88 protein-coding genes and 2 tRNA genes (1 of these 90 running past the window's edge) are annotated in these 115343 nt (G+C 59.5%); 52 read left to right on the forward strand and 38 right to left on the reverse strand.

Translation table 11 applies throughout. From position 1 onward, the window contains the following. Positions 1-99 precede the first annotated feature (99 nt). From BLU78_RS04510 to BLU78_RS04520, 3 genes are all read right to left on the reverse strand, one after another. Entirely contained in the window at positions 100-1302 is a 1203-nt protein-coding gene (locus BLU78_RS04510) for a site-specific integrase (protein ID WP_010261181.1), read from the reverse strand. Positions 1303-1466: 164 nt separating this feature from the next. Beyond that, a tRNA-Gly gene (locus BLU78_RS04515) sits at positions 1467-1539 on the reverse strand. Positions 1540-1716: 177 nt separating this feature from the next. After that, positions 1717-2988 (reverse strand): aminotransferase class I/II-fold pyridoxal phosphate-dependent enzyme, encoded by a 1272-nt coding sequence (locus BLU78_RS04520; protein WP_010261182.1) that lies wholly within the window; start codon positions 2986-2988, stop codon positions 1717-1719. Between the two features lie 310 nt (positions 2989-3298). On the opposite strand from BLU78_RS04520, the gene BLU78_RS04525 reads away from it, so the two are divergent. Beyond that, entirely contained in the window at positions 3299-4072 is a 774-nt protein-coding gene (locus BLU78_RS04525; RefSeq protein WP_010261185.1) for a radical SAM protein, read from the forward strand. A gap of 5 nt (positions 4073-4077) precedes the next feature. Then, the gene (locus BLU78_RS04530) at positions 4078-4842 is read left to right on the forward strand and encodes a YaaA family protein (protein WP_020692115.1); all 765 of its coding nucleotides are present in this window, start codon (positions 4078-4080) and stop codon (positions 4840-4842) included. 174 nt (positions 4843-5016) lie between these two features. Here BLU78_RS04530 and dxs read toward each other — a convergent pair whose 3' ends face one another. Then, positions 5017-6891, reverse strand: coding sequence for a 1-deoxy-D-xylulose-5-phosphate synthase (dxs, locus tag BLU78_RS04535; protein ID WP_010261188.1), 1875 nt, complete (start codon positions 6889-6891; stop codon positions 5017-5019). 263 nt (positions 6892-7154) lie between these two features. Between dxs and pyrH the strand changes: the two genes are divergently transcribed. From pyrH to frr, 3 genes are read left to right on the forward strand one after another with little or no spacing between them, the layout of a single operon-like run. Beyond that, entirely contained in the window at positions 7155-7862 is a 708-nt protein-coding gene (gene pyrH, locus BLU78_RS04540) for a UMP kinase (RefSeq protein ID WP_010261189.1), read from the forward strand. 4 nt (positions 7863-7866) lie between these two features. Next, positions 7867-8442, forward strand: coding sequence for a TlpA family protein disulfide reductase (locus tag BLU78_RS04545; RefSeq protein ID WP_010261192.1), 576 nt, complete (start codon positions 7867-7869; stop codon positions 8440-8442). Positions 8443-8454: 12 nt separating this feature from the next. Further along, positions 8455-9012 carry a ribosome recycling factor gene (gene frr, locus BLU78_RS04550; protein ID WP_010261193.1) on the forward strand — a complete coding sequence of 186 codons (558 nt, stop codon included), beginning with the start codon at positions 8455-8457 and terminating at the stop codon, positions 9010-9012. A gap of 77 nt (positions 9013-9089) precedes the next feature. Here frr and BLU78_RS04555 read toward each other — a convergent pair whose 3' ends face one another. Genes BLU78_RS04555 through BLU78_RS04605 form a run of 11 tightly spaced genes read right to left on the reverse strand, consistent with a single transcriptional unit; the run spans position 9090 to position 25004 of the window. Further along, a complete protein-coding gene (locus BLU78_RS04555; RefSeq protein ID WP_010261194.1) occupies positions 9090-9998 on the reverse strand; it encodes a hypothetical protein in 909 nt (302 codons plus the stop codon). Positions 9999-10002: 4 nt separating this feature from the next. Further along, positions 10003-11487 (reverse strand): RagB/SusD family nutrient uptake outer membrane protein, encoded by a 1485-nt coding sequence (locus tag BLU78_RS04560; RefSeq protein ID WP_010261195.1) that lies wholly within the window; start codon positions 11485-11487, stop codon positions 10003-10005. A gap of 10 nt (positions 11488-11497) precedes the next feature. Further along, the gene (locus BLU78_RS04565; RefSeq protein WP_044106336.1) at positions 11498-14569 is read right to left on the reverse strand and encodes a SusC/RagA family TonB-linked outer membrane protein; all 3072 of its coding nucleotides are present in this window, start codon (positions 14567-14569) and stop codon (positions 11498-11500) included. Positions 14570-14580: 11 nt separating this feature from the next. Next, the gene (locus tag BLU78_RS04570) at positions 14581-15921 is read right to left on the reverse strand and encodes a trehalase family glycosidase (protein ID WP_010261198.1); all 1341 of its coding nucleotides are present in this window, start codon (positions 15919-15921) and stop codon (positions 14581-14583) included. A gap of 12 nt (positions 15922-15933) precedes the next feature. Next, positions 15934-17055: a glycoside hydrolase family 26 protein gene (locus BLU78_RS04575; protein WP_010261202.1), complete on the reverse strand. Its 1122-nt coding sequence runs from the start codon at positions 17053-17055 to the stop codon at positions 15934-15936. Positions 17056-17081: 26 nt separating this feature from the next. Then, positions 17082-18188 carry a glycoside hydrolase family 26 protein gene (locus BLU78_RS04580; protein WP_231290775.1) on the reverse strand — a complete coding sequence of 369 codons (1107 nt, stop codon included), beginning with the start codon at positions 18186-18188 and terminating at the stop codon, positions 17082-17084. Between the two features lie 31 nt (positions 18189-18219). Then, positions 18220-19113, reverse strand: coding sequence for an AraC family transcriptional regulator (locus tag BLU78_RS04585; RefSeq protein WP_010261205.1), 894 nt, complete (start codon positions 19111-19113; stop codon positions 18220-18222). Positions 19114-19133: 20 nt separating this feature from the next. Beyond that, the gene (locus BLU78_RS04590; protein WP_010261207.1) at positions 19134-20339 is read right to left on the reverse strand and encodes an AGE family epimerase/isomerase; all 1206 of its coding nucleotides are present in this window, start codon (positions 20337-20339) and stop codon (positions 19134-19136) included. Further along, positions 20339-21781 (reverse strand): MFS transporter, encoded by a 1443-nt coding sequence (locus BLU78_RS04595; protein ID WP_010261210.1) that lies wholly within the window; start codon positions 21779-21781, stop codon positions 20339-20341. Before BLU78_RS04595 ends, BLU78_RS04590 begins: the two co-directional genes overlap by 1 nt. Next, positions 21781-22968: a glycoside hydrolase family 130 protein gene (locus tag BLU78_RS04600; protein WP_010261212.1), complete on the reverse strand. Its 1188-nt coding sequence runs from the start codon at positions 22966-22968 to the stop codon at positions 21781-21783. The genes BLU78_RS04595 and BLU78_RS04600 overlap by 1 nt, the downstream gene beginning before the upstream one ends. A 26-nt stretch (positions 22969-22994) precedes the next feature. Next, the gene (locus BLU78_RS04605; RefSeq protein ID WP_026020675.1) at positions 22995-25004 is read right to left on the reverse strand and encodes a glycoside hydrolase family 97 protein; all 2010 of its coding nucleotides are present in this window, start codon (positions 25002-25004) and stop codon (positions 22995-22997) included. A gap of 388 nt (positions 25005-25392) precedes the next feature. Between BLU78_RS04605 and BLU78_RS04610 the strand changes: the two genes are divergently transcribed. Next, positions 25393-27324: a SusE domain-containing protein gene (locus tag BLU78_RS04610; RefSeq protein ID WP_010261216.1), complete on the forward strand. Its 1932-nt coding sequence runs from the start codon at positions 25393-25395 to the stop codon at positions 27322-27324. Positions 27325-27543: 219 nt separating this feature from the next. Further along, positions 27544-28167, forward strand: coding sequence for a DUF3575 domain-containing protein (locus tag BLU78_RS04615; protein WP_010261218.1), 624 nt, complete (start codon positions 27544-27546; stop codon positions 28165-28167). A gap of 104 nt (positions 28168-28271) precedes the next feature. Here BLU78_RS04615 and pckA read toward each other — a convergent pair whose 3' ends face one another. Continuing rightward, on the reverse strand, positions 28272-29879 hold the full coding sequence (pckA, locus tag BLU78_RS04620; RefSeq protein ID WP_010261220.1) for a phosphoenolpyruvate carboxykinase (ATP): 1608 nt from the start codon (positions 29877-29879) through the stop codon (positions 28272-28274). Between the two features lie 420 nt (positions 29880-30299). Between pckA and hemW the strand changes: the two genes are divergently transcribed. From hemW to rimI, 7 genes are all read left to right on the forward strand, one after another. Beyond that, positions 30300-31412: a radical SAM family heme chaperone HemW gene (hemW, locus tag BLU78_RS04625; RefSeq protein WP_010261222.1), complete on the forward strand. Its 1113-nt coding sequence runs from the start codon at positions 30300-30302 to the stop codon at positions 31410-31412. 156 nt (positions 31413-31568) lie between these two features. Beyond that, a complete protein-coding gene (gene glgP, locus BLU78_RS04630; RefSeq protein WP_010261223.1) occupies positions 31569-35819 on the forward strand; it encodes an alpha-glucan family phosphorylase in 4251 nt (1416 codons plus the stop codon). A 108-nt stretch (positions 35820-35927) separates the two neighbouring features. Further along, on the forward strand, positions 35928-38027 hold the full coding sequence (locus tag BLU78_RS04635; protein WP_176791121.1) for a glycogen debranching enzyme N-terminal domain-containing protein: 2100 nt from the start codon (positions 35928-35930) through the stop codon (positions 38025-38027). A 143-nt stretch (positions 38028-38170) separates the two neighbouring features. Continuing rightward, positions 38171-39490 carry a glycosyltransferase family 4 protein gene (locus BLU78_RS04640; RefSeq protein ID WP_315969117.1) on the forward strand — a complete coding sequence of 440 codons (1320 nt, stop codon included), beginning with the start codon at positions 38171-38173 and terminating at the stop codon, positions 39488-39490. A gap of 9 nt (positions 39491-39499) precedes the next feature. Next, complete coding sequence (locus tag BLU78_RS04645; protein ID WP_010261226.1) at positions 39500-40717, forward strand: glycoside hydrolase family 57 protein; 1218 nt, start codon at positions 39500-39502, stop codon at positions 40715-40717. A 127-nt stretch (positions 40718-40844) separates the two neighbouring features. Further along, entirely contained in the window at positions 40845-42320 is a 1476-nt protein-coding gene (locus BLU78_RS04650) for a RimK family protein (RefSeq protein WP_010261227.1), read from the forward strand. Further along, complete coding sequence (gene rimI / locus BLU78_RS04655; RefSeq protein WP_010261228.1) at positions 42317-42790, forward strand: ribosomal protein S18-alanine N-acetyltransferase; 474 nt, start codon at positions 42317-42319, stop codon at positions 42788-42790. Before BLU78_RS04650 ends, rimI begins: the two co-directional genes overlap by 4 nt. Here the strand turns inward: rimI and BLU78_RS04660 are convergent. Continuing rightward, on the reverse strand, positions 42762-43109 hold the full coding sequence (locus tag BLU78_RS04660; RefSeq protein WP_010261229.1) for a winged helix-turn-helix transcriptional regulator: 348 nt from the start codon (positions 43107-43109) through the stop codon (positions 42762-42764). The two genes, rimI and BLU78_RS04660, sit on opposite strands and share 29 nt — an antisense overlap. Before the next feature lie 166 nt (positions 43110-43275). Here BLU78_RS04660 and BLU78_RS04665 point away from each other — a divergent pair, with 166 nt between their 5' ends. Then, positions 43276-43803 carry a DJ-1/PfpI family protein gene (locus BLU78_RS04665; protein ID WP_020692104.1) on the forward strand — a complete coding sequence of 176 codons (528 nt, stop codon included), beginning with the start codon at positions 43276-43278 and terminating at the stop codon, positions 43801-43803. Positions 43804-43838: 35 nt separating this feature from the next. On the opposite strand, the gene bla is transcribed toward BLU78_RS04665, so the two are convergent. The 4 genes from bla to BLU78_RS04685 form a co-directional block, all read right to left on the reverse strand. Further along, positions 43839-44720, reverse strand: a complete 882-nt coding sequence (gene bla / locus BLU78_RS04670) for a class A beta-lactamase, subclass A2 (RefSeq protein WP_010261232.1) — start codon at positions 44718-44720, stop codon at positions 43839-43841. A 6-nt stretch (positions 44721-44726) separates the two neighbouring features. After that, a complete protein-coding gene (locus BLU78_RS04675; protein WP_010261233.1) occupies positions 44727-45641 on the reverse strand; it encodes an AraC family transcriptional regulator in 915 nt (304 codons plus the stop codon). Positions 45642-45762: 121 nt separating this feature from the next. Further along, a complete protein-coding gene (locus BLU78_RS04680; RefSeq protein WP_010261235.1) occupies positions 45763-46629 on the reverse strand; it encodes a diacylglycerol/lipid kinase family protein in 867 nt (288 codons plus the stop codon). A 6-nt stretch (positions 46630-46635) separates the two neighbouring features. Continuing rightward, positions 46636-47646: an FAD:protein FMN transferase gene (locus BLU78_RS04685; protein ID WP_010261238.1), complete on the reverse strand. Its 1011-nt coding sequence runs from the start codon at positions 47644-47646 to the stop codon at positions 46636-46638. 190 nt (positions 47647-47836) lie between these two features. On the opposite strand from BLU78_RS04685, the gene rpsO reads away from it, so the two are divergent. The 6 genes from rpsO to BLU78_RS04720 all read left to right on the forward strand — a co-directional run bounded on the left by rpsO (position 47837) and on the right by BLU78_RS04720 (position 54674). Beyond that, entirely contained in the window at positions 47837-48109 is a 273-nt protein-coding gene (rpsO, locus tag BLU78_RS04690) for a 30S ribosomal protein S15 (RefSeq protein ID WP_010261242.1), read from the forward strand. A 92-nt stretch (positions 48110-48201) separates the two neighbouring features. Further along, entirely contained in the window at positions 48202-50445 is a 2244-nt protein-coding gene (pnp, locus tag BLU78_RS04695; RefSeq protein ID WP_010261245.1) for a polyribonucleotide nucleotidyltransferase, read from the forward strand. 208 nt (positions 50446-50653) lie between these two features. Then, positions 50654-52375, forward strand: coding sequence for a hypothetical protein (locus tag BLU78_RS04700; RefSeq protein ID WP_010261248.1), 1722 nt, complete (start codon positions 50654-50656; stop codon positions 52373-52375). Between the two features lie 173 nt (positions 52376-52548). Beyond that, positions 52549-53430: a deoxyribose-phosphate aldolase gene (gene deoC / locus BLU78_RS04705; RefSeq protein ID WP_010261251.1), complete on the forward strand. Its 882-nt coding sequence runs from the start codon at positions 52549-52551 to the stop codon at positions 53428-53430. 145 nt (positions 53431-53575) lie between these two features. Then, complete coding sequence (locus BLU78_RS14155) at positions 53576-54139, forward strand: DUF362 domain-containing protein (protein ID WP_081504091.1); 564 nt, start codon at positions 53576-53578, stop codon at positions 54137-54139. Beyond that, positions 54120-54674: an RNA polymerase sigma factor gene (locus BLU78_RS04720; protein ID WP_010261257.1), complete on the forward strand. Its 555-nt coding sequence runs from the start codon at positions 54120-54122 to the stop codon at positions 54672-54674. Before BLU78_RS14155 ends, BLU78_RS04720 begins: the two co-directional genes overlap by 20 nt. Positions 54675-54737: 63 nt before the next feature. On the opposite strand, the gene BLU78_RS04725 is transcribed toward BLU78_RS04720, so the two are convergent. Genes BLU78_RS04725 through BLU78_RS04735 form a run of 3 tightly spaced genes read right to left on the reverse strand, consistent with a single transcriptional unit; the run spans position 54738 to position 57797 of the window. Next, positions 54738-54941 carry a hypothetical protein gene (locus BLU78_RS04725; protein WP_010261259.1) on the reverse strand — a complete coding sequence of 68 codons (204 nt, stop codon included), beginning with the start codon at positions 54939-54941 and terminating at the stop codon, positions 54738-54740. Then, positions 54934-56568: a S41 family peptidase gene (locus BLU78_RS04730; RefSeq protein ID WP_010261261.1), complete on the reverse strand. Its 1635-nt coding sequence runs from the start codon at positions 56566-56568 to the stop codon at positions 54934-54936. The genes BLU78_RS04725 and BLU78_RS04730 overlap by 8 nt, the downstream gene beginning before the upstream one ends. Continuing rightward, positions 56568-57797 (reverse strand): DUF3078 domain-containing protein, encoded by a 1230-nt coding sequence (locus BLU78_RS04735; RefSeq protein WP_010261263.1) that lies wholly within the window; start codon positions 57795-57797, stop codon positions 56568-56570. Before BLU78_RS04735 ends, BLU78_RS04730 begins: the two co-directional genes overlap by 1 nt. A gap of 95 nt (positions 57798-57892) precedes the next feature. Here BLU78_RS04735 and nfo point away from each other — a divergent pair, with 95 nt between their 5' ends. Then, a complete protein-coding gene (gene nfo / locus BLU78_RS04740; RefSeq protein ID WP_010261264.1) occupies positions 57893-58741 on the forward strand; it encodes a deoxyribonuclease IV in 849 nt (282 codons plus the stop codon). Positions 58742-58771: 30 nt separating this feature from the next. Here nfo and BLU78_RS04745 read toward each other — a convergent pair whose 3' ends face one another. From BLU78_RS04745 to BLU78_RS04765, 5 genes are all read right to left on the reverse strand, one after another. After that, on the reverse strand, positions 58772-59971 hold the full coding sequence (locus tag BLU78_RS04745; protein ID WP_010261266.1) for an aspartate aminotransferase family protein: 1200 nt from the start codon (positions 59969-59971) through the stop codon (positions 58772-58774). Further along, positions 59964-60674 (reverse strand): TrmH family RNA methyltransferase, encoded by a 711-nt coding sequence (locus BLU78_RS04750; protein WP_026020676.1) that lies wholly within the window; start codon positions 60672-60674, stop codon positions 59964-59966. The genes BLU78_RS04745 and BLU78_RS04750 overlap by 8 nt, the downstream gene beginning before the upstream one ends. Next, positions 60655-61572 (reverse strand): ribosome small subunit-dependent GTPase A, encoded by a 918-nt coding sequence (gene rsgA / locus BLU78_RS04755; protein ID WP_010261269.1) that lies wholly within the window; start codon positions 61570-61572, stop codon positions 60655-60657. Before rsgA ends, BLU78_RS04750 begins: the two co-directional genes overlap by 20 nt. Then, positions 61562-62080: a CvpA family protein gene (locus BLU78_RS04760; protein ID WP_010261271.1), complete on the reverse strand. Its 519-nt coding sequence runs from the start codon at positions 62078-62080 to the stop codon at positions 61562-61564. The genes rsgA and BLU78_RS04760 overlap by 11 nt, the downstream gene beginning before the upstream one ends. A gap of 119 nt (positions 62081-62199) precedes the next feature. Beyond that, positions 62200-62418 carry a helix-turn-helix domain-containing protein gene (locus BLU78_RS04765; RefSeq protein WP_052306687.1) on the reverse strand — a complete coding sequence of 73 codons (219 nt, stop codon included), beginning with the start codon at positions 62416-62418 and terminating at the stop codon, positions 62200-62202. 152 nt (positions 62419-62570) lie between these two features. On the opposite strand from BLU78_RS04765, the gene BLU78_RS04770 reads away from it, so the two are divergent. Both BLU78_RS04770 and BLU78_RS04775 read left to right on the forward strand, forming a co-directional pair. After that, positions 62571-65810, forward strand: a complete 3240-nt coding sequence (locus BLU78_RS04770; protein WP_026020677.1) for a hypothetical protein — start codon at positions 62571-62573, stop codon at positions 65808-65810. 264 nt (positions 65811-66074) lie between these two features. Beyond that, on the forward strand, positions 66075-68108 hold the full coding sequence (locus BLU78_RS04775) for a glycoside hydrolase family 2 protein (protein ID WP_010261279.1): 2034 nt from the start codon (positions 66075-66077) through the stop codon (positions 68106-68108). Here the strand turns inward: BLU78_RS04775 and BLU78_RS04780 are convergent. Further along, on the reverse strand, positions 68029-68634 hold the full coding sequence (locus BLU78_RS04780) for a WbqC family protein (RefSeq protein ID WP_231290777.1): 606 nt from the start codon (positions 68632-68634) through the stop codon (positions 68029-68031). The genes BLU78_RS04775 and BLU78_RS04780 overlap by 80 nt on opposite strands. A gap of 175 nt (positions 68635-68809) precedes the next feature. Continuing rightward, positions 68810-70291 carry a (E)-4-hydroxy-3-methylbut-2-enyl-diphosphate synthase gene (gene ispG / locus BLU78_RS04785; RefSeq protein WP_020692095.1) on the reverse strand — a complete coding sequence of 494 codons (1482 nt, stop codon included), beginning with the start codon at positions 70289-70291 and terminating at the stop codon, positions 68810-68812. 88 nt (positions 70292-70379) lie between these two features. On the opposite strand from ispG, the gene BLU78_RS04790 reads away from it, so the two are divergent. The 4 genes from BLU78_RS04790 (at position 70380) to BLU78_RS04805 (ending at position 74990) form a co-directional block, all read left to right on the forward strand. Continuing rightward, positions 70380-70793: a radical SAM-associated putative lipoprotein gene (locus BLU78_RS04790; RefSeq protein ID WP_010261288.1), complete on the forward strand. Its 414-nt coding sequence runs from the start codon at positions 70380-70382 to the stop codon at positions 70791-70793. 159 nt (positions 70794-70952) lie between these two features. After that, positions 70953-73064: an ATP-dependent DNA helicase RecG gene (gene recG, locus BLU78_RS04795; protein WP_010261289.1), complete on the forward strand. Its 2112-nt coding sequence runs from the start codon at positions 70953-70955 to the stop codon at positions 73062-73064. Between the two features lie 77 nt (positions 73065-73141). Beyond that, positions 73142-73939: a DUF3108 domain-containing protein gene (locus tag BLU78_RS04800; protein WP_010261292.1), complete on the forward strand. Its 798-nt coding sequence runs from the start codon at positions 73142-73144 to the stop codon at positions 73937-73939. 115 nt (positions 73940-74054) lie between these two features. Continuing rightward, a complete protein-coding gene (locus BLU78_RS04805) occupies positions 74055-74990 on the forward strand; it encodes a hypothetical protein (RefSeq protein WP_010261294.1) in 936 nt (311 codons plus the stop codon). Between the two features lie 69 nt (positions 74991-75059). Here the strand turns inward: BLU78_RS04805 and BLU78_RS04810 are convergent, their stop codons facing one another. Next, on the reverse strand, positions 75060-76133 hold the full coding sequence (locus BLU78_RS04810) for an SGNH/GDSL hydrolase family protein (protein ID WP_074712017.1): 1074 nt from the start codon (positions 76131-76133) through the stop codon (positions 75060-75062). Between the two features lie 85 nt (positions 76134-76218). Further along, entirely contained in the window at positions 76219-77223 is a 1005-nt protein-coding gene (locus tag BLU78_RS04815) for an ROK family protein (RefSeq protein WP_010261297.1), read from the reverse strand. Between the two features lie 117 nt (positions 77224-77340). Between BLU78_RS04815 and BLU78_RS04820 the strand changes: the two genes are divergently transcribed. From BLU78_RS04820 to BLU78_RS04870, 11 genes are all read left to right on the forward strand, one after another. Then, complete coding sequence (locus BLU78_RS04820) at positions 77341-78312, forward strand: polyprenyl synthetase family protein (protein WP_010261300.1); 972 nt, start codon at positions 77341-77343, stop codon at positions 78310-78312. 3 nt (positions 78313-78315) lie between these two features. Beyond that, on the forward strand, positions 78316-79575 hold the full coding sequence (locus BLU78_RS04825; protein WP_010261303.1) for a peptidase U32 family protein: 1260 nt from the start codon (positions 78316-78318) through the stop codon (positions 79573-79575). A gap of 2 nt (positions 79576-79577) precedes the next feature. Continuing rightward, complete coding sequence (locus tag BLU78_RS04830; protein ID WP_010261306.1) at positions 79578-80708, forward strand: acyltransferase family protein; 1131 nt, start codon at positions 79578-79580, stop codon at positions 80706-80708. Between the two features lie 59 nt (positions 80709-80767). After that, positions 80768-82138, forward strand: a complete 1371-nt coding sequence (locus tag BLU78_RS04835) for an MFS transporter (protein ID WP_010261309.1) — start codon at positions 80768-80770, stop codon at positions 82136-82138. Continuing rightward, positions 82135-83130, forward strand: a complete 996-nt coding sequence (locus BLU78_RS04840) for a S66 peptidase family protein (RefSeq protein ID WP_010261310.1) — start codon at positions 82135-82137, stop codon at positions 83128-83130. The genes BLU78_RS04835 and BLU78_RS04840 overlap by 4 nt, the downstream gene beginning before the upstream one ends. Positions 83131-83188: 58 nt before the next feature. After that, positions 83189-84580, forward strand: coding sequence for an aminopeptidase P family protein (locus tag BLU78_RS04845; protein ID WP_010261312.1), 1392 nt, complete (start codon positions 83189-83191; stop codon positions 84578-84580). A 24-nt stretch (positions 84581-84604) separates the two neighbouring features. Beyond that, positions 84605-84835 carry a hypothetical protein gene (locus BLU78_RS04850; RefSeq protein WP_010261314.1) on the forward strand — a complete coding sequence of 77 codons (231 nt, stop codon included), beginning with the start codon at positions 84605-84607 and terminating at the stop codon, positions 84833-84835. 7 nt (positions 84836-84842) lie between these two features. After that, positions 84843-85511 carry an SGNH/GDSL hydrolase family protein gene (locus BLU78_RS04855; RefSeq protein ID WP_010261315.1) on the forward strand — a complete coding sequence of 223 codons (669 nt, stop codon included), beginning with the start codon at positions 84843-84845 and terminating at the stop codon, positions 85509-85511. A gap of 171 nt (positions 85512-85682) precedes the next feature. After that, a complete protein-coding gene (locus tag BLU78_RS04860; RefSeq protein ID WP_010261317.1) occupies positions 85683-87845 on the forward strand; it encodes an elongation factor G in 2163 nt (720 codons plus the stop codon). Positions 87846-88150: 305 nt separating this feature from the next. After that, positions 88151-90376, forward strand: a complete 2226-nt coding sequence (locus BLU78_RS04865) for an inorganic phosphate transporter (RefSeq protein ID WP_010261319.1) — start codon at positions 88151-88153, stop codon at positions 90374-90376. After that, complete coding sequence (locus tag BLU78_RS04870) at positions 90376-90939, forward strand: DUF4924 family protein (RefSeq protein WP_010261323.1); 564 nt, start codon at positions 90376-90378, stop codon at positions 90937-90939. The genes BLU78_RS04865 and BLU78_RS04870 overlap by 1 nt, the downstream gene beginning before the upstream one ends. A 24-nt stretch (positions 90940-90963) precedes the next feature. Here BLU78_RS04870 and BLU78_RS04875 read toward each other — a convergent pair whose 3' ends face one another. Further along, positions 90964-91461 (reverse strand): GNAT family N-acetyltransferase, encoded by a 498-nt coding sequence (locus BLU78_RS04875; protein WP_010261327.1) that lies wholly within the window; start codon positions 91459-91461, stop codon positions 90964-90966. 143 nt (positions 91462-91604) lie between these two features. Then, complete coding sequence (rpmH, locus tag BLU78_RS04880; protein ID WP_010261331.1) at positions 91605-91766, reverse strand: 50S ribosomal protein L34; 162 nt, start codon at positions 91764-91766, stop codon at positions 91605-91607. 246 nt (positions 91767-92012) lie between these two features. On the opposite strand from rpmH, the gene murA reads away from it, so the two are divergent. The 12 genes from murA (at position 92013) to BLU78_RS04940 (ending at position 111318) form a co-directional block, all read left to right on the forward strand. Further along, on the forward strand, positions 92013-93338 hold the full coding sequence (murA, locus tag BLU78_RS04885; RefSeq protein ID WP_010261335.1) for a UDP-N-acetylglucosamine 1-carboxyvinyltransferase: 1326 nt from the start codon (positions 92013-92015) through the stop codon (positions 93336-93338). A gap of 88 nt (positions 93339-93426) precedes the next feature. Next, complete coding sequence (locus tag BLU78_RS04890) at positions 93427-93996, forward strand: thymidine kinase (RefSeq protein ID WP_010261337.1); 570 nt, start codon at positions 93427-93429, stop codon at positions 93994-93996. A 151-nt stretch (positions 93997-94147) separates the two neighbouring features. Beyond that, entirely contained in the window at positions 94148-95062 is a 915-nt protein-coding gene (locus BLU78_RS04895; protein WP_010261340.1) for a dihydrodipicolinate synthase family protein, read from the forward strand. A 26-nt stretch (positions 95063-95088) separates the two neighbouring features. Next, positions 95089-97644, forward strand: a complete 2556-nt coding sequence (locus tag BLU78_RS04900) for a sodium:solute symporter family protein (RefSeq protein WP_074712019.1) — start codon at positions 95089-95091, stop codon at positions 97642-97644. A gap of 95 nt (positions 97645-97739) precedes the next feature. After that, a complete protein-coding gene (locus BLU78_RS04905) occupies positions 97740-100958 on the forward strand; it encodes a SusC/RagA family TonB-linked outer membrane protein (RefSeq protein ID WP_010261349.1) in 3219 nt (1072 codons plus the stop codon). 22 nt (positions 100959-100980) lie between these two features. Next, entirely contained in the window at positions 100981-102450 is a 1470-nt protein-coding gene (locus tag BLU78_RS04910) for a RagB/SusD family nutrient uptake outer membrane protein (RefSeq protein ID WP_010261355.1), read from the forward strand. A gap of 13 nt (positions 102451-102463) precedes the next feature. Further along, a complete protein-coding gene (locus BLU78_RS04915; protein ID WP_010261358.1) occupies positions 102464-103747 on the forward strand; it encodes a sialidase family protein in 1284 nt (427 codons plus the stop codon). Between the two features lie 12 nt (positions 103748-103759). Further along, a complete protein-coding gene (locus BLU78_RS04920; protein WP_010261360.1) occupies positions 103760-106000 on the forward strand; it encodes a fimbrial protein in 2241 nt (746 codons plus the stop codon). Positions 106001-106071: 71 nt separating this feature from the next. Continuing rightward, positions 106072-107628 (forward strand): calcineurin-like phosphoesterase C-terminal domain-containing protein, encoded by a 1557-nt coding sequence (locus BLU78_RS04925; RefSeq protein WP_010261364.1) that lies wholly within the window; start codon positions 106072-106074, stop codon positions 107626-107628. A gap of 87 nt (positions 107629-107715) precedes the next feature. Beyond that, the gene (locus BLU78_RS04930; RefSeq protein ID WP_020692080.1) at positions 107716-108432 is read left to right on the forward strand and encodes a FadR/GntR family transcriptional regulator; all 717 of its coding nucleotides are present in this window, start codon (positions 107716-107718) and stop codon (positions 108430-108432) included. Between the two features lie 25 nt (positions 108433-108457). Then, the gene (locus BLU78_RS04935) at positions 108458-109651 is read left to right on the forward strand and encodes a sialidase family protein (protein ID WP_231290778.1); all 1194 of its coding nucleotides are present in this window, start codon (positions 108458-108460) and stop codon (positions 109649-109651) included. Further along, positions 109648-111318, forward strand: coding sequence for an arylsulfatase (locus BLU78_RS04940; RefSeq protein ID WP_010261377.1), 1671 nt, complete (start codon positions 109648-109650; stop codon positions 111316-111318). The genes BLU78_RS04935 and BLU78_RS04940 overlap by 4 nt, the downstream gene beginning before the upstream one ends. A gap of 5 nt (positions 111319-111323) precedes the next feature. Here the strand turns inward: BLU78_RS04940 and BLU78_RS04945 are convergent, their stop codons facing one another. Together BLU78_RS04945 and BLU78_RS04950 are read right to left on the reverse strand one after the other, a co-directional pair. Continuing rightward, entirely contained in the window at positions 111324-112016 is a 693-nt protein-coding gene (locus BLU78_RS04945) for a hypothetical protein (RefSeq protein ID WP_010261380.1), read from the reverse strand. Further along, complete coding sequence (locus tag BLU78_RS04950; RefSeq protein ID WP_074712021.1) at positions 111997-113469, reverse strand: carbon starvation CstA family protein; 1473 nt, start codon at positions 113467-113469, stop codon at positions 111997-111999. Before BLU78_RS04950 ends, BLU78_RS04945 begins: the two co-directional genes overlap by 20 nt. Positions 113470-113597: 128 nt before the next feature. Between BLU78_RS04950 and BLU78_RS04955 the strand changes: the two genes are divergently transcribed. Beyond that, positions 113598-113669, forward strand: a tRNA-Thr gene (locus BLU78_RS04955). An 89-nt stretch (positions 113670-113758) separates the two neighbouring features. Here the strand turns inward: BLU78_RS04955 and BLU78_RS04960 are convergent. Next, positions 113759-115343: the 3' portion of a fimbrillin family protein gene (locus tag BLU78_RS04960; protein ID WP_010261386.1), read on the reverse strand. The gene runs 476 nt beyond the window's last position; 1585 of the gene's 2061 nt are visible here — the last part of the coding sequence; the start codon falls outside the window, past its right edge; its stop codon occupies positions 113759-113761.

The following is a 115343-nucleotide window of genomic DNA, read 5'->3' on the forward strand; positions in this document are numbered from 1 at the left end:
ATTATGGATATGCTGACACAGTATCTCGGTTAAGAATTACTTTGCACTTATAAGGTTTGTAGAGGTCAGGAGTCAATAGGCTCCCGACCTCTTTTTGCCTTACAAGAGATGTTGCATAGCTGCGTCGATTTGGCTGTTCTCAAACGAATCAAGGTAGATTTGTGTGGTCGATAAATCAGAGTGCCCCAGCGATTCGGAAATCAAGGCTACGCTTACGCCTGACCGCTTTAAGACGGTTGCGTAAGTATGGCGGGCTACATAGGTCGTTAATGGTGTATGCAGTCCTATTTCCTCACTCAATTCGTGCAGGCGTTTATTGACGTGTTTCAACGTTTTCTTAACGCGTTCCAATATCTGCTTCTCGGTCGTGTGAATTTGGCGGTCAAGGATTGGAAACAGATAATCTTCCTCCACTTGGTCGGTGTGGTACTTGTCGATGATTTCCTGTGCCTGTTCCGTAAGACAGCAGTTCATCATCTTACCTGTCTTGCGTCTTGCATAGTAGATTCTGCCGTTCTCAATGTCACCGTATGTCAGCAGGGCAATGTCTTTGAAATTGATGCCTGCCATGAAATACAAGAACAGAAAGATGTCTTTGGCAAGTTGGGTGTAAAAGTCCCTGTCCGATAAATCCAACTCAATCAGTTTGTGGATGTCCTCTTTCGTGATGGCCCGCTTGCGGGTATTCGTCCATAAGCTACCCACTTTGAATTGCTGAAAGGGATTCGATTTTGGGACAAATACACCCTCTGAAACTGCCTTATTATAGACGGCTTTCAACACGCTGAACTTGGTGGCAAGGCTGTTGTTTACATTACCCCTTTGACGTAGGAATATTTCAAACTCACGCAGATAAGTTAAATCCAATTCATCAAAGCGCATGTTCGTACTTTTGAAATGTTGCATCAAAGCAAGCGTTACCTTGTGTTTGCTGGCGGAACCGTACTTTTCGACCTTTTCCAATCTGTCGATTATCTGTCTGAAATAATCGCCTACCGTACAATCCATACGCTTACCAATGGTCTCAAACAGCGTTTCAAAGGTTACAGGGATTTCAAGGGCTTCCAGTTTCTTAATCTTCTTCTCGTACTCTTTGATTTTGGCTGTTATCTGAAACTGAATATCGTCCCTGTCAGGGCAGTCATCCGTTATCTTTTGTGCTTCTGCATCCCAGTATTCACGGGATACTGACACACCCAAACCGACCGATTTCTTGCGGTTATCATGGAAGAAAAGCAGGCATAAAGGGCTGGTGTTGTTCTTGTAGATTACGTCCTTGCGGAGTATTACTCTGAAAATCATTGTTTTGCATCGTTAGATGCAGGAGGGAAAACACATTTTCAATGGAGAGTTTAATGGAGAGGCAATGGGGAGGCAGAGCCGTAGAAAGGCTGTTTCAGCCCTCTTTTTACCATGTGCAAACAAAAAAATCAGCAACCCCATTTCTGTAAGTTACTGATTTTCAGAGCGGAAAACGGGACTCGGACCCGCGACCTCAACCTTGGCAAGGTTGCGCTCTACCAACTGAGCTATTTCCGCAATCTATTCCCTCAATTCGAAAACCGTCGTTCCCTGCGTTTCGGGACTGCAAATATAAAATGAAAAAAATTATTCTGCAAAATTTTCCGACAAATTTTGTCACTAAAAAACATCCCCGGCTTACGAACCGGGGATGCTCCATATTACAGCAGGCAGGAACGAAGCTCCTGCCCGGAATCAACGTACCTTAAAACCCTCATCGGCGCGGACCGGAATGGGCAGCGAAGCATAATAACCGCTTTCGAGCTTCTCACGAACGGCCTTGAACGCCTCGATCGTAACTTTCACGTCCTCCAGCGTATGCACCGCCGTCGGGATGATGCGCAGGATGATCTCGCCCTTCGGAATCACGGGGTAAACCACCATCGAGCAGAAAATGCCGTGGTTCTCACGCAGGTCTACCACCAAATTCGTGGCCTCGGGGATGCCGCCTTTCAGGAAGACGGGGGTCACCGGCGAATTGGTCACGCCGATCTCGAAACCGTTCTCTTTCAGGCTGCTCTGGAGCGCGCGGACGTTCTCCCAGAGTTTCTGCTGGAATTCGGGGTGGTTGCGGATCAGCTCCAGACGCTTCAGCGCACCGATCACCATCGGCATCGGAAGTGACTTGGCGTAGAGCTGCGAACGCATGTTATAACGCAGCAGGTTGATCAGCCAGCGGGGACCGCTCACAAAGGCACCGATACCGGCCATCGACTTGGCGAACGTATTGAAGAGCACGTCCACACCGTCGGCAACACCGAAATGCGCCGCCGTACCGCGTCCCCCCGGACCCATCGTACCGAAACCGTGGGCGTCGTCCACCAGCAGGCGGAACTGGAAATCCTTCTTCAACGCGACGATCTCGTCCAGCTTGCCCAAATCGCCCTTCATGCCGAATACGCCCTCGGTGATCACCAGCACACCGCCGTTCTGCTCCTCAGCGAGGTCCGTGGCATGCTGCAGCTGCAGACGCAGCGAATCCATGTCGTTGTGACCGAACACGAAGCGCTTGCCCTTGTGCAGACGCAGGCCGTCGATGATGCAGGCGTGTGCCTCGGCATCGTAGACGACCACGTCGCGCGGGGTCAGCAGGCAGTCGATGATCGAGATCATGCCCTGGTAACCGAAGTTGAGCAGGAAAGCATCCTCCTTGCCGACGAACTCGGCGAGCTCACGCTCCAGCCGCTCGTGGTAAACGGTCTGTCCGCTCATCATGCGGGCGCCCATCGGGGCGGCCATGCCGAACTGGGCAGCGCCCTCGGCATCCGCCTTGCGCACCTCAGGATGGTTTGCCAGTCCGAGGTAGTTGTTCAGGCTCCAGTTGAGCATCTTCTTGCCCCGGAAAACCATGTGGGGACCGATGTCGCCTTCGAGTTTGGGAAAGGCGTAATAACCATGGGCGTACTCCATGTACTGACCGATCGGTCCGCCCGCATTCTTCTCGAGGCGTGAAAAAATATCAACCATTTTATCTTGTAATTATTAAGTTTATGTACGATTTTTCCGTTTCGGACGCACAAAAGTATAAATAAAACAGAATTAGCAGTCAAAAATAGCCGTTTTTTATTCCGTACGGATACGCATTTATACCTATTTTAAGATTTTAAACGCCGGTCGACGGCATTCACGCCCGATGGCAGGGGTGTGATTGCCCGGCAATTCCGCCGTCCGGCCAAAAAAATTTCGGTTCGGCACTCGCCTTGCACGATCTCTGGCTGCGCCTCGGCAAAATGCAAGTAAACTTGCTTTTGCGCTCGGCTTGCGCTATCTTTGCCCCATGACATCGCTATTCCATGACATCATCTTCGGTCCGGTGCACTCGCGGCGGCTGGGCCTTTCGCTGGGGGTCAACCTGCTGCCCACGGCATCGAAACTCTGCTCGTTCGACTGCATCTACTGCGAGTGCGGCTGGAACGCCGAGCACCCCGGAGCGCGCCGTTTCAACGCCCGCGAGGAGGTCCGCACCCAGCTCGAAGCCACCCTGCGGCAGATGGTGGCCGACGGCACTCCGCCCGACGTCATCACCTTCGCCGGCAACGGCGAACCGACCATGCACCCCGAATTCGAGGCCGTCATCGGCGACACGCTGGCCCTGCGCGACGCGCTGTGCCCCGCAGCCAAGGTCTCGGTGCTCTCCAACGCCACGCAAATCCACCGCGACAGCGTCCGCCGGGCCCTGCTGCGCGTGGACAACAACATTCTCAAACTCGACTCGGCGTTCGACGAAACGGTGCGGCGGATGAACAACCCGCAAAACCCGGCCTACACCGTCCGGGGTATCGTCGAGGAGATGAAACGTTTCGAGGGAAAGATGATCCTGCAGACGATGTTCCTGCGGGGGATGTGCGACGGAAAACCCATCGACAACACCACCGAAGAGGAGGTTGCGGCGTGGCTGAAGCTGGTCGGTGAAATCCGCCCCCGGCAGGTGATGGTCTACTCGCTCGACCGCGACACTCCCTGCCAAACGCTCGAAAAAGTCTCCAAAGAGGATTTGCAGGCCATCGCCGCACGCGTCGATGCCCTCGGCATTCCCTGCACCGCAGCCTGACCGCCATGCAGATACTCCTCTCCTGCGCCAAGACGATGGCGGAGCGGAGCTCCGTCCCGACGCCCCGCACCACGGTTCCGGCCCATCTTGCCGAGGCACGGCAGTTGGCCGCCGAACTGGCCACGCTCCCGACCGACGAGCTGGCCCGGCTCCTGCGCGTCAACCGCCGCATCGCCGCCGAGAACCACCTGCGTTACCGCCGCTTCCACGACAGCGACACCCCGGCGCTCCCGGCCCTCGCGGCCTACACGGGCATCGTCTTCAAACGCATCGCCCCGGCGAGCTTCTCCGCCGCCGATTTCGAATACGCCCAGCAACACCTCAACATCACTTCGTTCCTCTACGGGCTGCTTCGTCCGCTGGACGCCATCCGCCCCTACCGGCTCGAAGGCGACGCCCTACTGCCGGGCCACGACGAGCAAACGGTCTTCGCCTATTGGCACGAACGGCTGACCGACGCCCTGCTGGACAAAATCCGGCACGACGACGGCATTCTGCTCAACCTGGCCAGCGGGGAGATGAAACGGCTGTTCGACTGGAAACGCGTGTGCCGCGAGGCGCGGGTCATCACCCCGGAATTCCGCATCCGCGAGGGCGACCGGCTGAAAACCATCGTCATCTACACGAAAATGTGCCGCGGCGAGATGACGCGGCATATCCTGAAAAACCGGATCACCGATCCTGCGGCACTTCAAACTTTCGAATGGGAAGGCTTCCGGTTCGATTCCTCTCTCAGCCGCGGCGACGACTGGACGTTTACCTTGCAATGAATCACCCCTGGGAGCGCAGAACTGAATGGAGAGCGGGACGACGCGCTATCGCCATTAAAACAGGCGTTACGCCTGCGCCATTAAAACCGGTTTTTCAACCGGCGGGAGCGCGTAACTGAATGGAAAGCGAAACGCCCCTCCATAGCCCCTAAAACCCGCTTCTTAAGCGGGGTCTTACGCCTGCGTGAGGGCGCGGAAAATCGCCTCCTCGTCATAACCGCAGAGGGTGTAGAGCTGTGCGGGAGTGCCGTGCTCGACCCAGGCATCGCCGATGCCCAGGCTCGTGACGTGCGCCCCGTAACCGCGGGCGTTGAAATAGGCCGCGACGGCTTCGCCGACACCTCCGCGCAGACAGCCGTCCTCGACGGTAATGACACGACGGAACTTGCGCCCCACTTCGTCCAGTAACGCCTCGTCGAGCGGCTTCACCCAGCGCAGGTCATAATGGGCGGCCCCGATCCCCTGCACCGCAGCGCGTTCCGCGGCCCGGGCGGCCGCATTGCCGACGGTCCCGACGGTCACCAGCGCCACGTCGCGGCCGTCGCGCAGCCGGCGTCCCCGGCCCACGGGCAGCGCCTCGAACGGCACGCCCCGCCACGGCAGCCCCTCGCCGCAGCCGCGGGGATAGCGGATCATAAAGGGAGCACCCGCCTGCAAGGCGGTGTACATCATGTTGCGAAGTTCGGGCTCATTCATCGGTGCACCGACGGTCAGCCCCGGCACGGCGCCGAAAGCGGCCATGTCGAAGACCCCGTGGTGCGTCACGCCGTCCTCGCCCACCAATCCGCCGCGGTCGAGACACATCACCACCGGAAGTCCCTGTATCGCAACGTCGTGAATCACATTGTCGTAAGCCCGCTGCATAAACGTCGAATAGATGTTGCAGAAAGGCACCATCCCCGCCGCGGCGAGTCCCGCCGAGAAGGTCACGGCATGCCCTTCGGCAATACCGACGTCGAAACAGCGTTCCGGCATCTCGCGCAGCAGTATATTCATCGAACAGCCCGTAGGCATGGCGGGCGTTACGCCCACGACACGGGCGTCCCTGCGGGCCAGCTCCAACAGCGTTTCACCGAAAACATCCTGATAACGCGCCGCATCGGCCGGAGCGGAAATCCGCTCGCCGGTATCGGGATTGAAGCACCCCGGAGCATGCCAGACCGACTGGTTGTGCTCGGCCGGAAGATATCCTTTGCCCTTTACGGTCATAACGTGCAGCAGCTTGGGTCCTTCGATGTCGCGCAGCGCCCGGAGCGTCCGCACCAATTCTTTAAGGTTGTGGCCGTCCACGGGTCCGAAGTAGCGGAAATTGAGGCTTTCGAAGAGGTTGCTCTTGTTCAGCAAGCCCTGTTTCACGGCGTTGCCCGCCTTCTGGCAGAGCCTCAGCAACCACGGCGTATGCGACAGAACGCCCCACAGCCGTTGTTTGAAGCGGTTGTAATGGACCGAAGTGGAGATTTTCAACAGGTAGTTTTTCAACGCCCCGGTGGCCTGGTCGATGGCCATGTTGTTGTCGTTGAGAATCACCAGCAGGTTCGTGCGCTTCGATGCCCCGGCATTGTTGAGCCCCTCGAAAGCCAGTCCGCCGGTCATCGACCCGTCGCCGATGACGGCCACCACCTGCCGCTTTTCGCTCCGCAGTTCAGCCGCCTTGGCCATGCCGAAAGCCGCGGAGATCGACACCGAGGCGTGACCTCCCCCGAAAGCGTCGTATTCGCTCTCGGACATGCGCGGAAAACCGCTGATGCCGTCCAGCCGCCGCTTGGTCCGGAACGCCTCGCGGCGCCCGGTGATGATCTTGTGGGCATAGGTCTGGTGGCCGACATCCCAGACGATTTTGTCCTCCGGGGTCTCGAAAACGTAATGCAGTGCCGCGGCCAGCTCCACAGCCCCGAGACTCGAAGCCAGGTGACCCGGGTTGACCGAACATTCGTCGATGATGTAGCGTCGCAGTTCGTCGCAGTAGAGACGCAACTCCTCCGCCGAGAGTTTTTTCAACTCCCGCGGCGACGCGATCGTATCGAGCAATTTATATTCTTCCGACGACATAAGGATTGCAAAGATAGAAAAAAGAACGGACGGCTCCAAAACCGGATTATGTTCGGTCCCCGGCTAACCGACCGACTCCTAAAAGGGGCGTTACGCCCCCAAAGATAGAAAAAAGAACGGAGGGCGCCAAAACCGGATTACGTTCGGTCCGGCAAAACGCCCCGACCGACAAAAGTGTCGTAACGACACCAAAGATAGTCAATAATATGTGAATTTTTCGAAAAAATCCCTATCTTCGCGTTACGAATAAAAAGCAACAAACCATGAAATACAAGCGGATACTCCTGAAATTGAGCGGCGAGTCGCTTCAGGGAACGCAAAAATACGGGCTCTCCCCCGAGGTGCTGCAATCCTATGCCGGGCAGATCAAAGCAGCGGCAGCGACGGGTGTCCAGATCGGTATCGTCATCGGCGGAGGCAACATTTTCCGCGGCCTCACGGGCGCCAAAAAAGGCTTCGACCGCGTGAAGGGCGACCAGATGGGCATGCTCGCCACGATCATCAATTCGCTGGCGCTTCAGTCGGCGCTCGAGGACAACGGGGTCAAATGCAAGGTACTCACTTCGATCCGCATGGAGCCGATCGGCGAATACTTCTCCAAAGCCCGTGCCATCGAGTACCTCGAGGCGGGTTATGTGGTGATCGTCGGAGGCGGCACCTCGAATCCCTATTTCACGACCGACTCGGCGTCGGCGCTGCGCGGCATCGAGATCGAGGCCGACGTACTGCTGAAAGGCACCCGCGTGGACGGCGTCTACACGGCCGATCCGGAGAAGGACCCCGCAGCCGTGAAATTCAACGAAATCTCGTTCGAAGAGGTGCTCGACCGCCGGCTGAAGGTCATGGACCTCACGGCTTTCACGCTCTGCCGGGAGAACGGATTGCAGATCATCGTCTTCGACATGGACACCGAAGGCAATTTGGGCAAGGTACTTGCCGGAGAGCAGATCGGAACGCTCGTAAAACCGTAAGATTATGGCCAAAAAGAAAAGCAATAAATCGCTGTGGCTGATGCTGGCGCTGATCGTCGTCATCATTGCCGTCATCCTGCTGCTCCCCTCGTGCGGCAACCGCAACGCCAAGAAGGGCGCCGAAGCGGAGACCGAATCGACCACGCTCGTCAGGGCCGGGGAGACGGCCCCCGATTTCACGGTCGAACTGACCGACGGCAGCCAGCTGTCGCTTAACGAGCTGCGCGGAAAGGTCGTGCTGCTCAACTTCTGGGCCACGTGGTGCCCGCCCTGCCGCCAGGAGTTGACCCGCGTGCAGAAAGAGATCATCGACCGCTTCGCCGGCAAAGAGTTCGTCTTCCTGCCCGTCTCGCGCGGCGAGAAGCGCGAAACGGTGGAGGCCTTCCGCGAGAAGACCGGCTACACCTTCCCGATGGGCCTCGACTCGGCACGGACCGTCTACGACCGCTACGCCTCGAACTACATCCCGCGCAACTTCCTCATCGACAAAACGGGCAAAGTGATCCTCGCCACGGTAGGTTACGACGAAGAGGAGTTCGACGCCCTGATCCGCACCATTGAAAAGACACTCGAAAATTAAACCCCAAACGCCATGGATACACAAACGATTCTCAACGATGCCACGGGCCGCATGCAAAAGGCCATCGACCACCTCGAAGAGGAGTTGCTGAACGTACGCGCCGGCAAGGCGTCGCCCAACGCCCTGAACGGCGTGATGGTCGACTATTTCGGCTCGCAGGTTCCCGTCTCGGGCACCGCCAGCGTCACCGTACCCGACGCCAAAACCATCCTGATCCAGCCGTGGGACAAGAACATGCTGCGCCCGATCGAGAAAGCGATCATCGACTCGAACATCGGCCTGACGCCCTCAAACAACGGCGAGCAGATCCGCCTGACGATCCCGCCCCTCACCGAGGAGCGCCGCAAGGAGTTGGTGAAGCAGGTGCGTTCGGATGCCGAAACGGCCCGCATCAGCCTGCGCAACGCCCGCCGCGACGCCGTCGAAGCATTCAAAAAAGCCCAGAAGGAGGGCATGCCCGAGGACGAGTCGAAAGACGGCGAGACGCAGATACAGAAACTCCTCGAGAAATTCACCAAATCCCTCGAAGAGGTTCTCTCCAAAAAGGAGAAAGAGATCATGACGGTCTGACCGTTCGCTCCGACAACTGAAAAACCGGACCTGCCGTAGGGCGGGTCCGGTTTTTCGTTAAGGTTAACATGTCCGGTCTATTCGGCAGCCCGTACGATGTACGAGAACTTGTACGAACTGCGCCAGAAATTATTGTAGAAATTGCTGCCCGGCGTGTCGCCCGACGCATTGGGCAGGGCGAAATCGAAAAACAGATTGCCCGAGGCATCCCGGCTGAAAGTCATCGTCGACGTGATGTTGTTCTTCGAGATCTTCATCTCGTCGGTCGAGAGGTCCAACACCCAGTCGGATTCGCCGGCAGGAATCAAATGCCGCAGACGCGGGTCCATATCCAGCGGAGCATCCTCGGTGTACTCGCCCGGATAAACGCCCTTGAACGACCCGTACAGCCCGTCGGCCCCAGCGGCATTGACGATCTTGCCCGTGAACTTTCCGTCAACCATCTCCTCGTTCATCGTAATAGTGATAACGTTGTCCAGCTCCGGCGAGGCAAATGTCCCGAACTCGGAACCGCCCATCGAAGTGTCCCACTTCCCGGTACCGTTACCGCTGATATTCTGATCCACGTAGATCTTGATGTCGCTGACAGCCCACGTACCGACATAGAACGGATCGTAGGGTTTGAGATAAACCGTCCACAATACCTGCTTCCCGGTCTGGGAACGCACGATGATACGCGCCTTACGGTCGGGATTCCGGAAATCAAGCGTACCGCCGTCGGCGACATCCGCCGTGGCATAGGCCGAAAGGGCCAGCGCCTCGACACCGACCGCTTCCCACGGATAATCGGCCTGCTCGAAAATATAGAGAGTCACGGTTCCCTGATTGTCGTCCACCCGTTCGATGGCGGCTTTGCCCAGTTGTCCCGTCAATTTGATGTCGAGAATCGAGCACTCGTTGCTCGGCTCCTTCTCGTCGATATCCTTCGTGCAGGAAACAACAGCCAGGCACGAAAGCAACAAAACGATATATTTCAGATTTTTCATAACGCTACAAATTGGGATTCAGATCTATTTCACGCTGCGGAATCGGATAGTAAGCGGCTTCGGCCTCGCTCAGTCCGGCAGCCTTGATGTCGGTGGTCGTAACCGAGGCCGTGCGACGGAGATCGTAGAGCCGGTTGCCCTCGAATGCCAGTTCAAGCGCCCGTTCCTTGATTACCGCTTCACGGAATTTATCCACCGTCATTCCGGACGGAAGCGGCGTCACACCGGCTCTTTCGCGAATGCGGTTCACATAAGCCAGCCCCTCTTCGGGTCCCGCTGCCTCGGCATACACCAGCGCAATGTCCGAGAAACGGATCAGGTAAGGACGGGCGCTGGTACGCTCGCCGATAAAATCGGGGTCGACATACTTGCTCGAAAAGTAACCCTTGACCTGGTTAGGCACGATCGGATTGCCCGAAACGTCGTAGATATCACGGTGAATCAACTCGGTGCGGCGCTTGTCCGTAGTGCTGAACTGCGTCTCGACAAATTCGTCGTTGCAGAGGAAAACGCCCCAGCCGTTGCCGTTGGCCCGCTGCAGGTCCCCGTTGCCGTAACGGATGTAGAAAGGCACGGAGTTGTTCGACGGCAGGAAAAGCAGGGGCAGTTTGGAGTAGTTGCCCTCCTGCGTACCGCTGCGGTCGATCGGCATAATGAAGATATGCTCAGGGCCCGTAGGTTTGTTCACGTCGTAGATGTCGCGCAGGTTATCGTCGAAATCATAGGAATTTTTATAATCACGAACGACCTTCCCGGCCCAATAGGCAGCACTGTCGTACATGATCTGCGGCTCGCGGCGCATCTCCGTATAGCGGTAGACGTTATGTTCCTTCGAAGAGGCAACAGTCAGGTAGGCCTTGGCCATTAGCGCCTGCGCAGCTACCTTGTCCGCCCGTCCGAAGACCTTGTTAACCTCGAGCAGTTCGTCCGCCCGGGCCAGGTCGCCGAAGATCAGGTCGTAAAGCTGGTCGAGGCCCGTTGCCATCGGAGGCGTCGTCTGCGACAGTTCCGCCACCATCTGCGTTTGCACGGGGACGACACCGAACGTGCGCACCAGGTTGAAATAGTTCCATGCACGCAGGAAATAAGCTTCACCGAGGATGCGGCGGCGCGCCGTTTCACTCAGCGCCGAACTGTTGTAGATATGGTCGATCACCGTATTGGCGCGGTTGATAGCGATGTAGCAGTATTTAAAATAATATTTCAACTGCTCGGTCTCCCGGCCTGCGATCCAGTTCTCGAGTTGGTAGACATCCCCGGCCTCATCGCTTTTGGGCGACATGGTTTCGGTCGGAATGTCGCCGATGTAGAAGATGCCGCGTGAATATTCGAGAAACGTCAGGGCATTGTAGGCATAGAGCAGCCCCGATTCAGCATCGGTCTCGTTCTTGTAAAAATTATCGTCGGAATAAAATCCGTACGGCTCCTCTTGCAGGTCGCACGCCGTGAGCAGCCCGCAAAGCGAAATGATATAAAGCAAGTTTTTCATAGTCGTCAGCTTAGAATTTCAGGTCCAGACCGATGGTATATTTCCGCAGGCGGGGATAACCGCCCCAGTAGATGCCGTCGACACCCACCTCGGGATCATAACCGTCGAATTCAGTGAAGGTATAGGCATTCTCGATGTTGGCGAACACACGCACGCTGCGAATAAAGGCCTTGCGCACAGGAATCGTATAGCCGATATTGATGTTCTGCATGCGGACGAACGAGCCGTCATGGACGAAATAGTCCGAGAACAGGTAGCTTCGCGTCGAATTCAGGCGCGGGTATTTGTTCGTCGGGTTGTCGGGAGTCCAGCGCTTGATCTTCACGCGCGGGTCGTAGGTATAGCCGTTATAGATGACGTCGTTGCCGAATACACCGTTGAGAAATACCGATACGTCGAGATTCTTGTAACGGAACGCCAGGTTGAGACTGGCCGTAAAGTCCGGATTCGGATCGCCGATGATGCAGCGGTCTCTATCGTCGATGGCATAGTCACCGTTCAGGTCCACGTATTTGAGCTCACCGGGAAGGTCTTTACCGTCGGAACTCATGAAGCCGGGGTCCTCGCCCTGCTGAATAATACCGTCCACCCGGTAGCCATAGAAAACGTACATCGGATAGCCGATGGCATAAACGCTCGGATTACCGTTGAACATCGACAGCGATTGGCCGCAGACCTCGTACTGCATCCCCGTAAGGTAATCGGTGCTCAGACCGCTCGAAACAGCGTTGCCCAAATCGGTCACCTTGTTACGGTTGCGCGAGAAGATGAACGTCGCGGAGAGAGAGGTGTTCTTCCGACTGACGATGTCGCCGTCGAGCGTGAGTTCGAAACCGCGGTTGCGGATGTTGCCGTCGTTGACCCACATCTTGTCGTAACCGCTCGACAGCGGCAGGTATTTCTCACGCAGCAGGTCGGTGGTATATTTGTCGTAATAATCCATCGTCACGCGCAGACGGCGTCTGAAAAAGGCCAGATCGACACCCAGATTCCACTGACGGGTCGATTCCCACCTCAGATCGGGATTGGAAATACCTCCCCAAAGGATATAGCGGTCGTTAGCTCCCTCACGGCCGGCCTCATAACCCGGACCGATAGCCGTCTGCCATTTGTCAGCGAACCAGTATTTCTCGGTGCCGTAACGGTTGAGCGTCTGGTAGGGCGAGATCCCCTGATTACCCGAAAGTCCCCAGCTCGCGCGGATCTTGAACTCGTCGAAAACATTGAGTTTCTGCATCCACGGCTCGTTGTGAAGTTTCCAGCTCACGGCTCCCGAAGGGAAATAACCCCACTTGCTGTTCTTGCCGAATTTCGACGACCCGTCGGCACGCATGGTGAACGTAAAGAGGTATTTGTCATCAAGCACGTAGTTCAGACGGCCATAGAACGAGAGCAACTTGCTGTTCTGATAGGTATTGTTAATCACGTTCTTCTGAGGATTGCCCGCGCCCATGTTCTCGTTGCCGAGGGCGTCGTTCACGAAATCGTAGGCTGTGGTGCCGAGCGTGCGGCCCATGTTGTAGTCGAACGAATGTCCCGCCATGACCGACAGGTTGTGCCGGTCGGCAAAGGTCCGCTGGAAGGTGATATAGGTCTCGCTCAGCACGTCCTGCGACAGGGAGTTGTTCATTTGAGCGATGCCGTTCATGTCGTGCGCCTCCTGCGAGGTGTTCGAAGCGTTGTAGACATCCTGTACGGTAGTCGAATAGTTGTAGTTGAGCTGCGTGCGGATTTTCAGCCCCTCGACGATCTCCCACTCGGCGGCCAGCGACGAAATGAGATCACGGCCCTGCGTCTCGTTCTTAACGTTGTCGGAGATAATGAGCGGATGGCCGAAGTCGGTTTCCGAAGCAACGAAATAGTTGCCGTCCTCATCGTAAACGGGCCACAGCGGGTTGCGACCGTATTCGAGCGTGTTGTTCACGTGGCGCTTATGAATCGAAAAAATGTTCGAAGTTTGGAGCGTGAAGTTCTTGGCCAGCTTGTAGGAACCGTTCAGCGTGACATTGCCCTTGCGGAAATTATCCTTCTTATAGACGCCCTCGTCGTCGAAATAATTAAGACTCAAATTGATCGCCGCCTTATCGGTGGAGTGGGACAGCGTGGCCGTCGTATTATTGACCACGGCCGTGCGCATACAGAGGTCGGCCCAGTCGGTGTTCGACCACTTGCCCTGCTGTATCTCGATGAGCGACGGATAGTAGGTGCCGTTATTGTACTGGCCCGTATAGAGGGCCGGCAGTCCGGCGTTGGTCAATTCTTCGTTGGCAATCTGCGCCATTTGCAACGGATTGCGCCAAACATTGAGTTCGTCGGTGAACTGGCCGATGGTGGTCCGGTGGTTCACCGAAACCTGTGTCGATCCGCCTTTGGCGGTGCGGGTCTGGATCAGAATCACGCCGTTGGCGCCGCGGGAACCGTAAATGGCCGAGGAGGACGCGTCTTTCAGAATCTCTATCGACTCGATATCCGAGGGATTGATCTGCGACAGGTTGCCGGCATCGCCGATGGGAAATCCGTCGACCACGATCAGCGGGGTGTTCGAACCGTTGAGCGAACTGTTGCCGCGGATACGCACCACAGCCCCCGCTCCGGGGTCCTGCGAGGTATTCATGATTTGCAATCCCGCAGCACGCCCCTGCAACAATCCCTCGACTGACGGAGCCGAAATATCCTTGATGGCGTCCATCTTCACGGAGACGACCGATCCGGTCAGATCGCTTTTCTTCATTGAGCCGTAACCGATGACGACCACATCGTCGATCAGGGCCTCTTCGGCTTCAAGCACGATGTCGAGGAAGGTCGCCCCGGCCGTAACGGCGACCTCACGGGTCTTGTAGCCGACGAATCCGACGGAGAGCACGGCCCCGCTTTTGGCCCGGATCGTAAAATCACCCGAGGTATCCGTACTGGTTCCAGTCGTCGTTCCCTTGATAATGACGCTGGCCCCGACTAACGGCTGTCCGTCGGCCGTCACGCGGCCCCGAACCTCATTCTGGGCGGATGCGCCGACAGCGAGGAACAGGGAGGCGAAAAGCGCCAAAAGCCACCTGCTCCGCAGGCATCGATTTATTGTTTTCATGGTATCTGATTTTAGTGTTTCGATTGATTGTCAATTTTACCGTCGAGATAGTCACTGGCATAGATGAACGTCCCGGCGCTCCATCCCAGCATAGTGGGCATGTCGTACTCGTTGCTGACATTGATATTCCCTTCCCGGACATTGTACTTTTCCCACAGGTTACGGGTTTCGCCGAAGGTCTTCACGACCATCGCGACGTACTTCTCCGCAATGCGCCGTGCATCTTCCCCGTAACCATAGGTATCGAGTCCCCGGATGGCCAGGTAGACTACCGGGGGCCAGGTATTGGGATAAGACCACTGGTAATCGTATTCATAGGGCTTGTCCTCGCAGACGGCGATCCCGTATTCGAACTCCAACCGTCCGAGCGCCTTTTCCACGAGGGTCCGGGCCTGCTCCGCATCCGGAATACCGGCATAGAGCAGACTGAACACCGCGCCCGAAACCACCGTCGAACGACGGTCGTTGACGAAATCGTAGTCGTAATAAACGCCATCTTCCCCGAGACAGTAGCGGTTTATCAGCCCGCGCCGCTTTTCAGCCCGTTTTTTCCAAGTCTCCGCAGCCACAGTATCGCCCGTCAGAAGAGCGTAACGGGCAAAAAGCGTCTCGTAGAAATAGAGATTGGCATTGAGGTCCACGGGGCAAAAATCCTCGCAACGACGCTCGAAACGGGGATTGAAATCCCAGCCCGACTCGGCCTCGGCGGCAAAATGCGCCCCCAGCCGCAGAATTTCCGCGTCGGAAAGCCCCCGGTTGCGGAAGTCAGTCCCGAGCCGCTGGCCCCCGGTAGTCACGAATTCCTGTTTGAGTTCGTCGTCCGCAGATGAAGAGTAACAATTCAGTCCGACAGGCGTAATACGCTGTGTCATCCAGAAATCATACTCCTTCTGCAAAGTCGCAAAAGCCCCGGCCAGCCACTTCCTGTCCCCGGTCTCTTCGAACACCCGGTCGACCATCATGCACAGGAAAGGAGGCTGCGAGCGGTTGAGATACCAGGTCCGGCTGCCGTTGGGCATATAGCCGTACCGGTCGACCAGATAAAGCATGTTCTCGGTGTTGTTTTTCGCCAGGTCGAGACATCCATCACGCACGAGCCCCTCGTTGGTGAAATAGGTATCCCAATAATAGAGTTCCTGAAAGGTCTGGCTGACGCTGGGAACCGTATAGGGACGGGGCAATCCGATCAGGGATTGCGAGTCGACCGGATTATACTGTACCGACGTATCCCACGACGTGCGGATGAAATCGCGCACCCGGGCGATCTCCCCGTGCGGAACCGAAGGACGGTTCCCGCAGGAAACGAAGGTCAGTGCCAGCGTGCACCCCCGAATAATTCTTATCACGTTCATCTCGGGCTGGGATTATTCGTAAATACCGGCTATGTCCTTCTCCATAAGGATCTGTTCCCCGGCGACGAAGGTCTTGAAGTCCTCCTCCGAAACGCAGCCCGGATAAGGGCCGAAGAAATGATTCGTATCCTTGTTCCGCCAAACCAGCACATAGGCTACCGGAACGCCCGTAATGGCTTTCGAAAGCTTTTCGGTCCACCATTTCGGTTGGGACGTGTTGTTTTCAAGCCCGGTCTCCGTGAAAGCGAACGGTTTGTTTTTCAGATAGGCGATATGTTTGAGCAGGCGCATCAGCCGCAGACCGTTGGTGTCGATCGCCCAAGAACTGCGGTCGTAGGCGTCCAGACCGAGCACATCGACATAGGCGTCGCCCGGCCAGAATTCGAGGTAGTTGTCCTGCGAACTGACAATATCGGGCGAATAGACGTACAGCAGGTTATGCACGCCCTTCGTATCGCGCAGGTATTCGAGCGTAAAACGCCACAAGGCGATGTACTCCTCAGCAGTACAGTTGCCCTTTCCCCACCAGAATCCATTGCCGGTGTGTTCGTGGAACGGACGGAACAGCACCGGGACATACTCCCCGTCAACAGTCTTGAGCGAGAGCATGAAATCGGCAACCTTGTCCAGCCAACCGCAGTATTTTTCGTGAAGATCGCCGCCGGGAATGATCCGGCCCACGGCCGCGGTCACGTCCCAGGCCGTGCCCCCGGTAACGGGATTGGTCGTATGCCAACCGACGGTAGTCACACCGCCGCGGGCATAGGCTTCGAGAATACGGCCGCGTATGTCATCAAACTTGTCGCCGTCGATATTGGCCTCCTGCCCAAGCTCGATCTGGGCCAGGTCCCAGCCCATTATCGCGGGATAGTCGCCGCAGATGCTCTTCACATCCGAACGGTCGGCATCGCCCGACCAACCGATGCCGTAGAGCGACGAGCACTGATGGCCGAAAAGCGTACCGCCGTTCTCGGCAATGCTGCGCAGGTTTGCGAGCAGGTTACGGGTCTGCACCGTAGCCTGCGAGTCGGTCGCCGCAGCAGGGGCGGGCTGAGGTTCCGGATATTCGCGGTCGGCAATATCACTGCATCCTGCCACGACCAGACACGACAGATAAAGAATTTGTTTCCACATAATTATCAGCTATTTTAGGTTAATTATCAGTGATACATGTCAGGCAACCGGCTCTCGAACAGCACGGGCTGCTCCCGGTTGACGGCAAATTTTCTGAAATCGGGTTCCGAAACATGTCCGTGCCAGGGACCGAAAAAGTGCGTCGGACGGTCGTGGGCGTTACGCCACACCAAGACATAGCTCAGCCCCTTGCCGCGGATGACCGGCAACAGCCATCGGGTCCACCACTCCGCATCGGGGATACCCTCGAGTCCGGTTTCGGTGAAAGCCGTCGGCTTGCCGTGTTCGCGGCCCAATTGCTGCAAGGTCGAAAGCATTCGTTCACCGCCCGATAGGAAATCCCAATCCTGCTGACGGTGGTAGGCGTCGAGCCCGAGTACATCGACCCACTCGTCGCCCGGATAGCGTTCCATATAGTGCTCCGCATCGCGGTACAGATCCGGTGAATAGACGTAGAGGAGATTATGCACCCCCTTCACATCACGCAGATATTCCACCGTGAAGCGCCATAAAGCCCGGTACTCGTCGGGGGTACACTGTGCTTCGCCCCACCAGAATCCGCTGCCGGTGTGCTCGTGGAACGGACGGAACAGTACCGGCGCCAGGGTCCCGTCGGCGGCTTTCAGACCGGCGAAGAATCCAGCCAGACGGTCGAGCCACAACCGGAATTCGGCATGGTTGGCGCCGCCGGGGAGAATGGATTTCACGGCCGTGGAGGTTTTACAGTCCCAAGCGTTGGCCCCCGACTCAGGATTCTGCGGATGCCAACTGACCGTGTTCACGGCTCCGCGCCCATAGGCGGCACACAGCAGGCGTGTGATTTCAGCGAACGGAACGTCGTCGATACTCCGATCGGCCCCGGCTTCGAGTCCCCCGAGTTCCCACCCGAAGACAGCGGGGTAATCGCCGCAGCACTCTTTGACGTCGGAGCGTCCCTCCTCATACTTCCAGCCGTGCCCGTAAAGAGCGTCGTCCTGGTGCCCGAACATCACCCCATCATCCACTACCCGGAACAAGTTGCGGTATAGGGCGCAAGTTTCAGGCGTGGCCCGCGAATCGACCGGGAAGGGTGAAGATTCCGAACAGGCGGCCGATAATACGGCCATACATGCTATGCAAAACAGTTTGTTCATTGTTTGTAACAGGTTAGAGCGGTTTGGTTTGTCAGATGATGATCTTCTTCTTGTCGTAGTATTCCCGAAAATCGTGAGGCGTATAGCCTTTGTATTTCTTGAAAATTCGGTTAAAATTCGAGAGGTTGTTGAACCCGCATTTGAAAGCAATCTCGGCAATCGTGTTCGCCGGTTCGTCGATCAGACGCCGGGACGCCGCACTGATGCGGATATTGTTCAGGCAGTCGATAAAATTATATCCCGTCCGCCGCTTGATGAAACGGCTGAACGAAGGCTCGCTCATATTGACCAGCGCCGCCATCTCCGAGAGCCGCACGGGACGGTGGTAGTTGCTGTTGAGATAATCCATAATGGTCCGCACGCGCCGACTGTCGTAGGTATCCTCCAACTTGCTGAAATGCGAATGCGACAACACGGTATAGGCCGGGTCGTGGGCCAGCAGGTTGAGCAGCGAAAGGAAAATCAGAATCGAGTTGAAATTGTCCGTACTGTTAATCAGCTGGTGAATCCCCGACTCGCTCTGCAAAATCGTCTTTTCGGAGAACGCGATCCCGTGCTGGGCATCCTGCAACATCTTCTTGATCGGCGCGAACTGTTTCCGGTCAATCAGTCCGCCGCCCTGAAACAGTTCGGGCGAAAACTGAATCGTTACCTCATAGATTTCCGCTCCCAGGTTCAAATTGCCGTCCATCCACGCATGCTCCAGATTGCTTCCCGTGATGAGCACCATCTCCCTGTCGCCAATATCGGCCACATGGTCGCCGACGATACGCCGCGCACCGCGTGCCCCGATGATATAGTTGAGCTCGTATTCGCCGTGAATGTGAATCGGAAAATTGAAGTTGCTTTTCCGGCGCTCGAACACGACGAAGCTGTCCTGCTTCGAAATGGGAGGTACCTCCGTAAGGATATTGTAATTTGCCATAGCCGCCAGTTTTTCGGTTTTCAATTCTCTGCAAGCAGCCGTTCGATGCGCCGCATCAGTTCCAGGCACATCCGGCCATTATGATAGGGACATTTCCAGAACCCGGCCTTGTCGTCTTCGCGGTTGACCGAGCCGTCGGCACGGACGCTCCAAAACCATTCGCCGTTCGCACTATCGAGCAGGTGCGTCCGGATATACCGCCACACGTCGCGGCTGCGCCGCAGAAACATCGCGTCCCCGGTTTGCTCGTACATGTTGAAAAACCCGACAACCGCTTCGGCTTGTACCCACCAGTGACGGTCGGCATCCGTATGTCCAGTCAACGGATCGTATTCGTAAATCAGGCTTCCGTCGGGCTGCACGCCTTCGGCGGCAGCCCTCGCCAATGCCTCCGAAACAGATCCGACGCCAGCCCTGACCTGCGGATCGCCGAGCAGGTCGGCGGCTTCGACAATAAGCCACGACGCCTCGATGTCATGTCCATAGGAGACCGTCCGCCCCTGCGGCTGCCATTCCGCATCGAAAAAGAGGTTCAAGTGCCCCGCCTGCGGATCGAAGATCCGGTCGGTATGAATGCGAAGCAACCGCCGGACCGCTTCAGCAACCCGATCTTCCGGCCAAACCCGCAGCAGGTTCGCACAAGGTTCGAGCAGATGCAGGTGCGTGTTCATGCTGAAATAGGTATTGGCATCCTTCTCGCTTAGGCGCATGTCCTCCAATGGTCGCCAATCCCGGGTCAGGGCTTCGGCATATCCGCCCCGCGCCGCATCCCAGACATGTTCTTCAAGCGCCCCGAACAACGCAACCGCCTCATCCAAAGCCGCCGGATCACCCGTCGCCCGGACATATTCACTCAGTCCGTAAATCGCGAAACCCACGGCATAACTCTGCTTCTTGCAGCAGAGCGGATCTCCGTCGGGAGCAATCTCCCAATAGACGCCTCCGTACACCGGGTCGATCAGCCGTAAGGCCAGCAATTCACGAACCTTGCGGGCCGCATCCAGGCATTCGGGCCTCCCGGTCATGCGGTAAGCGGCCGAAAAGGTCCACAACATCCGCGCGATCAGGACGGCGCCTTTTCCGGCTTCGGGATGTGCTTTCCCGCGGCCGTCGATACGCCCCGCAAAGTGCACACCGTCACCCAAAAATGCCGTCCAGAAAGGCAGGATATCGCAGATCAGCTCCTCTGACAGCTCGTTACGCCATTGTACAAGCATCTTTTCCATCATTCGTTCGTTTTCCGACGAAGCGCGAGCTCCGCCGTGATTCGCTCCATACGTTTTTCGCCGAGCGGATAGAAAAGGACCGCCGCGGCAGCCAACAAGCAGCCGGAAGCCGGAAGCCAACTCATCATCATCCGCACGCCTGCTATCGCCTCACCGCTCTGCACCGCAGCCGACTGATCATAACCGAACGCTGTAAGCAGCCAGCCCGTCACAGCACCTCCCAGCGCCCAGCCGAGTTTCTGGGACATAGACGAAGAGGAGAGGATCAGCCCCGTAGGCCGCCGGCCGCTGCGGTATTCCTCGTAATCGACGATATCGGCATACATGCTCCACAACAAAGGCAGCACGACGCCCGCCGCAACGCTGACAAGTGCTTGCAGGGTGAAGAGCCATCCCAGTTCGGAAGGCTCCAGCCGGAAGAAGAAGAGGCTCAGCACCGCCGCCGCACCCATCGCTGCGGCAAAAGCCCCTTTTTTGCCGATGCGCGCCGCCAGCGGTACGGCCAAAGCCACCCCGGCCATATTCCCCAACTGGCCCAACAGCAGGTAAAGCGTTCCCAGCGTCCAGCCCAGATGAGGCAGTTTGTAAGCGCTCCGGACATAGTCCGTGAAATAGAAGATCGCCACCCCGTCGCGGATCGAGTTGAACAACAGCACCGCCACTCCCGCGACGAGTAGAATCCACCAGGGAGCATTGCGGGCCAGGCTTTTCAGGTCACGTCCGACCGATCCCTTCGCGTGCTGCGAATCGTCGACCCGAATCCGCTCGCGCGTCCAGCGGAAACAGAGCCAGAAGAGCAGCGCACAAAGTCCCCCGATGACGGTCACGGCGCAGGTCCACGCCTCCGGCATGCCCGATATGGCTACGTCGCTCCCGGCGACGCTTTCATTCAGGACATCGGCCTCCCCGCCGCCGAGCCATCCGGCAAAGAAATCCACCATCGGCTGCAACAGCATGAAGGTCACCAGACTGCCGACATAGGCGAAGAACATCCGGTAGGAGGAGAACGTATTGCGCAGTTTCGTATCGGGCGTCATCACCCCGAGCAGCGAAGCATAGGGGACGTTGACCAGCGTATAGACCATCATCATGGCCGTATAGGTAACGTAGGCCCACACCAGTTTTCCGGTCATCCCGAAATCGGGAGTCCAGAACGTCAGCACTCCGATCGCGGCGAACGGCAGGGCGCCCCAAAGCAGATAAGGACGGTAACGCCCCCACCGGCTGCGGGTACGATCCGCCAACAGCCCCATGATGGGATCGTTAAGCGAATCCCAGATGCGGGTCACCAGGAACATAGTCCCGGCAGCGGCCGGCGTAATGCCGAACACCTTGGTATAGAAAAAGAGCAGATACATACCGAATATCTTCCAGAACATGCTCGAAGCCATGTCCCCGAAGCCGTATCCGATCTTCTCCCGGAATGTGACGCTGTCTTTCATCAATCGTTCTTTCGGTAATAGTTCAAATTTCTATCAATCAGCTCATTCAGCCGCTCGACGGAAGTCGCCGTCGTAAGACCGTCGGACGGCGTATGCAGGCAATAGTCCACAAGCCTCTCAATAGTCGATGTCGCCACGTGCATACGGGTATCGCTCGATGCATAGTAGAGAAATACCCGGCCGTCGTCATCGGCGATCCAGCCGTTCGAGAAAAGCACGTTCGAAACGTCGCCGACACGTTCTTCATTCTCCGGCGCCAGCGTATATCCGGCCGGCACGGCGATCAGCTGCGAAGGATCGTCCAAGGCCGTCATATACATATAAAGTACATAACGGAGTCCCGCCGCGCAGGCGCGCACCCCGTGAGCCAGATGCAGCCACCCCTGCGGGGTGCGGATCGGATGGGGCCCCTCGCCGTTCTTCACCTCCTTGATCGTGTGGTAGAAACGTACGTCGATAATCTTTTCATCGCGGATTTCCGCACAGGCCATATCGTCTACCAAAGCCCAGCCGATCCCACCGCCAAGGGCCCCGGCAGCGATGAACCCCTCCTGCGGACGGGTGTAAAGGGCATATTTTCCGTCCACGAATTCGGGGTGGAGCACCACGTTTCGCTGTTGTGTGGGCGACTTGATATCGGGAAGACGCTCCCAATGCACAAGGTCCTTCGTCCGGGCCACGCCGGCCGTGGCGACGGCCGACGACAGATCGCCCGGGGCTGCCGACGGATCGTGGCGTTCGACACAGAAGATGCCGTAAATCCAGCCGTCCTCATGAGCCGTAAGTCGCATGTCATACAAGTTCGTTTCGGTCCCGTTTACCGGGGGAATCGTCAGCGGATGATCGCGGAACCGGAATTCGTCGATCCCATTATCGCTTTCAGCCAGAGCGAAAAAGGATTTGCGGTCGTTCCCTTCGACCCGGACCACCAGCACGTATTTGCCGCCGAACTTGATAGCACCGGCATTGAACGTTCCGTTGATCCCGAACCGCTCAAGCAAAAAGGGGTTAGTAGCAGGATTCAGGTCGTAGCGCCAGAAGAGCGGCGTATGCGCAGCCGTGAGGATCGGATAGGTATAACGAGTCCATACACCGTTCGAATCCGCGGCCGGATTCTTCCTGCCGATCAACTCTTCATGAGCTGAACGCAGGTCTGAAATACGCTTCTCGAAATCTAAATTTGTCATAAAACGAATAGAATAGAGTATTTATTTTATTCCCGGGTGATTCGCAGGGCGAATCCGCCGGCGGGAGCCATCGTTATTTCCAGTGTGCGCTCCGACCCCAGCGCACGGATTACCCGCTGGTAATCATGTCCGTACTTAGCGGCATTGACACCGTCGCAGAAGATTTCGGCCGTAAAATCTCCATCCCCCAAAAATCCGAGGTCGAGCGTCACCGTACGACCTTCGTGTCCCGTAAGGCCGCCGACGTACCAGACATCCCCTTTGCAGCGGGCGACGGCCGCATACTCCCCGAGCCGGCCGTCGAGCGCCACGGTCCGGTCCCACACCGTGGGAACGCCGCAGATGAAGGCCGTGCATTCGGGTTCCCGATCGTAGTTGGAGGGCGAGTCGCAAAGCATCGACAGCGGAGCATGGAAAACGATGTATTCAGCCAGCTGGCGGCAGCGCGTGCCCTGACTCATCGGTTCGCTGCGACGCGGAAAGAAATGTCCCTTCGCAGCATTGAGCATGGCTCCCTGGGTGTAGTCCACGGGACCAGCCGTCATCCGGATAAACGGCATCGTCACATCGTAGGTCACCTGATCGACCGACTCTTCCGACCATTTCATCTGTTCCAATCCGTGCACGCCTTCGAAATTGACGACATTGGGATAGGTGCGCTGCAAACCGGCGGGCTTATAAATGCCGTGGTAGTCGAGCAGCAATCCGTATTTAGCTGCGGTGGCCGCCCCGCGGTAGAGGAATTCGGCGATCTGCTGGTCGTCCCGGTCCATGAAGTCGACCTTGAAACCTTTGACACCCAATGCCGAATAATGGCGGCAAACCTCCTCCATATCCCGGTCGAAAGCACGGAAACCCGCCCACAGGATGATGCCGACGTTCTTTTCTTTCGCATAACGCAGCACCTCATCCAGATCGAGGCGGTCGCTGCCGCCCGACATCAGGTCGGTCTTGTCTTTGGACCATCCGTCGTCCATCACCAGGTATTCGATCCCGTTGCGGGCCGCGAAGTCGATATAGTGCTTATAGGTCGGCGTATTGACCCCGGCCTCGAAATCGACGCCGTGAAGTCCCCAGTCGTTCCACCACTCCCAGGCCGCCAGCCCCGGGCGAATCCACGAAACATCCTCGAGGCGCGAGGGCTCGGCCAGACGCATGACCATATCGTTATCGAGCAGTTGTCTGTCCTCGCGGGCAATGAGGACCGTTCGCCACGGGAACGTAGCCCGCGGTGCGGCTTTGGCGATGAAATCGTCGTACTCGTCCACGACATTTTGAAGATTGTCATGTCCCCCGTCGTGCGTACGCTTCGGATAGGGTGCGAAAATACCGCGCAGGGAGGTACCCTGACTCGGATAATTGAAATACATACCCGGATAGGCCTGGAGATCGGCCTCGGTAAAGCAGAGTTTCACCCCGTGATCGTCGGCCACGACCATCGGCAGGAAAGCCAGGCGAGCTGGATCGAGCTCCGAGAGCCGGGCTACGGTATAAAGATTCTCGAACGAGGTCTTGAACTGGCTCCCAAAGGGTACGATCTCAGTTCCGTCACAATCCCGCACATAGGGGACCCAGCATTTCCAGTCTCCCGGAAAACGGGCGCCAGCCTCTTCGGAAGCAACAGTCAGCGGTTTATCCGTCGTCGAAACGAAACGATAGGCGACTCCGTCATCGTATGCCCGGAACTCAACGGCGAAACCCTGCCGGAAATCGGCCCGCAGCCAGTTGTAACGGTCCGCAACCCGCTCTTTAATATAAAAGGGCGTCGCGAAGGAGGAATCGACCGTCCCCTTGCGGATGCGGGAAGGCTGCACCGAACCACCCCACACGGTTCCGTCGCTCAGCGTCATCGACACCGGAGTGGGCGCCACTACCGTCCGGCCGTCCACACGGACTTCATAGGCAAGTCGCTCGCCGGCCGTCAGTATGATCCCGATTTTCCCGTCGGGAGAAGGAATCTTGAAACTTTTTTCTCCGGCCGCAAATGCGAGCCCGCAAAGCATTGTAAATAATACAACTACAACTATTCTTCTCATAGGTTACAGTAAATAAGCAGGTTTACGTCACACAATAAAACAGGCTGCATTTCCCGTTTGTGCTGCGTAAAAATAGAGGTTTCGAAAGGGTTCTGCAACGGATGCAGTTCAGATGGATTGAATAGTATCATAATCAGACAAGATAATACCATTTTAACACGCAAAAACATTCCCGTTCTCGCCAAAACACCTCTCCAAAGCACGCTACACCCCCAAACACCCCGGCCCGGCCCGCTGCTATCCCCAGGCTCCCGGTACAGCGAACGGCCAGAATGATACTTTTTAATCAAATGCTTGTACCATGCGGCGCTTTTCATGGTTATCCGGTTTTTGTCCTCTATTTTTACGTTCGAAAACAAATTACGTTAACGAACCTAAACCAACCAGTATGAAACATCTTTGGAAATACATCGCAGGCGTGTTGGCTTTTGCGCTCCCCATCGCCTCGTGCAGCGACGACAACACGTCTGACTTTCCTGATAAGGAGTGGAGCGAACTGACAGCCCCCGTGCTTACGGTATCGGAAGAGGAGGTAATGCTCGACGCCGACAAAGCCGATCAGGAGGCCCTGAAATTCTCGTGGACGGCCGCCTCGGTCGTAACCCGCAGTTCTTCGGTCAAGTATGATCTATACCTGAACGTAGAAGGCGAAGACCTGTTCAAAGGGATTAAACGAGAGTGGGGGGGGGAAGCCGATTTGGCGATCTCTTTCACGCACAAGGAGCTCAATGACCTCATCATAACGACGTTCGGCGGCAAAAGCGGCGAACGCTTCGCCTTCCGGGCATGCGTCCATGCACATACCGACAACTACCTTATCGAGGACAAAACCTCGGAAGAGGTAGCTTTTGCCGCTACGGCCTACGCTGCCGAAGTGGTAAAACCCGCATCGCTCTGGATGAAGGGAGGCGCCTGCGAATACGGGTGGGACAAGGCCATCGAACTGCCGCAGGGCGACGAAGGCACCTACACGGCAGAGAACGTCGTGCTGAAATTCGGCAAACCCGCCGATAACAAAGGCTTCAAATTCTATATCGAGGAGAACGGCAGCTATCCATTCTACGGGCAGAAGATCGACGGTGAATTCGGCCAAATCCAGACCTTCGCCATTGCCAATGACGGAGATTCGCAGTTCTATCCTTTGCAGTACGACTATACGAGCGGCATCTACACCGTATACGTCGACCTCAACAAGATGACGCTCACACTGACCCGGACGGGCGACGTCGCGGAGTTCGACCCCGAAACGGCTCTCTACATTCTGGGAGACGATATGGAAAACGGATGGAACATGGTCGAGGCAAACGCCCTGCTGCCCGTCGGGGAGAACATCTATGAAAACACCAATATTTATCTCAAACCGGAGAGCAGATTCAAATTCGACTTCCACGACTGGACGGAGTACATCCGCGACGAGGCGGCCGGCGAGTACTGGACCCTCAAGAAAAAAGGCGACGGCGACGGCGACATCCGCTTCATCCCGGGCGACCAGGGTTTCAGCGAAGGCTACTACACCGTACGAGTCGACCTTAACACCTTGAAAGTCACCCTCACGGGCGGCACGGCACCCTCCTATCCCGAAACGCTGTTCCTCTTCGGGCCGGCCACGGAGGCCGGGTGGAATCTCGGCAGCTTCATTCCGCTGACCAAGATCGGAAACGGCGTTTTCCAGGTCAAGGGCGTGAACATCGACGTCGGCACGGCCAATCCGGACGACAACAAGGGCAACGGATTCAAATTCGGCATCTCAAACAGCGATTGGAGCACCGAATACGGAGCCAAAGAGGCTTTCGACGACCACGACGGACAGCAGGGCTACCGCGGTTGGGAGCTCGCACAAAACAGCAACCAGTTCTACCCCCTGCTGATGGGACACACTACCGGAGTATACGACATCACTGTCGACTTCACGACGATGGCGGTACGCTTCGAACCGGCACAAGGTTCGGATTATCCGACAGCGCTCTACATACTCGGAGACGCAATGCCCCACGGTTGGGATTTAGGTCAAGCCGTAGCAATGACCCAAACCGCTCCCGGAATCTTCACGGCAGAGAACGTACCCGTGAAGGTCGGCACGGCCAATCCGGACGATAACAAAGGTAAGGGATTCAAATTCATCATCTCGAACACCGATTGGCTGACGGAATACGGGGCCAAAGAGGCTTTCGACGATCACGACGGACAACAAGGCTACCGCGGATGGGAACTTGCACAGAACGGCAACCAGTTCTACCCCCTGCTGATGGGATTCGAGGACGGAAACTATCGGATTACGGCGGACTTCACAACCATGACAGTCCGGTTCGAACCGATGTAACGAGGTTTCCCGGCATCCGAAGTCCAAACAGAAAGTGAAAATCCGGCCGATCAAACACATCGGCCGGATTTTGTCATACCTTGGGCACCACAGTTGGACTGAGCCGACTTTTTCGGACCTTTGACTGCAACTTAGCTACTCCCACCCATCAAATTGCAAGTAAACTTGCTTTTACCCGCGCTTATCCGTATCTTTGTATCCGGTAGAAATCCGCAATCCATGACACAAACCCTCCGCAGAACCGGGGCCTGCGCGCTCCTGCTCACACTCTTCGGCATACAGAACGCCTTCCCGCAGGGATACGTCAAACTCAACGGGCTCTACGCATTGGCAGGGATCGTCAACCCGGCCGTCGAATTCGCCGTCACGCCCAAGTCGACCCTCCAGAGCGAGATCGTCATCTCCCCGTGGAAATCCATCGACGGCAAGCACATGACCTTCGCTATTTTCATGGGCGAATACCGCCGCTTCTTCAAAGAGCACAACCGCGGGTGGTATCTCGGAGCCAATATCGGCATGATGGCCTTCGACATGTCGAAACCCTACATCGAGAACTGGCGGCTCAAATTCGAGGACCGCTACTGCAAAGGCTACGGCATGATGATCGGGCTGTGTGTGGGGTACGAATACCAGTTCGGCGAACGGTGGCTGCTCGACGCCTATTTCGGCTGGGCCTGGATGGACAGCCACTACAACGGTTACAGTTTCGACGGCGAGATCGACATGCATCCCCACCGCCCCGTGCAGCCGAAGCACCCCGATCCGTTCAACGGCTCCTCGGAGTGGTATCCCAACAAGATAGGCCTCTCGATCGGCTACCGGATTTTCCAGCCCCGGAAATAGGCCGCAACCCGCAGGGCCTCTTCCACACAAAAACCCCGGTCTCCATCTCGGAAACCGGGGTTTTCTCTATCATGCAGCGGCCGGAGCCGCAATCCTTTTCGGAACTATTTTACCTTCGGACCGGCAGCCACGAGCTTCTTGCCAGCCTCGTTGCCCGTGAACTTCGCAAAGTTCTTCACGAAACGGTTGGCGAGGTCCTCGGCCTTCACGTCCCAATCCTTGGCGTTCTTGTAGGTGTCGCGCGGATCGAGGATCTTGGGATCTACGCCCGGCAGAGCGGTCGGAATCACGAAGTCGAAGATAGGCATGGTCTTGGTCGGAGCCTTGTCGATCGAACCGTCGAGGATCGCATCGATGATACCGCGCGTATCTTTGATCGAAATACGCTTGCCGGTTCCGTTCCAGCCCGTATTCACGAGATATGCCTTGGCACCTGCCTTCTTCATCTTTTTGACGAGCTCCTCGCCGTACTTGGTGGGGTGCAGCGACAGGAAAGCAGCGCCGAAGCAAGCCGAGAAAGTCGGCGTAGGCTCGGTGATGCCGCGCTCGGTGCCGGCCAGCTTGGCGGTGAAGCCCGACAGGAAGTAGTACTGCGTCTGCTCGGGAGTCAGGATCGAAACCGGAGGCAGCACGCCGAATGCGTCGGCCGAGAGGAAGATCACCTTCTTGGCAGCCGGAGCCTTCGATACGGGTTTCACGATATTCTCGATGTGGAAGATCGGGTACGATACGCGGGTGTTCTCCGTCACCGACTTGTCGGCGTAGTCGATCTTGCCCTTCTTGTCTACCGTCACGTTCTCCAGCAGCGCGTTGCGGCGGATGGCGTTCCAGATGTCGGGCTCGTTCTCCTGCGAGAGGTTGATAACCTTGGCATAGCAGCCGCCCTCGAAGTTGAATACGCCGTCGTCGTCCCAGCCGTGCTCGTCGTCGCCGATGAGCTGACGCTTCGGATCGGTCGAAAGCGTGGTCTTGCCGGTACCCGACAGACCGAAGAAGATAGCGGTCTCACCCTTCTCGTTGGTGTTGGCCGAGCAGTGCATCGAAGCCATGCCCTTCAGCGGCAGCAGGTAGTTCATGTAGGAGAACATACCCTTTTTCATCTCACCGCCGTACCAGGTGTTGATAATCACCTGCATCTTCTCGGTGAGGTTGAAAACGACGGCCGTCTCCGAGTTCAGGCCCAGTTTCTTGTAGTTCTTAACCTTGGCTTTCGACGCATTCAGCACCACGAAATCGGGCTCGCCGTATTTCTCCAGCTCCTCGTCGGTCGGCCGGATGAACATGTTCTTCACGAAGTGAGCCTGCCAGGCCACCTCCATGATGAAACGGATCTTCAGGCGCGAGTTCTCGTTGGCGCCGCAGAACGTGTCAACGACATAGAGTTTCTTGCCCGAAAGCTCCTGCGAAGCGATCTTCTTCAGCTCCTTCCAGGCAGCCTTCGTAACGGGCTTGTTGTCGTTCTTATACTCGTCGGAAGTCCACCAGATCGTATCCTTGGTGGTCTCGTCCATGACGAAGAACTTGTCCTTGGGCGAACGGCCGGTGTAGACGCCGGTCATCACGTTCACGGCACCGGTCTCGGTCAGCTGACCCTTCTCATAGCCGCGCAGGCCTTTCTTGGTCTCCTCACGGAACAACTCGTCGTAGGAGGGATTGTACACGATCTCGGTCACGCCGGTGATCCCGTACTTTTTCAAATCCATTTTGTCCATAGTTGTAATTATTTTGATTAAAATCCTCTTCTTAACCTATGTTTTCGTCCGGACCGTCCGGACTCCAACGGCACAAAGGTAGAAAAACTTTCAGAATTGTGAAAAAATTAACAGCCGAAATTACAAAAAAATTTTATTATTTTTTCCGATCCCGCTATACGCTTCATTTATAACAGTGTATCCCGGTTTGCAGAAACCCTCCGAAAGCGGCTTCCGCACCGCAAACCCACCCCTGCAAACAGGCTGCCGAAATTCGCCGGACGGAGCGGCGGAACAAATTCCCGGACGGGCCCGGACGACATCCCGATTTTTTTCTTATCTTTGGGGAGGTAACGCCCCTTTTAGGAGTCGGTCGGTTATCCGGGGACCGAACGTAATCCGATTTTGGATTCGTTCGTTTTTTTCGTATCTTTGGTTACTATGGCGGGACTCTATTTCCACATACCCTTTTGCAGGCGCATCTGCGCCTACTGCGATTTCTACAAAAGCGTCGGGCTGGGACGCATGGAGGAGCTCGTGGCCGCCATGCACCGCGAGCTGGAGGCCCGGCGGGAATACCTCGGCGGCGAAGCCGTCCGCACCCGCTATTTCGGGGGCGGAACCCCGTCGCTCTGCTCACCCGAGGCCATTGCCGGGCTGCTGGAACATGCGGGAAAGCTGTTCGATTGTTCCGCAGCGGAGGAGACCACCCTGGAAGCCAACCCCGACGACCTGACGCCCCGCTACCTCGCGGCGCTGCGCCGGGCGGGCGTCGACCGCCTCTCGATCGGCATCCAGTCGTTCGACGATGCGTGCCTGAAGCTGATGAACCGCCGCCACAATGCCGCACAGGCGGTTCAGGCCGTGCGGGATGCACAAGGCGAAGGGTTCGAAAACATCACCATAGACCTGATTTTCGGGGTGCCGGGATTCGGCGGCGACTCGCTGCGCCGCACGCTCGACACGGCAATCGGGTTGGACGTGCAGCACATTTCGGCATACCATTTGACCATAGAACCCGGTACGGCCTTCGGGCGGCGCGCGGCCCGCGGGGAGTTCGCCCCGGTGGACGAGTCGGTCAGCGAAGCGGAATACGCCCTTGTGCACGGGACGCTGACCGGAGCCGGGTTCGACCATTACGAAGTCTCGAACTACGCCCTGCCGGGGTTCCGGGCCCGCCACAACGCCGCCTACTGGCACGGCGTGAAGTACCTCGGCATCGGCCCTGCAGCCCACTCGTTCGACGGACGGGAACGCCGCTGGAACGTCGATTCCGTGGAGGATTACCTTGCGGGAGCCCCCGCAGAGGCCGAAATGCTGACCGACCGCGACCGCTTCAACGAGTATGTGATGACGCGGCTGCGCACGGCCGAAGGCATCGACCTCGCGGAAGCGAAGGCCCTTTTCGGAACGGAACGGGCGGCGCGGATGCAGCGCGATGCAGAGCCCTGGATACGGTCCGGAGCGCTCAGGACCGAAGGCGGCAAAATGGCCGTCCCGGCAGCGCGAATGCTGGTTTCCGACGCAGTGATCGAGACGTTCTTCGAAACGTAACAAACCCGCAACCAAATGAAACTGAAATGTTAAGTTATTCTTAAATTTTTTTAGTAAATATGACTTCGGATTGTTTTACAAAAATATAAGCATTACCTTTGCAACCGGATTTCGAATCCGACTTCGTCTCTGAAAAATTACAAACAAGCATAATATATGAGCAATGCAAAACACTCTCCCGACTTCCTGTTCGAGGTTAGTTGGGAGGTATGCAACAAGGTCGGCGGCATTCACACCGTCATCTCCACCAAGGCACAGACCGTAATCCGCAAATTCGCAGACCGCTATCTCCTGATCGGTCCCGACCTCTCGCACGAGGGCGTGAACCCCGAGTTCGAGGAGGACCCCGCGCTGTTGAAGGCGTGGCGCCAGAAACTCTACAACGAGGGCATCCGCGTGCGCGTCGGCCGCTGGAAGATCAAAGGCGAACCGACAGCGGTGCTGGTCGACTTCTCGTCGCTGATCCCCCGCAAGGACGAAATTCTCAAAAACCTCTGGGAGTCGTACCACGTGGACTCGATTTCGGGCCAGTGGGACTACATCGAACCGGTGCTCTTCGGCTGGGCCGCAGGCGTGGTGATCGCCTCCTACGTCGAGACCTTCTGCGCCCCGACCGACAAGGCCGCAGCGCATTTCCACGAATGGATGACCGCTGCCGGCGGCCTCTACCTGCGCAAACACGCCCCCTATGTGGCCACGGTGTTCACCACCCACGCCACGGTCATGGGCCGCTGCATCGCCGGCAACCGCCTGCCGCTTTATAACGACCTCACGAAATTCAACGCCGACGAACTGGCCCGCCAGTTCAACGTCACGGCCAAACATTCGATCGAGAAGATGGGCGCCACGTATCACGACGCCTTCCTCACGGTGAGCGACATCACGGCCAACGAGTGCAAGTACCTGCTGGGCCGCGAACCGGACGGCGTGACGCCCAACGGCTTCGAAAACGACTTCGTGTGGACCGGCGAGGAGTATTACGCCAAGCGCGACGAGGCCCGCAAGGCGATGATTACGGTGGCCGAGGCCTGTCTGGGCGAGAAGTTCTCGGGCGATCCGCTGATCGTCGGCACCAGCGGCCGCTACGAATTCCGCAACAAAGGCATCGACGTCTTCATCGAGTCGCTCAAACAGCTCGCGGCCTCGGACAAGCTCCGGCGCGAGGTGCTGGCCTACATCACCGTACCCGCCGGCAACCGCGGCCCGCGCGTCGATCTGCAGGCCCATCTGGCCGATGCGTCGAACCCCATCGACGGGAGCCAGTACAAATACACGACCCACTACCTCGAAAATCCGGCCTGGGACCCGGTCGTCAACGCCCTCAAAGACTCGATCCTGACCCGGCCCGAATCGAAGGTGAAGGTGATCTTCGTGCCGACGTACCTCAACAAGGCCGACGGTATCTTCAACAAGGATTATTACGAACTGCTGGTAGGCATGGACCTCACGGTCTTCCCCTCCTACTACGAGCCGTGGGGCTACACCCCGCTGGAATCGGTGGCTTTCTCGGTGCCGACCGTCACCACGACGCTGGCCGGATTCGGCCTCTGGGTGGACAAGCACCGCGAACACGCCGGCGTGGAGGTCGTCCGCCGCGACGACTACAACGACCGGGAGGTCGAACAGAAAGTCGCCGAGACGCTGCTGCGCTTCAGCCTGCTGGATGAGAAGCACGTGAACGAAATGCGCACCTCGGCTTACGAAATCTCGACGACAGCGCTCTGGGAGCACCTCTTCGCCGCCTACGAGCAGGCCTATTCCGAAGCGGTCGAGAGTTCGGTCGTGCGCACCAACCGCGCCGTGCTGGACGACGGCGGCGCCAAGACCGAACAGATCAACTTCGTGCGTCAGCAGCTCTTCGTCGAAAAGCCCGTCTGGAACCGCATGATGGTCGACAAGACGCTGCCCCGGCGGCTGCACGCCCTCGAGGAGCTTTCGCGCAACCTCTGGTGGTGCTGGAACCCCGGCGCCCGCGACCTGTTCGAAGGGATCGACCCTGTGCTGTGGGCCGAATGCGACCGCAACCCGATCGCCTTCCTCGACGCGCTGAGCGTCGAGCGTCTGAAAGAGCTCGAGAAAGATACGAATTTCCTCGCCATGCTCGATGCCGTGCATACGCAGTTCCGCGACTACATGAACGAGAAGCCCGACCCGAAGACCACGACGATCTCCTATTTCTCGATGGAGTACGGCCTGCACTCGTCGCTGAAAATCTACTCGGGCGGCCTGGGCATCCTGGCCGGCGACTACCTCAAAGAGGCTTCGGACAAGAACGTCCCGATGGCCGCCGTGGGCCTTTTGTACCGCTACGGCTACTTCACGCAGCGCCTCTCGGCGCAGGGCGCCCAGGAGGCGACCTACGAGGCGCAGAACTTCTATAAGCTACCCATCTCGCCCGTGCGCGACGAGGCCGGCAACTGGATGACGGTCACCATCGCCTTCCCGGGCCGCACGCTCTCGGCGCGCATCTGGAAATGCCAGGTGGGCCGCACGGACCTCTACCTGCTCGACGCCGACATCGAGGACAACCTCGAGGAGGACCGCCAGGTCACCCACCACCTCTACGGAGGCGACTGGGAGAACCGCCTCAAACAGGAGATTCTGCTGGGCATCGGCGGCATCCGCGCCCTGCGCCAGGTAGGCGTCAAACACGAGGTGTTCCACTGCAACGAGGGCCATGCCGCCTTTATCGGCGTGGAGCGCATCCGCGACCTGGTGAACCACCGCAAGCTCTCGTTCTCCGAAGCGCTGGAGGTCGTCCGCTCGTCGTCGCTCTTCACGACCCACACCCCCGTGCCGGCCGGCCACGACGCATTCCCCGAGTCGATGATCCGCCAGTACATGTCGCACTACCCCGACGTGCTGGGCATCACCTGGGAGCAATATATCAACCTGGGCAAGACCAACCCCAACGACCCCAACGAGAAATTCTCGATGTCGGTGCTGGCCTGCAATCTTTCGCAGGAGGTCAACGGCGTCTCGTGGCTCCACGGCGAGGTCTCGAAGGAAATTCTGGGCAGCATGTGGCCGGGTTACTTCAAAAACGAGCTCCACATCGGCTACGTCACCAACGGCGTGCACTTCCCGACATGGATCGCCACGTCGCTGCGACGCCTCTACGCCCGCTACTTCGCCGACGGTTTCGAAGGCCACGTCTACGACATCCCGGCCTGGCAGAAAGTGCACAACATCCCCGACGGCGAGCTGTGGGAGGAGCGTATGAAGCTCAAAAACAAGCTCATCAAACACATCCGCCGGCGTTACAGCGATCCCGCACAGGTGCGTCTCGACTCGCCGCGTCAGATGCTTCAGGTCATCGAGGGCATCAAACCCGACGTGCTGACCATCGGTTTCGCACGCCGCTTCGCCACCTACAAGCGCGCCTACCTGCTCTTCACGAACCTCGACCGGCTGGCCTCCATCGTCAACAACAAGGAGCGTCCCGTGCAGTTCATCTTCGCCGGCAAGGCCCACCCCAACGACAAGCCGGGGCAGGACCTCATCAAACGCATCGTCGAGGTGGCCGCCATGCCGCAGTTCGTGGGCAAGATCATCTTCCTGCAGAATTACGACATGGAGCTGGCGCGCCGCATGGTGCAGGGCGTCGACGTCTGGCTGAACACCCCGACGCGGCCGCTGGAGGCTTCGGGAACTTCGGGCGAAAAGTGCGTGATGAACGGCGTGATGCAGTTCTCGGTGCTCGACGGCTGGTGGGTCGAAGGCTACAAGGAGGGCGCCGGATGGATGCTGCCCATGGAGCGCACGTTCACCGACCAGCACTTCCAGGACGAACTCGACGCCGAGATGATCTACAACACCATCGAGGAGCAGATCGCCCCGAAATACTACGCCCGCGGCGAGGACAACATCCCCCACGAATGGGTGGCTTCGGTCAAAAAATGCGTGGCGGACATCGCCTCGAACTTCACGACCAACCGCATGCTGATCGACTATGAGGACCGCTTCTACAAGAAGCTGGCGGCCCGCAAGCGCGAACTGAGCGCCGACGCCTACCGCCTGGCCCGCGAAATCGCGGCCTGGAAACGCAAGGTCTCGGCGGCCTGGGACCAGGTCCGCGTGGTGGACGTAGAGCGCGTGAAGATCGACAAGGAGGCCGTCTGCGTCGGCGAGAAGTACCGCTTCTCGGTGACGGTGGACATCGCCAACCTCCGCCCGGAGGATATCGGCGTGGAAATGGTCATCGCCCGGCAGATCGTCGGCGGGCAGGGCGTCAACGTCACCCGCACGATCCGGCTCGAACATGCCCGCACGGACAACAACCTGGTAACCTATGCGTTGGACTACACACCCAACGAGGCCGGCACGTTCGACGTGGCGCTGCGCATCTATCCCAGCAATCCGCATCTTCCGCATCGCATGGATTTTGCATTGGTGAAATGGGCATAGGTTTCCAAACGGAAACGGATATTAAAAAGATGTCAATTTTCAGTTGCAGGATTGCAATAATCTGAAAATTTCAATATCTTTAAAGGACGAACAGCATTTTATAGCGATATGTCAGCACTTACTTTCGACAAAAGCGAATTGGGCAACCTGGAGTACTCGCTCCAGCGCGAGATGCTCGCAACGGACCGCATCGGCGGGTACATGAGCACGACCATCGTCTGCTGCAACACCCGCCGCTACCACGGACTGATGGTGGCGCCGATCGACGACAGCGGCCGGACTTACGTCCTGCTCTCGTCGCTCGACGAAACGGTGATCCAGCACGACCAGACGTTCAACCTGGCCCTGCACCGCTTCCCGGGGGTTTACGAACCCCGCGGGCACAAGTACATCACCGATTTCGAGTATACGCCGACTCCCACGGTCACCTACCGTGTGGGCGGAGTCATCCTCAAAAAGGAGATGCTCTGGATTCACAAGCGCACGCAGTTGATGATCCGCTATACGCTCGTGGACGCCCACTCCGAGACGCGCCTGAGGCTGCGCCCGTTCCTGGCTTTCCGCGACAAGCATGCGCTGACCCGCGCCAACATGGCTGCCGACGGGCACTCCTATCCGGCGGTCAACGGCGTGAAATGCCGCCTCTACGGTTCATTCCCGTGGCTCTACCTCCAGACGAGCAAGCCCGGGACGGAGTTCGTGCCGGCGCCCGACTGGTACTACAATTTCGAATACCAGCAGGACATCGCCCGCGGTTACGCGGGGCACGAGGACCTGCTGACGACGGGCTATTTCGAGACCGAGCTCAAAAAGGGCGAGAGCATCATCTTCTCGGCATCGCTCGACGAGATGGGCTCGACGAAGACCATCGAAGAGCTCTTCGACGGCTCCATCGCCCGGCGCACGCACAAGATCGATTTCATCAGCTGCCTCGAGCACTCGGCACGGCAATTCCTGATCCGCCGTCCGGGCAACCGCACGGAGGTCATATCGGGTTATCCGTGGCACGGGGTTTCGGGCCGTCAGACCTTCGTTTCGCTGCCGGGCATCACCCTGGAGCAGGAGCACAAGGAGGACTGCATCGACGCCCTCGACTACGAGGTGCGCGCCATGCAGGACGGCATGTTCGCCGGGAACGCCTCGGCGGCCGTGGCCGCGGACGCTCCGCTGTGGTTCTTCTGGACGTTGCAGCGGCTCGAGGCGCAGATCGGCGCCAAGGCCGTCTGGGAACGCTACGGCGAGGCGATGAAACAAATACTGGAAGCCTATAAGCAAGGCGTCGCAGGCCGGGTCCTGCTCAACGAGAACGGCCTCGTGTGGGCCTCGTCGGAGCACGTGCCCCTGACTTGGATGAACTCGGTGATCGACGGACAGCCGGTCACCCCGCGCAACGGCTATCAGGTCGAGGTCAACGCCCTGTGGTACAACGCCGTCCGCTACACGCTGCGGCTGGCGGGCGAACACGGCGACAAGAAGTTCGTGAAAGCCTGGGAGGCGCTGCCCGAAAGGACCGCGGCGGCGTTCAACGAGCTGTTCCGCCTGCCGGAAGGCTATCTGGCCGACTACATCGGCTGCGAGGGCGCTTCGACGGACATCCGTCCGAACATGATCCTCGCCTGCGGACTTCCCTACAAGATGCTCGACGAGCAGGCCCAGCTGGAAGTGATCCGCACCGTGCGCCAGCACCTCGTGACCCCCAAGGGACTGCGGACGCTCTCGCCCCGCAACCCGCTCTACAAGGGTTCGCAGGTGGGTACGCCCGCAGAACGCGACTTCGCGGGCAAGAACGGTTCGGTATGGCCGTGGCTGCTGTCGTTCTACGTGCAGGCCTGCTTCGACATCGACGGAGACTCGTTCCTGCCGCAGGCCGAGGAGATACTGGCCAATTTCGAGGAGGACATCCAGACCTACGGCATCGGCTCGATCGGCGAGCTGTTCGACGCCGATCCCCCGTTCTCACCCCGCGGAGCCATTTCGCAGGCGTGGAGCGTGGCGGCCGTGCTGGACATTTACGGCATGATCCGGCGCCGCAAACCGGAAGAAAAGCCCCGGAAGGCGGAGAAAGTCGTGAAAAAGTCGACGGCAAAGACTGCGAAGGCTTCAAAAAACGTTAGTAAGAAAGGGGTTGCCGCTAAAGCGGCAACGCCGGCGGCCAAGGCGGCCGAAACCGCCGGAAAGGCAGTAAGAAAAAGGGCCGCAAAGAAATAAAACAGAATTGTGCCGAAGGGAAGTCTCCGCCTTGGCGGAGACTTAGGGGTGAGTCAGACTTATAAACACGGCCGCAGGCCGTGAGCCGGAAACCTCGGGATGCGTGGAAACGATGGAAATCAGTAAAAACAAGGAATAACGGTATGAGAGTATTAATGTTCGGATGGGAGTTTCCGCCCCATATTGCGGGCGGACTGGGAACCGCCTGCTACGGAATGACCCGCGGACTGGCACGCAACGGCGTCAACGTCACCTTCGTCGTCCCGCACGCCTACGGCGACGAGGACCAGCGGTTTACCCATGTGATGAATGCCAGCGACGTGGAGGCCATGTACGGCTCGACGGGAAGCGGCGCGGACGACATTCTGGAAAAGATGTCGTTCATCCACATCGACTCGAACATGGTTCCCTACATCTCGCCGGAGGAGTACGAAGTCTATCACGAGAAATATGTCAAATCGGGTGAGCGGACCTGGTCGACGACCGATGTCTGGAAACAGCGCTACACCTTCTCGGGCAAGTACGGCGCCAACCTCATGGAGGAGGTCGCCCGCTATGCCGTGGTCGCCGCGCAGGTGGCCAAGGAGCTGGAAGGGCAGTTCGACGTGATCCACGCCCACGACTGGCTCACCTACTACGCGGGCATCGCCGCCAAACGCGTCTCCGGAAAACCGCTGGTGGTGCACATGCACGCCACGGAGTACGACCGCTCGGGCGAGAACGTCAATACGCAGGTCTACGCCATCGAGCGCGCCGGCATGCACGCCGCCGACCGGGTGATCGCCGTGTCGAACCTCACGCGCAACATCGTCATCAACCGCTACGGGGTTCCGGCCGACCGGGTCGTGACGGTGCACAACGCCGTGCGCTTCGCCGAGAACAGCGGCAAGGTCCCCGAACGGGGCGTCGAGGACAAGATCGTGACCTTCCTGGGCCGCATCACCTACCAGAAAGGCCCCGACTATTTCGTGGAGGCCGCCGCCAAGGTGCTGAAGCGCGTGCCCGACGTGCGCTTCGTGATGGCCGGCTCGGGCGACATGATGAACCACGTCATCCGCCGCGTGGCGCGGCTCGGCATCGCCGACCGTTTCCACTTCACGGGATTCCTGCGCGGGGAGGACGTGCACAAGATGTTCCAGCTGTCGGATGTCTATGTGATGCCTTCGGTGTCGGAGCCGTTCGGCATCTCGCCCCTCGAGGCGATGCGTTCGAACGTGCCGGTCATCATTTCGAAACAGAGCGGCGTGGCCGAGGTGCTGGACTACGCCGTAAAGGTCGACTACTGGGACGTGGATGCACTGGCCGACGCCATCTACGGACTTATCAAATACCCCGCCCTCTCAGGCATGTTCGCTTCGAAAGGGCTCGAAGAGGTCACCAACCTCAAGTGGAACGACGCCGCGGCCAAGATCAAATCGGTTTACGAAGCCGTGATCGAAGAGAATAAAAAACAATCAAAATAACCACCCGCCATGAAAACCGTCTGTCTCTATTTTCAGGTACATCAGCCCTGGCGTCTGAAGAAATACCGTTTCTTCAACATGGGCAAAGACCATAACTATCTGGATGACCTCCTGAACCGCTCGATCATGCAGAAGGTGGCCCGCCAGTGCTACCTGCCGATGAACGCCCTGCTGCTGAAACTCATCAAAGAGAACAAGGGCAAATTCCGCTGTTCGTTCTCGATCACGGGCATCGCCGTCGAGCAGTTCCGTGCGTTCGCTCCCGAGGTCCTCGACTCGTTCAAAGAGCTGGCGGCGACGGGATGCGTGGAGTTCCTGGCCGAGACCTACTCCCACTCGCTGGCCTCGCTGGCTTCGAAAGAGGATTTCCGGGAACAGGTGAAACTGCACACGAGCCTCATCAAAAAGGAGTTCGGCATGAAGCCCACGGCGTTCCGCAACACGGAGCTGATCTACTCGGACGAGATCGGCGAGATGGTGGCCGGCATGGGCTTCCGCACGATGCTGGCCGAGGGCGCCAAGCACGTGCTGGGCTGGAAATCGCCCAACTACGTCTACGCCAACGCCATCGACCAAAAGCTGCGTCTGCTGCTGCGCAACTACAAGCTCTCGGACGACATCGCGTTCCGCTTCTCGAACAAGAGCTGGGACCAGTGGCCGCTGACGGTGGACAAATACGTGCAATGGCTGGCTTCGGACGAGACGCCGGGCGAGGTGGTGAACCTGTTCATGGACTACGAGACGTTCGGCGAGCACCAGAACGCCGACACGGGCATCTTCGAATTCATGCGCGCGCTTCCCAAGGCGGTCCTGGCCAAGAAGAACGGCCTGGAGTTCGCCACGGTGACCGAAGCGGCGAAGAAATACCAGCCGGTAGCCGTGCTCCACTGCCCGCACGTGATGTCGTGGGCCGACGAGGAGCGCGACGTGACGGCATGGCTGGGCAACGAGCTGCAGAACGAGGCGTTCTCGAAACTCTACGCCCTGAAAGAGAAGGTCACGGCGCTGAAGAATCCCGATTTCGACTACGTGTGGAGTTTCATGCAGACCTCCGACCACTTCTATTATATGGCCACCAAGTGGCTGTCGGACGGCGACGTGCACTCCTATTTCAACCCCTACGATTCGGCTTACGACGCCTTCATCAACTACATGAACGTCCTCTCGGATTTCAGCATCGAACTGGACAAGGCCGTGGAGGCCAAGGCGGTCAGAAAGCGGTCCTGAGTGCGCCGCAAACGATGATAAAACGGGTCCCTGCGGGGGCCCGTTTTTTTATTTCGCACAATCGGCGCGCAAGGTGTACAACCGATGCCTTATTTGCTTACATTTGGCCCGTTGAAAACCCTCTTTTATGAATAGCGTCCTCATCCTGCTGAACAGCCTCAACGACTGGAAGCCCTATTGCGAAACCGATTCGCTCGTCACCGTAACCGACTACCTCGAACACCGTTACGGGGAGCGGAAGCCCAAGCTGGTCATCAACCTGAGCGACGACTACGGCTACAACTCCGAAGGTTACTACTGTTCGCTGCTGGCCCAGGCCCGGGGGCACCGGGTGCTGCCGGGCGTCGAGACCCTCAACAAGCTCGAATCGGGCGCCGGAATCCGCATGACGCGCAGCCTGCAGCAGTTGTGCCACCAATGGATCGAACGCAACCGCATCTCGAACGAAATCTGGCAGCTGAACATCTACTTCGGGACCTGCCGGGAGAAAGGGCTGGAGAAGATCGCCCGCTTCGTCTTCGACCACTACCCCTGCCCGGTCCTGCGCGTGGTGATGAACAACCATGCGCGCAACCAGATCGAATCGGTGCAGGCGCTCCCGCTGCGCCAGCTCTCGGAGAGCGAGCAGGACGACTTCGCCAATGCGCTGGACTGCTTCAACAAGAAAGTATGGCGGTCGCCGCGCTCGGCCAAGCCCGCGCGCTACAACCTCGCCATCCTCTACGACCCGAACGAGAAATTCCCGCCCAGCGACAAGGACGCCCTCAACAAGTTCCTCGAGGTGGCCCGCAAAATGAACATCCATGCCGAACTGATTACCGAGGAGGAGGCCACGCGGCTGATGGAGTTCGACGCGCTGTTCATCCGCACGACCACCTCGCTCAACCACTACACTTACCGCCTCGCCCAGCGGGCCGCGATGAACGACATCGCCGTGATCGACGATCCCGAGTCGATCATCCGCTGCACGAACAAGGTCTACCTGTGCGAGCTGTTCGAGAAGGCGCGCATCCCGGCACCCGCTTCGCAGCTGCTTTTCCGACTCAACGACTACACGTTCGAGGAGATCAGCGAACGGCTCGGAGCGCCCTTCATCCTCAAAATTCCCGACGGATCGTTCTCGGTCGGCATGCACAAAGTCGGCAATGAGGAGGAACTGCGCGCAGCTCTCGGCGAGATGTTCGAACACTCGGCCGTGCTGCTCGCCCAGGAGTTCATCCCCACGGAGTTCGACTGGCGGATCGGCCTGCTGGACGGCGAACCGCTCTTCGCCTGCAAATACTACATGGCCAAGGGACATTGGCAGATTTACAACCACGCCCACGACGACACGGGCCGCAACCTGTGCGGGGCGTGGGAAACGGTACCCATCTACAAAGCCCCTCAGAAAGTGCTCGACACGGCGGTCAGGGCCGCGGCGCTGATCGGCAAGGGATTGTACGGCGTGGACCTGAAACTCATCAACGGAAAGGCCGTGGTGATCGAGATCAACGACAATCCGTCGATCGACCACGAAGTCGAGGATGCCGTGCTGGGCGACGAACTCTATTACCGCATCCTCAACCACTTCGTCCACTGCCTCAACCGCCTGCACGCCCAATGACGACGCCGATCGGCATACGCCCGGCGACGACCGGGGACCTCGACGTCGTGGCGGCCGTCGAACGGAGCTGTTTTCCGGAGGACGAGGCCTTTTCGCGGCGGCAGCTGCGCTATCTGCTGGAACAGGCCGAGGGGACTTCCTACGTCGCCTGCCGCGGACAGGAGGTCGTCGGCTACATCACGCTGCTGACGCGGCGCACGGCCCGCAACCTGCGCATCTACTCCGTGGCGGTAGACCCCGCGGCCCGCGGATGCGGAGCCGGACAAGCGCTGGTGGATGCGGCGATTGCATTGGCCCGACGGCTCGGACTGGATGAAGTGACGCTCGAAGTGCGCACCGACAACGCCCCGGCCATCGGACTTTACACCCGCAACGGGTTTCGGGCCGGAAAGCTGCTGCGCGGCTACTATCCCGACGGCGCCGACGCCCGGCGGATGTCGCTCAGGATTTCCGGCGGGCGCCCAGAATAGCCTCTTTGTTGGCCTCAGCCCACTCCACCAGCCCGAAGATGTGCGGCAGCAGGCTCCTGCCGCGTTCCGTAAGACTATATTCCACCCGCGGGGGCACCTCGGCATAGACCTCGCGGCGGACCATTCCGTCGGTTTCGAGCATCCGCAGCGTGACGGTCAGCATGCGGTGCGAAATGTCGCCCAACGTGCGGTGAATCTCGCTGAAACGCATCACGCCGTTGGCGTCGAGCGTCAGCAGCACCAGCATCGACCATTTGTCCCCCAGCCGGCTCAGTATGTCCCGGATCGGGCAGCTACCCGTGGGTGTAAAATTCTGCAAACTTTTTTCCGATTCCATCCGTTTGGCATTCAGCAATGGTTACTTCGACGTAACCATCTCATCTTTAAGTGCGTTCTTGTTTTTGCGGGTGGTTTGCCCTATATTTGTACGCAAATGTAATAAACTTACTGAAAATAACCATTGTTCCATTAAACGAATCGCAATCATGGCAAAAAAAGTAGCCGTCGTGGCCGTGAATCCCGTGAACGGGATGGGCCTGTTCCAGTATTTGGAAACGTTTTTCGAAAACAAGATTCCCTGCACCGTGTTCGCCGTGGCCGACAGCCGCGAGATCCGCACCAATTCGGGCATCGGGCTGACCGCCGATGATGTCATCGCCAACCTCAAAGGGCACGAGGACGAATACGACGCCCTCGTATTCGCCTGCGGCGACGCCGTACCGGTCTTTGCTCAACATGCCGGCGAACCCTGGAACAAGGACCTGATGGAAGTGCTGAAAACCTTCGGGGAGAAGGGCAAGCTGATGATCGGCCACTGCGCCGCAGGAATGATGTTCGGATTCGCAGGCACCGCCGCCGGACGGAGGGTCGCCGTGCATCCGCTGGCCAAAGCCGCCGTGACGGGCCCCGTGGCAACGGACGCCCCGTTCGAAATCGACGGCAATTTCTACACTGCACAGGAGGAGCACGCCATCCCGGCGATGATCCGGCAAGTGGTCGAGGCGCTGAAATAGCGTATGAAAAAGCCCCTCTCCGGAGGGGCATTTCATTATCGCCGGGTGGCGTAATCGTAAACGAGCCGCGAAATCCGGGCGATGACGGCGGCGTTGGTCCGGTCGTCCTCGCGGGAATCCATGACGAAGACCGCAATCGAATAGCTGCGTCCGTCGGGCAGGCGCACAATGCCGATATCGTTGTCGGCGACCATCACGCCCTGCGCATCGCGGAAAGCGCTGCCGGTCTTGTGCGCCACGGCGACGCCGGGAGGCAGCAGGCCCCGGAGTTTGTCGGGGCCGGTCTCCGTGGCGAACATCGTCTTCAGCAGAAAATCCCCGGATTCGGCGGAGAGGAGCTTCCCGCGGCGGAAAAGTTCGAGCAGCCGCACGGCGGCCAGCGGCGTGGCCCAGTTGAGATACTGGTTGTCCGTACGGCGGTGCATGGTTTCCTCGTCGGCCGCGATCTCTGTTTCACCGACGCCCAGCCCGGCGATGTAGCGGTTCACGACTTCCGGCCCGCCCAGAAACCGGAACAGCAGGTCGCAGACGTTGTTATCGCTCTGCGCAACGCTGTACGCCAGCAGTTCCGCCACGGTGAACCGACCGCCCCCGGGACAGGCTTCGCGCAGCGGCGACCACGTATCGGGAAGCAGATCGGACCGGAGGACCGGAATGCGTGTCGTGAGGGGAAGGCCGCTGCGGTCGAGGCGGTTGAGCACGGCCAACGCCTGGTGAAACTTATAGACGCTCATCGTGGGATAGCGGCAGGCGTTGTTCACCACGAGCGTATCGCCTTCTTCGAACACGACCGCAACACCCACCGTCGCCCGCACCGAGTCGGCCACAGCGCGGACGGCACGTCCGAGGGATTCGTCACGGGCCGAAAGGGGCGCGGCCGCCGCGAGGCAGCAACACAGCAGGAACAGTCGTTTCATGGCGTATCAGCCTTTCCGCTTGTAGCGCGAGGGCGAAGTGCCCGTATGCTGTTTGAAATACTTGCCGAAAAAGGACTGGGTCGAGAAATTCAGGTGATAGGCGATCTCCTGAATGCTCATGCCCGAATATTTCAGCAGGGCCTTGGCCTCGAGGATCACCGATTCGTCGATCCACCGAGCGGCGGTCTTGCCGCTCACCTCCTTCACCACCGAAGAGAGGTATTTGGGCGTGATATTGAGCTGCTTGGCGTAGAAGCTCACATTACGCTCACGTTTGTTGTACTGCTGGAGCAGCGACATGAACTCGTCGAACAGCACCTCGCAGCGGCCCTGTTTGATCTCGCCGGGCTGCTCGCGCTGGTTGATCTCGGTGATGATATAGAACGCCGTGGTGAAAAGCGTGCGGATGATCTCGTGGCGGTAGCGCTCCTTGTCGCTGCGGAGCATGGTTTTGATGAGCTGGAACAACTGGCGGATTTCATCCACGTCCTGCGGCGTCACCTCCAGCACCGGGGCCTTGCCGAAGCGCATGTAGACCGGCAGCGAGGTCGAGAGGTCGATCTGGATCTCGTTGACGAACGATTTCGAGAAAGCCAGCAGGTAGGCCGCGGCGTTCGACGAACATTTGACCGTGCGGATGATCGAATCGGGGTTGAAAAAGACGATGGTGTTGGGTTTGATGTTGTAATTCTGCATGTCAATCGACACCGTGGCCTCGCCCGCCATCATGATAATGGCCGTAAAACCGTCGATCGAGGTCGGATAGTCGGCCGTAGTGTTCTTGTCGGCCGTGAGTGTGGAGATGACCAGATCGTCCGAAAGGTAAAAGACATCGCTCATCTCCTTTTTGAGCCGGGAGATGGAAACTTTCCGCAGGTTTTCACGTCCGCTGCCGCGCGTCGCCTTGCCATTATCCGCCATATCGTCGTAGTTTTTCCGACAAAAGTAACAAAAACGGTCCGAAATCGCAACCCCGCCCCCAAAAAGAGTCGGAAAAATATTTCACCAAGCCCTCTCCGAACCCTCCGCCCGCAGCGGTTCCTTATTGCTGTTTTGCGCACATGATGCGCAGACCTCCGGCGATGCACTCGATGTGCAGCGGAAATTCGGCGCCCTTCTGCCCGTCGACATCCGTCGGCTCGTTGACCGTCGAGCGGATGTCGATCGTCCGCGCCTGCAGGTGGCGGACGATCTTCGGCTGCCCGCCCGCCAGGTAACGGCACATGGCCAGCGTCGAACGGAAAAAATTCTTCTTCTCCAGCAGGATGCAGTCGAAAAGGCCGTCTTTGATCGACGAACGGCGCGCCAGGTGGAAGCCGCCGGCCGTCTCGCCGTTGAAAATCAGCACCATCAGCGACCGCAGGTCGAACCGTTCACCGTCGGCCTCGATCTCCAACGGCACGGCGTGCATCGAGCGGAACTCCTTGACTCCCTCGATGATATAGGCCAGCTTACCGATCCTGTGCTTGCGCTTGTCGGGCGTACGCTGCGAAGTGGTCGTGAAGATGCCGAACGAGAAGATGTTGACAAACCAAAGCCCGTTCACGCACCCCACGTCGACCCGCTCGACGCCTCCCGAAGCGATCTGCCGCGCCGCTTCGAGCGGTTCGCGCGACATGCCCAGCGCCCGGGCGAAATCGTTGGCCGTACCCGAGGGAATCACCCCGAGGGGAATATCCAGCCCCTTGCGCTTCATGGCATTGACCACGTAGTTGACCGTGCCGTCGCCGCCCGCCACGACCATCAGGTCGATCGTCTCGTTGCCGTCGAAAGGATTGGCACTGAAATCGATCAGCCGGGGTTCGATCTCGTAGCCGTAAGCCCGGAAGACGGTGCAAATGGCCTCGACGCTTCGGGCGGCCTTGCCTTTGCCCGACTGCGTATTATAAAGAAATACAGCCTGTTTCATATCTCGTTATTGCATAATCAAAGCCTCCATAGCCGGCGAAACATATTCCTCGTATTCGTCGCCGTCGCCCGCGAGGATGAAATAGACCTTCATCCCGGGCATGGCCGCAGCAGCAGCCAGCGCATCGTCGGCGCCCATGGCCAGGAACATGGTTCCCAGAGCGTCGGCCTCGGCGCAGGTCGAAGCCGCGACCGTCACCGACAGCAGGCGCGAAACGGCGCTGCGGCCCGTGCGCGGATCAATGGTGTGGGCGACTTTATTGCCCTCTCCGTCGAGGTAGAAACGGCGGTAGTTGCCCGAAGTCGCCAGTCCGCCGTCATGTAGCCGGACCCGCTTCTGAAGGTATTCGCCGTTCGACATATTGCCGTCGAAAGGGGTCTCGATGCCGATGCGCCACGCATCGCCCCGGCGGTTGACGCCCCGGCAGCGGACCTCGCCGCCGATGTCGACGATGTAATTCTCGGCGCCGTATTTCTCGACCAGGGCAGCCAGCAGGTCGACCGTATACCCCTTGGCTATCGAATTGAAATCGAGCTGCACACGGGGATCGTCCTTCACCAGACGGCCGTTCTCGACACGCACCTTTTCGCGCCCCACGAATTCGAGGATCGAATCGACGTTCGGACGCTCGACGCGCTCCTTCCCGGCGAATCCCCACGCCTCGACCAGCGGTTTGACGGTCACGTCGTAACGGCCGTCGCTCAGGGCCCCGATGCTGTCCGCCAGATGCAGGTTGAAGGCGATATGACGGTCCACGGAGTCGGTTTCGCTGCGGTTCAGGCGGCTCAGCAGCGACGTGGAGTCGTAGATCGACATCGACGCCTTGGCCTCGCGGTCGAGCTCCATCGCGGCGGCGTAAAGTTCCTGCGGCGAGACGCCCCGCACATCGGCCACCACGTGCAGCGTCGTGCCCAGCATCACCCCGTCGACCGAGACGTAGGCGGGACGGCCTCCGCAGCCCCAGAAAGCAACCGTCACAAGCGCGGCCAGAGCCCCGCAGATACCCTTTTTCAGCATAATCCTCACTTGTTTAGCCGCAAAAATACGATTTTCCCGGCGATCTCGTCATTTTTTGGCCCGAAAAGGTGATAATTTTTAATTTTTAATTCTTAATTATTAATTATATTCGTACCTTTGCGGAACGCTCTGGCGTTATCCACGGTAAGGGGGATGCGTCGTAGAGTGGAACGTAAACAAATTTTACAAAATGGCTTATTTAACAGCTGAGAAAAAGCAGGAGCTTTTCGGCCAGTACGGCAAGTCTAACACCGACACGGGTTCGCCCGAAAGTCAGATCGCGTTGTTTTCCTACCGTATCAGCCACCTTACAAACCACCTCAAAAGCAACAAGCACGACTTCGGAACCCAGCGCGCACTGCTGCGTCTGGTAGGTAAGCGTCGCCAATTGCTGGAGTACCTCAAGGAGGTCGACATCGAGCGCTACCGCGCAATTATCAAGACGCTCAATCTCCGCAAGTAATCCCGAGGAAGAAATGAAGGCAATTCCCGAGAGGGGTTGCCTTCATTTTCGTTGCGAAAACAATCGAAAACACTCATAGGTTTAAATTTTTTATGGAAGAAAAAAAGCTGTACAATGCAGTCCGTAAAACGATCACCCTGGCCGACGGACGCCAGATCGAGATCGAAACGGGCAAACTGGCCAAACAGGCCGACGGCTCGGTCGTCGTCAAAATGGGCGACACGATGCTGCTCGGCACCGTGGTGGCCGCCAAGGATGCAAAACCCGACACCGATTTCATGCCCCTGCAGGTAGAGTACAAGGAGAAGTACGCCGCCATAGGCCGCTATCCCGGCGGCTTCATGAAGCGCGAAGGCCGTGCCAACGACAGCGAGATCCTCGTTGCCCGTCTGATCGACCGCGCACTCCGCCCCCTGTTCCCCGCAGACTACCACGCCGAAGTCTACGTGACGGTCAACCTCATCTCGGCCGACAAGGACATTCAGCCCGACGCGCTGGCCGGACTGGCCGCATCGGCCGCACTGGCCGTGTCGGACATTCCGTTCGGCGGCCCCATTTCGGAGGTCCGCGTAGCCCGCATCGACGGACAATACGTCATCAACCCCAACTATTCGGAGATGGAGAAGGTCGACCTCGACATCATGGTCGGCGGTACGATCGACAATATCCTGATGGTCGAGGGCGAAATGAAGGAGGTTTCGGAAGAGGTCATGCTCGGCGCCATCAAGTTTGCGCACGAGGAGATCAAGAAGCACTGCGCCGTACAGATCGAGCTCTCGAAGGAGCTGGGCAAGGACGTGAAGCGCACCTACTGCCACGAGGTCAACGACGAGGAACTCCGCCAGACGATCATCAAAGAGCTCTACGACAAGGCTTACGCCATCGCCACGAGCGGCACGATGAAACACGAGCGCGAGGAGAAGTTCAACGCCCTCGAGGCCGAGTTCGCGGCCCGCTACTCGGAGGAGGAGCTCGCCGAGAAGGCGCAGCTGATCCACAAATATTTCCACGACGACGTGCAGAAGAAGGCCATGCGCAACATGGTCCTCAACGAAGGGCTGCGCCTCGACGGCCGCAAGACCGACGAGATCCGCCCGATCTGGTGTGAGGTGGGCTACCTGCCCGCGGCACACGGCTCGGCGATCTTCACCCGCGGCGAGACCCAGTCGCTCACGACCGTGACGCTCGGTACGAAACTCGACGAGAAGGTCAAGGACGAGGTGCTCGTGCAGGGCACCGAGCAGTTCGTGCTCCACTACAACTTCCCGCCGTTCTCGACGGGCGAGGCCAAGGCCGCCCGCGGCCTGAGCCGCCGCGAGATCGGCCACGGCCACCTCGCATGGCGCGCCCTGAAGCCGATGATTCCGCTGGGCGAGGAGAACCCCTACGCCGTGCGCATCGTATCGGACATCCTCGAGTCGAACGGCTCGTCGTCGATGGCTACGGTCTGCGCCGGAACCCTCGCGCTGATGGACGCCGGCGTGAAGATCAAAAAACCCGTGTCGGGTATCGCCATGGGCCTGATCTCGGACTCCGAGACCGGCAAGTGGGCCGTGCTGTCGGACATCCTGGGCGATGAGGACCACCTGGGCGACATGGACTTCAAGGTGACGGGCACCAAGGACGGCATCACCGCCACGCAAATGGATATCAAGGTCGACGGACTCTCCTACGAGGTGCTGGGCGCCGCGCTGGAGCAGGCCCGCAAAGGCCGCATGCACATCCTCGGCAAACTCACCGAGTGCATCGCCGAGCCGCGCGAGGACTACCGCCCCTGCGTACCGCGCATCGTACAGATCACCATCCCGCAGGATATGATCGGTTCGGTGATCGGCCCGGGCGGAAAGGTCATCCAGGACATCCAGAAGACCACGAACACCACCATCACCATCACCGAGAACAACAACCAGGGTTATGTCGACATCTTCGGCATCAACAAGGAGGCTCTCGACGGCGCGCTGGCGCGCATCAAGGCCATCGTGGCCATCCCCGAGGTGGGCGAGACGTACCACGGCAAGATCCGTTCGATCGTGGCCTTCGGCGCCTTCGTCGAGATCATGCCCGGCAAGGACGCCCTGCTCCACATCTCGGAGATCGACTACAAGCGCTTCGAAACCATGGAGGAGACCGGCCTGAAAGAGGGCGACGAGATCGATGTCAAACTGATCGGCGTCGACCCCAAGACCAATAAACTCAAATTGTCGCGCAAGGCGCTGCTTCCCAAACCCGAGGGTTATGTGGAGCGGGAACGCCGCCCGCGTCCCGAACGCGGAGAGCGCGGCGAACGCCGCGACCGCGGAGAGCGCCGCGAGCACCACGAGAGCAAAGAAGAGTAAAACGACTGTTAATGTGGATATTTCGGACGGAAATAGACCGTTTTTTTCCGTCCGGAATATTGCATAATTAGCAAGAGTTTTCTATATTTGCGCTGTTCCGCGGCCCGAAAAGGGGCCGAAGCACCCGGAAACGGGTTCCGGAACAGACTGAAATAGGGCAAACAAATTTAAAATAAACACATTAATTTTACCTATTATGAAAAACTTAATGAAATTGAGCATGGTGCTCGTAGTTGCCGCACTGGCATTCTCGAGCTGCAATTGCTTCAAGAAGATGGCCAAGAACCGGGACGACATCAAGCTGACGGTTACCCCCGAGATTCTCACGCTGAACAACGGCACCGTTGCCGCCGACATCAATGTCACCTTCCCCGTTGAGTACTTCAACAAGAAGGCTATCATCAAGGTTACCCCCGTCATCGTATTCGAGGGCGGCGAAGTGGCCGGCGCTACCAAATACTACCAGGGTTCGAAAGTGGACGAGAACTACGCTGTCGTAGACAAGATCAACGGCGGCAACTTCACGCAGCACGTGGAGTTCCCCTACGATCCGCGCATGGACCAGTGCGCACTGCAGCTCCGCGCCGAGATCAAGTGCCCGAAGGGCAAGGCCAAGGAGTTCGTGCTCGTTAACCTGAACACCGGCGCCATCCCCACCAAGGAGCAGGCTGCCGTTCTGGCCGGCAACGACGCCGCTGCCAAGGCCGCTATCGCCAAAGAGTTCGGCCTGACGGTCGCTTACGGTCTGAACACCCTGCAGAAGGATCTCAAGTACGGCGACCTGATGGATCAGATGGCCAACAACTACAAGAAGGTAACCACGGTGGTTGACAAGACCGACCTGCTCTACGCGATCAACTCGTCGGTAGTGACGAAGAAGAACGAGAAGAACGCAGACCTCGGCGCTTTCAAAGAGAACGTGGACAAGAACCTCACGAACGACCGCGCTACGCAGAACATCGCCGTGAAGGGCTACGCTTCGCCCGACGGTCCGGTGAAGTTCAACGACAAACTCTCGCAGGCTCGCAGCGAGTCGGGTAAGAAGGTCGTTGCCAAGCTGCTGAAAGACGCCGGCCTCGATATCGACGCCGCTGCCTACGGTGAGGACTGGGACGGCTTCAAGGAACTGGTCGAGAAATCGAACATCAAGGACAAGAACCTCATTCTCCAGGTGTTGAGCCTCTACAACTCGCCCGCAGAGCGTGAGACCGAGATCAAGAACATGTCGACGGTATTCGAGGAGCTGAAGAAAGAGGTGCTTCCCGAGCTGCGCCGTTCGCAGATCGTCAACAGCACCGATCTCCAAGGTCTGACCGATGCCGAGATCATGGCCGCTTACCGCAACAACGGCGAGCTGACCGTCGAGCAGTATCTCTATGCCGCTCAGGAGTTGGCTAACGGCGCCGACGAGCAGGTTGCCATCCTGACCGCCGCTTCGAAGAAATTCAACGACGCCCGCGTATGGAACAACCTCGGCGTGGCTCAGACGCAGGCCGGCGACAAAGCCGCTGCCCTGAAGTCGTTCGAGAAGGCTGCCAAGCTGGATTCGTCGAAGGAGCTCAACAAGAACCTGCTGCTGGCTAACCTGGCCAACAACAACACTGCCGAGGCCAAGAAGTATGCTGCTTCCGCCGACGCTCAGGCCAAGGCTGCCATGGCTGCTGCCGAGGGTGACTACAAGGCTGCCGCCAAGGGTCTCAAGGGTTACAACGAGGCTATCGCCCTGGTTCAGTCGAACGACCTGGCAGGTGCCAAGAAGGCTATCGCCAAGGACAACTCGGCAGACGCCGACTACCTGCGCGCCGTGATCGCCACGAAGGAAGGCGACCTGAAGACCGCCGAGGCACAGCTGAAGAGCGCCGTTTCGAAGAACCCCGCACTGGCTCAGAAGGCCGCCAAGGACATCAACCTGAAGCCGCTGCAGAAGTAATTCGGCACGAAGCGATAAAAAGAGCCTGGACCGAAACGGTTCAGGCTCTTTTTTTGCATCGGCATCCAAGGGTCCGGACAACAAGTGCGAAAACAGGTCCGTTCCTAAAATAATTGGCCCGGAAGCGACGCGGGATCGAATAATTTTTCTAATTTTGTAAAAAACAAGATCGTATGGAATACGCCAACCATCTGAATGAATACGCTCCGGCATGGAGCGCCGCGCAGGTCGACGCCGAGGTCGCCCGCATCCGCCAGGTCGCCCAGGCACGCAACCACAATACCGAAGTCTATAAATTCTGCTACTCGGCCATCGACATCACGACGCTGTCGTGCAACGATTCGGTGACCTCCGTCACGGAGTTCGCCCGCAAAACCGTGGAGTTTTACCAAAAATATCCGCATATTCCCAACGTGGCGTCGATCTGCATCTACCCCGCATTCGTAGAGACCGTGGGGCTGGCCGTGGACGGTACGCCGATGAAGATCACGAGCGTGGCAGGCGGATTTCCCGCCGCGCAGACGTTTCTCGAAGTGAAGGCCCTCGAAGTGGCGATGGCTGTGGAGAACGGCGCCGACGAGGTGGATATCGTGCTGAACGTGGGCCGTATGCTCACGGGCGAGTACAACGAAGCGGCCAATGAGGTAGAGGTGATCCGCACGGAGATGGACGAGGATGTGGTGCTGAAAGTCATCATCGAGTCGGGCGCGCTGAAAACCCCCGAACTGATCCGCAAGGCTTCGTTGCTGTCAATGCTGGCCGGGGCCGATTTCGTGAAGACCTCGACGGGTAAGATTGACGTGGCCGCAACGCCCGAGGCTGCCGTGGTAATGTGCCAGGCTATCAAAGACTATTTCGACAAGACGGGCCGCAAGGTGGGTTTCAAAGCCGCAGGCGGCGTCCGTTCGGCCGAAGACGCCGCGCTCTACTACACCATCGTCGAGGAGATTCTCGGCAAGGAGTGGCTCACGACCGACCTGTTCCGCATCGGGGCCTCCTCGGCCGCCAACAACCTCATTTCGGCCATCGAAGGCAAAGAGGTGAAGTATTTCTGATCGCCCGAGTACCGGCAACTATATGCAGCAGTCCCTTCGAGGGGACTGCTGTTTTTCATATCCCGAGGGGCGCAGAACGAAAAAATACCGGCCGTTTAAAATATCCGGACTGCATGATCGTCTGCATAAGTAGAAAGCAGCGGCAATGACAACCCGAAAACGAAAAATCGTCTTATACACCTTCGACTGCACCGGATGCGGCTACTGCGTCAAGGTCTGCGGCAACGAGGTTCTCAAACTGGTAGACAACGGAGCCTGCCGCTTTGTCAACGTGGCCGATGCGTCGCGCTGCAACGGATGCGGACGGTGCGAACGACGATGCCCCAACGGAGCAATTTCACCAAAACAAGCAGATAACATGAAAGAAAAACTGAAAACCGCAGGATTCTGCCTCGGAGGCACGGCCCTGCTGGCGCTGGGCGTAGCCGTAACGATGTGGCTGTGGAACGCGCTGATCCCCGGAATCATCGGATGGACAAGCATCAACTACTGGCAAGCGCTGGGCCTGCTGTTGCTGATCCGGCTGCTTTTCGGCCACTTCGGTCCCTTCGGGTGGCCCGGACACCCGCACATGTCGCGCCGGGAGCACCGTCACCTGCACGAAGCGATGCGCGGCATGTCGCACAGCGAGAAGCGTGAGTTCATCCGCCGCCGGATGCGGAATTTGTGCGAACGGGAAGCCGCAGCGGATGAAACCGGAAAGGAATAACCCGACCGAGGTATTCGAGAACTACCGTCGGCAGCTGCGGGCCTTCATCGCGCGGCGCGTGGACTCCGAAGCGGAGGGCGAGGATATCCTCCAGGAAGTTTTCATGCGTTTCGTGCAGACCGACACGGTAAATCCGGTCGGGCAGGTCGCGGCATGGCTCTTCCGCACGGCGCGCAACCGCATCATCGACCACAGCCGCAAACGCCGCGAGGAGCGGATGCCGCAGATGCACGGGCAGGACGACGAAAGCGGATTCGTCAGCGAAATCACGGCCCTTTTGGCCGACGAGAGCAGTTCGCCCGAAATGGAGTACCTCCGGGCGCTGGTCTGGGAGGAGGTCGAGAAAGCCCTCGGCGAACTTCCTGCCGCCCAGCGCGACGTGTTCGAGCTGACCGAAATGGAGGGATTCACCTTCCGGGAGCTCGCCGAGGATACCGGAATCCCCGTGGCGACCCTGCTCTCGCGCAAGCATTATGCGGTGAAATACCTTCGCAGCCGGTTGGCGGACATCTACGAGGCTTTCCTCACGGACTGACCTCCGCAGCATGAAAAACGGCGGCCCTTTTGCGGGGCCGCCGTTTCCGTCTATACGGTACTGTCAGATCGAATCCGCACCCCCGAGGGTCAGCGAATCCGCAGCGGGAACGACCGGCTGTACGGGAGCGGGCACGGCCGGAGCGGACGCCGCCGGAAGCTCGTCACGCCGGATCATCGACTCGAACTTGTCGCGCCGAAGAAAGACGATGACAATCACCGCGATCACCGCCACGGCCACAAGAATCCCGATCAGCTTCTTAATCATTTTTATCCTCCTTCAATATCCCGATGGCGCGCACAATCACGTTGTCCACGGGATAGATATTCGCATAGAAACCGTTATCCTCCAGCATCGTGTTGCGACCGATGTAAGCCCGGAGCTGGGCCTCGATCAGCCGGCGCGAACGGGCGATGTCGCCATAGCGCGGCGCAACGCCCTTGCGGGCGGCATAGCGGACGAAATCGTCGACGAGGGTCTTGTCGCTGTCGAGCAACGCCTGCAGTTCGTCGATGGTCTTCACGGCGTTGAGCGCCTCGCGGTGCCGGTCGGCATACTCGATCGTATAGCGGTAGAGGATGTTGCGGCCCGACACCTCGATGAAATATTTCGTCACATCGGTCGTATCGGCCGGAATAAAGACGTCGGGCATGATGCCTCCGCCTCCGTAAACCACCTTTCCGCCCGGCGTCGTCCGTTTGAGCGAATCGGCGAAATGGATGCTGTCGGCCGAGAAAAACTCGTTGTTCTTATACCGGTTCCAGATATCCTCTTCGTAACTCTCGTCGTCACCGATGGTGTAGGGCTTCTGGATCGAGCGGCCCGTGGGGGTGTAGTAACGCGCCGTGGTCAGCCGCAGGGCCGATCCGTCGCTGTACGGTATTTGGCGCTGCACGAGTCCCTTTCCGAAGGACCGGCGTCCGACAATCGTTCCCCGGTCGTTATCCTGTAACGCTCCGGCGAGGATTTCGCTCGACGATGCACTCCCCTCGTCGATCAGCACCACGACCTCCATGTCCTGCGCCGAGCCATTGCCGTCGGCATATTCCCGGAGCTGCTCATGGCGGCGGTCTTCGGTGTAGACGATCAACTGGCCTTTATGCAGGAACTCATTGGCCACGGCGATCGCCTGGTCGAGGAATCCGCCCGAATTGCCCCGGAGGTCGAAGACCAGCTTCGTGACCCCTTCGGCGCGCAGCGAGGCCAACGCCTTGTGAAATTCGTCGTAAGTCGTCCGGGCAAACTGCCCCAACTTGACGTAGCCCACGCCGTCGGCAATGCGGAAAGCCGATTCGATGCTCCTGATCGGGATCACACCGCGCTCGACGTCGATCGGCACCAGTCCGGCAATACCCTGCCGTCCGATACCCAGGTGCACCGTCGTCCCGCGCGGTCCGCGCAGCATCTTCACGACGTTGTTCTGGGGAATCTTGCGCCCGGCAACCACCGAGTCGCCGATCTCGATGATCCGGTCCCCGGCCTTGATGCCGGCTTTGTCGCTGGGTCCGTGCGGAATGACGTTCAGCACGATCACCGTGTCGGTGGCCATGTTGAAGACCACGCCGATGCCGTCGAACTCCCCTTCGAGGGGCTCATTCAATGCCTGCATCTCCGAGGCAGGGATGTAGACCGAATGGGGATCGAGCTCCTTGACCAACAGCGGAATGACGTGCTCCGAGAGGGAGTCCATCGACACCGAATCGACATACTGGTTCTCGATCAGCGACAGCGTATAGGTCAGCTTGTTCGCAGGCAGCGCCATGCGGCTGAGCATGCCTTTGAGCTGCGAGGTGGTTGAATTGCGCCCCAAATACTGTCCCAGCACGAGGCCCAGGACCACTCCCGCAGCCAGCAGCAACGGAAAGAGGACGGTGTGTTTCGAATTTTTGTACATTACTTGTTCTTAAAGGTATACGTCAGGCCGACGCTCAGCAGGGTCCGTGTCTGCACGTCGACATTCTGCGCCCGGTTGTAATACAACTGGAAACTCAACGTCGTGGAAAGGTATTTTGTTGCCTTGATGTCGATGGTATTTTCCCAGCGCACCGTGGGGTGGATCGGCAGGCGGGGTTTGTCCTTGATATTCTTATCCCCCGAATTCCACTGTTCGAAGGCCGCCAGATACTTGCTGTAATCACTGATCTTGTTCCTCTGACCGATGTCGGTGATCCAGCCATAGAAAGAGAAAATCGTCGTCCGGTAGCGCAGGTAACCCGTCTTACCAAAGGTCCGGTCGAAACCGATCTCAATCGACGAACCGCCCTCGTATTTCGAGGTCTTGTCGGGATCTTCGATACCGTAAGGATAGGCCGGCTTGATCTCAATCTCTTTGCCTTCGCTGTCTTTTTCCACCTGCCGCATGCGAATCCAGTCACTTTCGGCGAACGTGGCGTTCAGGGCGAGCGGAGACATATTGACCGTAATGGGGAATTTCTTCTGAGGACTTTTATAGGTGATACCCAGCGAAATGTCGAGATAACCCGGGGTCATGAACTTGCTTTTGAGATGCTTTTTTTCCTGCTCGGAACGTGATTTATAGCCATTGACGAACTGGCTGCGGAACTGGATGATCGAGCCGTAGGACCAGTTCTTGGCCATCTCAAAGGCAGGGTTCACCCAAATGAGCAACTCATCCTGATTCTTGAACCAGACGCCCTCGCTGTCCATGATCTTGTTTCCGCTCTCGTCGACCATCGGCTTACCGTCCGGCCCTACGCGCTGCGTCTCGACCTTCATGCGGTTGTAACCCAGCTTGGCACTGAACTTGGTTTCGATGGAAAAGAGGTTCTTTTTGAAGACATGGCGCAGATTGAAGGTTCCGACCAGCGCGATGGAGTTATCACCGCCCGAGACCGAGATCCACGGATCGTTGTAGGAGGTCAGCGAACCCTGCAGGCCGCCGCCGAATTCGAGGTAGTTGCGCTCCTTGCGGATGGCGGCACGTTCAGCCTTATAACGGGCCAGGTTGAAATAGTCGACGTCGACGGGGGTGGACTTCAGCTTATCCTGGAAAGTCACGCTCTGCTGCTCGGCATTGACCTCGTCGATCGAAATCTGGGCCGAAGCCGGAACAGATGCGACCAGGGAAGCCGCCAGTAAGAAGATCGGGAAAAAATGTTTCATAGCGAAGCGATTCAATTGATTTTCAATGCACAAATTTATGAATTTATTTACAAAATCCTTAACTTTGTCTGAAAGATAAACTGAAAGGACGAATTATGAAATATTTCGGAGCACACGTAAGCGCCGCGGGAGGTGTGGACAACGCCCCTGCCAACGCACTCGCAATAGGGGCCACGGCCTTCGCACTCTTCACCAAGAACCAGCGCCAATGGGTAGCCAAGCCGCTCACTGCGGGGGAGATCGACGCTTTCCGCAAGGCGTGCGACACCTGCGGCTACCGGCCGGAACAAATACTGCCCCACGACTCGTACCTCATCAACCTCGGGCATCCCGAGGAGGAAGCATTGGAAAAGTCGCGCGCAGCGTTTCTCGACGAAATGCAGCGGTGCGAACTGCTGGGACTCGACCGGCTGAACTTCCATCCCGGCAGCCACCTGCAAAAGATCACCGAGGAGGAGAGCCTCGACCGGATCGCCGAATCGATCAACATCGCCCTCGACAAGACCCGCGGCGTGACGGCCGTAATCGAAAACACCGCCGGGCAGGGATCTAACCTCGGGTTCCGTTTCGAACACCTCCGCTACCTGATCGACCGCGTGGAGGACAAGTCGCGCGTGGGCGTCTGCATCGACACCTGCCACGCCTTTGCGGCGGGATATGACCTGCGGACCCCCGAGGCGTGCGACGCGACGTTCGCCGAACTGGAGCGCGTCGTGGGATTCAACTACCTGAAAGGGATGCACCTGAACGATGCGATGAAGATTCTGGGCAGCCGCGTCGACCGCCACACGCCGCTGGGCGAAGGGATGATCGGCATGGAGTGTTTCCGCTACATCGCCCGCGACAAACGGTTCGACGGCATTCCGCTGATCCTCGAAACCCCGGACGAAGCGCGCTGGGGCGAGGAGATCGCCCGATTGAAAGCATTCGCCGAAGAGGCATAGAAAAAAAGGGAGGTTTCAGACCTCCCTTTTTCAGACCCGATCCAGACAATCCCGGATAATCGCCGCGCTTTCGCGGACCTCTTCGTCGGAGATCGTAAGCGGCGGCGAGATGCGGAACGCCGTGTCGCAGAACAGGAACCAGTCGCTCAGGATGCCCGCCTCTTTGAACAGTTCCATGATGCGGTAGAGTTTCGCCGGTTCACCCAGCTCGACGGCCAGCAGCAGTCCCGAGCGGCGAATCTCCCGCACGGCGGGATGGCCGGCGAGCAGCGATTCGTACAACGCTCCCTTCGCCTCGACGGTTTCGACCACCCGGTTGTCCAGCAGGTAGTTCAGCGCCGCCAGACCGGCCGCACAGCAGACCGGATGGCCGCCGAAGGTGGTGATATGCCCCAGCACGGGGTTTTCCTGCAAGGTGTCCATAATTTCGCGGCTCGAAACGAACGCCCCCAAAGGCATGCCGCCGCCGAAGGCTTTGGCCAGACAGACGATGTCGGGCGTGACGCCGTATCTGAGCATGGCGAACAGTTCGCCCGTGCGGCCCATGCCGGTCTGTATCTCGTCGAAAACAAGCAGCGCCCCCACCTCGTCGCAACGCCGCCGCAGGGCCTCCAGATACCCCGGCTGCGGCGGCCGGACGCCCGCCTCGCCCTGCACGGGTTCGGCAAGCACGCAGGCCGTGCGGCGCGTGATACGCTTCAAATCATCGAAATCGTTGAACGCAATGGCCTGCACATCGGGCAGCAGGGGCCGGAACGCCCCTTTCCACTCCTCGCCTTCGGGAGCGCCCATCACGCTCATGGCCCCGTGCGTCGAACCGTGGTAAGCGCGGCGCATGGAGATCATCTCGGTACGCCCGGTATAGCGTTTGGCCAATTTGAGGGCCCCCTCGACCGCCTCGGCGCCCGAGTTGACAAAGTAGACGCTTTCGAGCGGCGCAGGCAGCAGCGACGCGATCTTCGCGGCGTACTCCACCTGCGGGGTCTCGACCAGTTCACCATAGACCATCACGTGCATATAGCGCGCAGCCTGCTCCTGCACGGCCCGCACCACCGCGGGATTGGCATGGCCGACATTGCTCACCGACACGCCCGCCACCAGGTCGAAATAACGTTTCCCGCCGGGCGTATAGAAAAACGAACCCTCGGCGCGCGCGACCTCCACCAGCATCGGCGACGGCGATGTCTGGGCGACATGCGCGAGGAATTGTTTGCGTAAAATGTTATTCATTTTCACCGAATTTCCGTATAAGTATCGCCTCGGCGTCCTTCACGCTGGCGCGCATCCAGCCGTCGAGCACTTCGGCCTGTTCGGCGGGGGTCATCCGCCAGCCGTCGACCGTGAGGCGTATGCGTTCGGAAAGCATATAAATCAGAATGGCTGCCGAAGCCGAGACGTTCAGACTCTCGACCATGCCGCACATCGGAATGCGCAGAAATTCGTCGGCCGAAGCGATCACCTCGTCGGAAATTCCGGCATGCTCCGTGCCGAAAACCAGCGCGAAAGGCCCCCGCGCCACGTCGAAAGTTTCGGGCGTCACATCCTCGCGGTGGGGCGTGGTGGCCACGATGCGGTAACCCGCCCCGCGGAGCGCGGCGATGGCCTCCGCCGTCGAGGGGTGCTGCCGGACATCGACCCACCGCTCGGCGCCGCGCGCAATGTCGGGATTGGGCTCGAAGGAACACAAGGCCTCGACGGTGTGCATCTCCTGCACCCCGAACGCTTCGCAGTGGCGGATCAGCGCCGCGGCGTTCTGCCCGTGATACATGTTCTCGGCCAGCACGGTCATGTAGCGGGTCCGCATGCCGACCGTCTTCCGCAGCACCTCGTAGCGTTCGGGCATCATGAACTCCCGGAGGCAGGCGATACGCTCCCAGCAGGGTCCCGATTCGGAGCCGAACTCCGTCAAAGCGTTATTTGCGGTATTTTTCATCATCGTCGAGAATTTTCAGGTAGCTTTCGTAACGCGACCACGCGATCTCCCCCGCTTCGACCGCTTCGACCACCGCACAGCCCGGCTCGTGGGTGTGCGTGCAGTTGTAGAACCGGCAGCCCGGCGCCACGCGCATCATCTCCGGAAAATAGTGCCAGAGTTCGGCATCGTCGATGTCCAACAGCCCGAACCCTTTGATACCCGGGGTGTCGATCACCGCCCCGCCTTCAGCCAGGGGGTACATCGTCGAGAAAGTCGTGGTATGGCGCCCTTTGTGGTGGCTGTCGGATATCTCGCCCGTGCGGATGTCCAGCGAGGGGTCGATGGCCTGGATCAGCGTCGACTTGCCGACGCCCGAGTTGCCCGACACGAGCGTCGTACGCCCCGCCAGCAACTCCCGGACCTCTTCCACGCCGCGTCCCTCCTTCGCGGAGACCTCCAGCACCCGGTAACCGGCCCCTTCGTACACCGCGCGAAACCCCGCGACAGTCTCCGCATCCTGCAGGTCGATCTTCGAAAGCAGAATCGTAGCCGGAACCTTGTAGGCTTCGCAGGTCACCAGAAAACGGTCCGCGAACTCCTTGGGCGTCTCGGGCGAACGCAGCGTCACCATCAGCAACGCCTGATCGACATTGGCGGCGATGATGTGCGACTCTTTGGAGAGGTTCGAAGCCCGGCGGATCACGTAGTTGCGGCGCGGCTCGATGTCCACGATCACGCAGTCGCCGCCCTCGGACTCGCATACCACTTCGTCGCCCACGACCACGGGATTGGTCGACCGCACGCCCTTCAGGCGCAGTTTGCCCCGGATGCGGCAACGCAGCGTCACGCCGTCGTGCAGAACGTCGTACCAACTGCCGGTCGCCCGGACCACGGTGGCCGTAAACCTATTCTCCATCGGAAGGAGTGTTTTCATCCGGCCCCGGCACCTGTTCGCCGACCCACTCCAAGAACGGGAACACGGCTTCCGAAAGGCGCATGACAGGTTTGTAACTTTTCGACTTTTCGATCGTCTCCGGACTCACGAGGGTATAATCGGCGTTCAGCGTGTCGAACGCCGAAAAGAGGGCGCTCAGCACGAGCAGGTATTTCAGCACCGAGACCGCAATGCCCAACAGCGTATCGGCAATGCCGAACCCCGCGAAATGGAACAGCCTGCGCACCAGCCGCCCGGCGATGGCAACGACGAGGATGACCGCAATGAGCACCGTGACGAACCCGCCCGCGGAGGCGATGTCGGGCTCCAACTGCAGCCATTCGCCGACCTGCGTGCCGAACCGTGCCGCAAGCCAGATGCCCGCAACGATGCCCGCCAGGGAGCATACCTGCAAAATGAAGCCCTGACGCCACCCGTTCCAGACGGCCAGCACCAGCACAAGACATACGATCAGATCAACAGCGTTCAAAAACAGCTTTCAATTTGTGTCCGTAAAGATACACATTTTACCGAAACAGCCCAAAAAAAGCACATAAAGGACGATTTGGAGACAAGTATATGTAAGTATATAAATATAGGTGTCAATCCTCAGCGTATCACGTCGCGCAAGGTAATATTCAGCGCGTTACAGATGATACACATGGTTTTTATGGTCAGATTGGTCCGCCCCGCCTCGATACGGCTCAAATTGGATCTTTCCATGTCGCACCGGTATGCCAACTCCTGTACGGTCAGCATACGCTCTTTCCTCAACTCTTTGATCCTCGCAGAGATATACCGGATTTCATCTTGGTAATCCATTCCCATTTTAAAAATTTGGACAAAAATTTTGCTGTGCAAATTTTTATATATATATTTGCACCATGCGTATCATATATGATACCATAAGTCAGCGTCGCAAATGAGTAACAAATTGAAAATTACATGCAAAACACATCTTCATTTCAATCTTTCGTACTATGAAAAACAACTTATTCAGAAAATTTCTGGCAGTGTTCCTGACCGGAACACTGCTCGGTGCCGTCGGCTGTAAGGACTACGACGACGACATCAACGACCTGAAAGGTCAGATCGACGACCTGAAGGGCAAAATCGAGCTCAAAGCCGACGCCTCAGCGCTCAGCTCGCTCCAACAGAAACTCGAAGGCATCAATTTCGACGATTTCGTAAAGGATGCCGAACTCAACAAGATGGTCAAAGACCTCGGATATCAGACCGCCGAGGACGTCAAAGCACTGATTCCCGAGGGAATGAGCACGCAGGATGTAAAGAACATTTTCGACGCCCAGATCAAAGCGCTCGACACGTGGGGCGAGATCGAGTCGAACATCGGCAAGGCCGTCAAGGAGTATCTGGCCGGCAGCGAATACACCGCGGTGCAGCAGACTCAGATCATAAATACGATCCTGGGACAGATCGACCCTACGGCCAAGGAGATCAAAACGGCCATCAAAAACCTGCTGGGCGCCGAGTTCGGCACCCAGATGAATCAGTATATGACCACGGACGATTTCCGCGGATCGCTGGACGAGGCCGCAGCCGAACTCCTGAAAAAGGAGAACGGCAAACTGGCCGCCGGTATTGCCGAAATGATCTCTTCCGAAGGTTTCCTGGAGCAGGCCGGCCTGAAAGAGAAATTCGACAACTATGACGCAGCCATCAAGAGCCTGCGCTCGGATGTGGACGCCCTGATCGCCCAGATTCAGTCGTTGGTATACGTTCCCGAAGCATTGGACGGACAGGTCGCAATGGCTGCCTACAAGGTAGGTAACACGGAACTGGAGAAAGGCATCGCTACGCTGACCTACCGCGTTACTCCCGCCAAGGCGCTCGACGCAGTCGCCGCCATCTATGCCAAGAACCCCGCCTGCCTCTCGATGGTTTCGGAGAAAGTGATCGCTACCCGCGCCGCAGAACCGGCACCGGCTCCTGTCGCCGTCACGGGCTTCCAGGCTGGCGAGAACGGCAAATTCTCCGTTACGATCGCCGCCGACAAAGAGACGATGGACGCTCTGGCAGACAACAACAAGAGCGTCGCCCTGGCGCTCTCGATCCAGAGCCAGACCAAGGCTCCTGCAGAAGACGGTGAAGAAGAGGCCGTTTCGGGCGTCACCAACGACGTTCTGTCGGATTTCGCCGGTGTCATTTACTCGAATACCGCCAAGGAGGTAACCTTCGCTCTTTACAAAGACGGCGAAGTTTACAATGACGAGACGATCATGATGCCGTTCAACTCGACGGTGGCTGAGAGCAAGGCAACCCTGCTGAAAGACGTGGAGCTGAAGGCATCGCTCGACGGCGACAACTTCCTGTCGCTGGACGAGGTTTCGAACATCCTCGGTCAAAGGGTATCGGTCAGTGCTTATAAGGCCAAGGTCACCTATACGGATCCTTCGGACGCAGCAGTCACGGGAGACGCCATCAACAAGTTCATCCTCAAGAGCGTCACCGACAAACTGAGCTGGAACGACAAGCTCGCCACGGTGGAGTTCCGCGCAGAGGCCAAATCCTCCGACGTGAAATCGAAGGCCGTATTCGCACACACCTGGACGATGGCTGTCACCGGCAAAGCCACGACGGCGACCGTAAACAACCAGACGACCTATCAGATTGCCAACCAGAAAGGCACGACGATCGACTTCGGCAAACTCAACAAAGAGTGGACCTACCAGTTCGTCAACGAAGGCGGAAACACGACCGAGGTTGCTCCTGCGATCAATGCCGATGTATTCGGCGAAGTAGCCATGACGCTCGGCGGCAAACTGCCCGCAGGTGTTACGGTAATCGACATTCTCAGCGAGACTCCGGTGAAGAAGATCACGGATGCCAAAGGCAAGGACGTCACTGCATCTGTCGACGTCGCATTCGAGCCGTTCGTCGGCCAGATTGCCAACGGAACCAAGGTAACCCTGCCCGCAGGCAAATACGCATGGGGCAATACCTACACCGTAGAGTACGTCTACACGCACGAAAACATCGACTACACGCTGACCGGTACGATCGAATTCGGCGCGATTCCCCAGCATGTCGAGCTGAGCATCGAGCAGACCATCGGCTACAACGACATTACGAAGACGATCAGCTGGGCTGACCTCTACAAGAAGGTTGCCGCCGGTTACTTCAAAGATGCCGCTGAGTTCGCCTCGGCAGCAACGACCTCCAGCAAGGATGCAAGTGCAAGCAACATGCGTTACACCGACGCCGAGGACGAGAACGGCGAGTTGATCCCGCAGAACAACCCCGACGGAACCTATATCGAAGTAAATGCCGCGAAGGGCATCGAGGCCCAGATCGTATCGGGCGACATCAAGGCTGCCGGCAACATCTTCGTACAGACCTACGAGCGCGAAACCTGGTATGGCCAGAAGATCAAGGCTACTGTAACGACCACGGTAGAACTCCCCGCATACGAACTGAACTACAACACGCAGTATGTAATCGATGAAAGCGGCAAGAAGACGGTTATCCTCGCCGGCAAGGTCAACGACAGCTTCGTATGGGCATGGGACAACGCCGACCTGCCTGCATACTTCAATATCGTTACACCGACCGGGGCGACTCCCGTGGAGATCTCCTACGAGAAAGTATCGGTAGACGGCAAGAACGAAGCCGGCAAAAACGACGTGACGGCGAAATATGCTGCAATCGACGGCGACAAACTCGACTGGACGAACGCTACCCGCGACTACGTCGACTTGAAGGCCATCATCAAAATCAAGGGCACGAATATCCAGGTAGGCGCAAAAGAGCTCCGCGTACGCATCCAGACCCCGATCGCAACGCTGGCTCAGACGAAGGGCATCGAAACGAAATACGTTGCCAACGAAGAGACCGAGATCAACCTATTCGAGAACCTGGATTTCATCGACGCGAACGGCAAGAAGTGGATCGAATACGACTCGAAGGCAAAAGTATGGAAAGCCGTCGTGGTAAATGGCGACGACACCGCTTACGAGGTATTTAAGGCAACGTCGGGCAATACGGCAAGCGCCGGTATCACGTTCGAGGTTCTCAAAGCCGAGAACTCGGACAAGAGCGAAACGAAGCTCGACCTGCTCGAAGTCAACGACAACAAGCTGGTTTACAAGAACAACAGCGCTCTGTTGCAGCTCGACTTCACGGTTACCCTGAAAGCTACCTTCACTTATCAGTACGGCAGCAAGACGACCCAAACGATCACCGTGACCGTCAAGCACTAAGCCCCTTTCCGCAGATCGGTATCGCCTGGTGTGGCGATACCGGCTGCGAAAGGCAATTCCCTCCGCAGGGGATGGCACCCAAGGAGTTGTTTTTTAGTTAACAAGTTTCACATACATCCTCTGCTTTTTGGCGGACCGAAGAGGCGCGGTCCGCCATTTTTTTGTCCCCGCCCCAAAAGGGCCTGCCGGGCGTAAAATCCCATCCGTTTGGGTTTGTGCCCGGTTTGTATTATCTTTGCACAAGAACATTAAAAACAGCCTGCCATGAAACGATACATAGCGATCCTGCTGCTGCTCACGGGTCTCGTCTCGACGGCCCGCGCCCGCGAGGTCTTCCCGATCAACGAAGGCTGGCGCTTCTTCTTCAAATCGGAGAAGACCTCCGACAACGCCCGCCACGTCACCCTGCCCCACAGTTGGAACACCGATCCGCTGGCCCAGGGCTATTGGCTCGAAACCACGGGCAACTACCAGAACGGCATGTACCTGCCCGTCGAATGGGCCTCGAAACGCCTGTTCGTAAAGTTCTACGGCGTGCAGTCGGTGGCCGACCTCTTCGTCAACGGCAACTACGTCGGCACGCACCGCGGCGGCGCCACGGCATTCACCTTCGAGATCACCGACAAGGTCCGGTTCGGAACCGACAACGCCATGCTCGTGGTGGTCAGCAACAGCTACCGCGACGACGTGCTGCCCACCTCGACCGACATGAACCTCTACGGAGGCATCTACCGCGAAGCCGAACTGATTCTCACCGAACGCACGGCCATATCGCCGCTCTACCTCGGTTCGGAGGGCGTGCTCGTACGGCAGCAGAGCGTGACGCCCGAGAAGGTCGAGGGTGAAGTCGAGGTGCACATCACCTCGAAAGGCGACAACTCCTGCATGCTGAACGTGGCAATCACGGACCCTGACGGCGTCCGCACCTACACCAAACGCCAGCGGGCAAAACTCGACGGCAAACCCGTCGTCGTACCTTTCACCATCGAGAATCCCGCGCTCTGGAGCCCCGACCGGCCGGCGCTCTACACCGTGACGGCCACGATCGGCGACGAGACCGTGACCGACAGCGTCACGGTCCGCACGGGCTTCCGCGCGATAGCCGCCAGCACGGCCGACGGGCTGACGATCAACGGCGAGCGGATTCCCGTACACGGCGTGACGCTCTACCACGACAACGCCCTTTCGGGCGGCACGCTGGCGCCGGAGGATTACGACGCCGACCTGCGGCAGATCCGCACACTCGGGGCCAACGCCCTGCGTTCGGCGGTGATACCGCATGCGCAGTACCTTTACGACCGCTGCGACGAGCAGGGCATGCTGGTCTGGGTCGACACGCCGCTGCACCGCTCGTCGTTCCTGGGCGACGTGGCCTATTACGCCATGCCGGCCTTCGAGCAGAACGGGATGGAGCAGTTGCAGGAGATCATCGCCCAGAATATCAACCACCCTTCGGTGGTGATGTGGGGCATCTTCTCGCGGCTCTGGCCCCGGGGCGACGACGTGACGCCCTACCTCAAACGGCTGAACGACGCAGCCCATGCGCTCGACCCGTCGCGTCCGACGGTGGCCTCGAGCGACCAGAACGGGGGCATCAACTTCATCACCGACCTGATCGTCTGGCGGCAGGACGTGGGATGGCGGCGCGGCTCGACCGACGACGTGATCCTGTGGCGCAACCAGTTGCAGAAGAACTGGTCGCACCTGCGCTCGGCGGTAAGTTACGGGGGCAGCGGATTCATCGGGCACAAGAGCTACACGGCGCAGGCCGAACCGCGCTCGAACTGGATGCCCGAGGAGAAGCAGACGCGCTTCCACGAGGAGTATGCCAAAAACCTGCAGAACGATTCGCTGTTCTGGGGCATCTGGATCGACAACATGTTCGACTACGGCTCGTCGCGCCGCCCCTACGGGGTCAACGGCGCCGGACTGGTGACGCTCAACCGCCGCGAATGCAAGGATGCGTATTACCTTTATAAAGCGATGTGGAACCGGGAGGAACCGACGCTGCACATCGTCGACAAACGGCGCCGGCTGCGCGACCACGACATGCAGGCTTTCCGCGTCTATTCGTCGGCCGGGGTTCCCGTGCTGATTGCGGGCGCCGACACGCTGGCCATGACCGAATACGCCCCCTTCCAGTACCGGTCGGATTCGGTGGCCATGAGGGGGACGGTCGAGGTGAAAGCCGTGGCGGGAGAACTGCGCGACAGCGTGACTATTCTTGTCGGCAACGTGCTAAAACCGAAACGGACGCAGGTCCTTCGGCGAACAGCAGGTCCGCAAACGATAAATTAGGAGCGAAAGGCATCCGCTCGGAGAAGACCTGGAAATAGGGCTCGGCGACGAACGCCGGGCCCTCTCTGTGTTTGGGCCGCAGGTCGAGGTCGCCCGCAGCGGCGTCGACATAATTTTCGGAGAGCGCCGGCATCGGAACCTTCGCCAGCGAGCACACCGTGTCGAGCAGGGAGAGGTTGTAATCGGCCAGAAATTCCCACTGCCGGCGGTAGAAGGGTTCGAGCCGCTCGGCGTAGAAGTCGAAATAGGGCGACGACTTGTAAGAGGCCACCAAGGCCCCCCAATGCTGGTGCTGCCAGCGTTTGGAGTAGTCGAGACGCATGTCGCGCATCGGCTGGCGGGGACGGTTGGCATTGCGGACGTGGACGGTGAGTTCCATCACCCCGTCGGCGGCCAGTATCCGGGTCCGGTTGCGCTCGGAACGCTTCACGAAGTGCTCGCCGAGGTCCACGACGCAGCCGCCGCGCAGGAGATGCGTGAAATACTCCACCGAAGGAAGGTATGCGAGTGGCAGGATGGTCGACACAATTAAAAATTAAGAATTAAAAATTAAAAATGCCCGTAGCGCAGAACCGGGCGGGAAACGGAATGACTTTCCTTCGCCCCTGAAACCCGCCTCTTAAGCGGGCGCAGAACCGGACGGAGAGCGTTTCGGAGCAATCGCCCGCCCCCTGAAACCCGCCTTTTAGGCGGGCGGCTTCTCAGGCGGGCCAGTCGCCGTTTGCCCGAATCAATTCGATCAGGCGGTCGAGGGCCTCCTCCTGCGGGATGTTGCGCTCGACGACCTCGCGCCCCTTGTAGAGGGTGATGCGGCCCGGTCCGGCCCCCACATAGCCGTAGTCGGCGTCGGCCATTTCGCCGGGACCGTTGACGATGCAGCCCATGACGCCGATGCGCAGGTTTTTCAGGTGCGACGTGCGGGCCCTGATGTCGGCGAGGGTCTTTTCAATGTCGTAAAGCGTACGGCCGCAACTCGGGCAGGCGATGTATTCGGTGCGCGAAAAGCGCACGCGGGCCGCCTGCAGAATCATCAGCTCGATCTCGCGGATGCTCTCTTCGGAAAATCCCGGAGCGTCGATCCAGATGCCGTCGGCCAGTCCGTCGAGCAGCAGCGGCCCCAGGTCGGCGGCGGCCTTCACGGCGAGGGTCTCCAACGAGGACTCTTCATAGCGACGCTTTACGACGACCGGTTCGTCGGGGACATCGAGATTCAGGATCGCGGCGCGCAGTTCGGCTGTCGGATTGCCCGACAGGGCCTCGATCACACGAAACCCGTCCAGCGGCTCGGTGTGCACGACGGGCTCCGTCACCCGCGAACGGCGGCGGTATTCGGTCGGCGAATAGCGTTCGGGATGCAGGACCTCGAAGCGGCCCGGACGTTCGGCGAAATGCTCCGCGAGCAGTCGTGCCACGGGAATCTCATTCTCGGGAGCCTCGGTGAGCGACACGCGAATCGTGTCGCCGATGCCGTCGGCCATCAGGGCCCCGATGCCCACGGCGCTCTTCACGCGCCCCTCGATGCCGTTCCCGGCCTCGGTGACCCCCAGATGGATCGGGTAATGCATATCCTCGGCATCCATCGCCTCGACCAAAAGGCGGTAGGCGGCAACCATCACACGGGTATTCGACGACTTCATCGAGACGACCACCTGGTCGAAATCCCGCTCGCGGCAGACCCGCAGGAACTCCATCGCCGAGACGACCATCCCCTGCGGCGTGTCGCCCCACTCGTCGAAGACACGCTTCGCCAGCGACCCGTGGTTGACGCCGATGCGCAGGGCGACGCCCCGCTCGCGGCACTGTTCGATCAGCGCTTCGAACTCGCCGTGGTCCGTGCGGTAGTTGCCGGGATTGATGCGCACCTTGTCGACGTATTTCGCGGCGACGGCCGCAACCTCGGGCACGAAATGAATGTCGGCGACCACAGCCGTCCGAAAACCGTCGGCACGCAGCTGCCGGACGATATTTCCGAGGTTCTCTCCCTCGCGGCGGCCCTGAGCCGTCAGACGCACGATGTGCCCCCCGGCGCGGTCGATGCGTTCGATCTGCGCCACGCTGGCGGCGGTGTCGTTGGTGTCGGTATTGGTCATCGACTGCACGGCGACGGGATGTTTCCCGCCGATCGCAACCCCGCCGATGCGCACCTCGCACGCCGGGCGGCGTATGAATTCCGAAAGATTCATCTGTTTTCCGATTTGCATGCAAAGATAGCAAGGATTTGGCGAACCGCGAAAAAAACGCTATATTTCGAGGAATCAAAATGTAGGCGTCATGAAAGAGAAACTGCTGCTGGCAGCCGCATCGCTGCTCGGGTTCGCAACGGCCTGCGAAAACAAAAGAACGGTCGACATGTACGGCGCCCCGTACCTCGATTACAAGATCAAAGGCAAGGTGACCGACAGGGAGGGCAACCCGATCAAAGGCATCGAGATCAGCAGCCAGGACGCCAGCCCCGTAACGTCGGAAAGCGACGGTTCCTACGAACTTTCGGGCAGGGAGTGGTCCTTCCGCCAAACGACGCTGACCTTCACCGACATCGACGGCCCGGAAAACGGTGGCGAATTCGCCGAAAAGGTGGTGACCGTGGAATTTACCGAAGCCGACCGCACGGAGAAGGGCAAGGGTTGGCACGAAGGCACCTTCTCCCGCTCGGGCGTCGACACAACGCTCGAAAAGAAGGAATAAGCGCCCGCTGCGCCTTCCGGAACAGAAAATACGCCCCGGCCAAATCCGATCGGATTTGTATTGCGCCCGACTTTTCGTATATTTACAGAATACAGGATGCGTCTCGGCAATGCTCAAACAAGTTTGGCATTACACTCGACTTTCACTATATTTGCCCCGGTGGATATACTCGACAACGATATCAAATTCGTAGCGGGCGTCGGCGAAGCCCGGGCCAAACTCCTCGAACGGGAGCTGGGAATCCGCACGCTGGGCGACATGCTCAGCCACTATCCGTTTCGTTATATCGACCGCACGCGCATCTACCGCATTTCGGAAATCACCGATGCGGCGGGCCTTTCCTATGTCCAGTTCCGGGCCCGCGTGACAGGCATGGCTTATGCCGGGGCGGGACGCAAACGCCGCTTCACGGCCTTCGTCCAGGACCCCACGGGATCGGCCGAACTGGTGTGGTTTCAGGGCGTGAAGTGGATCGAGAAGCGGATCGAGGTCGGCCGCGAATACCTCATCTTCGGACGCCCGTCGTTCTACCGCGGGGAGCTGTCTATGGCCCATCCCGAGCTGGAGACCATGGAGCAGGCCCTCTCGCGCAAGGCCGAGAGCGGCATGCAGGGTATCTACCCCTCGACCGAGAAGCTCGGCAGCGTGCTGGGCGCGAAGGGCATGTACCAGATCGTCTGCAACGCCTGGGCGCTGACCAGGGACCGCATCGCAGACCCGATGCCCGAAGCCGTCCGCACCAAATACGGGCTGATTTCGCTCCGCGACGCCATCTACAACATCCATTTTCCCCAGTCGCAGGAGTTGCTGCGGCAGGCCCAGTTCCGCCTGAAGTTCGACGAACTGCTGGGCGTGCAGCTCAACATCCAGCAGCGCCGCACCGAGCGTCTCGCCAAGAGCAACGGATTCCTCTTCCCGAAAGTCGGAGGCGTCTTCAATACTTTTTACAACGAAAAACTCCCGTTCCCGCTGACCGGAGCCCAGAAACGGGTCATCAAAGAGATCCGGCGGGACACCGTGACGGGATTCCAGATGAACCGCCTGTTGCAGGGCGACGTCGGCAGCGGCAAAACCCTCGTGGCACTGATGACGATGCTGCTGGCCGTGGACAACGGCTACCAGGCCTGCATGATGGCCCCGACCGAGATCCTCGCACGCCAGCATTTCGCCACCATTTGCAGGATGCTCGAAGGGATGGATGTGAAAACCGCGATCCTGACCGGGTCGTCGAAAGCCAAGGAGCGCAGGCTCGCCCTCGAAGGCATCGCCTCGGGCGAAGTGGACATTCTGATCGGCACCCACGCGCTGATCGAGGACCGCGTGCAGTTCGCCAACCTGGGATTCGTCGTCATCGACGAACAGCACCGCTTCGGCGTGGAGCAGCGCGCCCGGCTCTGGACCAAGAACGAACAGCCGCCCCATATCCTCGTGATGACCGCCACGCCGATTCCCCGCACGCTGGCGATGACCCTCTACGGCGACCTCGACGTGTCGGTGATCGACGAACTGCCCCCGGGCCGCCGTCCGATCAAAACGTTCCACTACACGGATGCGGCGCGCCTGAAACTCTTCGGATTCATGCGGCAGGAGATTGCCAAAGGCCGGCAGGTCTATGTCGTCTACCCGCTCATCAAAGAGTCCGAAGCGATGGACTACAAGGACCTCACGGACGGTTACGAAGCCATCTCGCGGGATTTCCCGCTGCCGCAGTACGTCACGGAGATCTGCCACGGCAAGATGAAGCCGGCCGACAAGGAGGAGTCGATGCGCCAGTTCAAATCGGGTGAGGCCCAGATACTCGTGGCGACCTCGGTGATCGAGGTGGGCGTCGACGTGCCCAACGCCACGGTCATGGTCATCGAGTCGGCCGAACGTTTCGGACTCTCGCAGCTCCACCAGCTGCGCGGCCGCGTGGGCCGCGGCGGCGAGCAGTCCTACTGCATCCTGATGTCGGGCGAGAAGCTCTCGCGCGAATCGCGGGCGCGGCTCGAAGCGATGTGCGAAACCAACGACGGCTTCCGGCTTGCGGAGCTCGACCTCAAACTGCGGGGCTCGGGCGACATCAACGGCACGCTGCAGAGCGGCATGGCATTTGATCTGAAGATCGCCAGCCCCACGACCGACGTGCAGATACTCACCGTCTCACGCGAGGCCGCGGCCGAGATTCTCGCCGCGGACCCCGCGCTGGCGCATCCCGCCAACCGGGGCCTCGAGGCGCTGAGGCGCCGCTACTCGGGACGCGAGGAGATCGATTTTTCACGCATCTCGTAATATTGAACACCTTACGAACGTTATTTTATCATTAACCCGTCAACACGACCCTGTCTTATCCAACAAAATCCTCACCGATGAAACGTTTCCTGACCACCATACTCCTGCTCGCCGCAGCCTCGCCCCTGGCCGCGCAGCTCTACCACCCGGGCGAACAGCTCTTCTACCGCGTAAGCTACAAAGCCAAGATGTTCCCCAATACGGAGGTCGGCGCCGTGGAGGTCAAAACCACCGAGAACAATGCCGACGGCAAAACCTACTACAAGGTCGAAGGCATAGGCCGCACGCTGCCCACCTACCGTTGGTTCTTCAACCTCGAGGATGTCTACACGGTGTGGGTCGACACCGCCTCGCTGCGCCCCGTGCGTTTCGTGAGCGACATCCGCGAAGGCGACTACACGTTCCAGAGCTATTACACCTACATCTGGCCCGATTCGGTGGTCCGCACCCGCTGGCGCAGCCGCCAGAACCCGTTTCAGGAGAAACAGATGCCGCTGAACGCCGAGAGCATGGACGCCATCTCGCTCTTCTTCAGCCTGCGCTCGGCCGAAGCCGAGGATTTCCGCGTCGGGGAGCCCGCCACGCTGCAGATGGTCCTGCAGGACACCGTCCAACACCTGCATTACCGCTACCTGGGGCGCGAAAACAAGAAGATCCGGAACATGGGACGTTTCCGGACGCTGAAATTCGAATGCCAGCTGGGAACCACCGAGGGATATTCGTTCACCGACGGCACGATCTTCACGATCTGGATCTCCGACGACCGGAACAAAATCCCGCTTTACATCGAATCGCCGGTCAAAGTCGGCAGCATCAACGCCTACATTTCGGGCTACAAGGGGCTTAAATATCCGGTCGAGAGCCTGATGAAATAATTTTTTTCGTATATTAGCGGAACAAAAACAAACGTTTTCGTCAGTTTGGGTACAGCGCCGAACGAAGTTCGAGCCTTGGCGAAGCGGGAAAACGAAGAAATAAATTCAACATTTTATGGAAAACAGACAGGGATACGACCCTTCGGAATTCGAAGACGACGATTACATGAATCCGCAGCCCGACGCCGGGAAATCGATACGCGGCTACCGCATCGTCATCATCATCCTTTCGGTGATCCTGGTGGCGATCTCGGTGCTCTACTTCAGCATCCACCGCCAGCAGATGCTCGACAACGAACTGCTGCAGGCCGACCGCGACTCGATCCAGAACGACCTGGGACGCCTGATGACCGACTACGACGACCTGCAAATCTCGAATGACTCGATCTCCGCGGGGCTGAACTTCGAGCGCGAACGCGCCGACTCGCTGATGACGCGCCTCAAAAAAGAGCGTTCGTGGAACCTCGCCAAGATCAAACAGTATGAGAAGGAGGTCGGCACGCTGCGCACCATCATGAAGGGTTATGTGAAGCAGATCGACTCGCTCAACACGCTCAACAAACAGCTTATCAAAGAGAACGTCGGTTTCCGCAAGGAGATATCGTCGGCCAGGCTGCGTGCCGACATGGCCGAGGAGAAGGCCGCCGAACTGGACAACAAAGTCAAAGTGGGTTCGGTGCTCCGCGCCCGCGACATCCGCCTTGCGGCCCTCAACGACCGGAGCAAACCCGTATCGAGGGTCAAAAGCGCCGCACGCCTGCGCGTGGATTTCGTGCTCGCGGCCAACGAACTGGCCACACCGGGCAACAAGGCCATCTACGTGCGCATCACCTCGCCCGACGGTTATGTGCTGACCACCGAGGCGATGCCGACCTTCGAATTCGAGGGCGAGCGGCTGAGCTACTCCGCCATGCGTGAGGTCGATTACCAGAATCAGGACCTCGAAGTGGGCATCTACTACAACTCGACCGGATTCGCAGCCGGCACCTACCAAATCCAGCTTTACAGCGAAGGCCGTCTGATCGGCCAGACGCAGGTGGTGATGAAGTAACCCATAGCGACAAACGTAAAAAAAGGGAGGCTTTCCGCGGAAAGCCTCCCTTTTTTATCGTCCGCCCGATCAGCGGATGCCGTGTTTCTTCAGGACCTTCAGCAACTCGGGCTGCAGGTTTTGCGCCCAGCGCCAGTAACCCAGATCGGAAGGATGGGTGCCGTCGGCCGAGGTGACGTGGTCCGTGCCCGTCAGGCCGGCCTTGTCGATGAAATAGACATTCTTGAAGCGTTTCATCGCCTCGGCCATCTGCTGCCGGGCCATCGCCTGCTTGGCGGCCTCGAACTTGTCATTTTCACAGTCGAAGTTGCGGCTCTCGCGGTAGATCGTCTGCACGAAGATCAGCGGCGTCTCGGGCAGGGACTCCCGGATTCGCGCGATGAAGGGGATCAGCCGCTCGGCGATCATCTCCGCATTGGGGTTCGAGAAGGCGTCGAAAACCATCGCGTCGGCATCCTTCACGTCGGCGAGGTAATCGGCGAAATAAGGCTGAAGCTTGCAGTTGCCGCTGCAGGCGATGCTGCAAAAATAGAGCCCCGTGTTGCGGGCGATCTGCATCGGGTAGCTCATGCCCGAACGGCTGGTGCTGACGCCGTGGGTAAAGCTCGAACCGAAAATCACGATCTTGTGCCGGAAGGGGTTTTCCATCGGCTCGATCGTCGCCGTTTCGTCCACGCCGACCTGCAGCGAAGTCAGCTCGTTGTAGTTGGGCAGGTAGAGCAGGCACTCCTTCTCGGAGCCGTCCATGCCTTTGATGAGCGTGTACGCCTCGCCGCGTTTACGGGGAGCGCGCGAAGCGGCGTACACCCATTCGCCGTCCTTGCGGATATAGAGGTCGAAGCCCTCCGAAGCCACCCGCGGGGTGCTGGAGCCGGTATAGACGAACGAGGTGTACTCGGGCAGCAGGTCGATACGCGACGAGTTGGTTTTGAACACCAGCGCCAGACCCGCTCCGCAGCGGACCTGCTGGTTCTCGGACTTGGTGAAGCCTTTGTAGGCGACCGTGTCGATCCGGTGGTAGGGCTGCGACGTAGGCTGGGCCTTACCGATCAGATTCAGGGTAGTGGCGTCGACGAACCGCACCTGCGCGGCCGCCGCCCAAACCGTCAGCAGAGCGACGGACAAGAAAAAAAGACGTTTCATTGTTTTGAAATCCAAATTATAGGTTATCAGTTCAAAAAAGGGCGAAGTCCGCAAACCTCGCCCTTACGGGAATGGCCGTCAGGGCCTATTTCGCAGCCTCCTGCCAGATCAGCGCCGAAGCGCCGAGGATGGCGGCATTCTTTCCCTGAATACCGCTCGGAAGCAGTTTCACCTTGTTTTTGAAGACGAAGAGCATGTTCTCCTCCATGTACCACTGCGTAGGTTCGAAGAGCAGTTTGCCGGCCTTTGAGAGACCTCCGAAGAGGAAAATCGCCTCGGGCGAAGTCACCGTTACTGCGTCGGCCAACGCACGGCCCAGCATCTCGCCCGTGAAGCGGAACGCCTCCAGGGCAATCGGATCGCCCTGCTCGGCGGCCGCCGAGATCATCGAAGCGTCGAAATCCTCGAACGCGATGCTCCGCAGCTTGCTGGGGGCATTCATCTTGGCCATCAGCTCGAACGCCGTGCGCTTGATGCCCGTCGCCGAGACGTAGGTCTCCAGGCAGCCCTTGCGTCCGCAGCCGCACTCGCGGCCGCCACGCTCGACGATCACGTGGCCGAACTCTCCGGCAAAGCCGTCATGGCCGTAGATCATCTCGCCGTTGGCGACGAAGCCCGAGCCCAGGCCCGTGCCGAGCGTAATCATTATGAAATCGCGCATGCCCTTGGCATTGCCGTAGATCATCTCGCCGATCGTGGCGGCGTTGGCGTCGTTGGTAACGATCGTCTTCACGCCGCCGAAGCACTTCGCGATGTCGGCCCCCAGCGGGAAGATGCGGCGCGCCTCGTCGGGATTGGGGTCTTCGGGTCTGAACTTCCAGAGGTTCGCCGGATTTTCGATCGTACCCTTATGGTAATTGGCGTTGGGGGCGCCGATGCCGATGCCGGCCAGTTCGTACTCGAACGAAAGGCTCTGCGCCAGGGCGCGCATGGCGTCGCAGAGCTCCTCCACATAAGCCGGATAGTCGTCCACGTGGGGATATTTGCGGGTCGAAATGACCGATTCGGCATAGAGGTCGCCGTTCTCGTCAACGAGGCCGAACGCGGTGTTGATGCCGCCGATGTCCACACCGATAGCGAGTTTTTTCATATTGTGCTTCAGGTTAAAGTTAAGTTTTATCCTGTCAAAGTTAATTCAAAATTCGGCTACTCCAAACTTTTTTTCTACTTTTGGGACATATTCAGATCCAAAACAACTACCCGGATTATGCAAAGCAACGAACAGATACTTTCCGCCATCGAGAATTTCCTCGCACAGGCCGATTTCCCGGCCGAACCCGAGCTCCTGTATGCGCCTATCGGCTATTCGCTGGCCGGAGGCGGCAAACGCCTGCGGCCGATGCTGCTGATGCTCGCCTACGGCACCTTTGCCGACGACATGCAGCAGGCGTTGCCCGCAGCCGCGGCCGTCGAGGTGTTCCACAATTTCACGCTGCTGCACGACGACATCATGGACAACGCCGCCGTGCGGCGCGGCAAACCCTCGGTCCATGCCAAATGGGGCCGGAACGTGGCCATACTCTCGGGCGACGCCATGCTGATTTATGCCTACCGCCTGCTGAGCACCGTCCCGGCGGAACTGCTGCCGCAGGCGTTGACAACGTTCAACAACATGGCCCTCGAGGTCTGCGAAGGACAGCAGTACGACATGGATTTCGAGCAAAAATCCAAAGTTTCGGTGGTCGAATACATGCACATGATCGAGCTGAAGACCTCGGTGCTGCTGGCCGGCGCCGTGGTGATCGGCGCCATGCTGGGCGGCGCCTCCGACGAGGACTGCCGCAAGCTGCGGCGCTTCGCCATCGAACTGGGGCTTGCTTTCCAGCTGCAGGACGACCTGCTGGACAGCTACGGCGACGAGCGGCTGGGCAAGGCCATCGGGGGCGACATCCTCGAAGGCAAGAAGACCTACCTGATGATTACGGCCATGAGCCGCGCGGACGAGGCCACCCGCGAAGTGCTCCGCACGGCCTACCGCGACCCGAAACTCAGCGACAGCGAAAAGATCGCCGCCGTGAAAGCGGTATACGACCGGCTGGAGGTGCCGCGCCTCACGGAGCAGCAGATCTCGCTCCGCTTCGAACGGGCGCTGTCGATCCTCGACACCCTCTCGGTGGAGCCGGCACGGACCCGACGGATGCGCGACTATGCCATGAGCCTGATGGGGCGGAAAAATTAAGCGATGAAACGTTCGGATATTGAAATAATGGCCCCGGTGGGGTCGTACGAATCGCTCGCGGCCGCCATCGAGGCCGGAGCCGACGCCGTTTACTTCGGGGTCGGAAAACTCAACATGCGCTCGGCCTCGGCGGCCAACTTCACGCTCGACGACCTCGAAAAGATCGTCGCCACGGCCCGCAAGGCCGGGGTGAAGAGCTATCTGACGGTCAACACCATCGTCTACGAGGACGAGATCGCCGAGGTGCACGCCGTGATCGACCGCGCCAAAGCCGCAGGGGTCGATGCCGTGATCGCCTCCGACCTGGCGGCGATCCTTTACGCCCGGCAGATCGGACAGGAGGTGCACATCTCCACCCAGTGCAACATCTCGAATTCCGAGGCGGTGCGGTTCTTCGCCCAGTGGGCCGACACGGTGGTGCTGGCGCGCGAGCTGACGCTGGAACAGGTGGCCGAGATACACCGCAAAATCGCCGCGGAGGAGATCCGCGGCCCGCGGGGCGGGTTGGTCGAGATCGAGATGTTCGCCCACGGCGCCCTGTGCATGTCCGTTTCGGGCAAGTGCTACCTCTCGCTCTACGAGACCAACTGCTCGGCCAACCGCGGCGCCTGCCGCCAGTTGTGCCGCCGCAAATACACCGTCACGGACAAGGAGACCGGGGCGCAGCTGGACATCGACGGCCGCTACGTCCTCTCGCCCAAAGACCTCTGCACGGTCGATTTCCTCGACAAAATGATCGCCGCGGGAGTCCGCGTGCTGAAGATCGAGGGACGCGCCCGCGGTGCGGAATACGTCAAACGCGTGGTCGGGTGTTACGATGAGGCGCTCCGGGCCATCGAGGCAGGAACCTACACCCCCGCCCTGGCCGAAGAACTGAAAGAACGGCTACGGACGGTTTTCAACCGCGGGTTCTGGGAGGGCTACTACGCCGGGCGTCCCGTCGTGGAGCACAGCCCGGCCTACGGGTCGTCGGCCACGCAGCGCAAGGTGTATGTAGGCAAGGTGGTGAATTTCTACAAAAAACTATCGGTGGCCGAAGTCGCGGTCGAGGCAGCGCCCCTCGCCGTCGGGGAGCCGATCTTCTTCCTCGGGGCCACGACCGGCGTCGCCGAGCAGACGCTCGAAGAGTTGCACGGGCCCGACGGTTCGCCCGTGGATTCCGTCGCGCAGGGCGAACTCTGCGCCATCCGCACCCCCGGCGTAATCCGCCGCGGGGACCAGCTCTACAAATTCGTTCCGACAGACAATGCCGGAACCCGATAACGATGAAACCTCAACCGACCAAACCGACCGCCCCGCAGCGGCTTCTCTCGCTCGACGCCCTGCGGGGTTTTGACATGTTCTTCATCATGGGCTTCGCAGGGCTCGTCGTCGCCCTGTGCAAACTCCGGCCCGGAAGTTTCGCCGACTGGATGTCGGCCCAGATGGGTCACGCCGCGTGGGACGGATTCTTCCACCACGACACCATTTTCCCGCTGTTCCTCTTCATCGCGGGCATTTCGTTCCCCTTCTCGCTGGCCAAACAGCGCGAAAAAGGAGTCCGCGAACGGAGCATCTACACAAAGGTAATCCGCCGCGGACTGACGCTGGTGGCGCTGGGACTGGTCTACAACGGGCTGTTCAACCTCGACTTCGCAACACTGCGCCTGCCGAGCGTGCTGGGCCGCATCGGACTGGCGTGGATGTTCGCGGCGATGCTGTTCATCCGGTTCGGAATACGCACGCGCATCGCCCTTGCCGCCGTGATCCTCGTCGGTTACGGGCTGCTGCTGCAATTCGTCGCAGCGCCCGACGCCGCAGGGGCCGGACCGCTGACCGAGGCGGGCAACATCGTGGGCTACATCGACCGGACGATCATGCCGGCACACCTCTACGGCAACCGGGGATTCGACCCCGAAGGGCTGCTGAGCACCCTGCCGGCCATCGTGACGGCCATGCTGGGCATGTTCACGGGCGAATTCGTCCGCCGTTCCGAGGAGCAGATTTCCGGCAGCCGCAAAGCGCTCCGGATGGCCGCCGGGGCCGCCCTGCTGTTGGTGCTCGCGCTCTGCCTCGACCCGTTGCAGCCCGTCAACAAGAAACTCTGGACCCCGGCTTTCGTCTTTGCCGCAGGAGCCTATTCGCTGGGAATGTTCGCGCTGTTCTATTATATAATAGATGTGCGGCAGTGGCGGCGGTGGAGCTACTTTTTCCAGGTCATCGGCCTCAACTCGATTACGATCTACATGGTCCAGCGAATCGTCCGGGTGAGCTACACCTCCGAATTCTTCTTCGGCGGACTGGGATCGAAATTCTCGCCCGAGGTCGCCTCGGTGATTTTCTCGGCGGGTTACATCACCGTCTGCTGGCTGTTATTATGGTTCCTCGACCGGAAGAAAATATACCTCAAAGTCTGAGTCCGGCCGCGATGTACGCCGCTCCACACATATCCCGACACCCCGCAGACGGACTGCCGATGCCCCGGCGGCTCGGGGCCATTCTGGCCGTGGCCTTCGGCGTCTCGCTCTCGGTCATCGACGGGACCATCGCCAACGTCGCCCTGCCCACCATCGGGCAGAAATTGGGCATTTCCGCCGCCGACTCGATCTGGATCGTCAATGCCTATCAGCTGGCCATCATGGTCTCGCTGCTGACGTTCTCGGCGCTGGGCGACGTGGTGGGTTACCGCAAGGTCTACATCGGCGGGCTGATGCTCTTCACGGTGGCGTCGGTGGGCTGCTCGCTCTCGGGATCGCTCCAGACCCTCGTGCTGTCGCGCGTGATGCAGGGATTCGGCGCCGCGGCCATCACCTCGGTCAACACCACGCTGATCCGCTTCATCTATCCCAAAGCCCGGCTGGGACGCGGCATGGGCATCAACGCCACGGTAGTCGCCGTATCGTCGGTGGCCGGGCCCACGCTCGCCGCGGGCATCCTTTCGGTGGCCGGCTGGCCGTGGCTCTTCGCCGTCAACATCCCGATGGGGCTCATCGCCCTGGCGCTCAGCCGCCGCTTCCTGCCGGCAAACCCCGTGCGGATCAGCGGGCACCGCTTCGACTGGCGCGACGCGGTGATGAACGCCCTGACGTTCGGACTGCTGATGGCCTCGGTCGAAGGATTCTCCCACGGGCTCGACCCGCGGCTGCTGTCGCTGGGCGTCGCGGCGCTCATCATCATCGGGTTCTTCTTCATCCGCAGCCAGTTGCGCGAGCCCTATCCGATCCTGCCGTTCGACCTGCTGCGCATCCCGATCTTCTCGGTGTCAGTCGCAACGTCGATCTGCTCGTTCCTGGGGCAGATGCTCGCCATGGTGGCGCTGCCTTTCTACCTGCAGCAAGCCTGCGGCTACGACGACGTGCAAACGGGACTGCTGCTGACGGCCTGGCCCGCGGTAATCATGGTCGTCGCCCCGGCGGCAGGCATGCTCGTCGAGCGCGTTCACGCCGGCATACTCGGCGGCACGGGCCTGACGGCGATGGCCGCGGGGCTGTTCCTGCTGGCGTTCCTTCCGGAGCATCCGACCGATTTCGACATCATCTGGCGGCTGGTGCTCTGCGGCGCCGGATTCGGACTTTTCCAGTCGCCCAACAACAGCATCCTGATCGCCTCGGCGCCTCCCGAACGCAGCGGATCGGCCAGCGGCATGCTCGCCACGGCCCGCCTCATCGGACAGACCACGGGCGCGGCGATGATGGCCCTGCTGTTCCACATCGTCCCCGAAAACAGCACCCACACGGCGCTGCTGCTGGCGGGCGGTTTCGCCGTGACGGGCGCCGTCATCAGCCTCGCCCGCATCTCGCTGCCCCTGCCCGAAGGGCTCACCCGAAGAAAACAATCCAGACCATGAAACACCTTTTTCCGATACTGCTCCTGCTCGCTCCGCTCTTCGCCGGAGCTCAGGAATCCGACTCCACGGGCTTTCTGCGTCCGCCCTACCTGCACCGGGGCGACACCGTGGGCATCGTCTCCCCGGCGGGCAAACTCCCGCTGAAAACCGACACGGCGAAAATCCGCCAACGGTTCGAATCGTGGGGACTGCACGTGAAGTTCGGACCCCACTGCGCCGACCGTGAACAGCCCTATTTTGCCGGAACCGACGAGGAGCGCGCCGCCGATCTGCAGGCGATGATCGACGATGAGTCGGTGAAGGCCGTGATCGCCTGCCGCGGAGGTTACGGCTCGGTGCGGCTGCTGCCGCTCGTGGACCTCGCGCGGCTGCACGAACGCCCGAAATGGGTGGTCGGGTTCAGCGATATCACCATGCTCCACCTCGCCCTGCGGAAACTCCGCATCGAGAGCATCCACGGCCCGATGCCCGCCGGATTCGACTTCGACGGGAAGGAAGACCCTTCGGCCGAATCGCTGCGGCAGGCGTTGTTCGGCGAAACGGTGTGCATCGAGGTCGAACCCCATCCCCTCAACCAGCCCGGAACGGCCTCGGGACACCTGTCCGGAGGCAATCTGACGGTAATCCGCTCGGCGGACGGCACCCCCGAGGAGCTGACGGCGGAGGAACCGACGGTCCTGCTCATCGAAGAAGTCGGCGAGTTCGTCTACCGCATCGACCGGCTGATGCAGAGCCTCACACGCAGCGGCAGGCTCGGGAGCCTCAAAGCCATCCTCGTAGGGCACTTCTCGGACATGGTGGGAATGAAGAAATTCGGTGTGGCCGATGCCTATGCAATCATTTCGTCCTACACGCGGCCGCTGGGGATACCGGTCGTCTTCGGATTTCCCGCGGGACACGCTGAGCCCAACCTGGCGGTCTATCTGGGACGCCGGGTGACGGTCAGCGTCGACGATGAGGGCGCCCGCGTGGAATTCGTCCCGCAGAATTGACGGATTCCGAATTTTTTGTTATTTTTGGAGGCGTAACGCCCCTTTTTATTCAAACGCCATGTTTTCAGCAAAAACCTATACCGCGCGCCGTCACGAACTGCGCACCAAGATCGGAAGCGGCATCATCCTCTTCCCGGGCAACCCCCTGTCGCCGAACAACTACCCCAACAACACCTACTATTTCCGGCAGGACTCGTCGTTCCGCTACTACTTCGGGCTGAACGTCCCGTCGATGGTCGGGATGATCGACGCCGACACAGGCGAGGAAGCGCTCTACGGCGACGACTTCACCGTCGAGGACATCATCTGGACCGGTCCGCAGCCCACGCTGCGCGAGATGGGGGCCGGGGTCGGCATCACGGCCACGTTCCCGATGGGCGAACTCGAAAAACGCCTGCGCAGGGCCGTCGCACTGGGCCGCAGGATTCACTACCTGCCGCCCTACCGCGGCGAAACGAAACTCCAACTGTCGGCGCTGCTGGGCATCAAACCCGAGCTGCTGCACGACTACAAGTCGGTGGACCTGATGTTCGCCGTGGCGGAGATGCGCGAGAAGAAGAGCGCCGAGGAGGTCGAGGAGCTGGAACGCGCCTTCACGATCGGCTATGAGATGCACACGACGGCGATGAAGATGTGCCGTCCGGGCGTCGTCGAGCGCCAGATTGCGGGCGCCATCGAGGGCGTCGCCAAGTCGCTGGGGCAGGGCGTATCGTTCCCCTCGATCGTGTCGCAGCACGGCGAGACGCTGCACAACCTCAACGCCGACGGCGTGTTGGAGGAGGGCCGCCTGCTGCTGTGCGACGCCGGAGGCGAGAGTGTCGAAGGTTACTGCTCGGACCACACCCGCACCTACCCCGTGAGCGGCCGCTTCACGCAGCGACAGCGCGAGATATACGACATCGTGCTGGCGGCGCACGACCACGTGGCCCGCATCGTCAAACCCCACATGATGTACACCGAGGTGCACAATGCCGCCTATATGACCCTGGCCGAAGGACTCGTGAGCCTCGGACTGCTGAAAGGCACGGCCGCCGACGCGGTGGCTGCCGGGGCGATGACGATGCTCATGCCCCACGGACTCGGACACGGGCTGGGCATGGACGTACACGACTGCGAGGCCATGGGCGAACGGTCGTTCGACTTCTCGTCGATCGCCGAGCGCGCCGCCAAGTCGGGCACGTGCATCTACCGCGCGGCGTGGCGTCTCGAGCCGGGAACGGTGATGACCGACGAGCCGGGACTCTATTTCATCCCGGCGCTGATCGACAAATGCCGCGCCGAGGGGCTTTACAAAGGCATCGTCGATTACGATGCGCTCAACGCCTACCGCAATTTCGGGGGCATCCGCATCGAGGACGACATTCTCGTAACGGAGACCGGCAGCCGCATACTCGGCGACCGCAAGATACCCGTCACGGCCGAAGAGATGGAAAACATTGTAGGACGATAACAGACAGACTAAAAAAGAACTGCCATGACAGCCAAAACAAAATGGATCATCTACGGAGCGCTGGCGCTGATCGCCGTGCTCCTGATCGCCATCTTCTCGAAAAACATCGTCAACGGACTCGAGAACCTCTTCGTGAAGATCGCCATTTACCTGATCGTCTTCTGCGCCGGATGGCTTCTGGGCCGCTTCGGAGGAAACCGCCGCAAGAACGACAACGAGCGCAACGCCCGCAACATCACCCAGGCACAGAAATAGACCGCCGATGAAAAAGACAGCACTCCTGCTTGCCCTCGCACTGCCCCTGCTCGTCGCGGGACAACAGCGCGACTGGGCCAATTACGGTCGTTACGCCGAAGCCAACGCCGCCCTGACGACGGCCCCCGCCGTGGTGTTCATGGGCAATTCGATCACCGACGGATGGGACAACGCCCACCCGGAATTTTTCACCGACAACAATTTCGCCTGCCGCGGAATCGGCGGCCAGGTCACATCCCAGATGCTCTGCCGCTTCCGCGCCGACGTGATCGCCCTCCGTCCGAAAGCCGTGGTGATCCTCGCCGGGACGAACGACATCGCCGGCAACAACGGCCCGATCGAATGCGAACACATCGTCGAAAACATCGTCTCGATGGCCGAGCTGGCCCTCGCCGCCGGCATCCGCCCGATCCTCTGTTCGGTGCTGCCGGCCGCGAAGTATCCGTGGCGTCCCGAGATCGAATCGGTGCCCGAAAAGATCGCCGCCCTGAACGCCCGGCTGCAACAGTACGCCGCGGAGCGGGGGTTGACGTGGGTGGATTATTACGGTGCGATGGATGCCGGCGACGGGTCGATGCGCAGCGAATACACCAAGGACGGCGTGCACCCCACGCCCGAAGGATACACGGTCATGGAGAGCGTCATCCGCCCCGCGCTGGCAGAGTGGCTGCCCTGACCGGCGGACGTGTTCCCGACAGACTGAAAAATCGCCTCCCGGGGGCGATTTTTTCGTTCCGGGGATTGTTTTTCCCGAATATTTCGTATATTTATAGTCGCCGTCCCGGAAGCGGGCGCGGCACGGGAAATGAGAACCTAAATTACGCATACCTTAAAACCATACGGGAATATGAAAAACTATTCAGCCAAAGAGATCAAAAACATCGTACTCATCGGCGCGCCCGGCACGGGTAAAACTACCCTTGCCGAAGCGATGGCCTATGAGGGCAAGGTCATCGACCGCAGGGGTAGTATCGAGGCGAACAACACGCTCTCGGACAACACCGATATCGAGCACGAATACAAACGCTCGATCTATTCGACGATCCTCTTCACCGAATTCATGGACCGCAAGCTGAACATCATCGACTGCCCGGGCTCGGACGACTTCTGCGGAAGCCTCTTCTCGGCGTTCAAAGTCGGCGACGTGGGCGTCTTCCTGTTCAACGCCCAGAACGGCTGGGAGGTAGGCAGCGAAATACAGGCCCGCTATGCGCGCCTGCTGAAAAAACCCGTCATCGGCGTAATCAACCAGCTCGATGCCGACAAGGCCAACTTCGAAGCCACGGTCGAGTCGATCCGCACCGCATCGCGCGTGAAACCTGTCATCGTGCAGTATCCCGTCAACCAGGGCGCGGAATTCAACGCCTTCATCGACGTGCTGCTGATGAAGATGTACCGCTTCAAAGACAACGACGGCCACCGCGAGGAGCTGGAGATTCCCGCCGAGGAGCTCGAAAAGGCCCAGGAGTTGAACAAAGAACTGGTGGAAATGGCCGCCGAGCACGACGAGGCGCTCATGGAGCTCTACTTCGACAAGGGAACGCTCACGCAGGACGACATTCGTTCGGGCCTGAAGATCGGCGTCGCCAACCGTGAAGTCATGCCCATCTTCTGCACCAGCGGCAAACGCGACATCGGCACCAAGCGCCTGATGGAGTTCATCATCAACGTGGCGCCCGGTCCGCAGAAGGCTCCCGCATTCCTCTCGACCGAGGGTGCGGAGATCACGGCCGACGAGACGGCTCCCACCGTGGCGTTCGTCTTCAAAAGCCAGGTCGAGCAGCATATCGGCGAGATCACCTATTTCCGCGTGATCCGCGGCAAGATCACCGAAGGCACCGAACTGGTGAACACCCGCACGGGCAATAAGGAAAAGCTCTCGCAGTTGTTCGCCGTAGCGGGTAAAAACCGCGTGAAGGTCACGGAGCTCATGGCCGGCGACATCGGCTGCACGGTGAAGCTGAAAGGCACGCGCACGAACGACACGCTGTCGGCTCCGTCGGCTCCGGTGACGATCGAACCGATCGTCTTCCCCGAGCCGCGCTACCGCGCCGCCCTCAAATGCAAGGATCAGGCCGACGAGGAGAAACTGGGCAAGGTGCTCAACGACGCCCGGTTCGAGGACCCGACAATTCTGGTGGAATACTCCAAGGAGCTGAAGCAGACGATCATTCAGGGACAGGGCGAACACCACCTGAACATCCTCCGCTCGCGCATCGAGAAAGAGAACAAACTCTCCTACGAATATATCGCGCCGAAGATTCCCTACCGCGAGACCATCACCAAGGTGGCCCAGGCCGACTACCGCCACAAGAAGCAGTCGGGCGGCGCCGGTCAGTTCGGCGAGGTGCACATGATTATCGAACCCTATTACGAAGGGATCGGCGAACCGAAAAACTACAAGGTCCCCGGCAAGGGCGACATGGTCGTCAACCCCAAGACCAAGGAGGAATACGACCTCCAGTGGGGCGGCAAACTGCAATTCTACTCGGCAATCGTGGGCGGCGCCATCGACGCGCGCTTCATGCCCGCCATCCTGAAGGGCATCATGGAGAAGATGGACGAAGGCCCGCTGACGGGATCGTACGCCCGCGACATCCGCGTGGTGATCTACGACGGCAAGATGCACCCGGTGGATTCGAACGAAATTTCGTTCAAACTGGCGGCCCGCAACGCCTTCAAAGAGGCGTTCCGCAATGCGGGGCCCAAGATCATGGAGCCGATCTACAACGTCGAGGTGCTGGTGCCCAGCGAATACATGGGCGCCGTGATGTCGGACCTGCAGAACCGTCGCGCGATGATCGCCGGCATGGAGTCCGACAAGGGCTTCGACCGCCTGAACGCACTGGTTCCGCTGGCCGAGCTGTACCGTTACTCGACGACGCTGTCGTCGCTGACATCGGGATCGGCGACCTACACGATGAAATTCGCCAGCTACGAGCAGGTTCCGGCCGACGTGCAGGACAAACTGCTCAAAGCCTACACCGACACCGACGAAGATCCCGCCTAAAAGGCGGGTTTTAGGGGCGGCGGAAGGACAGGATGGCTCAGGCCCAGTTCTGCGCCCGGCTAAGAGGCGGGTTTCAGGGGCGATCGGAACATTTCGCATATCGGAACCCCACGTCCGCAAGGACGACAGCATGCCCATCCACAGAAAATGCAGCGGACCCTTGCGGGCTCGCTGCATTTCGTATCATAAGGAACGGCCGTTTTACGGCCCGACTTATGTTAAGTTAATGTTAACAATGAATTACGAAACCGTTTCGTCGGAAAAAATGGCGTAAATTTGTTCACAATTTGCACTAAACCCCCAACATGAGCGAAATATACACCGTTATTGTCGGCATTCTGGGAATCCTCGCTATTTCAGGTCTTTTCGTCGGCGTCACGAACGACGCAGTCAATTTCCTCAACTCCGCTATCGGCTCCAAAGCAGCCTCGATGAAGGTCATCCTCACCGTGGCATCCATCGGCATCATCATCGGCGTCGTGACGTCGAGCGGCATGATGGAGGTCGCCCGCAGCGGCATGTTCAACCCCGGACTGTTCACCTTCCACGAAGTGATGATGCTCTACCTGGGCGTCATGTTCGCCAACGTCATCCTGCTGGACCTCTACAACTCGTGGGGACTCCCGACCTCGACCACCGTGTCGCTGATCTTCTGCCTGCTCGGCGCCGCGATCGCCGTGTCGATCTACAAAATCTCCAACGACCCCTCCCAAGGCGTCTCATCGCTCGGACACTACATCAACACTTCGCGCGCCATGGGTATCGTCTCGGCCATCCTGCTGTCGGTCGTGATCGCATTTACCTGCGGAACATTCGTCATGTACATCTCGCGCATGATCTTTTCGTTCCGCTACACGGTGCTTTTCCGCCGTTACGGTTCGCTGTGGTGCGGCGCATCGCTGACGGCGATCGTCTACTTCGCCATCTTCAAGGGCCTCAAGTCCATACTGGCCGGGCACGCATTCGTCCAACTGGTCGACAACCACCTGCTGACAGCCCTGTTCATCTGCTGGGTCGCCTGCTCGCTGCTGCTGTTCTTCATCCAGCGGTTCAAAATCAACATCCTGCGCATCACGATCCTCTCGGGTACGTTCGCCTTGGCGCTGGCCTTTGCGGGCAACGACCTGGTGAACTTCATCGGCGTGCCCGTAGCCGGGTTCGACGCCTATAGCATCGCCCGGGAAACCGGCGACACGCAGATGCTCATGGGCGCCCTGAACGAGAACGTCCCGGCGAACTTCCTGGTCCTGCTGGCCGCAGGCTTCCTGATGATCCTCACGCTGTGGACCTCGAAAAAGGCCATGCACGTCTCCGAAACCGAACTTTCGCTCTCGGCACAGGGCGACGACGGTCAGGAACAATACGGCTCGTCGGTCTTCTCGCGCACGATTGTCCGCGCGGCCCTCAACGTCAGCGCAGGCATCGAGCGCACAATCCCCAAGCACCTGCGGGACGCGATCTCACGCCGCTTCGAATACGAGGACGTCGAACACAGCGGTTCGCCTTACGACATGATCCGCGCCACGGTCAACCTGACGACCTCGGCGCTGCTGATCGCCATGGCCACATCGCTCAAACTTCCGCTGTCGACCACCTACGTCTGCTTCATGGTGGCGATGGGTTCGTCGCTCGCCGACCGCGCATGGGGCCGCGAAAGCGCCGTATACCGCATTTCGGGCGTCATGACCGTCGTCGCCGGATGGTTCATCACGGCGCTGGGCGGATTCCTCATCGCCTTCGCCGTGGGGCTGGCGCTGATCTACGGCGGAACGGCAGCCTTCATCGTCATCACGGTCCTCTGCGGCTGGATGCTCGTTCACAGCAACTTCCTGAAAAAGAACAAAGAGAGCTCCATCGTCAAGAAGCAGGCCGAGACCAACGACGACATCATCGCCAACCTGCGCGACGAGGTGTGCCGCACGATGGAGTGCGCCACGAAAATTTACGACCGTACGCTGATCGCCGTCTTCAAGGAGAACCGCAAGGTGCTGCGCGACATGGTCAAGGAGTCGAACGACCTCTTCTACCAGTCGCGCGAACGCAAATACACGCTGCTGCCGACATTGAAGAAACTCCAGGGCGGCGACGTCAACACGGCCCACTACTATGTGCAGGTGGTGGATTACCTCAACGAAATGACCAAGGCGCTGATGCACATCACCCGCCCGGCGTTCGAACACATCGACAACAACCACGAGGGCTTGTCGAAAGAGCAGGCCAAGGACCTGATGTCGATCAACGACGACGTGGAATCGATCTACCGCCACATCAACCTGATGCTGCGCGACGGCGACTTCTCGGAGATCGAAATGGTGCTGACGCTGCGCGACCAGCTGTTCGAATCGATCGCCGAGGCGATCAAATCCGAGCTCACGCGCATCAACGAGGCCCGCTCGAACACCAAGGCTTCGATGCTCTACCTGACGATTCTGACCGAGACCAAGAACATGGTGCTCCAGTCGCGCAACCTTTTGAAATCGCAGCAATATTTCCTCAAACATCTGCCGGGGCCCAAAACATGGATTAAATAATGGATATCGCCAAAGCAAAACGGCGTGAGAATATCGCCGAATACATCCTCTATCTGTGGCAGCTGGAAGATCTGCTCCGGGCGTTGCAGTTCAGCCCCGAGGCGGTCTTCTCGACGCTCATCGCCCCCCGCAAGGACATCGGCGAGGAGCAGAAACACGTCTTCCTGCTCTGGTACATGGATCTCGCCAACCTGCTCCGGCAGGAGGGCAAGGAGGAGAAAGGCCATCTGGAGCACACGCTGCATCTGATCCAAGACCTCCACGACCTGCACCTCCAGTTGATGAAACTCCCCGTGGGCGGGCACTACCGCACCACCTACGCCCGCCTCGAACCCGAACTGCCGCGCCTGCGCGCCGTGCTGGGAAATCCCGGGATGAGCGACACGGAACTCTGCTTCCGGGCCCTTTACGCCGCCATGCTCTACCGCATCAAAGGCGAGGGCGACAAACAGGCTGTCGTGGATACGCTCGAATATATCTCTCCGGTGATCGCCGAGTTGGCCGACCTGCACGGCAAAGTCGAACGGGGCGAAACGGACCTGTTCAAAACAGAGGAGAAATAAAGAGGGTTGGCCGCGGCCAACCCTTTATCGTATCTCCAGTCCCATGATATAATCGTTCATGTAATAACCGTCGCCGATGGGGAAATCCCCTTCGCGCAGGCGGCGCATACCCATCCGTTCGTAAAAGCGCAGGGCGGGGTTGCGACGGTTGACGTTGAGCTCCATCAGGCAGGGTGCGGGATGCACGCTCCGGATATACTCCACGGCATGCCGGAACAGGAACGCCCCTGCCCCGATGCCCTGAAAACGGGGCAGGACATAGATTTTCTGCAAATGGAAAAGCGCCTCCCCCTGCCGTTCGACCGAGAGGTAACCGCAGGGTTCGCCGTCGGACGAGGCGATGAACCAGGCATGCCCCGCGCGGAACTGCTCCCGCAGGCTCGCCTCGGAGTACATCCACTCCATCATGTAGTTCAACTGCGCGGGAGTGAGTATCCCGCGGTAGGTGGCCGGAAAAACCTCTTCTGCCATTCGGCGGATCAGCGGGCAGTCGGTTTCGGCGGCTTGTCGGATGGTAAGCATGAGCAAAAGCTGATTTTTGATTTTAGAGGAGCAAATTTTGTGCTTCGTCCTGCGGGCGAAGTGCGAAAGGTGCCTTGTGAAATCGGAAATGAAAGAAGGCCGACTCTCAACAGAGCCGGCCCTTAATTCTTTCCTGCAAGAAATTAAGCGTACTTAAACGTCGACTCGTCCGATACGGTGAGTTTCTTGCGACCCTTTGCGCGACGCGCAGCCAGCACCTTGCGACCGTTAGCCGTAGCCATACGAGCACGGAAACCGTGCTTGTTGATGCGCTTGCGACGCGAAGGCTGGTAAGTTCTCTTCATTGCCATAGCTATCTGATTTTTGTTGTTTCAAACATTTTTACGGATTGCAAAAGTACAACAAAAAAGTGATCCGCAAAAGTTTTTCACGAAAATATTTCGAAAAGCCGGGCAAAAAACCCGAAATCCTGTTAATCTCAGGGTCGTAACACCCCTTTCAGGGGGCGACGTTGCCGGAGCGTACACGCAATTCTGTTTTGCACACATCCGACTTTTTACTACCTTTGAAGTCGTAACGACACTTAACTTATGGCCATATTCAAAGTTGAAGGCGGACACCGTCTCCACGGGGCGATCACGCCCCAGGGCGCCAAGAACGAAGCCCTGCAAATACTCTGCGCCACGCTGCTGACCCCCCAGCGGGTCGTCGTGCGGAACATACCCCAGATTCTCGACGTCATGCAGCTCATCGAGCTGCTGCGCCGCATGGGAGTCGTCGTCGAACAGCTCGCCGACGACACCTACGCCTTCTGCGCCCGCGACATCGATTTCGAATACCTCCAGTCGGACGACTACCGCCAGCGCTGCACCCGGCTGCGGGGTTCGGTCATGCTGATCGGCCCGATGCTGGCGCGCTTCGGCGTGGGATACATCCCCAAGCCGGGCGGCGACAAGATCGGCCGCCGCAGGCTCGACACCCACTTCCTCGGATTCCAGAAACTCGGTGCGAAGTTCAATTTCGACATCGCCGACGAGTTCTTCATGGTCGAAGGCCGGGAGCTGCGCGGCACCTACATGCTGCTGGACGAAGCCTCGGTGACGGGTACGGCCAACATCATCATGGCCGCCGTGATGGCCCGGGGATTCACGACGATCTACAACGCTGCGTGCGAACCCTACATCCAACAGTTGTGCAAGATGCTCAACCGCATGGGCGCCCGCATCTCGGGCATCGCCTCGAACCTGCTTACGATCGAGGGCGTCGGGGAGCTGGGCGGCACGGAGCACACGCTGCTGCCCGACATGATCGAGGTGGGCAGTTTTATCGGCATGGCCGCGATGAACCGCTCGGAACTGACGATCCGCAACGTGTCGTTCGAAAACCTCGGCATCATCCCCGCGCAGTTCGCCCGCATGGGCATTCAGTTCGAACAGCGGGGCGACGATATTTACATCCCCCAGCAGGACCATTACAGCATCGAAACGTTCCTCGACGGGTCGATCATGAACATCGCCGACGCTCCGTGGCCGGGACTGACGCCCGACCTGTTGTCGATCTTCCTGGTGGTGGCTACGCAGGCCAAGGGCGCCGTGCTGATCCATCAGAAAATGTTTGAAAGCCGCCTGTTCTTCGTCGACAAGCTGATCGACATGGGGGCGCAGATCATCCTGTGCGATCCCCACCGCGCCACCGTCATCGGCCACGACCATCAGATGCGCCTCCGGGCTACGCGCATGACCTCGCCCGATATCCGTGCGGGTGTGGCGCTGCTGATCGCCGCGATGTCGGCCGAAGGGGTCTCGACCATCCAGAACATCGACCAGATCGACCGCGGATACAAGGACATCGACGGACGCCTGAACGCCCTCGGCGCCCGGATCGCCCGCGTCGATGAATGCGCGGTCGGAAAATAGCAAACCCGTCCCAAGCCGCAGGGACCGACAGCCCCGGAGCGGCGGCGAACAAAACCAAACGAACTAAAAGGAATATTATTTACAGCTTATGTTTTTGGAAAACGCCAGCCGCAAGGGCTGGATCGAAGTTATCTGCGGCTCGATGTTCTCGGGAAAGACCGAGGAGTTGATCCGCCGTCTCAAACGGGCCAAATTCGCCCACCAGCGGGTCGAGATTTTCAAACCCCGCATCGACGTGCGCTACTCCGAAGAGGAGGTCGTGTCGCACGACGCCAACGCCATCCGCTCGACTCCGGTGGAATCGCCGCAGAATATCCTGCTGATGACCTCCGATGTCGACGTGGTGGGCATCGACGAGGCGCAGTTCTTCGATGACAGCATCGTGGAGGTCTGCCGCCGTCTGGCCAACAACGGCGTGCGGGTGATCGTCGCCGGACTGGACATGGACTACACCGGGAAACCTTTCGGCCCGATGCCCCACCTGATGGCTACGGCGGAATATGTCACCAAGGTCCACGCCATCTGCGTCCGCTGCGGCAACCTCGCCCACCATTCGCACCGCCTCACCAGCGACGAGAAGCTGGTTGTCCTGGGCGAAACGGACTCCTACGAAGCCATCTGCCGCCACTGCTTCAACAAGCTGACCCAAAAGCCGTAGTCCCTGCCCGGTCGGCGACCGCCCGCGGAAACGCCTTGCGCAGAAAATTTCCTGAAAATCCGAAAAAACATCCGACTTTTTTGGATTTTCATTTTATCTCACTATATTTGTCATACAAATAGGATTATTCAGCTTATTGTTAAAAAAACTTATGAACGCCCATACCATGATTAAACTCTCCGGACTCATTCCAGCCGTATTCACACCGTTCGACAAGAGCGGCGCAATCAACCTCCCGCAAATCCGGCCCTATGCCGACAAACTCGCCGCCGACGGTGCCGACGGCGTATTCGTCTGCGGTTCGACGGGCGAATGCACCTCGATGACCGTCGCCGAACGCAAAAGCGTCCTCGAAGCGTGGGTCAAAGCCGCCGCAGGCCGCATGCGCGTCATCGCGCACGTAGGCGGCACCTGCCAGGCCGACTGCATCGAGCTCGCGCGTCACGCCGCCGGACAGGGAGTAGACGCCGTAGGCGCCATCGCTCCGTTCTATTTCAAACCCGCATCCGTCGAAGAGCTCGTGGATTTCTACAAGCCGATCGCCGCAGCCGTCGCTCCGATTCCGTTCTACACCTACCACATGCCTTCGGTAACGGGCGTCAACTTGCCGATGAAGGAGTTCCTCGAAAAAGGCTCGCGCGCGATTCCCAACCTGAACGGCATCAAATTCACCTCGAACAACTTCATGGAGATGCTCGAATGCATCCGTCTCGAAGACGGGCGTTTCGACATCCTCAACGGTTTCGACGAAATGCTGCTCTGCGGCATGGCCGCAGGCGCCCGCGGAGGCGTGGGCAGCACCTATAATTATTCGCTGTCCACCTACCGGAACCTTTACGACGCATTCCTCGCAGGCGATATCGAACGCGCCCGCGCCTTCCAGCAGGAATCGGTGGACATCGTGCACGTCATCATCCGTCACGGGGGCGGCGTCCGCGGCGGCAAAGCCATCATGAACCATCTGGGCATCGACTGCGGCGACTGCCGGCTGCCCTTCGCACCCTACACCGAGTCCGAGATGCGCCGACTGGGCGAAGAGCTCGACCGGATCGGCTTCGCGAAATAACGACACCCGCCAACCTCTTCCGACCCATGAGAAACCTGATACTGACCCTTTTCCTGCTCCTCGGCACGGCAGTTTCGACAGCCGGGGTCCCCGCGACGCAGCTGACCGAAACCGACGCCATCCGCTGGGACACCTCGCTCAGCCTGCCGCAACTCGACGGGACGCCCAACATCGGAATAGCCGGTGCCTTCTCGGGCCGTGTCGACGGGAAACTGCTGATCGCAGGCGGCGCCAACTTCCCCGACCGCACCCCCGAAGCAAACGGAGAGAAACGTTATCACCGAGATTTGTACATCTACGACGCCTCCCGGGGCTGGCAAGTCATCCGCGACGCCCTGCCCGCACCCCGGGCCTACGGAATCTCGGTCACACTGCCCGAAGGCGTGCTCTGCATCGGCGGCTGCGACGCCTCGGAGTGCACGGATCAGGTATCGCTCCTGACACTCGACGGCGACCGGCCCCGCTTCACGCCCTGGCCTTCGCTCCCGCGCCCCTTGGCCAATGCCGCAGGGGCTTTGGTCGGCCACCGCATCTACGTGGCAGGCGGCATCGAACAGGTGGGGGGGGGAACCGCCGCCACCCGCGACTTCTTCATGCTCGATCTCCACGACCGCGGACGCGGATGGCAGGAATTGCCGCCGTGGCCCGGGCCGGCCCGGGCGTTTGCGGTAGCGGCTTCGCAAAGCGACGGATTCGACAACTGTTTCTACCTGTTCAGCGGCCGCGACTTCTCGGGCGATTCGGCCTGGACCGTTCACAAAGACGGGTACCGCTACAACCCGCGGCTCGGGAGCTGGGAACGCCTCGAAGGTGAATTTCCGGTCATGGCGGGGACGGCGGCGCCATTCGGCACCAACCACATTCTGCTGATCGGCGGCCGCAACGGAACCAATTCCGACGACCGGATGCTGCGGCTCTACCACACGATCACGGAAACCCTTACGGAAGTTCCTGTCTCCGATGAAATCGACCTTCCGGTCACGACGAACGTCCTTCCGGACGACGACGGCATCCTGATTACAAGCGGCGAGATACGCCCGGGCGTGCGTACCCCGGTCCTGCTGCGGGGAACGCTCCAAAGCACCATCCACCGCCTGACGGGGCTCGACATCGGCGTCATCACCCTCTATTTCCTTTCGCTGGCCTTCATCGGCTGGTATTTCTCGAAAAACCAGAAGACCTCCGACGACTACTTCAAGGGAGGGGGACGCATCCCGTGGTTCATCGTCGGGCTGAGCATCTTCGGAACGGCGCTCAGCGCCATCACTTTCATGGCCATTCCGGCCAAAGCCTATGCCACGGACTGGAGCTACCTGCTCTTCAACTCGGGCATCGTGCTGGCCGTGCCGGTCATCGTGCTGCTGTTCATCCCCTTCTACCGCAGGCTCAATGTCACCACAGCCTATGAGTACCTCGAAGCACGGTTCAATCCCCTCGTGCGCATCCTGTGCAGCATCGCCTTCATCCTCTTCCAGATCGGGCGCATGGGCGTCGTGCTGCTGCTGCCATCGATCGCCCTCAACGTCGTCACGGGTTTCGACATCTTCCTCTGCATAACCCTGATGGGCGTCCTGAGCCTCGCCTACACGCTCATGGGCGGCATCGAGGCCGTGGCGTGGACCGAAGCCCTGCAAGTCGTCGTGCTCCTGGGCGCCGCCGTCACGGTGCTGGTCATCGTCTGCCTTCAACTCCCCGAGGACCTCGGAACCATCGTCGCCTCGGCCTCCGCAGCCGGGAAATTCAACCTCGGATCGACAGCTTTCGACCTGCGCCAGCCGACGATGTGGACCGTGCTGATCGCAACCTTCTTTACCAACATCACCACCTACGGCACCGACCAGACCATCGTGCAGCGCTACCTGACCACCGCCACCGAACGCGAAGCCCGCAAAGGCGTCTACGTCAACGCCGCACTGACCATTCCGGCCACCATCCTCTTCTTTCTGGTGGGCACGGCGCTGTGGGCCTTCTACCGCCACTACCCGGCGGAGCTGAGCATGGCCGTCCGCGACAGCGACGCCATCCTGCCGTGGTATATCAGCACCCAGCTTCCGTCGGGCGTACTGGGACTGATAATCGCCGGTCTGTTCGCCGCCGCCATGTCGACGCTCAGCAGCAGCATGAACTCCGCCGCAACGGCCTTCGTCACGGACATTCACCGCAAAATCTGCCCCGCCGCGCGCAACGGCCGCGCGCTGCTGCGCACGGCGCGCCTCTCGACCCTCGTACTGGGACTCGTCGGCGTAGGATTCGCATTGATAATGGCTTCGTGGGAGATCAAATCGCTGTGGGACGAATTCTCGAAGATCCTCGGCATCCTGCTCGGCGGTTTGGGCGGATTGTTTCTGCTGGGCCTCACGACCCGGCGCGCCAATACGTTCGGCGCCCTGTGCGGCATCGCGGCCAGCGTCGTCGTGCAGATTCTCGTCGCCCGCAGCGGGTATGTCAACCTGCTGCTCTATTCCACGACCGGATTCCTTTCGTGTTTCATCGTCGGTTATCTGGCAAGCCTCTGCGTCCCCCGCAGCAGCCGCGACACCGATTCGCTGACCATCTACGGGAAACGGAAAACCGGTGCGTAATCCGATCCTAACCGCCTCTTCGCAGCCGTATTTGTCTTATAAAACAAATGAATCAATAACCAACCCTATATCATGAAACCAAAAATTTCCGCCAAATGAAAAACTCTACCACAAAGAGGCGTTTCGACTCCGGATACGGAGGACGGAGCGTCGCATCGAGGTGCCTCCTCTGTCTGGCGTTTCTGTTCGCAGGCATGAGCGTCTGGGCTCAGACCCACCGTCTGACGGGCCGGGTGACGGACGACAAGGGCCAGGCCGTCGTCGGAGCCTCGGTCATCGTCAAAGGCACGACCCAGGGCATCACCACGGACTCGAACGGCAGCTTCGCACTCGACCTGCCGAACGGCGACGCCACGCTGGTCGTATCGTTCATCGGCTACCGGACGCAGGAGGTCGCCATCCCCCGTTCGCAAAGCCGTATCGACGTAGAGCTGGCGCCCGAATCGATCGCCGTGGACGAGGTCGTGGTGGTCGGCTACGGCGAACAGTCGCGCCGGTCGGTGACCTCCTCGATCGCCAAACTCGACGGAGAGGCGCTGCAAAACATCCCGATTTCGACCGTCGGCGAAGGTCTGAAAGGCAAGATCGCCGGTCTGAAAGTCACGCAGACCAACTTCTCGCCCGGCGGCGGATTCTCCTACCAGATCCGCGGCGGCTCGTCGATCAACGGTTCGAACTCCCCGCTCGTGCTCGTCGACGGCGTCGAACGCGACTTCTCGGCCATCAACCCCAACGACATCGCCTCGATCGACGTGCTGAAAGACGCCGCGTCGTCGGCCATCTACGGAGCAAAGGCTTCGAACGGAATCATCCTCGTGACCACCAAGCGCGGCGGTTACAACAAGGCTCCCCGCATCACGTTCGAGGCCAACTGGGCCTGGCAGGACACCGAGACCGAAATCGAGTTCCTGAACGCCCGCGAATACATCGAGGTCGTCCGCACGGCGGTCGCCGAATACCTGAACATCCCTTCGCGTGCATCCGACGCCCTGAGCTACCTGAACGGAGCTCACTCGGCCGGTGTCGGCAACAAGCCCGACGGCATCTTCTCGACCCGCTATTACGATCCCGCAACGGATGTATTGCCCGCCGGATACAGGACGATGCCCGACCCGGTCAACCCCTCGAAAACGATCATGTACCGCGACACCGACTGGCAAGACCTGCTCTATAACGGCGCCTGGTGGCAAAACTACTACCTGGGAATCGACGGCGGCGGCGAACGGGTCCGCTACTCGGCCAGCCTGGGATATACCGACGACGAAGGCGTGGCTCTCTCGACGGGTTACGACCGCGTGAACTTCAAGAGCAACCTCGACGCCAGGATCACCAAACGGCTGACGGCCAGCTTCGGCGTGGATTTCGCCCGCACCAACACCGAAGCCTATGCCAACCAGCGCAACACCATCTCCCGGGCGCTGGCCAATCCGCCGACGATGAACGCCTACTACGAGGACGGCACGCCGGTCGAGGGTTACAACTCCTCGTCGCAAACCCCGCTCTTCTACGACAAATACTACGACCGAAGCAATCAGAAAAACTACCTGTCGCTCATCGGCGGCCTGAAATGGGAGATCATCGACGGCCTGACGGCCAACGTGCAGGGGTCGTTCTTCCGCACCGACTCGAAGACCAAGCAGTTCATCAAGGCCAACGTCTTCGACGCCACGCGGAAATCGTCGTGGGGCCAGACCATGACCGAACGCCAGAAGCTCGAAGCCTACGTCTCCTACAAGAAGACGTTCGCCGAAGACCACAACTTCTCGGTCATGGGCGGCTATTCCTACCAGAAACGCGACTACGAAACGGTCAGCGTGGCCGGATCGGGCGGCACCTCGGACAAGGTAACCACCATCAACGGCTCCTCGGTCTTCGAACCCGACGACATCACCTCGTCGGAGCAGGCCGAATGCCAGATCGGATTCTTCGGACGCCTCAACTACGATTACAAGGGCAAGTATCTGCTGACGGCCACCTTCCGCGAGGACGGATCGTCGAAATTCGCCAAAGACGACCGCTGGGGCTTCTTCCCGGGTATTTCGGGCGGCTGGGTGCTGACCGAAGAGCCCTGGCTCAACGGCATCCGCCAACTGAATTTCCTCAAACTGCGCGCCAGCTACGGTTCGACCGGAAACAACGCCTCGGTGGGCATCTACGACGCCTACGGTTCCTACGGCGCCAGCTACATGTACAACGGGAACTCGGGCATCAAACCCTCGGAGATGCCCAACGAGAGACTGCAATGGGAGACCTCGAACCAGCTCGACATCGGTATCGAAGCCGGCCTGTTCAAAAACCGCATCTACGTAAGCGCCGATTTCTTCGACAAGCGCACGCGCAACCTGCTCTACGAACAAAAGCTGCCCAACACGACGGGCTTCTCGAAGTTCTGGACCAACCTGGGCAAAGTCCGCTTCTGGGGCTATGAACTGGAACTGACCACCCGCAACATCGTGAAGAAGAATTTCAGCTGGGAGTCGAAACTCGTGCTGAGCTACCAGCAGAACAAAGTGCTCAAACTGCCCGACAACGGGATCGACAAGAACCGCACGGGCGGCATCGCCCTGGGCGACGGCACGTTCTTCGGCGGCATCGCCGAAGGCGAACCCCTCAACCGCTTCTACGGCTATGTCGCCACGGGCATCATCGAGACCGAAGAGCAGGCCGCCAACGCCAACTACGACGCCCTGTCGCGCCTGCCCCAGAAAGGCGCCAAACGTGTCGGCGACTACGAATGGGCCGACCGGAACGGCGACGGACAGATCACCACGGCCGACCAGTTCTGCCTGGGAGTCACCGTCCCGCCCTTCACCGGCGGTTTGCAGAACACGTTCCGGCTCAAAAACTGGACCCTGTCGCTCTATCTGGACTGGGCCACGGGACACTCGATCTTCGACGAATCCTATTCGCGCTACTTCTACGGCACCTTCACCAACAACTACGCGCTGGCCAAGGATGTGCTGAAAGCGTGGAAAAAGCCCGGCGACAAAACCAAGTACGCCAAGTTCTACGCCAACGATTCGAACTGGGGCAACGACAACTACAACCGCCGTGCGACCAACACGTTCACCTACAAGGGCGACTACCTCTGCCTGCGCGAAATCACGCTGCAATACTCCCTGCCGTCGAAACTCTTCACGAAAGTCGGACTGAAAGGCGTCACGCTGACCGTATCGGGCAACAACCTCTGCTATTTCACCGAGGTCAAGGGCATTTCGCCCGAAATGGGGTCGTCAACGACCTACGACGGCGACGTATTCTACAACTATCCCCCGATCCGCCGTTTCTCGTTCGGCGTACGTCTGATCTTTTAATCAACCTCAAGCAAGAACCGACATGAAAAACAGACTCATACAATTCGTGCTGCTCGCCGCGGTCTCAGCGGGTTCCGCTTCGTGCCTGGGCGACATGGACATCATCCAGAAAAGCAAGATCACGACTTCGAACATGTGGCTCGACGAAGGCGACGCCACGGGAGCCCTCTACGGCATGTACCACCAGTTCCGCGCAACGTTCCAGACCGCCATGATCTACTGGGGCGACTACCGTGCCGGAACCTTCACCAACGGAGCCGGCGGCTCGGGATCGGCCGACAAGATGTTCAACAACGCACTCGACAGCAGCGAAACAAAAGGCACCAACTGGGGATCGAGCTACACGACGATCAACAACGCCAACCTCATCCTGCGCCATGTGCCGGACATCGCGTTCTCGGACGAAAACCAAAAGAACCTCATTCTGGCCAACGCCCATTTCGTGCGCGCCTACACCTATTACAACATCGTCCGCGTATGGGGCGACGCACCGCTGCTTCTGGAGGGTTTCGAGTCGAGCGACAACGACCTGCAACCTTCGCGCAGCGACGCCGCGCAGATCTACGAACAGGTCGCCCGCGACATCGACGATGCGCTCCGGCTGATGCCCGCATCGGCCGCCGACTGCACCATCGCCACGCGCAGCGCCGTGCAGATGCTCAAAGCCGACTACAATCTCTGGCTCTACCAGACCCGCGAAGGCGGCGACGACGCCCTCACGGCCGCCGACGAAGCTCTGGCCGAGGTGTTCAAGGATTCACGGCTCGACCTGATCGGCTCCTATGCCGACATCTTCGACATCACGAAAAAGAACAATGCCGAAATCATCCTCACGCTCCATTTCGGACAGGGCGAGTACGAAGGCGGCTATGCCGAGACCTATCTCATCCCGCAAACCCGCTTCCACTCGGCCAGCGAACATATCGAAACGCACGTCAAGCTGATGACAGCCAACGACCAGCGTTTCATCTTCTCGCCGAGCCTCGTGGAGCTGCTCTACAAGGACGAGCGCGACACCCGCACCCCGGTCAGCTACGGCGACTGGACCGATGAAGAGGAGGGTTACCGCTACACGTGGGTCAACAAGTTCGCCGGCAAGTGGGCCGACAACAAACGCTACTTCATCTCCGACCTGCCGCTCTACCGCTACGCCGAGGCGTTGCTCTTCAAGGCCGAGATCGAGAACGAACGGGGCAACGTCCCGACGGCGCTCACATACCTCAACCGCGTCGCCAAGCGGGCTTACGGCATCGACAACTATTACACCGCCTCGGACTACCACAGTTTCAAGGAGTCGCTGATGACCGAGTATCTGAAGGAGTTCGCCGGCGAAGGCAAGAGCTGGTGGAACTACATCCGCCTGGGCTACGCCTTCACGAAGATCGAATCGCTCCGCGGCCGCCAGAACGAGACCAACATCCTGCTGTGGCCCATCACGACCGCCTGCATGAACGAAAATCCGAATATCCGTCAAACGGTAGGTTACAACTAAAAAACACGCCACGATGAAAACCAGAATACTGAACCTCCTGCTTCCCGTGCTGGCCCTGACGGCCGCCGCCTGCGGCGACTCCTTCGAGTTCGGCACGCCGACCCACGATCTCGACGAAGGGACCGACCTTTCGGCCGGGACGACACAGGTGTTGTGGAAAAACAAGGGAGCCGTCTACCCCACCAAACGCATCCACAATTTCCGCATTCCGGGACTGGTCCGGACCCCGCACAAGCTGATCGCTTTCTGCGAGGCCCGCGAAGAGACCGGCTCGACCAACAAGGACGGCGGCGACATCGACCTGGTCTACCGGGTCTCGACCGACGACGGCCAGACCTGGGGCCCCTCGCAGGTATTGTTCGACGACGAGGACAACACCTGCGGAAACGCCTGCGCCGTCTGGACCGAAAGCGGCCGTCTGGTGGTGTTCTGCTGCTGGGCGCGCACCGGAACCACCGAAGCGAAATTCAAAAGCAACTACTTCTCGTTCGAGGAGTCGCAGAGATACCACAACCACGTGGTCAGCTTCTACTCCGACGACGAGGGCGCGACCTGGTCGGGTCCGTTCAAGTGGTTCACCGAAAACCGCAATTCGGACCCCGGCCGCTACCTGTGGACAGGCTTTTTCAAAGCAGGCCCCGGGCACGCCATTCAGTTGAAGACCGGCGAGCACAAGGGACGCATCCTCGTCGGCTGCGACCATAAATATCAGGTGTTCGGCGGAACGGCCGTACCCGCCGACTCGGAGGATGAAAACTACTACGGTTCGCACGTCGCCTACTCCGACGACAACGGCGAGAGCTGGCACATGCTCGAACTCGACGAAGAGCTGCATTACGGCAACGAGTGCGTACCGGTCGAGCTGTCCGACGGCCGCATCTATCTCGACATGCGCGGCACGGGAGCCTACAAAAAGCAGCGCGGATGGAGCGTCAGCGGAGACGGCGGCATCACCTGGAGCCGTTATACGCCGAACCCGCTGCGCACGGACCCGGGATGCCAGGGATCGATCGTAAACTACAATACGAACGGCGTTCCTTCGTCGGTCATCCTGGCCAGCAGCAACAACAGTACGGGACGCGACCATCTTTCGATTCGGGCCAGTCTGGACGACTGCGCCACATGGAAAACGGATGTTTACCAGATTACCGGCGGCAAATCCGGTTATTCGGACATGGTCGTCTTCGACGACGGCAGCGTCGGCGTACTCTATGAAAACGGACCGACGCATTACAGCGAGCAGATCTCGTTCCGCAAGATTCCGGCAGCGACGATCGCAAAATACATCAACGAATAAACCCTCCGAGTCATGAAAAAACGAACCATAAGCCTCCTTTGCGGGCTCCTCGCCACAGCATGCTCGCCCGAACTGCACGACGAGAACAGCGTGTTGGAGAACAACCGGCAACAGGCCGAGATGAGCGTCGAAGTGCAGGTCAGCGGTACGATGATCTCGACCCGCTCGGCCGCTTCGGCCGAAGAGCGGGCCGTCACGAGCTACGACATCTATATTTTCGACGTTACGACCAATGCCCTGCAATACTGCAAGCAGGGAATCGTCCCCGCGGAACCGGAAAAGATCGCCGGAACGCACAACTACCGCATCGGCAGCGAGCAGATCGTGCTTCCGACCTCGGGGCAGAAGCATGTCTTCGTGCTGGGCAATGCCGGCGGCAGCGTCACGCTTCCGACGCTCGTCACGCTCGACGAAGCGACCGAAAGCGCCCCGGCCACGGCGCTCGACGATTTCCGCAGCAGCGTCGTCGTGACCCCTGCCGGACCCAAAGCCCCGGCAGCCCCCTTCGTCATGGCCGGCACGACCTTCATCGCCAGTGCCGCCAACGCCCATGTGCCGGTATGCCTGGCCCGGACCGTCGCCAAAATATCGCTCCGCAACACGCTTCCCGGCGAGATCGTCCTCTCGGATGTCTCCGTTTCGGGAGCCTCGGCGAGCGTCTATCCTTTCGTAAAGACCATTTCGGTCGATCTGCCGACCGCCGACTACACCGCAGCCGCCGATCTCGCTGCCGGCGAGGAGGCCGGGGCTTTCTACCTGCTGCCGGCAGCAGCCAACCAAACGGCCGTCACGGTGAAAGGCACTCTCTCGGGGAGCGATTTCGTCTGCAAGACCACGCTCGCCAGCACCCTCTACGCCGATTACGACTACAAACTGACGCTCCGCAACCGGGGCGGGGAGGTGACGGCCGTGCTGTCGCCCGATTTCAGCGGTGCGGCCGAAGTGGACGCCATCCAGATCACGGGCGAATGGCTTTCGGACAAGAACACCGTGACGCTGCCCTTCACCCCCGAGCCGAACTACGGCTTCACGATCGGCTACATCCTCAACGTCGACGGCTCGGCCGAGATCGGGACCATATCGGAAGACTGGTACGACGCCGTCATCGTCAAGGAGGGTGCCATCCGTATCCGCACGCTGAAAGAGAACCCCGGCGAGGACCGGACGGCGTCGTTCGCCGTCAATGCCGGCGGTGCGACCTGCAATGTCAAGGTCGTCCAGCAGGGTCTCGCAGGCATCAAGACGATCAAATTCGGCGATCTGGAATGGATGGACCGTTCGATCGGCGCCACGCTCAGAGCCTCGCAGGCCTTTGCCAACGACGTGCGCAGTTTCGGCTACCTCTACCAGTGGGGCCGCACGATGCCCTTCCCCGCAACCGGCGAGGTGGAGACCGTATCGGCGCAGATGACCCCGGCGGAGGCCCTCGCCAGCCCGGCGTTCATCGCCTACACGGGCGAAACGCAGGACTGGAATTCGCAGGGCGTCGAAGGCTCCTTCGACCAATACTGGGAATCCGTCACGACGAATCCCTGCCCCGCCGGATGGCGGCTGCCGACCTACGAGGAACTGGCCGGAGTCATGCCCTATCGCAACAACGCCCTGATCTTCGCCAACGGCCAGCAAAAAGCGGCCGAAGTGCTTCCGAACGGAGTGACGCACCCCTATGTAGGTTTCGGATCGGGAGCCATCACGAAAGACACGGAGACCATGTTCCATTCGGGCATCAAACAAAAGGGCACGGCCGACGCCTGGTACGTCCGCTATCTGTGGATCAACCAGGGCGGCACGCAGACCTCGACGCCGCCCTCCTACACCAAGACCCATGAGAAGGATACACAGAATCACATGACGGGCGGCGAAAACATCCTGCGCATCGACCGGCTCAAAGCCGACGCATCGGCCGACTTCCCCAAGGTGGCGGACGCCCGGAATTTCTGGACGGAGCACGAAACCGACCCGGCCGTGGAGACGCTGATCTTCCCCTGCGGAGGACGCCGCGACGCCACGGGAGCCGTGGTGGAATCGAACAACGCCGCATTCTACTGGTCGCGCTCGATGTTCACGGGCGGGGACAACCCATATTCGAAGACGGCCACGACCTATGCCTCGGGACTGCTCTATTTCCGTCCGGCAGGCCGTTATATGTTCCTGTATGCTCCGGCCATCGGCACGGCCCAGGTTCATGCCGACACCGAGGACCTCGGCTACCGCAATCAGGCGATGCAGATCCGCTGCGTGAAAGAAAAATAAAAAACCGGACCGGTCGGAGGGAGACGCTTCGGAGCGTCTCCCTCCGGATCGCTCCGCTCACCGAAACGAAAATGAAAAAACTGCTCCTTTTAACCGCCCTCTGCGCCGCCTGGTGTGCGCAGGCACAGAAACCCAACATCGTGGGCCGGGTCACCTGCAAAGGGAAACCCGTCGCCGGAGTCGTCGTCTCGGACGGCGAGCTGGTCGTCCGGACCGATTCCGACGGACGTTATGCAATGTCCTCCTCGAAACCCTGCGGATATGTGTTCATGTCCATCCCCGGGGGTTACGAAACGGCCGCCGACGGCCTGATCCCGCGTTTTTTCGGTTACACAACCCATTGCGACCTCGACGTGATCGATTTCCAGCTCGAAAAACGCAGCAACGACAACTTCACGCTCTTCGTCTCGACCGACACCCATCTCCGGGGCGATCCCGAGGAGCTCGACCTGCCGCAGTTCCGCAAATGGTACCTGCCCGACATCTCGCACGAGATCGAGCGCACCAAAGGTCCGGTCTATTCGCTCCATCTGGGCGACATGACCACCGACATCATGTGGCACAAGAACGACTTCGCGCTGCGGAAGTACCTCGACGTGATGAAAACCTACCCCTCGCCCGTCTTCCACGTCCCGGGCAACCACGACAACGAACGGTTCGTCGATCCGGCGGTCCCCGACGCGCAGTGGGACAGCATCGCCCAGCGCCCTTACCGCCAGATCATCGGCCCGAACTACTACTCGTTCAACCTCGGAAAAGTGCATTTCGTCATGCTCGACAACACCGTCGTCCGCAAGGGAGCGCTCAAAAACGGCCGGCGCCCCTCCCGCAACGACTACCGGCTCGACGAACGCCAGCTCCGCTGGCTGGTCCGCGACCTGGAGACCGTCGGCAGCGGCACTCCGCTCGTCGTCTGCATGCACGTACCCGTCGCCGACTGGACGGGCATCGGCAGCGACGGCACCCCCGAATTCTCGGCCAGAGAGAACCAGCGGGCCCTGCACGACCAGATCATGCCGCTGCTGGCGAAGTTCGACGACGTGCGCCTGCTGACGGGGCACAACCACCGGTTCATCAATATCCCGCTGACCGACCGCATTTTCCAGCACACGCTCGTCTCGGCTTCAGCCGTGTCGTGGAAGATCAACGGCCCCGAAAGCCGGCTGGTGAGCGAAGACGGCTCACCCGGCGGCTACCTGATCCTGCGTTACCGAGGCGGCCGCGCCGACTGGCAGTTCAAGCCCAACGGCTACCGGGCCGACCGCAACCAGTTCCGCGTCTACGACCTGAACCGGGTTCCCGGGGAGTTCGGCGGCCAGCCGGGCAGCAACCGCTGTCTGATCAACGTCTACAACTGGGACGAACGATGGACGGTGCGCGTGCGCGAGAAGGGCCGCGACCTGAAAGTCGAACAGGTGTGGGCCAAAGACCCGCTCTACATCCTGATCCGCCGCGATGCGCTGCCTACACGCCCCACGGCTTTCCGCGCCGTGGCCAATCCGCACATGTTCTCGGTCGAAGCCTCGGCCCCGGACACGCCCCTCGAAGTGACCGTCACGGACCGTTTCGGCCGCAAATACCGCCAAACGGTCGAACGCCCCAAGCAATTCGACTGGCGGACGGAATGACGAACCGGAGCGGTCCGGCCTCGATTTGTCCGAATAATTTGACATGACAAAAGAAATAATTCGTATCTTTACGGAAAATTACCGCAGATGGAGGTACTGAAACTGGACAACCGCAACACCACGCTCGTCGACAGCGTCGAAGAGAGCCTGATCCGTTTTTTCAAGGAGAAGGGCCTGCGCCCGGGCAGCAGCATCCCCAACGAGATCGAACTGGCCGCATCGCTGGGCGTCGGGCGTCCGGTCCTGCGCGAAGCGCTGAGCCGCTTCAAAATGACCGGCATGATCGTTTCACGCACCAAGAAAGGCATGATCCTGGGCGAACCGTCGCTGCTCGGCGGCATGAAGCGCTGCATCAATCCGCTGTTGATGAACGAATCGACGCTGCGGGACATCCTGGAATTCCGCATCGCGCTCGAAATCGGCATCAGCAACAACATTTTCAGCAACCTCACCCCGCAGGACATCGAAGAGTTGGAACAGATCGTCGAGATGAGCCAGGTGATCGGCAACAACAAATACGCCCCCATCAGCGAGCACCGTTTCCATACGAAGCTCTATGAAATCACGGGCAACCGCATCATCTCGGAGTTTCAGGACATCATCTACCCGGTGTTGGATTTCGTCAAGGAGAAATACCGCGACATCTTCGAACCCATCGAGCAGGAGCTTATCCAGAACAGCGAACTGATCACCCACCGTCATCTGCTGGAATACATCAAACGCGGCGATCTCGAAGGTTACAAACACGCCATCGTCGAGCATTTCAAGCTCTACACGATCTACCTCGAACGCCACAAACGGTAAACAACCCGTTCACATACCGATTACCATGAAACAGACTTTGCGAAGCCTTGTCGGGGGAGTTATGCTCCTCGGCATGACGCTGGCCGCCGAAGCGGCAGCCGCATCCACCGCCGCCGGAGAGTCCGGCAGGTCCGTCCGCAACTCCGCGTCCGCCGCCCCCGTCGTCGGCGAAGCGGTCACGGTCTTTACCGAAGGAGAGGCGGGCTACGCGGGGTTCCGAATTCCGGTCGTCATCCGCACGGACGACGGCGCACTGATCGCCTTCGCCGAAGCGCGCCGGCACGACAAACGCGACAGCGGCGACATCGACCTCGTGATGCGCCGTTCGGAGGACGACGGGCGCACCTGGGGCCCGATCACGACGGTCTGGGACGACGGCGGCAACACCTGCGGCAATCCGGCTCCTGCGGTTCTCGGCGGCGGACGGATCGTCATGCTGGCGACGTGGAACCGCGGCTGCGACCGCGAGCGGCAGATCGAAAACCGCACGAGCGTCGATACGCGGCGTGTTTTCGTGCTCCGCTCCGAAGACCACGGACGGACGTGGAGCCGTCCCGAAGAGATCACCTCCGGGGTCAAGGACCCCGGCTGGACCTGGTACGCCACCGGCCCGTGCCACGCCATCGTCAAACGCCGCGCGCCCCACAAAGGGCGGATCGTCGTTCCGGCCAACCACAAACGGCTGGAAAACGACGGCCGGGTCGAATCCTATTCGCAGTTGCTCTTCTCCGACGACGAGGGCCGCACGTGGCAGTTGGGAGCCGTTTCGCAGCGCGGCGGGAACGAAAGCACGGTCGCCGAACTCGCGGACGGCTCGCTGCTGCTGAACATGCGGCACTACGAACGCGGCGACAGCCTCCGTCTGTACGCCGTGAGCCGCGACGGCGGGACAAGCTGGAGCATCCGGGGCGAACATCCCGAACTGGTCGAACCCCGCTGTCAGGGAAGCCTGCTGAACCTCACGCGCGGCGGCCGTCCCACCCGGCGGCTGCTCTTCTGCAACCCCCACGACCCGCGCCGGCGCCACAACCTTTCGCTGTGCGAGAGCCGCGACAACGGCCGGACATGGCACCATCTGGCGACCGTCTGCCCCGGACCGTCGGCCTATTCCGATCTGGTACGGCTCGGCCGCAACCGCGTAGGCGTGCTCTATGAAAACGGCGACGCCGACGATCTCTACCGCCGCATCTCCTTCACCGTCATCACGCTCCGCCCATGAACCCCCGGACCCTCTTCCTCCCGGCCGCGCTGACAGCCGCCGGAACGGCATCGGCCCAACCCGCCCAAACACAGCCCAACATCGTCGTTATCCTGGCCGACGACCTCGGCTTTTCCGATCCGGGATGCTTCGGAGGCGAAATCGAGACGCCCGTACTGGACCGGCTGGCGGCCGAGGGCCTGCGCCTCACGCAGCTCTACAATTCGGGCCGCAGCTGTCCCTCGCGGGCCTGCCTGCTGACAGGGCTATACCCCCATCGGGTAGGTATCGGCGAGATGGTGCGCGACCACCGGGAAGCGTGGCCCGAAGGCTACCGGGGCTATCGCCAGGACAACAACCTCACCATCGCCGAAGCGCTCCGAGCGGCCGGTTATCATACCGCCATGGCAGGCAAATGGCACATGGGAAAGGCGTATACTCCCGTCGATTGCGGTTTCGACGATTTTTACGGATTCCTCAACGGCGCCATGAGCTACTGGAATCCCGAACGTTACGTCCGGCTGCCCGAAACGGCGCCCCGGCGGGAGTATGCCCGGGGCGAGTTTTACGCCACGAATGTCATCACTGACTACGCCATCGACTTCGCCGCCCGGGCGCGCGAACTGCACAAACCGCTCTTCCTGCACGTATCATACAACGCTCCGCATTTCCCGCTGCAAGCGCCCCGCGAACGCATCGATCATTACATGGAGGTCTATCTGAAAGGCTGGGATGCGATCCGGGAGGAGCGGGAGGCGCGTTTGCGCCGTCTGGGCCTGCTGTCCGGCGAGGAGCAGGCCGCCGGACGGGGCGTAGTGCCGGCAAGCCAGTTCATCGACCGCACACGGCCGGTGCCGGCCTGGGAAGAGCTCCCGGAAGAACAGCGGCACGACCTGGCGCGCCGCATGGCCATCTATGCGGCCATGATCGACATCATGGACCGCAACATCGGACGCCTTGTCGAAGCGCTGCGCGACAACGGGCAGTTGGAAAACACGCTCCTGCTCTTTCTCTCGGACAACGGAGCCTGCGCCGAATGGCACGAATTCGGGTTCGACGGCCGCAGCGGCACGAACTACCGCATCCACACCGCCGACGAACTCGCCGGCATGGGACAGCCCGGAACCTACCACCACTACGGCACCGGCTGGGCCAATGTCTGCTGCACCCCGTTCCGCCTCTACAAACATTTCGCACACGAGGGCGGGATCTCGTCTCCGAGCATTCTGTGGTGGGGCGGCCGGGTGAAACACCCGGGCGGCATCGACCATCAGCCCTGCCATCTCATCGACATCATGGCCACCTGTCTCGACGCCGCAGGGACAGAATATCCCGCGCAGTACGAAGGGCGCCGGCCGGTACCGGCCGAGGGCATCTCGCTCCTGCCCCTCGCCGAAGGGCGGCGGCTGCCCGTCCGTCCGATCTTCGCCGAACACGAGGGAAACCGCATGGTACGTCTCGGACGATGGAAACTCGTGGCTTCCTATTACAACGGACAGCGATGGGAACTCTACGACATCGCGCACGACCGCACCGAACAGCACGACCTGGCGGCCCGCCATCCGCGCAGGGTCGCACGGATGGCGCAACTCTATTTCCGGTGGGCCGATGCAAACGGCGTACTGCCCTATCCGCAGTTGATGAACGAATACGGCGGACAGAAGATGAAGGTTTACAACGAACGGTAAAAATCTTACCGGGCGGCGCGCAGGGCGTCGATGAATCCCGGCCAGAGGACCCAGAGATTCTCGGTTTGAAGCCACAGTTCGCGGGCCTGCGCCCCGAGCGAGGGGTGCTCGCCCCCGATGTCACTCAGATAGCTTTCGTCGGCAGGATGTTCGTCGGCCGTAAATTCGGCGAACCACGGAGCGAAGCGCGTGCGGAAACGCTGCAACTCCCCTTCAGGCAGTTTGCCGTCGCGGCGGTAGGCCGACCACAGCAATAGCAACTGGCGGCCGGGATATTTGTCCGAAACGTCGTTGATCACTTCGTCGAACAACTCCTGCTCATCCATGGCCTGATAGTCGAAAGCCAGCAGTTCGCTCCCTTCGAGATGATCCTCGGGATCGAGCTCCAGCAGCCTCTCCAACAACGCCGCCGAGAGTTCGAAATCGTTGAGCAGGAAGTGGTCGATGGCCGAGGCATGGATCAGCTCCAGCGCAGCGCGCGAATTGCGGTGGTTCCACTCGAGGTTGACCTCCTCGTCCTCGGGAATCAGTTCCGCAAGGCGATGGTATGCCTGGAAACGCTCGTTACAGGCCTCCCGGACATGGCCGGCGGCCTGCATTTCGCGGCTTCGGGAGAGGATTTTGACAAAATTATAGGGGCCCTCGCCGATCACCTCGAAAGTCTGGTCGGGCGTGGGATTAAGTGAAGCTTTTTGCATCGTTGTTTCTGAGTTTGAAGATCATTGCGACAAGGACCGCCAGCGTCACCGCACCGCCCAGCAGGTAGGCCGCCGTGCGGTTCTGCATGCCGAGCATCAGCGGCGAGACGAAAATATAGCTGGCGCAGACATAGGTCATGACAAGCGCCGGAATCAGTCCCGGCCAGACGGTGCGCCCGCGACGGCGCAGGTAGACGACGATCATCCAGAGCGTCACGGCCGCGAGGGTCTGGTTCATCCACGCGAAATAGCTCCACATGGTCTGGAACGGCAGGCCGAAGATAATGAGCAGTCCCAGTGCGAACAGCGGGATGCAGATGTAGATACGCTTGCGCAGCGAACGCTGTTCTACCCCCATGAAATCGGCGACGATCAGCCGCGCCGAACGGAAGGCCGTGTCGCCCGAGGTGATGGCGCAGGCCACGACGCCGAAAATGACAAAAGCCGCGAGCACCGGGCCCAGCGTCTTGTTGGCGATCACGTCGACCAGCACGGCGGCCTGCCCGCCGTATTCGGCAATGGCGTCGTTCAGTCCCCCGACATTGCCCCAGAAAGCCATGGCGATGGCAGCCCAGACGAGGGCGATGATCGACTCGGAGATCATGGCGCCGTAGAAAACCGAACGGCTTTCGCTTTCGCTGCGCATGCAGCGGGCCATCAGCGGCGACTGCGTGGCGTGAAAACCCGAAATGGCCCCGCAGGCGATGGTCGTGAAGAGCATCGGGACGATCGGGAACTCTTTCGCGTCGGCGATGCAATTCTCAAAAGAGGTGAATTCGGGGATGGTATATTCACCGCCGAAAAGCAGCACCACGAGGATACCGACGGCCATAAAGAGCAGCGCGAATCCGAAAACGGGGTAGATGCGGCCGATGATCTTGTCCACGGGCAGCAGCGTGGCGGCGATGTAATAGATCAGGATGACGCCCAGGATAATGAGCAGCAGCCACGAGAAATTCCCGAACGCAATGCCTTCGAGCGCCGGAACGTCGAGCCGGTTGGCGATGAGCGACGCGGGCTGCGAGAGGAACACGGCCCCCACGAGGATCATCAGCCCCGCGGAGAAGAGGCGCATGACGACTTTCATGCCGTTGCCGAGGTACTTGCCGGCGGTTTCGGGCAGGCTCGCACCGTCGTGGCGGAGCGAGATGACCCCGGCGATGAAATCGTGCGCCGCCCCCATGAAGATACCTCCGAAGGTGATCCACAGAAATGCCACGGGTCCGTAGGCGGCGCCGAGCACCGCGCCGAAGATCGGACCGAGGCCCGCAATGTTCAACAACTGAATCAGAAAGATGCGCCAACGCGGCAGGGGCACGTAGTCCACACCGTCGTAGAGCCGGCTGCAGGGAGTCTCGGCCTCCGGATTGATTCCGACAAGCCTTTCCAGATAACGTCCATAGGTAAAATAGGCTGCCACCAACAGCGCAAGGCACACCAGAAAAGTAGTCATAACACAGGTTCGGGTCAGTTTTGACGCGAATATAGCAAGAAAAGAGAGAATTTTCGTAAAATTGTTGCGAGAAAAATATTTTTTTCAGATATTTGCAGTCCCAAAGGGAACCTCAGTGTTCCCGGAAGGCCGAAATAGCTCAGCGGTAGAGCACTTCACTCGTAATGAAGGGGTCCCGAGTTCAAATCTCGGTTTCGGCTCGAAGAGGCATAAAAATCATTGCGCCGTTCTACGAAGAAAGCCTTGCATAGCGGATATGCAAGGCTTTTTCTTTTGCGCCAATCGCAGCTCATTCGTTGCAGCGGATCGGCCACTTGTTGTTGTTCCCGATGACGGCACGGACCAGATCGTCACCGTAAACTGCCATCTCCGACCAGGTCTGCCCGTAGGTCATCGTCGCGTGAGACGCCCCGGCGAAGTCCATCAGCACGATGCCGACGTTCCCGCGGAAATCGTACCGGTTGAGCCGGTCCGCCGTGTAACGGTTGTAGAGGTTGGCGCAATAGTCGTAGTCGCCGACGGCACCGAAGATGCTGATGCCCGAGACCGAGCAGTGGGCCGTATCGTAACAACTCACATAATTCATACACCAGCGGGTAACGTCCGTCGTGTTGTAAGTGTAATCGATGCACTCCTCGATGGCCGCATACTTGGTTTTGCCGTCCGAGGAGCCGTTTTTGATGTTGTAGAGGTCGTTCACCCGGATCGGGGCCTGCCCGACGCCGTTGCCCGAGAGCGTCGTGTCGAAGACCACCTTGTCGTGCGTCCAGTTCAGGTAAGCGCCCAAATACTGCCCGTCGTTGGACGATTTGTAGTCCTCGCGGATGACGAAGAGAATCTTGCCCCGGGCATCGGCCAGCGTCATGCGGGGATGGAAATCGGCGATGCGCCCCTCGCAGTGCGAACGGACCAGGCTGACGACGCTCCTGTCCCACCCCGTTTTGCCGGTGCCGCTGGTGTTCTCGTATTTCAGGTGCACCAGCACCGTCTCACCGGGATGCGCTTCGAGAAAGCGCACGAAGCGGTCGAGCACCTGCGAAAGCATAAAGGGCGAGAGCTCCTGCCGGTCGGTCCCGCCGGGCACGTAACCGCCGAGCGACGGGTCGCCCAGCGGAGCGATGCCGTGCTGGATCGGGAGGTCCTGAACCGAAGAGCCCGACGCCGAAGGACGCACGTCGAACATACGGACCCCGGCTGCAAGCTGGTCCTCGAGGGAAAGCTCCTGCGCCTTAATCATCTTGGTGATGTTCATGTATCCGAACACCACGTTTTGCAGCCATTTGAAATGGAAACGCTCGCCCGGTTTGCCGCCCGTATATTCGTAATGCGATCCGAAGATCGTGCAGGCATCGTGCGAGCCCGGAATGGAGACCTGCGAGAGATAGGCGTTGTCGGGCACGCCGGCCATCCAGTCGGAATAGTCCCCGCCGATCCGCTGCGCCTGGGTCGGCATATCGCCGACCGTAAAGGTATAGCGGTGACCCGCCCGCAGGGTCGCGGCAGTCGTATACTCGTAGGTCTTGCCCTCGGTCGTAACGGCCGAGAGGGTCAGCCCGCGGATATCCTGCGGCAGCATGAAAGCCGTCACGATGATCTTCGAACCCGCATCGAGACGGATGTACGGGACCGCTCCGGTCGTCAGGTGCACGGCCAGCACCCGGGAGGTTTTGTCCGGATCGGTCGTGCAGACACCCGTAGCGACATCGTAGGTGAACGCCCCTGCCACGGGGTCGTCGCTCGACAGCACGAGTTTCTGCACCTCGACGGCCTCGGAAAAGCCCGTCTGAATCGTGACCGTGGTCATCAGCGGCCGAAACGCGAAAGGCACCTCGGCACCGCGTTCCACACCCTCGCTGCAGGCGGCCATATAGGCC

This window comes from Alistipes timonensis JC136, assembly GCF_900107675.1.
GTDB classification, from domain to species: Bacteria; Bacteroidota; Bacteroidia; order Bacteroidales; family Rikenellaceae; genus Alistipes; species Alistipes timonensis.

Bases quoted from the DNA above. Each gene is read 5' to 3' on its own strand.
- BLU78_RS04790 (WP_010261288.1), top strand. From the start codon at position 70,380: ATGAAAGAGAAACTGCTGCTGGCAGCCGCATCGCTGCTCGGGTTCGCA.
- BLU78_RS04775 (WP_010261279.1), top strand. From the start codon at position 66,075: ATGAAACGATACATAGCGATCCTGCTGCTGCTCACGGGTCTCGTCTCG.
- rimI (WP_010261228.1), top strand. From the start codon at position 42,317: ATGACGACGCCGATCGGCATACGCCCGGCGACGACCGGGGACCTCGAC.
- BLU78_RS04510 (WP_010261181.1), bottom strand. From the start codon at position 1,302: ATGATTTTCAGAGTAATACTCCGCAAGGACGTAATCTACAAGAACAAC.
- BLU78_RS04595 (WP_010261210.1), bottom strand. From the start codon at position 21,781: ATGAAAGACAGCGTCACATTCCGGGAGAAGATCGGATACGGCTTCGGG.
- BLU78_RS04845 (WP_010261312.1), top strand. From the start codon at position 83,189: ATGTTTTCAGCAAAAACCTATACCGCGCGCCGTCACGAACTGCGCACC.
- BLU78_RS04835 (WP_010261309.1), top strand. From the start codon at position 80,768: ATGCCCCGGCGGCTCGGGGCCATTCTGGCCGTGGCCTTCGGCGTCTCG.
- BLU78_RS04610 (WP_010261216.1), top strand. From the start codon at position 25,393: ATGAAACATCTTTGGAAATACATCGCAGGCGTGTTGGCTTTTGCGCTC.
- BLU78_RS04895 (WP_010261340.1), top strand. From the start codon at position 94,148: ATGAACGCCCATACCATGATTAAACTCTCCGGACTCATTCCAGCCGTA.
- BLU78_RS04645 (WP_010261226.1), top strand. From the start codon at position 39,500: ATGAAAACCGTCTGTCTCTATTTTCAGGTACATCAGCCCTGGCGTCTG.
- hemW (WP_010261222.1), top strand. From the start codon at position 30,300: ATGGCGGGACTCTATTTCCACATACCCTTTTGCAGGCGCATCTGCGCC.
- BLU78_RS04585 (WP_010261205.1), bottom strand. From the start codon at position 19,113: ATGGCAAATTACAATATCCTTACGGAGGTACCTCCCATTTCGAAGCAG.
- BLU78_RS04800 (WP_010261292.1), top strand. From the start codon at position 73,142: ATGAAACGTTTCCTGACCACCATACTCCTGCTCGCCGCAGCCTCGCCC.
- BLU78_RS04685 (WP_010261238.1), bottom strand. From the start codon at position 47,646: ATGCTGAAAAAGGGTATCTGCGGGGCTCTGGCCGCGCTTGTGACGGTT.
- BLU78_RS04605 (WP_026020675.1), bottom strand. From the start codon at position 25,004: ATGAGAAGAATAGTTGTAGTTGTATTATTTACAATGCTTTGCGGGCTC.
- ispG (WP_020692095.1), bottom strand. From the start codon at position 70,291: ATGAATCTTTCGGAATTCATACGCCGCCCGGCGTGCGAGGTGCGCATC.
- murA (WP_010261335.1), top strand. From the start codon at position 92,013: ATGGCCATATTCAAAGTTGAAGGCGGACACCGTCTCCACGGGGCGATC.
- BLU78_RS04735 (WP_010261263.1), bottom strand. From the start codon at position 57,797: ATGAAACATTTTTTCCCGATCTTCTTACTGGCGGCTTCCCTGGTCGCA.
- BLU78_RS04615 (WP_010261218.1), top strand. From the start codon at position 27,544: ATGACACAAACCCTCCGCAGAACCGGGGCCTGCGCGCTCCTGCTCACA.
- BLU78_RS14155 (WP_081504091.1), top strand. From the start codon at position 53,576: ATGACAACCCGAAAACGAAAAATCGTCTTATACACCTTCGACTGCACC.
- BLU78_RS04840 (WP_010261310.1), top strand. From the start codon at position 82,135: ATGAAACACCTTTTTCCGATACTGCTCCTGCTCGCTCCGCTCTTCGCC.
- BLU78_RS04920 (WP_010261360.1), top strand. From the start codon at position 103,760: ATGAAAAAACGAACCATAAGCCTCCTTTGCGGGCTCCTCGCCACAGCA.
- BLU78_RS04745 (WP_010261266.1), bottom strand. From the start codon at position 59,971: ATGAATAACATTTTACGCAAACAATTCCTCGCGCATGTCGCCCAGACA.
- BLU78_RS04530 (WP_020692115.1), top strand. From the start codon at position 4,078: ATGCAGATACTCCTCTCCTGCGCCAAGACGATGGCGGAGCGGAGCTCC.
- BLU78_RS04850 (WP_010261314.1), top strand. From the start codon at position 84,605: ATGACAGCCAAAACAAAATGGATCATCTACGGAGCGCTGGCGCTGATC.
- glgP (WP_010261223.1), top strand. From the start codon at position 31,569: ATGAGCAATGCAAAACACTCTCCCGACTTCCTGTTCGAGGTTAGTTGG.
- rpsO (WP_010261242.1), top strand. From the start codon at position 47,837: ATGGCTTATTTAACAGCTGAGAAAAAGCAGGAGCTTTTCGGCCAGTAC.
- BLU78_RS04825 (WP_010261303.1), top strand. From the start codon at position 78,316: ATGAAACGTTCGGATATTGAAATAATGGCCCCGGTGGGGTCGTACGAA.
- pnp (WP_010261245.1), top strand. From the start codon at position 48,202: ATGGAAGAAAAAAAGCTGTACAATGCAGTCCGTAAAACGATCACCCTG.
- BLU78_RS04545 (WP_010261192.1), top strand. From the start codon at position 7,867: ATGGCCAAAAAGAAAAGCAATAAATCGCTGTGGCTGATGCTGGCGCTG.
- BLU78_RS04900 (WP_074712019.1), top strand. From the start codon at position 95,089: ATGAGAAACCTGATACTGACCCTTTTCCTGCTCCTCGGCACGGCAGTT.
- BLU78_RS04820 (WP_010261300.1), top strand. From the start codon at position 77,341: ATGCAAAGCAACGAACAGATACTTTCCGCCATCGAGAATTTCCTCGCA.
- BLU78_RS04555 (WP_010261194.1), bottom strand. From the start codon at position 9,998: ATGAAAAATCTGAAATATATCGTTTTGTTGCTTTCGTGCCTGGCTGTT.
- dxs (WP_010261188.1), bottom strand. From the start codon at position 6,891: ATGTCGTCGGAAGAATATAAATTGCTCGATACGATCGCGTCGCCGCGG.
- BLU78_RS04830 (WP_010261306.1), top strand. From the start codon at position 79,578: ATGAAACCTCAACCGACCAAACCGACCGCCCCGCAGCGGCTTCTCTCG.
- BLU78_RS04915 (WP_010261358.1), top strand. From the start codon at position 102,464: ATGAAAACCAGAATACTGAACCTCCTGCTTCCCGTGCTGGCCCTGACG.
- BLU78_RS04935 (WP_231290778.1), top strand. From the start codon at position 108,458: ATGAAACAGACTTTGCGAAGCCTTGTCGGGGGAGTTATGCTCCTCGGC.
- BLU78_RS04765 (WP_052306687.1), bottom strand. From the start codon at position 62,418: ATGGGAATGGATTACCAAGATGAAATCCGGTATATCTCTGCGAGGATC.
- BLU78_RS04520 (WP_010261182.1), bottom strand. From the start codon at position 2,988: ATGGTTGATATTTTTTCACGCCTCGAGAAGAATGCGGGCGGACCGATC.
- BLU78_RS04870 (WP_010261323.1), top strand. From the start codon at position 90,376: ATGGATATCGCCAAAGCAAAACGGCGTGAGAATATCGCCGAATACATC.
- deoC (WP_010261251.1), top strand. From the start codon at position 52,549: ATGGAATACGCCAACCATCTGAATGAATACGCTCCGGCATGGAGCGCC.
- BLU78_RS04650 (WP_010261227.1), top strand. From the start codon at position 40,845: ATGAATAGCGTCCTCATCCTGCTGAACAGCCTCAACGACTGGAAGCCC.
- pckA (WP_010261220.1), bottom strand. From the start codon at position 29,879: ATGGACAAAATGGATTTGAAAAAGTACGGGATCACCGGCGTGACCGAG.
- BLU78_RS04635 (WP_176791121.1), top strand. From the start codon at position 35,928: ATGTCAGCACTTACTTTCGACAAAAGCGAATTGGGCAACCTGGAGTAC.
- BLU78_RS04810 (WP_074712017.1), bottom strand. From the start codon at position 76,133: ATGAAACGTCTTTTTTTCTTGTCCGTCGCTCTGCTGACGGTTTGGGCG.
- BLU78_RS04770 (WP_026020677.1), top strand. From the start codon at position 62,571: ATGAAAAACAACTTATTCAGAAAATTTCTGGCAGTGTTCCTGACCGGA.
- BLU78_RS04565 (WP_044106336.1), bottom strand. From the start codon at position 14,569: ATGAAAACAATAAATCGATGCCTGCGGAGCAGGTGGCTTTTGGCGCTT.
- BLU78_RS04590 (WP_010261207.1), bottom strand. From the start codon at position 20,339: ATGGAAAAGATGCTTGTACAATGGCGTAACGAGCTGTCAGAGGAGCTG.
- BLU78_RS04945 (WP_010261380.1), bottom strand. From the start codon at position 112,016: ATGCAAAAAGCTTCACTTAATCCCACGCCCGACCAGACTTTCGAGGTG.
- BLU78_RS04890 (WP_010261337.1), top strand. From the start codon at position 93,427: ATGTTTTTGGAAAACGCCAGCCGCAAGGGCTGGATCGAAGTTATCTGC.
- BLU78_RS04925 (WP_010261364.1), top strand. From the start codon at position 106,072: ATGAAAAAACTGCTCCTTTTAACCGCCCTCTGCGCCGCCTGGTGTGCG.
- BLU78_RS04855 (WP_010261315.1), top strand. From the start codon at position 84,843: ATGAAAAAGACAGCACTCCTGCTTGCCCTCGCACTGCCCCTGCTCGTC.
- BLU78_RS04525 (WP_010261185.1), top strand. From the start codon at position 3,299: ATGACATCGCTATTCCATGACATCATCTTCGGTCCGGTGCACTCGCGG.
- rpmH (WP_010261331.1), bottom strand. From the start codon at position 91,766: ATGAAGAGAACTTACCAGCCTTCGCGTCGCAAGCGCATCAACAAGCAC.
- BLU78_RS04940 (WP_010261377.1), top strand. From the start codon at position 109,648: ATGAACCCCCGGACCCTCTTCCTCCCGGCCGCGCTGACAGCCGCCGGA.
- BLU78_RS04730 (WP_010261261.1), bottom strand. From the start codon at position 56,568: ATGTACAAAAATTCGAAACACACCGTCCTCTTTCCGTTGCTGCTGGCT.
- BLU78_RS04930 (WP_020692080.1), top strand. From the start codon at position 107,716: ATGGAGGTACTGAAACTGGACAACCGCAACACCACGCTCGTCGACAGC.
- pyrH (WP_010261189.1), top strand. From the start codon at position 7,155: ATGAAATACAAGCGGATACTCCTGAAATTGAGCGGCGAGTCGCTTCAG.
- nfo (WP_010261264.1), top strand. From the start codon at position 57,893: ATGAAATATTTCGGAGCACACGTAAGCGCCGCGGGAGGTGTGGACAAC.
- BLU78_RS04805 (WP_010261294.1), top strand. From the start codon at position 74,055: ATGGAAAACAGACAGGGATACGACCCTTCGGAATTCGAAGACGACGAT.
- BLU78_RS04600 (WP_010261212.1), bottom strand. From the start codon at position 22,968: ATGACAAATTTAGATTTCGAGAAGCGTATTTCAGACCTGCGTTCAGCT.
- BLU78_RS04560 (WP_010261195.1), bottom strand. From the start codon at position 11,487: ATGAAAAACTTGCTTTATATCATTTCGCTTTGCGGGCTGCTCACGGCG.
- bla (WP_010261232.1), bottom strand. From the start codon at position 44,720: ATGAAACGACTGTTCCTGCTGTGTTGCTGCCTCGCGGCGGCCGCGCCC.
- rsgA (WP_010261269.1), bottom strand. From the start codon at position 61,572: ATGGAGAATAGGTTTACGGCCACCGTGGTCCGGGCGACCGGCAGTTGG.
- BLU78_RS04700 (WP_010261248.1), top strand. From the start codon at position 50,654: ATGAAATTGAGCATGGTGCTCGTAGTTGCCGCACTGGCATTCTCGAGC.
- BLU78_RS04815 (WP_010261297.1), bottom strand. From the start codon at position 77,223: ATGAAAAAACTCGCTATCGGTGTGGACATCGGCGGCATCAACACCGCG.
- BLU78_RS04580 (WP_231290775.1), bottom strand. From the start codon at position 18,188: ATGAACAAACTGTTTTGCATAGCATGTATGGCCGTATTATCGGCCGCC.
- BLU78_RS04860 (WP_010261317.1), top strand. From the start codon at position 85,683: ATGAAAAACTATTCAGCCAAAGAGATCAAAAACATCGTACTCATCGGC.
- frr (WP_010261193.1), top strand. From the start codon at position 8,455: ATGGATACACAAACGATTCTCAACGATGCCACGGGCCGCATGCAAAAG.
- BLU78_RS04905 (WP_010261349.1), top strand. From the start codon at position 97,740: ATGAAAAACTCTACCACAAAGAGGCGTTTCGACTCCGGATACGGAGGA.
- BLU78_RS04680 (WP_010261235.1), bottom strand. From the start codon at position 46,629: ATGAAACAGGCTGTATTTCTTTATAATACGCAGTCGGGCAAAGGCAAG.
- BLU78_RS04950 (WP_074712021.1), bottom strand. From the start codon at position 113,469: ATGACTACTTTTCTGGTGTGCCTTGCGCTGTTGGTGGCAGCCTATTTT.
- BLU78_RS04750 (WP_026020676.1), bottom strand. From the start codon at position 60,674: ATGAAAAATACCGCAAATAACGCTTTGACGGAGTTCGGCTCCGAATCG.
- BLU78_RS04875 (WP_010261327.1), bottom strand. From the start codon at position 91,461: ATGCTTACCATCCGACAAGCCGCCGAAACCGACTGCCCGCTGATCCGC.
- BLU78_RS04665 (WP_020692104.1), top strand. From the start codon at position 43,276: ATGGCAAAAAAAGTAGCCGTCGTGGCCGTGAATCCCGTGAACGGGATG.
- BLU78_RS04725 (WP_010261259.1), bottom strand. From the start codon at position 54,941: ATGATTAAGAAGCTGATCGGGATTCTTGTGGCCGTGGCGGTGATCGCG.
- BLU78_RS04640 (WP_315969117.1), top strand. From the start codon at position 38,171: ATGAGAGTATTAATGTTCGGATGGGAGTTTCCGCCCCATATTGCGGGC.
- BLU78_RS04575 (WP_010261202.1), bottom strand. From the start codon at position 17,055: ATGTGGAAACAAATTCTTTATCTGTCGTGTCTGGTCGTGGCAGGATGC.
- BLU78_RS04720 (WP_010261257.1), top strand. From the start codon at position 54,120: ATGAAACCGGAAAGGAATAACCCGACCGAGGTATTCGAGAACTACCGT.
- BLU78_RS04675 (WP_010261233.1), bottom strand. From the start codon at position 45,641: ATGGCGGATAATGGCAAGGCGACGCGCGGCAGCGGACGTGAAAACCTG.
- BLU78_RS04570 (WP_010261198.1), bottom strand. From the start codon at position 15,921: ATGAACGTGATAAGAATTATTCGGGGGTGCACGCTGGCACTGACCTTC.
- BLU78_RS04910 (WP_010261355.1), top strand. From the start codon at position 100,981: ATGAAAAACAGACTCATACAATTCGTGCTGCTCGCCGCGGTCTCAGCG.
- BLU78_RS04865 (WP_010261319.1), top strand. From the start codon at position 88,151: ATGAGCGAAATATACACCGTTATTGTCGGCATTCTGGGAATCCTCGCT.